Origin of the sequence: Pseudomonas sp. 02C 26, assembly GCF_002843585.1 — a bacterium.
Taxonomy (GTDB): domain Bacteria; phylum Pseudomonadota; class Gammaproteobacteria; order Pseudomonadales; family Pseudomonadaceae; genus Aquipseudomonas; species Aquipseudomonas shirazensis.
Map to the genome: position 1 here is coordinate 2,384,392 of NZ_CP025262.1, position 114,526 is coordinate 2,498,917.

Consider the following 114,526-nt stretch of genomic DNA (forward strand, 5'->3'; position numbering starts at 1 on the left):
GTGCTGGCCATGGTCGGCGTGTCGTGGGCCTCGGACCGGCTGCAGAAGCGCAAGCGTTTTGTCTGGCCACCGCTGCTGATCGCCGCGCTGGCGTTCTACGGCTCGTATGCGCTGGGCAGCGAGTACTTCTGGTGGTCGTACGCCCTGTTGGTCCTGGCCGGAGCCTGCATGTATGCGCCATACGGGCCGTTTTTCGCGATCGTGCCGGAGATTCTGCCGAGCAACGTCGCAGGCGGAGCCATGGCCTTGATCAACAGCATGGGCGCACTGGGCTCGTTCGGTGGCTCGTGGCTGGTGGGCTACCTGAATGGCGCCACCGGCGGGCCAGGCGCCTCTTATCTGTTCATGTGCGGTGCGCTGTTGACGGCGGTTGCCCTCACGGTCGCACTGCGTACACCCCAGGCTCAGCGCAAGCGTCGCGCTGCGGGCCTGGCATTGAATCACTAAGGAACTGCCATGAAAAAGACCATAGTCCTCTACAAGCGCTTGTCCGATGATTTGCTCGGCCGCCTGCGCGAGCAGGCCGAAGTGATCTTCGTCGACACCGCGCAGGCGGATGGCCTGGCCCGTCTGCGCGATGCCTTGCCCCACGCCCATGGCCTGCTCGGGGCCAGCCTGCGCCTGGACAGCAGCCTGCTGGACCTGGCGCCGCAGCTGGAAGCGGTGGCCAGCGTCTCGGTGGGGGTCGACAACTACGACATTGCTGACCTGACCCAGCGCGGCATCGTCCTCACCAATACCCCCGATGTGCTTACCGAAACCACCGCCGATACTGGCTTTGCCTTGATCCTGGCGACGGCGCGCAGGGTGGTCGAACTTGCCAGTTGGGTGCGGGCAGGGCACTGGCAGGCCAACCTGGGGCCGGCTCACTTCGGCACCGATGTGCACGGCAAGACCTTGGGCATCGTTGGTATGGGCCGCATCGGTGAAGCACTGGCCAAGCGTGCGGCTGCGGGGTTTGGCATGCGCGTGGTGTATCACAGCCGTCAGCCCAAGCCTGCCGTCGAGGCCCTTTATGGCGCCGCTTGTCGCAGCCTCGACGGGCTGCTGCAGGAATCGGATTTTGTCTGCCTGACGGTGCCGTTGAGTGCCGCGACCGAGGGTTTGATCGGCGCGCGGGAACTCAGCCTGATGAAACCCGAGGCCATCCTCATCAACATTTCCCGTGGCCGGGTGGTGGATGAAACCGCGCTGATCGAAGCGCTACGTGAGCAGCGCATTCGCGGGGCCGGGCTGGATGTGTTCGTCAAAGAGCCGTTAGCGGCGGATTCGCCCTTGCTGCAACTGGACAACGTAGTGGCGACGCCGCACATCGGCTCGGCGACCCACGAAACCCGCCAGGCCATGGCCCGCTGCGCGGTAGACAATTTGCTCTGTGCGTTGGCTGACCAGCGCCCACAGAATCTGGTCAATCCGCAGGTTTGGGCAATGCGCTAGCCGGCATTGCTGGGGGCGCAAAGCGCCCCGACGTTCTAGGGCCAAACCCACTGTCGTGCTGAAACCAATTGACATATGTTATTTGTGATCACATATTGAAGCCATAACAACGCCAATATGTGAGTCTGCCCATGACTGATCGCCCAACCCTCCTGCCGGTAATGCGCCCGGTGTCGCGCGACACACTGCAGGACCAGGTCTACCGCCAGATCCGTGAAGCGCTGATGAGCGGCCGCTTTCAGCCCGGCCAGAAGCTGACCATCCGCGGCCTGGCCGAAGCCTTGGGTTCAAGCCCGATGCCCGTACGAGAGGCGCTCAACCGCCTGAGTGCCGAAAACGCCTTTGAAGTCACTGAAACAGCCCGCCTGCGGGTGCGCATGATGACGCCGGAGCGCCTGCGCGAAATCCGCGACGCGCGGGTAGCGCTGGAAGGCCTGCTGGCCGAGAAAGCCGTGGTGCTGCTGACCCAGCGCGACCTGAGCGAGATCACCCAACTCTGCGAACAGATGCAGCACGCCGCCGACAACGTCGATGTGGCGCGTTATCTGTGGACCAACTTTGCCTTTCACCGGCGCATCTACGCTGTGGCCAACGCCGAGTTGACCGTCGCCGCGGTGGAGAACTTCTGGCTGCACATGGGCCCATGCTTTGCCCTGGTCGCACCGGACAAGGCCCACCTGCAACGCTCGATGGAGGCGCACAACCGCATCGTCGAAGCCTTGCAGGCCGGTGATGGCGCCGCTGCGCGGGCGGCGGTCACCGACGACATCATGCAGGCGGCCGACTCGCTGGCACGCCTGATCGTCAAGAGCGACCGTTCCAGGTCGCCTGCTTCAGGAGTTAAAAAAGCATGAGCGTTCTGAACCGACTGATTCCTTACAGCGGCCTGCGCGTATTGATCTCTGGCGGCGCCGCCGGCATCGGCGAGGTGCTGGCTGCGGCGTACATGGAGGCCGGCGCCAAGGTGCATGTCTGCGATGTCAGCGAAGCGGCCCTGGCGGCGTTTCGTGATCGCTACCCGAATAGCCTGGCAACCAAGGCCGATGTCGGCGACCCAGCGCAGATCGAAGCCGTGTTCAAGGTCCAGCGCGAGCAGTTCGGCGGCCTCGATGTGCTGATCAACAACGCCGGGATCGCCGGGCCGACGGCGGGCATAGACGCCGTCACCGACGAAGAATGGCAGCGCACCGTCGATATCAACCTGACCGGGCAATACCGCTTCGCCCACCATGCGGTGCCGCTGCTCAAAGCCTCGCCGAATGCCCACCTGATTCACATCGCCTCGGTGGCGGGGCGCCTCGGCTACGCCTGGCGTACGCCTTATGCCGCAACCAAATGGGCGATCGTTGGGCTGATGAAGTCCCTGGCCAGCGAGCTGGGTGAGAGCGATATCCGCGTCAACGCCTTGCTCCCGGGCATCGTCGAGGGGCCACGCATGGACGGCGTGATTCGCGCCCGGGCCGAGCAGTTGAACGTGCCTGAAGCGGCGATGCGTGACGAGTACCTGCAGAAGATCTCGCTCAAGCGCATGGTCACCGCCGAAGACGTCGCTGCCATGGCGCTGTTCCTGTGTTCACCGGCGGCACGCAACGTGACCGGCCAGGCCATCAGCGTGGATGGCAACGTCGAGTACCTGTAACGGCTCGACCCCTCATGCAGTAACGGCGGGGCTGCAGCCCTGCTGCTGACGTATTCACTTTCTCACCAAGAACAAGAATGGAGAAATTCGCATGTCCAGAAAACGTCCGATCATCATTACCTGCGCGGTCACTGGCGCTATTCACACGCCGTCGATGTCGCCGCATCTGCCGATCACCCCGCAGCAAATTGCCGATGCCGCCATTGGTGCCGCCGAAGCCGGCGCTGCCATCGTCCACCTGCATGCACGTGACCCGATCGATGGCCGGCCCAGCCAGGACGTCGACCTGTTCCGCCAGTTCTTGCCGCAGATCAAGGCCAAGAGCGACGTCGTCATCAACATCACCACCGGCGGGGCGCCAACCATGGGCGTTGAAGAGCGCCTGCAGCCGGTGGCTCAGCTCAAGCCGGAGCTGGCTTCACTGAACATGGGCTCGATGAACTTTGGCCTGTACGAAATGCTCGAGCGCTTCACCGAGTTCAAGCATGACTGGGAGCGGCCATATCTGGCAGAAAGTGACGACCGGATCTTCCGCAATACCTTCCGCGACATCGCGCACATACTCAACGCCTGTGCCGAGAACCGCACCCGCTTCGAAATCGAGTGCTACGACATCGGCCACCTGTATACCGCCGCGCATTTCCTCCAGCGCGGCCTGCTCAAGGCACCGATATTCATCCAGTCGGTGTTTGGCCTGCGCGGCGGTATCGGTGGCCACCCGGAAGACCTCGCGCACATGCGCCGTACGGCTGATCGGCTGTTTGGCGACGCTTATCAGTGGTCGATCCTGGGCGCCGGGCGCAATCAGATCCCGCTGGGTACCATGGGCCTGGCAATGGGCAGCCACGTACGGGTTGGCCTGGAGGATTCGTTGTGGGACGGCCCGGGCCAACTGGCTGCATCCAATGCCGACCAGGTCAAACGCATCCGGACAGTGATCGAAGCGCTCGGCGCGCGCGTAGCAACGCCGGATGAAGCCCGGGAAATGCTCGACCTCAAAGGCCAGGACAAGGTCGACTTCTAGCCCCGGCGTCACCTCGCGGATTCTGTGCAGCGGGGCGTTGGGCCCGGCTGCCGGCACCTTCAGCATTCACCGGCTACTCAAGCCATGAGGTTTGTGCGATGACAATTACAAGAAACATCGATAGCGCTGCCACACCCCGTGATTCAGCCACGCTGAACAAGGTCATCTTCATCAAGCTGATGCCGTTGCTGATTGCGGCGTACATCCTGAGCTTTCTCGACCGCACCAACATCGCTTTGGCCAAGCATCAGCTGGATGTGGATCTGGGCATTTCGGCGGCGGCCTATGGGCTGGGCGCCGGCTTGTTCTTTCTGACCTATGCGCTGTCGGAAGTACCCAGCAACCTGATCATGCACAAGGTCGGCGCGCGCTTCTGGATCGCCCGCATCATGGTGACCTGGGGCCTGATTTCGGCCGCGATGGCGTTTGTTCAGGGCGAAACCTCGTTTTACATCCTGCGTCTGCTGCTGGGCGTCGCCGAGGCGGGGCTGTTCCCCGGCGTGATGCTCTATCTGACCTATTGGTTCGGCCGCGAGCAACGTGCGCGGGCGATTGGCTACTTCCTCCTGGGGGTGTGCTTCGCCAATATCATCGGCGGCCCGCTGGGCGCGTTGCTGATGCAGCTGGACGGCGTCTGGGGCTGGCGTGGTTGGCAGTGGATGTTCATGCTCGAAGGCCTGCCGGCGGTGTTCTTCGCCTATGTCGTGTGGACGAAGCTGCCGGACCGGCCGAGCAAGGCGCCGTGGCTGAGCCCGGCTGAAGCCGAGCAGATCGAACGCGGCCTGGCGGCTGAGCAGGAGGAAGGTGCAGGGCAGGGCGGCCATTCGCTCAAGCAGTGCCTGACGCCGCAGATCTTCCTGGCGATCCTGGTGTACTTCTGCCATCAGATCACGGTGTATACGGTGATCTTCTTCCTGCCGGGGATCATCGGCAAATACGGCGAGTTGACCACGCTGCAGATCGGCTTGCTGACCTCGCTGCCGTGGATCGCCGCAGCCGTGGGTGCCATGGCGCTGCCGCGTTTTGCCACAACCCCGCAGCGGGCGCGGATGATGCTGGTGTGCGGGTTGCTGACCATGGCCGCCGGGCTGGGTATCGCCTCGCTGGCAGGGCCGGTGCTGAGCCTGCTGGGGTTCTGCCTGTCGGCGCTGATGTTCTTTGTGGTGCAGTCGATCATCTTCCTGTACCCGGCGTCACGCCTCAAAGGCGCTGCACTGGCCGGTGGGCTGGGCTTCGTCAACTCGTGTGGGCTGTTGGGCGGCTTTGTCGGCCCGTCGGTGATGGGCCTGATCGAGCAAACGACAGGTAACGCCATGGACGGGATGAAAATCATCGCGGTGATCCTGGTGCTCGCCGCGCTGGCTGCCCTGCGCCTGCGTCAAGGGCATGAGCGCAAGGTCCCCAAGGCTGAAGCGCATGGACGCCGACAGGTAGTTTGAGTCCACGCTGGGCTGCTCTGGCTGACGTTGCCGGCCAGAGCAGCCCTTTTTCGGTTGTAACCTTGGACTATTTGTCTTTGACCTGCTCGAACGACTTGGCCATGTCTCTGGCCCAGCCATCGACTACCGCTTTCACATCCTTGGTCTGCATGACCTGGTCGGCGTTATCCAGTTCGGCGCCCGCACCTTTGCGCACCACCTGCGCCACCACTTTGTTGTCGGCCGCGTCGATGAAGGCCGCTTCAGTGGCGAGGCTGGTGTCCTGATCACGGATGCCGGTCGCGGTGCTCACGCCGGCTGCGATCAAGGCAATCGGGATCACTTCATAGGCTTGCAGGCTCTTGGTGCTCGCACTCACCCCAGTAATCGCCGGCCGCACGATCAACACCCCCGGGCCTGGTCCCTTGGCCAACGGCATGACCTTGGCCATTTCCCGCTGCAGGGCCTGATCGTAATACTGGGTGATGCCTTGCAGGGTGCTGGCGGGGATCTTGGCCGTGGGCTGCGGCTTTGGATACAGCTGGCTCGGTTCGATATAGACCTTGGTGTAGCGGCGTGCATCGAGCTTCGGATCGACCCAGCGCATGACCGGCGCACCGGAAGGTGAAGTCTCCTGCTTGAGCAAACTGTAATCCTTGAGGAATCCAGAATACTGGTTGGACTCGACGTACTTGCTGGCACAGCCAGACACTGCAAGTGTTGCCACGCACAACGCGGTCAGCAGTAACTTTGACTTCATGTTGTTGCTCCTTGTGGACCGATCTCGGACGAGATCACACTGCCGAGGGGGAATCGCCACGTCGCGCGGCCTTTCACACTATCCAGCTGCAGCGTTGCGATTGGTGTCAAACAGGGTGATGCGAGTTGCCCTGTGGCCCGCATTGCTTATGTAATGAGCGCAGCCGAGTCCAGTACATGCCAGCGCTGTTACTTGGCACACCTGGGCAACCGTCAATCAGCATAGTCCAGCCATGCGTAAGTAAAGAGTTGGGCTAGGATTAGCTGGAACAGGCGCGGCGGGCATTCGAGCTGCGGATTACAACGAATGCCAAAGAAGGTCCAGACCCTTGAACACCTCACGCCGCGGCTTCTCCCTGCAAGTGCTGATTGGCCTGGCAATCATGTTCAGTACGCTGACGCTTGGGGCAGTGCTGGCCTACCAGGGCTACCGCAGCATCGAGCACACCTTGCTGGCTGCGTCGGCCGACACCAGCCGCCAGCTGGCGCGCACCATCAACGAGCGGGCGCAGCGTTTGATCAACCCGGTGCTCAGCTCGATCCGTCTGCTTGCCCATGACTCGCTTGCCGAGGCCGTCACGCTGCAGCAACGGCTTGATCGTTTGCCCTTGCTCGCGGCCAGCCTGGACGCTAACAGCATGCTCAGCGCGGTGTATGTGGGCTATGCCAATGGCGAGTTCGTGCTGTTACGGGCGCTGCGCGACAAGGCCGATAGCCAGAGCGTACATGCGCCCGCAGGTGCCGCGTACCTGTTGCAAAGCATCAGCCTGGACGGCAGTGGGCAGATGCTCGGTGAGTGGCGCTTTTACGACAGAGGGCTGACGCTGCTGCAAACGCTGGCTAAACCGGACTACCACTTTGACCCGCGTACGCGGCCGTGGTTTGTCGAGGGCCTGGCCAGCGCGACTACCCAGTTGACCAAGCCCTATGTGTTTTTCACCACCAGGGAGATCGGCCTTACGGTTGCCCAACGCAGCATCACTGGGCACGCAGTGCTGGGCATGGACGCCTCGGTCAACGACCTGGGCGGCGAAGTTGCTGACCTGCGCACGACCCCCGGCACGCAGATGGCGGTGGTGGGCAGTGACGGCGAGGTAGTGTTTTACCCAGACCTGCAGCGGGTAGTGGTCCAGGACGGTGCGGCGCTGCGTTTGTCGCGCCTGGACGAGCTGGCGGTCGACAGCCTCAGCTGGCTGTTCGTCAACAATTACCAGAGCGCAGACCCGGTCCACTATCAGGCGGCCGGCCAGGACTGGTACGGCGTGCAGGTTCCGCTTTCGTCATTCACCCAGCACGACATCCGCCTGCTGATCGCAGTACCCGCGGCTGAGCTACTGGGCGGCGCGCGGCAGATGCTGATGGCCGAAGCGCGCTGGGCGATTGTTCTGATCGGGGTCCTGCTGCTGGTCGGCTGGGCCCTGGCGCGGCGCATTGGCCAGCCGCTGCAGGCGCTGACCGAGCAAGTACAGGCTCTGGCCAGTTTCGACTTCAGCCGGCGCGTCGGGGTCGAGTCGCGGATCAGCGAGGTCAGCGCGCTGAGCGAGGTGCTCGGCGGCATGTCGCGCACCATTCACAACTTCCAGGCGATCACCCTCAGCCTGAGCCGGGAAACCAATCTGGAAGATATGCTTCGCCAGGTGCTGGGTGAACTGGTGGAGGCGACTGCCGTAACCAGCGGTGCTGTCTATCTGGCCGGCGAAGACAGCGAGGTATTACGCCTGGCTGCACACTATCGCGATGAGCGCTATCCCGCTGACCTGCAGTTTGGCGTGCACGAGCCGCATCAACTCAATAGCGCAGTGGAGCAGGCGATGCCTGGCCAGACACCGACCATGGCCGTGGCGCTGAATGACCGCAGCGGGCAGCGCCTTGGGCTGTTGGTGTTGCAGCTGGGCCCGGCGCAGCTGCACTCGGGCGGCATTGCACCGGCATTTCGCCAGTTTGTCGAGGAGCTGTCCGGGGCGGCCGCAGTGGCCATAGAGACACGCCAGTTGATCGAGGCCCAGCAACGCCTGCTCGATGGCATCATCCAACTGCTCGCGGATGCCACCGATGCCAAAAGCCCCTATACCGGGGGCCACTGCCAACGGGTGCCGGTGCTGGCGCAAATGCTCATGGACAGTGTCATCGCCGCAAACAGTGGGCCTTACGCACAGTTTCACATGAGCGCGCTGGAGCGCTATGAGTTCAGGATCGCGGCGTGGCTGCATGACTGCGGCAAGGTTACCAGCCCAGAGTACGTAGTCGACAAGGCGACCAAGCTGGAGACCTTGAACAACCGCATCCACGAAATCCGCACCCGCTTCGAAGTGCTCTGGCGCGATGCCGAGTTGCTCTATTGGCAGCGCTTGGCTGAGGGTGGCGAGCAGCAGGCGCTGCAAGCAGCGCTGGAGAATACCCGGGCGCAGTTGCAGGAAGAGTTCGCCTTTATCGCCAATGCCAACATCGGCGGCGAGTTCATGTCCGATGCCGATATCGAGCGCTTGCGTACCATTGGTTCACACCCGTGGCTGCGCAACTTCGATAACCGCCTGGGCTTGTCCCGTGACGAGGCAGAACGCTTGGCACCGGTGGCCTCGGCATTGCTGCCGGCGCCTGAGCAATTATTGGCTGACCGTGTCGACCACCTGGTGCCATGGGGTGAGCGCAAGCCGCCAGTCGACAAGCACGACCCACGCAATACCTGGGGCTTCGACATGCGCCTGCCGACCCATGCCTACAACTATGGTGAACTGCACAACCTGAGTATCCGTCGCGGCACCCTGACTGACGAAGAGCGCTTCAAGATCAATGAGCACATCGTGCAGACCATCATCATGCTCAACACCTTGCCGTTGCCCAGCCACCTCAAGCGCGTACCGCAGATTGCCGGCAACCATCACGAGAAGATGGACGGCAGCGGCTACCCGCGTGGCTTGAAGAAAGACGACATGAGCATCGCCGAACGAGTGATGGCGATTGCCGATATCTTCGAGGCACTGAGTGCCGCTGACCGGCCCTATAAGGCAGCCAAGACGTTGTCGGAGTCAGTCAAGATTCTCGGCTTCATGGCCCGCGACCAGCACATCGACCCAGGGCTGTTCCGCCTGTTTTTAAGCAGCGGGGTGTACCGCGAGTACGGCGAGCGTTTTCTGCGCAGTGACCAGCTTGACGACGTCGATATCGAGCCCTATCTGCGCGCATTCGCAGGGTCTTGAGGGCGTCTTGAGGGCGTCTGGAGGGTGCCTGCCGACTATCGATTGCGCTCATGAAAGTTTGACCGATGAGTCAAATCTGCCTAGGGTAGCCCGCTCTGTTTTTCTGTTTGAGCGTGTTATGACTACCCCGTACAAGCTGCCAGCAACCGTCTACCTGCTGGGTTTGACCATCTTCACCCTGGTCACCGCCGAGTTCATGGTCGCCGGGATGATGCCGGCATTGGCTGATGCCTTCTCCGTCAGCCTGGCCCAGGTCGGCAACCTGATTGCCTTCTATGCATTGGGCATGGCCCTCGGTGGGCCGCCGCTCACAGTGCTGCTGATTTCTCGCGGCATCGGTAACAAACGGGCGTTGATCGCCTTGTTGGTCGTCTATTTATTGGCCGCCGGGGTGTCCGCCGTGGCGCCGAGCTACACCATTCTGCTGACGGCGCGGGTGATCATGGGTGTGGCCAGTGCAGCCTGCATCGGCCTGTGCATGACTCTGTGTGCCGGGCTGGTGCCGTTGGCCGCGCGGGGCAGGGCGATCGCGGTGGTGCTGGCGGGGCTGATGCTGTCGCCGGTGGCCGGCGTGCCGCTGACCACGGTGATCGAGCAGGTCGCCGGCTGGCGCGCCAGTGCCTGGATGATCGTTGCCCTGGCGCTGCTGTGCACCTTGCTGGTCGCACGCCAGCTGCCGCAGGACGTCGCCGGCCAGCAGCCCAGCCTGCGTCGGCAACTGGACGACCTGAAAAGCCGCAGCCTGTGGGGTGCCTATGTCACCAGCGGGCTGATCATCGGTGCGACCTTTGCCGCATTCAGCTACATCACACCGATCTTGATCAACGAAGTCGGCGTATTGCCCGCTTACGTCGCACCGCTGCTGGCGCTGTACGGCGTCGCCAACGTGCTTGGCAACCTGTTCATCGGACGTATCGCCGAGCGGCACACCTTCCGCGCCTTGGGTTGGGGGCTGGCGTTGCTGGTGCTGGCCATGGCCGGCTTTGCGCTGGGCGGCGAGCATCGCTGGTTGAATTTGCTGTGCTTTATCCTGATCGGTTTTACCGGCGTGGCGCTCAACCCAGCGATGGTCGCGCGGGTGATGAAGGCCGCGGAGCCGGGCGCGTTGGTCAATACCCTGCACACCTCGGTCATCACCGCTGGTTTGGCCTTTGGCAGTTGGGCGGGGGGCCAGGCGATCGATGCGGGCTTTGGCCTGCGTGCGCCGCTGTGGGTTGGCGCGGCGCTGGCCGGACTGGGCCTGATCAGCCTGGCGCGGCCACTACTCAATGCCCGCACGCCTGCGCCAAGGCCGTATGCCTGATTGAAGCAGGGCGCAACAGTCAGGACTGTTGCGCCCACGTGTTTGCTTAGTGGCCGCCCTTCATGCGGCGCGCCAGCAGATACAGGCCCAGACCGACCAACGCGGTCGCCGCGCCGATGTAACCGGTGCTGGTCCAGCCCAGTCCAGCAGTAATCGCCATGCCGCCCAGCCACGGCCCCAGCGCATTGGCCAGGTTGAACGCTGCGTGGTTGGATGCCGCCGCCAGGCTCGGCGCCTCGTGGGCGATGTCCATCAAGCGAATCTGCAGCGGCGCTGCCAGGGCGATCATGCTGCCGACCAAAGCGATGCCGAGCATGACTGACCACAGTGCATGGGCGGCGTAGGTGAAGAACAGCAGCACGCCGATCGACCAGAGCAACACCAGGCCTACCGCACGGAACTGCAGCCGATCAAACAGCTTGCCGCCGGCAATGTTGCCGATGATGCCGCCGGCGCCAAATGCCGCCAGGGCAAAGGGGATCATCTGTGCCGAAGTGCCGGTCACCTCGAGCATGGTGGGCGCCAGATAGCTGAACACGCAGAACATCCCGGCAAAGCCCACGGCGGCAATGCCCAGCGCCATCCACACTTGCGGCAAGCGGAACGCCTGCAACTCCTTGCGCGGATCGCTGCGTGCTTCATCGTCACGCTGCGGCACGTAACGCCAGACCAGGGCAATGGTGCATAGCGCGATCACGCCCACCAGCAAGAATGCCGACCGCCAGCCAAAGTACTGCCCCAGCAGGGTTGCCACGGGATTGCCCAGCAGCATGGCCAGGGTCAGCCCGAGCATCACTCGCGCCACCGCCCCGGCCCGCTGGTTACTCGCGACCATGCTCGAGGCCACCACCGCCGCGATACCAAAATAGGCGCCATGGGGCAGGCCGCTGATAAAGCGGAACGCCACCAGGCCGCCGAATGATGGGGCAAAAGCGGTCGCCAGGTTGCCCGCGGCATACAGCGCCATCAGCAACAGCAGCATGTGCTTGCGCAGCAGCTTGGCGCCGAGAATCGCCAGCGCTGGTGCACCGACCACCACGCCCAGGGCGTAGGCACTGATCGCGTGGCCGACTTGAGGCTCGCTCAGGTGCAGGTTGCTGGCAATGTCGGGCATCAGGCCCATGATCGCGAACTCGCCAGTGCCGATGGCGAAGCTGCCCAGGGCCATGGCGGCCTCCATTTTCGCCACGGTGGCTTTGGAGGCGGTTGGGGGAGGGGCTTGGTGAACTGACATCGGGATCCTTGTTGAAATACGCTGAAACGTTTAACTGAGCAGTTTATGGATGTGAACACGCTCCGTCGAGGCGGTTCATCGCTTGGCCAGCTAATGCTGCGAATGCCTGCGGAGTACAGATGTACTCCGCGTCGAAAAAGCTCAGCTCAACCAGCCTTGCGCCTCTTCCAGAAAATGCATGACTGCCCGTGAGCGCTCATCCACGCGGGTGATCAACGACAGCTCGCTGTGCATGTCGGCCTGCTCGAGTTCAAGCGTACGGATGCCCGGCATGCTCAGTTGAGTGAGGGTTTGCGGGAGAATGCTGATGCCGATACCTGCTGCAATCAGGCCAGGAATGCTCATCAACGAAGGCACTTGCATGACGTTGGCAGGGTGCAACTGATACTGCCGGCATAGCTGCAGTATGTGTGAGGTCAGGCCGATGCCGAGCGGGTCCTCAAGGAAGATGAACTTCTCCTGGCGCAGGCTCGCCAGATCGCCGTTGAAGGTATCTGCCAGCGGATGGTTGTCAGGCATCAGCAGGACCAGCCTGGAGGTACTGAAGCAGTGGGTGCGCAGGCGGGCGGGCAAATGGTCCTTGAAGATCCGGGCAAAGCCGATGTCGAGCGTGCCTTCCAGCAGTTTGTCGAACTGAGCCTGAATGCGCGCATCGAGCAGGGTCACCTTGACTTCCGGATAGCTGCTGAAATAGTGCCGAATCAACTGTGGCAGATTGGCCTCGAGCAGTGCCGAATGGTAGCCGATGGTAATTTCACCGATCTCTCCGCGCCGAGCGCGCTTGGCGGCGGCCACGGCCAGCTCACTGGAATGCAGGGCGTCCCGCGCATGCGGTAGAAACGCCGCGCCAGCGGCGGTCAGTTCGACGCCGCGATTGGCCCGGCGAAACAGCGTGACGGCCAGCTCGCTCTCCAGAGTCTTGATCAGCTGACTCAACGCAGGTTGGGCAACCTGCAAGTGCTCGGCAGCCTTGCTGAAGTGCTGAAACTCGGCGGCGCAGACGAACGCGCGCAGATGACGTAGCTCCATGATTCGACCTGTATAAGGCTAGCTTATGAATTTATCCGGTTTTCGATAATTATCTTGCAGGTAAAAGCGCCTAGAGTCGACTCAGATGCACAACCGTCCGCTACGGGCGCTCGATAACAATAATGATTGAGACACTCATGAATACGACAGATGCCTCTGCTGCAGACAGTCAGATGTCCAGAAAGGCGGTCACCGCCGCCACCATCGGTACCGCGCTGGAGTGGTTCGACTTCACCCTTTACGGCGCGGTAGCTGCAACGGTCCTGCCCAAGCTGTTCTTCCCGGCCATGGAGCCCACCTCCGGCTTGCTCGCGTCACTGGCGACCTTTGGCGTAGGACTGGCGGCGCGGCCACTGGGCGCGATCACCTGCGGCTATCTGGGTGACAAACTCGGCCGGCGCAACCTGATGCTCGCGACAGTCAGCTTGATGGGCCTGGCCTCGGTGCTGATGGGGCTGCTGCCGACCTACGCGCAGGTGGGGATCTGGGCGCCGATCATGTTGGTGATCCTGCGGATCATTCAGGGCTTCGCGCTGGGCGGCGAGTCGACTGGCGCGCAACTGATGGCCCTGGAACATGCACGTTCGGATCGGCGCGGGTTCTATTCAGGGCTTCTCGGCCTGTGCTCGCCACTCAGTCAGATACTTGCCAACGGCGCATTGCTTGGCCTGGCCGCGTTGCTCAGTGCCGAGCAGTTCGAGTCGTTTGGCTGGCGCATACCCTTCCTGATGAGTTTCGTGCTGGTGGTCGTGGCGATCTTTATTCGCCTCAAGGTCAGTGAAACGCCTGCCTTCGTTGCCTTGCAGAAGACCCAGGCGCCCCATGCAGGCAGCCCGTTGAAAGATGTGCTGAAGACGCACTCGCGGACCATTCTGCGTTTGATGCTGTTCTTCTGCTCGCCGGCCGCGCTGTTCTACCTGATCGTCATCTTCAGCTTGAGCTATCTGGTCAAAAACCTAGGCATGAGCCAGTCCATGGGCTTCATGTCACTGATGGTGGCCAACGTCTGCGCCATCTTCGGTGCGCTGGCCGGCGGCTACCTGAGCGACCGTTGGGGGCGCAAGAAGGCATTGGCGTTTGGCTCCTGCATGACCCTGGCGATCCTGATGGTCTACTTCCCGATGCTCAATACCCAGCAACCGGCAATGATCATGGCAGCGATGGGGCTGTTCCTCGGTTTCACCCAGTTCCAGAGCGGCATCCAGCCCGTCGCCTTTGCCGAAGCGTTCCCGACCAACGTGCGTTACAGCGGCTCGGCCCTGGCCTACACCGGTGCCAACCTGCTGATCGGCGGGCCGATGCCTATCCTCGCCGTGTGGCTGATGAGCCAGACCGGCAATTCACCCTGGCTGCTGGTGGCTATCTGCGCCGCGACCAATCTGGTCTCGCTGGCGATGATTCTGATCGGCCCGGAAACCCGCGGCATCGATCTCGACCAAGCCGACGGCGACGCCACTGTGCAGGCCAGCGCGTCACCCCAGTACCTCAAATAAATGCAGAGTCCGACCATGAATCGTTCAGTCTTTATCCTCAACGGCCCCAACCTGAACATGCTGGGCCGCCGCGAACCCGAAATCTATGGCACGACGACACTGGCCGAGGTGAAGCACGATTGCCAGCAGTTGGCGGCCGAACTGGACCTGGTGTGTGAGTTTCGCCAGACCAATCATGAAGGGGTCATGGTTGACTGGTTGCAGGAAGCCTTCGAGCGCGAGGTGGCCGTGATCATCAACCCCGCTGGCTTTTCATTCCACTCCATCCCGGTGCTGGATGCTATGAAGTTGATCAAGGCACCGTTGCTGGAGGTGCACATTTCCAACATCCATGGACGCGATGAACTGCATCGCCATTCGATTACCTCGACAGTGGCCAATGGTGTGATTGCAGGCCTTGGGGTTGAAGGGTATTTGCTGGCGTTGCGGGCGATAGCCAGCCGGCTTGGCTGAGTGTACGGTCAGCACTTCTGAAACTTGTGTTTGGGTCGAGAACGTCGGGGCTGCTTCGCAATCCTTTCCGACCGGCCCGGCGCCCCGGCAAGGCCGCTCCTACAGATTGACCGCATCCGGCAGGCCAGCGCGTACATCTGTAGGAGCGGCCTGGTGTCGCGAAAGGGGCGCAGAGCGCCCCCACCGTCACCCATTAAGCAGGGTAGAATGCGGCTCGCCATGAGCGCATTGAAGGTAGTGATTTTGCTGACTGCAGGCCCTGTGAATCGTCCGTTGTTCGTCGCCTTCGACGGCCCTAAAGGCACCGGTAAAACCACGCTTCTGGAAGCCGTGACTCAGGCTCTGCGCGCGGAGGGCAACAAGGTTGTCCGCCTTTGCGAGAAAAAGAGCGATCCGTTTCGTGGCGAGACCATGGCCCTGGTAAACCAGGTAGCGCGAACCCCTTGTGCAGAACTGGAGTTGCAAATCTGCCAACGCCTGGCAGACAGCCGCGCCTGGATCTCACAGCAGATACTGCCCAAACAGCCCGCCGACAGCATCATCCTGATCGACCGCTGGTATCCCTCCGATGCTGCCTTTCGCCGTCTGGTGCCGTTTGCGCAGATCCTTCAGCTGAACCTTGAGCGTGACGTGCAGGTGCCCGACCTGCACGTTGGAGTCGTCACCGCCCCGAGCATTTCATGGGCCAGGGCAGCGGCACGCTCGCGCGGACTGAACAGTACCGTGATGCACACGCTGCAAGAGCATGTCGCTTCGAGCGAAACGTTTGAACGTGCGGTTGCCGAGCATGGCTGGGTATTGTGTCGCAATGAGGGTAGCGTTGAAGACGCGACGAAGCAGATTGTGGCTGAAGTTCAAAGCCTGGTTGTTGGTTTGCCAATATGAAGTGATGTCACCCACCCTAGTGCAGGAAATAACCCGATGCAGACACCCATGCGCCACATCCTCGGTGTACTCGCAGCCAGCTTGGTCACGGCGCTGCTCGCCAGCATCATCCAGACGCAACTGATACTCAGTGAGTTGATCGGGCTGGGGGCGCCGATCACGGCATCGATCCGCATGCACTCGACCGTGACGGATCTGATGACCTTCGCGCCGATCATGATGGCTATTGCAGTTGCGACGCTCGCCCCGGCGTTGCTGCTGGCGCATTGGCTGGCCAACAAGGTTTCAGTGCCACGCATGGCATTATGTGCGGGTGCTGGCATGTGTGGGCTTTGGACGGTGTTCTGGCTGATGCGCTCGGTCATTCCCATGCCGGCGATCCCCGGCACCAGAGACTTGCTCGGCCAGGTGTTGATGGCTTCGACGGGGATTGTCGCGGGTTTGCTGTATGCACAGCTGACCTCACCAACCCTCGCAGTTGTAAGCAGTCAGGACCGGGCCAAGGCGCTATTGGCGGTTGCGCTGGCTGGTATCCCGGCCAACCTGTTCTTTATTGGCGCACCGGCTGGCGTCGAGCGGCCTGCCGTCGTTGATGCGAGTAGATACAAAGTCCAGACAGTGGCCACTGGCTTGAGACAGCCATGGTCGGTTGCACTACTGCCGGATGGACGCGCATTGGTGACCGAGATGGCAGGGCGCCTGCTGGCTATCAGCAGCGACGGCTCAACTGCACAGGTAAACCTCGATGGGCTTCCGGCGCTGTTCCAGCAAGGTGCTGTCACTGGTTTGATGGATGTCGTGCTGGACCCGCAGTTCGAGCACAACGGCCTGCTTTATCTAACCATGGGTTATGGCAAGGCAGGCGCCAATGGCACGCAGCTGGTGCGGGGCAGACTGGTTGGCAATGCGTTGAATGACGTCCGCGTGCTGTTCAAATCGACACTCAAGCCCAGCGCCGGCAACAACGGCGGGCGCCTGGCATTTCTCGCCGATGAGACCCTGGTGCTGACCGTAGGCGATGGCAGCACGCGCCGTGAAGAGGCGCAAAACCGGGCCAATTCGCTGGGCAGCGTGGTCAGGCTCGACCGCGATGGCCGGCCACCGGCGGACAATCCTTTCATCGATCAGGCAGGCACCGCTGCCGAGCTCTACAGCCTGGGCCACCGCAACCCGCAGGGCATCGCGGTCGATCCTGCAACCGGCGATTTGCTGCTCAGCGAACACGGCCCCCGCGGTGGTGACGAGATCAATCAGATAGTGCCGGGCGGCAACTATGGCTGGCCCATCGTTACCGGCGGAGTTGACTATCCGTTTGCGCAGGTAACACCACTACGTCAGCTGGCGGGCTATGAAGATCCAGTCGTGCAGTGGACCCCCTCGATCGCACCAGCCGGCCTTGCCGTCTATCGCGGCACGATGTTCCCGGACTGGCGCGGCAATTTGCTGGTACCTGCGCTCAAGGAACGGGCGGTGCGTCGAGTATTGCGCAACGGCCGCCAAGTGGTCGGGCAGCAACTGCTGCTGGCAGACCTGAAGGAGCGGATGCGCGATGTCAAGGTTGCGCCGGACGGTTCAATCTACGTCCTCACCGACGGGCCTGACGCCAGGCTATTGCGCATCGTCGAACCCTGAGCCGGATCAATCGGCCATGAACTCACGCGGCGGCGGCTGCAGATCAGCCAGCAGATTCTTCAAACCATCGCTCCATTGCCGGCGAATATGGCTGTAGTACGGGTCATCCTGATGGATGCGCACCGGCGCCTTGGCGGCAAAGCTGTCCTTGGCATACACCAGCAAATCCAGCGGCATGCCCACTGACAGATTGCTGCGGATGGTCGAGTCGAACGAAATCAGGCCGCAGCGCAGCGCCTCGTCCAAAGGGGTGTGGTAGGTCAGGTTGCGATCGAGAATCGGCCGGCCGTACTTGCTCTCGCCAAGCTGCAGAAACGGCGTGTCCTGGGTGGCCTGGAAGAAGTTGCCCTGGGCGTAGACGTTATAGATGCCCATCTCGGCGCCGGCGATCTGGCCGCCGACCATGATCGTGCAGCTCAGGTCGATCTGTGCGGTCAGCTTGCTGCGGTCGCGGCTAATGACTTCGCGCAGCGTATCGGCAACCAGCACCGTGGCATCGTACAGCGAGGTGACGTTCAGCAAGTGGGTGCCGCTGCCGCGGCTGCGCTGTTCGAGCAGGCTGACCACCGATTGCGAAGTGGCCAGGTTGCCTGCGGTCTGCAACACGATCAGGCGTTCACCTGGCGCGCTGAAGACGAACAACTTGCGAAAAGTGGAGATCTGGTCGATGCCTGCGTTGGTGCGTGAGTCGCAGATGAACACCAGTCCGTCTGCCACGTGCATGGCGACGCAATAGGTCATGCTGGTTACCTTGTGCTGTGGGAATAGAGGCCCCGTCCTGGCGAACCTGACGGGGCTTTGTTGCTACTGGCGATGGACGTGAACGCTGGCCTGCATCGACTCGGTGCCGCCACCGCGGCGTACACCGCGGACCGGGCAGGCATCCAGGTAGTCGAGGCCGACTGCCAGTTTCAGGTGGCGCTCGGGGCGGGTGATGCGGTTGGTCACATCGAAGCTGTACCAGGCGTCATCGATCCAGGCTTCGGCCCAGGCGTGGCTGGCCAGGTGGGTTTCATCCTCGGTGCACAGATAGCCGGACACATAGCGCGCCGGAACGCCCAAACTGCGGGCGCAGGCGAGAAAGGCGTGGGTGTGGTCCTGGCATACACCGGCACCGCCGTTGAAGGCTTCGATGGCGGTAGTGACTACCGAGGTGGTTCCCGGGCTGTACGGCATCTGGTCGGCGAGGCCCTGCATCAGTGCGGTCAGCGCTGCGCGGTCCCGGTGCGCGCCGCAATGCTGAATGGCAAAGGCCTTGAGCGTGTCATCGGCCTGGGTCAGGTGGCTGGTGCGCAGGAACGGCAGGGGCGACTGCTCGCCGGCTTCCTGCTCGCATTCGGAGTCGATTTCGACCTGGCCGCTGGCGGTCAGGGCCAGGTGCCCGTGGGGTTTGTCCAACGTCAGCACATGCAGGATGTTGCCGTAGGGATCGATCTGGCTGTTGACCTTGCGCGGCAGCTCCAGCTGCCAGTCGAGGATACGCTGGCGATCGCTGCTGCGCGGGGTCAGGCGCAGCAGCTGGATGCTGTTGCTGACATCGCTGGCGTAGCTGTAGGTGGTGTCGTGACGGATAGACAGTTTCATACGACCTCCAGGTAGGAATTGTGCACGCTCTGGCCCAGCTGGTGGATACGGCCGATGAAGTCGGTCAGCCACAGGTGCAGGCCGGCGTCGAGAATTTCGTCGATACCGGTGTAGCGCAGGCGCGCATTGAGTTCGGCGGCCATGCGCTGGGCGGCGCGACCGGTGTTGCCCGGCAAGCCGGCGAGGATCTGGTCCAGCTCGTCGATACAGGAATGCAGCGAGCGCGGTACGTCGACCCGCAACAACAACAGCTCCGACACCGGCCGCGCGCTGGGCGCATTACGGTAGATCTCGTTGAACGCCTCATAAGAGGTCAGGGCGCGCAGCAGGGCGCTCCACTGGTAATAGCCGCGGGCCGAGTCGTCGCTGACTTCTTCGGAGGTTTCGCCGAACATTTCATAGCGCGCATCGAGCAGGCGCAGGGTGTTGTCGGCACGCTCGAGAAAGGTTCCCAGGCGGATGAAGCTGTAAGCGTCGTTGCGCATGATGGTGCCGGAGGTGGCGCCGCGGAACAGATGCGAGCGCTCCTTGACCCAATCGCAGAACTGGCTGATGCCATAGCGGCCGAGGCCGTTGCTGGCGATGTTGCGCATCTCGATCCAGGTGGCGTTGATGTTTTCCCACATGTCGGCGGTGATACGCCCGCGCACGGCGTGGGCATTGGTCCGCGCTGCCTGCAGGCAGCAATAGATGCTGCTGGGGTTTTCCGCATCGAGGGCGAAGAAGTGCAGCATGCGCTCGGAGTCGAGCTCGGTGTGCTTGCGCAGGTAGTCATCAAGGGTGCCCGAGGCCAGCAGCGACATGGCCAGTTCAGCGTGGCCATCGGAGCGGCCGGCCTGGGGCATCAACGACAGCGAGTAGCTTACTTCAAGCATGCGCGCGAGGTTTTCGGCGCGCTCCAGGTAGCGCGACATCCAGTACAGATCGGAAGCGGTTCTTGAGAGCATCGGTCAGTCCTCCACCACCCAGGTGTCCTTGGTACCGCCGCCCTGCGACGAGTTTACCACCAGCGAGCCTTCCTGCAACGCCACGCGGGTCAGGCCGCCAGGCACCAGGCGGGTCTCGCTGCCGGACAAAACGAACGGGCGCAGGTCGATATGGCGCGGGGCGATGCCTTGTTCGACAAAGGTCGGGCAGGTCGACAGGCACAGGGTCGGCTGGGCGATATAGGCATGCGGGCGGGCTTTGATGCGCGCGCGGAAGTCCTCGATCTGCGCTGCCGTTGCCGCCGGCCCGACCAACATGCCGTAACCGCCGGAGCCTTGGGTCTCCTTGACCACCAGCTCGGGCAAGTTGGCCAGCACGTGGGACAAGTCGGCAGGCTTGCGGCATTGCCAGGTGGGGACGTTCTTGAGGATGGGCTCTTCGCTGAGGTAGAAGCGGATCATGTCGCCCACATAGGGGTAGATCGACTTGTCGTCGGCCACGCCGGTGCCGACGGCATTGGCCAGCACCACATTGCCGGCGCGGTACACCGAGATCAGGCCGGGCACGCCAAGGGTCGAGTCCGGGTTGAAAGACAACGGGTCGAGGTAGTCGTCATCCAGGCGTCGGTAGATCACGTCGACCCGCTGCGGCCCGGCGGTAGTGCGCATATAAAGATGCTCGTCACGCACGAACAGGTCGGCGCCTTCGACCAGTTCGATGCCCATCTCGCGGGCGAGAAACGCATGCTCGAAATAGGCACTGTTGAAGCGCCCGGGGGTGAGCACTACGGCGGTCGGGTTGTCCAGCGGGCTGGCGCTCTTGAGTGTGTCCAGCAGCATGTTCGGGTAGTGGTCGATCGGGGCGATGCGCTGCGCGGCGAACAGCTCGGGGAACAGGCGCATCATCATCTTGCGGTCTTCAAGCATGTAGCTGACGCCGCTTGGGGTGCGCAGGTTGTCTTCGAGCACGTAATAAGTGCCATCGCTGTCGCGCACCAGGTCGACCCCGGCAATGTGCGCGTACAGCCCACGGTGCAGGTTCAAACCCTGCATTGCGACCTGATAGCCCTCGTTGGCCAATACCTGTTCGGGCGGAATGATGCCGGCCTTGAGGATGCGTTGGTCGTGGTAGATGTCGTGCAGAAACAGGTTCAGCGCCTGCACCCGCTGAATGCAGCCGCGCTCGACAATGCGCCATTCGCTGGCGCGGATGCTGCGTGGGATGATGTCGAAGGGGATAAGGCGCTCGGTGTCCTGCGCGTCACCATAGAGGGTAAAGGTGATGCCAGCGCGGTGGAACAGCAGGTCGGCCTCGCGTCGACGTTGTTCCAGCAATTCCAGCGGTGTATTGGCCAACCAGCGCGAAAAAGCCTGGTAGTGGGAGCGGCAACTTCCGTTTGCCTCATACATTTCATCGAAAAAAGCCCGGGACATACCCACTCCTTGCTACGCATCGTCAGCAGCGTTGTCGCATACCTGATCAGCGTTGCAATGAAGGTGCCGAAACGGGCAGGGCAGTGTGGCTAGGGCTCGAATTGATGCAGAAATTGCGATTGGGCGCTGTTTAGCATCAGAAAAACGACGCGCCAACGGCTTTTACGCTCAATCCACGTCAACGGCGGGAAGGCTTGGCGCATCAAACAGGTGCGCGTTGGCAGGCTTTGCCAAAGTTGCCCCAAACGGGGGCGTTCAGGCGGTGGTGCGAACGTGCTCGACAAGCTCGACGCGGTTGCGGCCGCTGGCTTTCGCGCGATACATGGCCTTGTCAGCGCAGACCAGTAACGCATCAAGATCACTGTCGGCGGTTGTGGCATAGACCAGGCCGATGCTTGCCGTCACGCCGTGCTCGCTGCTCACGTTGAGTTGGGCGATCAATGCCCGCAGGCGCTCGGCAATCTCGACGGCCTCGGCCCGGGGCGTGTTGGGCAGCAACAGTGCGAACTCTTCACCGCCGAGCCTGCCGGCGATGTCATCGTCGCGCAGGCAGGCACTGATGACCGTGCCAATGCGTTGCAGGACCCGATCCCCCGCCGCATGGCCGAAGGTGTCATTGATCTGTTTGAAAAAGTCGACGTCCAGCATCAGCACAGCGACCAGCCCGCTCTGCTGCTCGCACAAGGCATGCTGGGCCGAGGCATGATCGAAGAACGCTCGGCGATTGTTCAAACCGGTCAGCCCGTCTGTGCAGGAGGCAATCATGGCCAGCCGGTGGGCATGTTCCATTTCATGCTTCAGGCGCCAAGCAGTCTCCAGTGCTGACGACAGACTGCGGGTGGCATTGACGACAAACGAGGCAAACACCAGCACCGCCAGGGCTATGCCTTGTTGCAAGGCAGAAGGCTGCAGTAACAACCAGATCGTGCAGGGCAGCAGCACCAGAGCAACGGACACCAGGGTCATATTGCGAAAGGACGAGTAACACGACACCGCGCTGACCGACATGCCTACTGCAAACAGCATGATCAGCGTCTGCCCGACCAGATCACCGACCGGCATCACCGCAAGCGCGCCGAGGCCCCAGGTGCCCGCCGACAATGCCAAGGTCAGCCAGTAGCGGCGCTCCCACTGTTGCGGCGAGCGCTGGTTGGGCGCGGCGCGGCGGTAGGTGATGAACATCTCGGTACGCAGCAGCGTGGTCGCGGTCAGCACGCTCATCCAGATGAGCACCGCTTTGTGATCAAAGCGCTCCCAGCCCATCCAGCACAGCATCGCTGCAGCCAGGTAGCTGCCCAGCACCGCCGGCGCCGATTGCACGAACAGCTGCTTGAGCCGATCGGTCCTGACGTGCTGGGTGATCTCGGGGCGAAGGTCGGGGGCGTTCATGGCGTGAGGCCGCAGCTCTGGATACGGGTGCGGCATTGTGTCATTGCGCCAGCGCCGCGCAAAGCGCTCCAGGCGAACGTTCATTGCTGCCATGCGTCATACCCTAAAGCCTGCGTACATTCACTTTTGCCTTGTGGGGAGCTTATGACAGATCAGGACGACTACATTAAATGGCTCGAAGCGCGTTCCATGCTCAAGATTTCCCAGGACCGGGCCAAGCTCTACGGCGGCCAGTCGCGGCTGTGGATGAACGCCTATGCCGAGTCGCAACCGCGCCGGGCAATTGAAATATCCTCGGTGTGGTTGACGGTGTACCCCGACGCGATCGTGTCGCCTGAAGGGTCTTCGGTGCTCCAGGCGCTGGGCCATGAAGCGCTGTGGAAGCAGTTGTCCGAGATTGGCATCCAAGGCATTCACACCGGTCCGATCAAGCAGGCCGGTGGGATCAGCGGTGATCAGTTCACGCCAAGCGTGGACGGTAACTTCGACCGCATCAGTTTTGACGTCGACCCGCTGTTCGGTACCGAAGAAGAATTGGTGCGCATGAGCAGGATCGCCGCCGCGCACAACGCGGTGACCATCGATGACCTGATCCCCGCACATACCGGCAAGGGCGCGGACTTCAGGCTGGCCGAGCGGGCCTATGGCTTGTATCCGGGCTTGTATCACATGGTCGAGATTCGTCAGGAAGACTGGCACCTGCTGCCTGACGTGCCCGCGGGCCGCGACGCCGTCAACCTGTCACCAGCGGTATGCGACGAGTTGAAAGCGCGGCATTACATTGTCGGCCAGTTGCAACGGGTGATCTTCTTCGAGCCGGGAGTCAAGGACACCGACTGGAGTGCAACACCAGCGATTACCGGCGTCGACGGCATCGAACGGCGCTGGGTCTATCTGCATTATTTCAAGGAAGGGCAGCCGTCGCTGAACTGGCTCGACCCATCGTTTACCGCCCAGCAGATGATCCTCGGTGATGCGCTGTATGCCCTCGACTGCCATGGCGCACGCGGTATCCGCCTGGATGCCAACGGATTCCTCGGCGTCGAAGCACGCGCCGAAGGCCCGGCCTGGTCCGAGAGCCATCCGTTATCGATCACCGGCAACCAGATCCTCGGCGGGATGATCCGCAAGGCCGGCGGCTTCAGCTTCCAGGAACTGAACCTGACCCTGGATGACATCGCCCAGATGTCCAAGGGCGGTGCCGACCTATCCTACGACTTCGTTACTCGGCCGGCCTACCAGCACGCGTTGCTGACCGGCGATACCGAGTTCCTGCGCCTGATGCTGCAGCAGATGCACGCCTTCAAGATCGACCCTGCCTCGCTGATCCATGCCCTGCAGAACCATGACGAGTTAACCACCGAGCTGGTGCACTTCTGGACCCTGCATGCCCATGACATGTTCATGTACAAGGGCCAGACCATCCCCGGCAGCATCCTGCGCGAGCATATCCGTGAAGAGATGCATGAGCGCTTGTCTGGCGAGCATGCGCCGTACAACCTGCGTTTCGTCACCAACGGCATCTCCTGCACCACCGCGAGCCTGATCACTGCCACGCTGGGGATTCGTGACCTGGAGCTGATCACCGAGGACGATATCGCCCAGATCCAGAAGATCCACCTGTTGCTGGTGATGTACAACGCCATGCAACCCGGCGTGTTCGCGCTGTCGGGTTGGGACATGGTCGGCGCACTGCCACTGCCGGCCGAGGCTGTCGCCGAGCGCATGCTCGATGGCGACACGCGCTGGATTCACCGCGGTGGCTATGATCTGGCTGGGCTGGCGCCTGAAGAGCAAGCATCCGTGCGTGGCATCCCCAAGGCCCGCGACTTGTACGGCAGCCTGGACAGCCAGCTGCAACGCAGCGATTCGTTTGCCAGCATGGTGAAAAAGATCCTCGCTGTGCGTCAGGCCTATGGCATCGCAAGCAGCAAGCAGATTCTGGTGCCAGAAGTCAGCAGCCCCGGCTTGCTGGTCATGGTGCATGAACTGCCTGCCGGCAAGGGTATTCAGATCAGCGCGCTCAACTTCAGTGCTGAAGTCATCAGCGAGGAACTGACACTGGCCGGCTTTACCCCGGGGACCGTGGTCGACATGATCAATGAAACGGTCGAGGGCGACCTCAGCGAGGACGGGCGCTTGATGATCAACCTGGAACCTTATGAAGCGCTGTCGCTGCGGATCGTCAACAGCAGCGGGCATTTCTGAGACGTTAACTCGCGATGTGAAACCAGACCAGAGACTGCGCCGGTCTGGTTTTGCGCAGAGTTGTTGGAAGCAATCGAACCAAAAAGCTGTCTTTCAGGTCAGGATAAGGGTCTAGTCCACCACATGAGAATCTGACCATGCATACCTTTACCTTGGAATACCTCTTCAACGGCGAGCGCCGCACTCACCAGCTCGAGCTCAAGCAGAATCACCTTGCCACCCATGAGGCCGCGCTGCACTTGATCATGTTGCACCATGGTGATGGTGAGAACAGCCTGGTCATGCCTGACGCCGATGCGACCCCTGCAGAAGTTCTGGAACAAGCGGCGTTGCTTGGCATAACTGAAGTCAACGTAGTGCTCTAATGCGCAACAGTTGGTAAAAGGACCTTCCGCTGGCGCTATGAAGTACCAGCGCTTGAAAGTAGCTGAAGGGAATCGTCATGCAGAAAACAATCAGGCTGGCCAACACCGCTGATATCGATGCAATTTTCCATATCCGCACAAGCGTTCGAGAAAACCACCTGTCGCGTGAGCAACTGACGGAGATGGGCATCACCGCCGAAGCCATTGAGCAGGCACTCGCTGAAACGCCGTGTATCTGGATCGCTGAGGTCGACGGTGTCCCGGCAGGCTTTTCAATGGCTGATAGCGGTGATGCTTGTGTATTCGCGGCATTCGTACTGCCCCAGTTCGAGGGGCAGGGTCTGGGTCGCTGCCTTATGGAACGCGCAGAGTGCTTCCTTTTCCAGCAGCATGAGACGATATGGCTGGAAACCGCAGAGGCCAGTCGCGCCAGCGGTTTTTATCGCAAGCTCGGCTGGCGCTGCGTGGAGCAGTTGCCTGAAGGCGATATTCGCATGGAGAAGCGCCGGCAGCAGGCTGATACATAGTTTGCCGGCAGTCCTACGGCTCGACGATGTTGTCCAGCAGTGTCGTTCCGTAGGAGTTGTCGACGGCGCATAGCCATTGGTCCGCAATGAGTCGAAATACGTAAGTTGCTTTGCGCGAAATCTCGATTTTTTCACCTGCCTTGTCAGTAGCCTGTAACAGGGTTTCCATGACGACGAGCGCGACATCAGCCCCCGGAATGACCTGCATCTCGCCTTGCGTGACAACAATGCTGTGATTGAAATGCTCCGCGATGGCGACAAATGCGCGGCGGATGCTGTCTTTGCCGGTGACCGTCAAACCCGGTTTGACCACCAGCGTTGCGTCGTCGGCATAAAACTTCATTAACTCGTCGAAATCTTCGGCGGTGATCGCGTGATCAGCGGCCTCAATTGTCGCTTTGAGCGTTCGGGTAAGTGCATCCATTGCTGTGCTCCTGCGTGAGAATGCTGTGCACCGCCAACCCGGCGCCTGTGATCACGGCGATAAGCCCTGACGTCTCTATGAACGTTGGCAGCCTGGCGTTGAAGAGTAAGCCGAGCAGGGCGGCAAACAAAGACTCCAGTGAGATCAGTTGACCTGAGAGCACCATCGGTAGCCGCCGTGTCGCAGCGTTCCAGGCCCAGGCGCCAATCACCGAAGACACAGCAGAGAAGCGGTAATACCCGCGGGCTGGCCCCGATTAGAGTCAATGATTGCGAATCCTTGGCTGTCCAATCATCCAGCATGGATGCAAAGCCAGTACCCCACCTGGCGTGTACATAGTAGCGTTGCGCATTCGACGAACTGCCACGGTCCGTTGTCTGTCTGCCCACGGATCGGGCCACTCACGAACTAGGATGTCAGCATGGAACGTGTTCAAGCGGTAAACCAAGCGGCGATTGATGAGGCGCTGATCGTCTTTGCTCGTTATAAGATGGGAGCGATCAGGATTTTCGACCTGGAGCGCGCCATGAGTTACGAAGTTGGCGAAGCGTTGGCCAAAACTGACCTGGTGAGGTTTTCGATTGCCAGGATGGCTTCCGGTCGTTATCGCATCAGTGATGAAGGGGAGAACGCCATTACCGAAGCCGGTCGCGCTCGCCTAGAGCGGCTGCGGGGGTAAGGAGACAAAGCGTCCTGGGAGCAGCCGATGAGCATACGCAGCCTCGTGAAAAACTTGCCGGCGGACCCTGCCAGACCAGGCTGGGTGCTGGGCTGGGGCGTGCTGCGCGACCGCCATCCGTGGCATCTGGTCGATGTATATGCCGACCAGACTACCGCCAGAATAGAAGCCGAACGCCGCGGCCACAGTTACGTCGTGGAGTTCGGCTCGCACCGCATCGGCTCAAGCGATTTCATCTGCGGCGTCAGCTTGCCCGAGGGCTGACGGGCAACCAGGCCGCGGGGGATGTTAAAAGCGATAGGCAGCACGCAGCGACAGCGCATCCGAGCGCGACTGCTGCCCCAGTGCCCGCGTGCCTTGATAGCCAATCCCGGTGCTCAGCCCCGATGCCCACAGCAGATCCATCCCGAGCGACGCAGCCAGGGTGTCGTCACCGAAGCCTTCGGTGGTGATCGTGTAGGTTGAATTGCCAACATCGGCATAGCCAAGGCGGGCGCTGGATTCGGAATTGAAGGTGTGACTGAACTCCAGGCGCGAGCGCAACGTCAGGTAGGCCCAACTCAGCGCAATCCCGTACTGCCCACGCAGGCCAGCCACGCCCGACACCAGTGAAAAACGCTGCTGGGCGTAATCGAGGTTGTTGGCATCTGCATTCGACTCCTGATAGCCGTGCAGCCAGGTCGTAGAGGTATCCAAGCGGCCATAGGGCGATACCAGCCAGTTCCGGCTTTTCAGCTCGTAGCCAGAGCTTAGCGAGGCGAACAGCTGATCGCCGTCGCGGCTGCCTTTGGCGTAGCCGCCGGAATCAGTCACGAAGCGCTCACTGTCGAATTGCAGGCGGCTGTAGCCGAGCAGTGCATCGACAAATACCGCGCTCGGGTGATAACTGGCATAGGCAGCCACGCTGTAGGACTTGCCGCGGTTAGTGCTGCCGGCAGAGCCGATATCACTCTTGTCGCTGCCATAGCCAACCCCCACTCCGGCTGTCAGCGCACGGCTCAGGCGAAAGTCGATCCCGCTGCTGACGCCAATCAAGGTGCTGCTGACCTTGCTGCCGCCGCGCTCGGTATTGCCGAAATCAACATAGCCCCCTGTCCATACCGATACATTGCCGCTGGCAGGCGCAGTGGGGTCATGGTCGGCTGGATCTGCATGCATCAGTTGCGGCTGATCGTCGGCCAGCATCTGTGTGGCTGCGAGCAGGTCGAGATCGGTCTGCTCGCTGTCGGCCGCCTGGCCTGGCTTGTTCTGCGGGTGTGCCTGCGTGGGGTTGAAGCGCAGATTGAAGGCGTTGCGGTGCCCGTCCGGGCTATGCAGTTGCTCAAGACGGTCAGTGAAGTTGGTGACCTGCGCCCGGGCGAACTGCTGAGCACTTTGGGTCTGCGCATTGAGCACGCCGATCACTTCGGCGTCCTTGCCCGGGTCAGGCCGCGCACTGATCTGCAGGGTCAGTGTTGCAACCTGCGAGACACCCCAGGCGTTTGCCAGGGTGAAGCGCAAAGTGACGGTGCCACTGGCCCTGGCCGCTGCCGTGAATTCAAGGGCGGTCTGCTTCAGGCGCACGCTGCCCAACGCCTGCGACGGTGTGTCGAGCAGGGTTGCAGAGGTGAACGGGCCACCGCTCGCGCCCGCAGTCAGGTTCAGGGCGACACTCTGGCCGGCCGCAACCGACGCACTGACATCGGCTGCCTCGGGGGTGACGCCGTTGCTGAGCAGCGAGTAATTGGCCGTCATTTGGGTGCCGTTGGCATCGGTCACGCTGATCGAAAATGAGCCACTGCCGGTAGTAGTCGGCGTGCCGAACAGGCTGCCGGATACCGGGTCCAGCGTCAGCCCGGCCGGCAGCCCGGCCGCACTGAACCGATAGGGGCTGACGCCGCCGCTGGCACTCACATTCTGTCGGTAGACGCTGCCCACGGTGGCAGCGGGCAACGCGCCGGCTGCCGGAGCCAGCACCAGGGTAGCAGGGCTGACCGTGATGGAAACGCTGGCAGCAGCCGATGTGCCACTGGCATTGCTGGCACTGTAGCTGAAGCTGTCACTGCCCGAGAAACCTGCTTGGGGCGTGTAGCGAATGCTGGTGCCACTGGCGACCGCCGTGCCATGCAACGGCAACGATGTGACGGTCACGGTGGTAGCAGCGCCACCCGAGAGCCCCAAGGCAATGAGGTTGTTCGACGAGTTGGCGGCGACCACTGCGGATACCGCCGCGACTGTGGGCAAGGCGGTGCCAATGGCCAGCGTGTAGTTGGTACTGCCGGCATTGCCAACATTATCCGTGGCCGTGACTGCAACGCTATAGGCGCCGGCCAGGGTAGGTGTGCCGCTGATCACTCCGCTGCTGGTGTCGAGGGTCAAGCCGCTCGGCAAGCCGGTCGCGGCATAGTGATAAGGCGCAGTGCCGCCGGATGCCAGCAGCGAGGTGCTGTAACTGGACGCGACCGTGCCGCCGGGGAGCGGGCCGCTGGCCGGGCTGAGTGCAAGTGTCACCGCCGTGACGGTAATGGTTACGGTCGCCGGCGCAGAAGTGCCGGCCGCGTTGGTGACGGTATAACTGAAGCTGTCGACCCCGGCGAAGCCTGCTGCAGGCGTGTAGCGCAGGGCAAGGCCAGACGCCGTGGCGGTGCCATGCTGGGGCTGGCTGGCGATCGCCGCGCTGTCGGCAGGGCCGCCGGACAGGTTGAGGGTGAGCGCGTTGCCTGTGCTGTTGGCGGCAACGCTTGCCGATACGGCGCTCGCCACCGGCGCCTGCGCCACGATCGAGAGGGTGTAGTTGGTGGTGGCGGTCGCGCCATAGGCGTCGGTGACGATGACCGATGGCGTGTAGCTGCCGGCAGTGGTGGGCGTCCCGCTGAGCACGCCGGAGGAGGCATTCAGCGACAGCCCGGCTGGCAGTCCGCTGGTTGCGTAGCCATAGGGCGCTGTGCCCCCAGCACTGCTGAAGGTCTGGCTGTAACTGCTGCCGAGCTGGCCTGCGGGCAATGCACCGGCAGACGGAGTGATGATCAGTGTTGGTTGCGAGACGGTCACAGTGGCCGTCGCCGGCGCAGAGGTGCCTGAACTGTTAGTCGCGGTATAGGTGAAAGTGTCGCTGCCTGAATAGCCCGCGACAGGCGTGTAACTGATGCTGGTTCCGCTCGCCGTGGCTGTGCCATGGCTGGCTGCAGTAGCGACGGCGACCGAGCTGGCGGTGCCGGTAATGGCCAGGCTGATCGGGTTGTTCGTGCTGTTGGCACTCACGTTGGCCGTAACCGCACTGGCCTGCGGCGCGGCTTGGGCCCTGTCGACGGTGATGGTGTAAGACTTGGTAGTGACTCCATCCGCAGCCGTGATCAGCAGCGTGAAGACGTTCGACCCCACTGCGAGGCCGATGGGCGGGGAAGCGCTACCTGAGTTTACCGGTGTGCCATTCACTGTGACCGTGCTGTTGTTGTCTGTGGTGGTCGGTGTGAGGGAGAGGGTGCTTGTAGCGTTGGCGACCGAAGCGGTGTAGCTGGTGGTGGCCGTGCTGAAAGCTGGCGTCAGGCTGCCTGTCGAGAGCGTTAGGCTGGATAGGGTGGCATCCGTGGATACTGCACTGAGGCTGGTGCAGCTGAACACCAGGTTGCTGATCTGGCCATTGGAGGTCGTAGCCCGAATGGCTGCACCATTGGCCTCCAGGCTGCCTGCGGGGACGGTCATGCTGACCGTGTGCGGCGTATTGGTGGTGCTGTTCGCTGCGTTGTAGGTCTGAAAACCGGCAAGGCTGTAGCGAGCGAGACTAAGGCTGTCAGCAGCGGTGGGATTGCCCTGGTACGCCGCCCCGCTGTCACTGAACGTCAGCGTCAGCGCATCTCCCGGGAGAAAGTCCGAGGCGGGATATTTGTTCGTACCAAATGCCAGTGAAACTGAGCCGGACAAGCTGTTGATGGCCGTACAGCCATTTGATAGCGCGAACGCTGGAGCGGTGTTGAATACGGTCAATGCGGCCACGGCCGCCCCAGCGCGCAGCCACTGGCCCAACGATATACGGCGCATTCATCACCCGGTGCTTAGGCTTTTATCAAGCAGTTATTGGTAGCTGGCGAAACGGATAACGCCCGTGTCTTGCCGTGAATACTCACTACAGCCTCAGGGCTGGTAGATAGAGCAGGGCGCTGATAGGGGCCAGGATGGCGCTTGGACAGTCGCTCTGAGGGATATCGGCACGTGCGTGCCGAACTTGACGCCTTCCCGTTGAGGAACGCGATAACCCGGAAACCTTGCGGCTTCATTTTCACCGTTAAAGCGAAAGTGTTGCCGGAATGCGAGGGTTTTTCTGCAGAGCTTGCCAGTTGAATATCATCGCCACGGACCACGGTGGTCCTCAAACTCATTGTTCTGGAGAACTTATGATGGATGCGTCCGCCAAAGCGTTGGTATCAATTGCCGTACTCAAGGCCAAGCCTGGTCAACGAAAAGCCTTGAAGGATGCACTGCTGGCGTTGGTCGAACCGACCCGTGCGGAGCCGGGCAACCTGGACTATGTATTGTTCGAGCTGCGTGATGAGCGTGGCACGTTCTACATGCGCGAGGCATTCGCAGATCAGGCCGCGCTCGATGCGCATTTCGCCATGCCGTATTTCCAGCACTTTGCTGGCATCGCTGATGCTCTGCTGGCTGAGCCATTGCAGCTGATCTTTCTTGAGCAGGTGTCGGCGTAGCTAGTCGTTTGGCGATATGACCGGTGCGCATCGACGTTGAACTATTCATGACGCCTGTCACCCTAACCTTGTGCAGCTATCTACCGGCTCAGGCAGACCCTGAGCCTCCCCACTGACACACGAAGGTTTGACGAACATGAAGAGTGAACAGGTTGAAGGCGTAGTAGAACAAGTTGCCGGTAAAGCCCAGAGCGCTGTCGGGAAACTGTTTGGTGATTCCAGCCTCGAGGCAGAAGGTGCGGGCCGCCAGGCATGCGGTCAAGTGACCCAGGCCTACGGCGATGCAATGAACAGCGTGTCCACCTTCGTCAAAGAAAAGCCAGTGACTGCGATGGCTATTGGCGCGATTGCCCTGTTGGTGCTTGATCGCGTTCTGCGCCGCTGAGTCCAGGCAGGAGCCTCTAGTAATTGTCCCGGTTAGCCGTTGAATGCGAGAGGCATTGCTTGAGCTTATGCGAGCTCCAGCATTAAGCACAATCTGTACTACTGTTGGGCCTCCGTCTGATGAGCTGGAGGCTCAATTGTTTCCGCATCTCCCTGGACTATCCGTTAGCACACCGCGAGGAATCTTCTGTCCTCCTGGAAAGCAGGCCATGAGCAAAAGGGATATGATCCGGTGAGTTCCAAGGCCCCTCGCGCTGACAGTGTTAACGGCTGTGGAGTAGGGCAATAACACACACATCGGATAACCTGCCGGAACGGAAGGTGCAGTAATGTTTTTAAGCCTCGAAGTGCGCAGCTATGAGCGGGACACCCCTCACCATCACCACGATCACGCTCAATTGGTCCTGCCGATTCGCGGCCGAATGGACATAGACGTAAACGGACGTGGCGGATGTATTGATCAGTCATTGGCGGCACTTGTGGAACCTGGCTCAGATCACTCGCAACACTGCGACATCGATAGCCGCTTTTTGGTTCTGGACTGCGCGCCTGCCACGCTGGAAACGCTCCACATCGAGCGCCTGGCTCGAAACATCTATGTGCCAATCCCCCCCGCAACGCGTCGGCTCATCGAGTTCGCCGAGTTGATAGGTCATGCACAACTCTCCATCGCGACGTGCCAGCTGGGGCCCTTGCTGTTGTCCTCCCTGAGCCCGGACGCGACCTGTTTTACCGACCCTATGGAGCGGTTGATTGGTCGTCTTCGGAGCAACCCTGGAGCCCATTGGAACAATGAAGCCATGGCTCGGTTTGCCAACATGAGCGTGAGCCAGTTGCATCAGCGATTCCGGCAAGTGTTCAACATGAGCCCGCAGGCCTGGTTGACCGAGTTGCGTGTGCAGGAAGCGCAGCGATGGTTACGTGGAACTGCCTTGCCCATTGCTGACATAGCCTTGCGTGCGGGCTTCAGCGACCAGGCATCGCTGACACGCACCATGCAGCGCCTGAAAGCCACGACCCCGGCGGCCTACCGTCGTGCGCAGCAACAGCCTGGGTAAAGAATCGCGCAGTTAGCGACAATATTCACCGAGTCAGCTGCTCCAGACTTCACCCATCAAGTTTGGAGCGCGGGTGAAATGGGTGCAGATCGATTATTGCTGAAAGGTATCTTCTACGGGGTGTGTGCGGGTGTGTGCTGGGGGGTGATCTTCCTCGGCCCGCAACTGACCCCCGAACTGAGCGGCCTGCAATTCGCCGTGCTGAGGTTTCTTTGCTATGGCGTGATTTCCGGGGCGCTGCTCGCACCTCGCTGGAAGCGCGTGTGCGCCAAGCTCAGCAAGGCCGACTGGAAGTCGCTGTTCTGGCTCAGCCTGATAGGAAATCTCATCTACTACACGCTGGTGGGCACCGGCGTGCAGTTGGTTGGCATAGCTACAACATCGCTGATTGTCGGGCTGATTCCGGTGCTCATCACACTGGCAGGTCGGCATGACGAAAATGCCGTCCCGCTGCGCAAGCTCGTTCCTTCGCTGTGCTGTGCAGTGGGCGGGGTAACGCTCATCAGTTGGCATGCAATTACCAACGGCGACCGGAGCGATATCCTCACCAACATCGCAGGGATTCTGTGCGCGGCGGGCGCGTTAGTGACCTGGAGCTGGTTCGCGGTGAGTAACGCTCGGCGTCTGGTTCAGGTCGCCAGCGTTTCCTCCAATGACTGGGCACTGCTGACAGGAGTCATGACGGGCGCTCAATCATTGCTCTTGGCGCTACCTGTGCTGGGGTGGCAGACCGGAACGTACGGCAACACTGAATGGCTTGATTTTCTTCTGGTAGCTGGCGGAGTAGCTTTTCTGTCTTCCGTGGTGGGCGGCGCGTGCTGGAACCAGGCGAGCCGGCTCCTGCCCTTGGCACTGAGTGGGCAAGTGCTCGTGATAGAGACATTGGCGGCGCTGCTTATTGGCTTTCTATGGGCGCATCGGCTTCCTGATCCATACGAAATTGCAGCAATTGCGCTGCTGGTTACAGGTGTTGTCTGGTGCCTGAATTGTCACCGTACTCAGCATCGCCGCGATAGCCGTGTCATGCCGCTTTAGGAAGCGCACCGGGTGAGCAGTGGCAGCTACTGCCACATGACTGACCACGCTCAATGTCGCACTGAAACACTGTAAAGGACTAACAATGCTTATCGTATTCGGCGGCCTTCCAGGCATGCCGGCATCCAGTGGGAGCGACTTTTCAGCCTGCGCCGATGTGGTTCAACAGCGCAGCCACAATGGCCTCGGGCCGGTCTTCTTGCATGAGATGACCGCAATTCTCGACTCGAATACAGGGCTGCTGGGCAATCAGCTCGGCAAGACGCTCGCCCTGCGCATACGGAATCCAGGCGTCTTCAGCGCCCCATAAAACCGACACCGGGCAATCAAGTCTTGTGTACAGCGGCTGAATCTCGTCAGTGAACGCTTGATCCATCTGCGCGATCTGCCGATAGAACGCAGGCTGACCAACTTCACCCACCCAAGGGGCACTGTAGATGCGCAGGGCTTCTTCACTCAACGGGGTCGCTGCTGAGGTTTGCAGGTAAGCCGCCAGCAGCGCGCGGTGCATGTAATCGGGCATTCCAGCAAATGCTGCCTCGTGTTGGCGGACATGCTGGACGAACGGCGAGCCCCACGGAGCCAAAGCGACTGCGTCGAACAGGGTAAGAGACGCGTAACGCAGCCCGTTCAGGTAGTACGCTCGCAGCGCAGTAGCACCGCCGAAGTCATGTGCGAGCACGTCTGGCCGGTTCAAGCCCCATTCTTTAAAGAGGGCAGTGAGCACATTGTTCTGGACGGCCAGCGAAACGTCCTGACCCGCCCTCATCTCAGACTGGCCGTACCCGACCAGGTCGAAGTAGTACAGGGTGCGATGGTCAGCTAGCAGAGGAACGATGCGCCTCCAGACCTGGGAGGAAAAAGGCGTTCCGTGGATGGCTACCAAGGGGGCGCCTGATCCCATCTTTCCCCATCTGACGGCGTTGCCTTCGATGATTGACGTGTAGGGTAGATCCAGCATGGTTCACCTCATATTGTTATTTAGCTAAATGACTATATGATGCCGGCATGGACAGATCAATACAGATGAAAGCGATGAGCAGCGAGGTTCGGGTAACGATACTTCGATTGCTTGCGAAGCCTCATGAACACTTTGCAGATCAGTGGTCGGCAGATCCTGCTGAACTCGGCGTTTGCATGACGCTTATTGCCAAGGCGCTGTGTGTCGCTCAGCCGACTGCAAGCCGGCATTTGGAGATTCTTGTGCAGGCCGGGTTTGTAACGGTGGCGAAGAGGCACAAGTGGTCTTACTGCAAGCGTGATGAGGTGATGATTGCCGGGTATCTTGAGTGGCTGACGCGGGAATTGGCGATAGGGAAGGGCTCACAGGGGGCGGTGTGAACCCTCAACAGCAAACTCGGTTTTTCGCAGCTTTGGAGAAGGGTATTTAGAGGGTGATGGTCGTGGCGAATACCGTGACGGCTATCCAACACGTAGTACATTTGCAATGGCTAGGCACACCGAGGCGGCATTAAGTTGAGAGAGCTGCGAGTGGCAGGCAGGCTCTCAGTCTTGTGCGTTTCGAAAATCACGTGGTTTGGCACTACTCTTGTGCGTCGGTGGAATTCATAGAGCGTTCTCGCTGATACACTGCTTTTTGTTCTGACAATTGCCAATCGGCTGGAGTGAAATGGATATCAGAGAATTTTGCCTCGCTCATGAATTTGATATGAGAAAGTGTTCGGTCATGTCAGGCGGTGGTAGTTTTGGATTGGCCGACCTTGAGACCTCACCGGTCGAGTTTTTATCGCTGGCGGAGGATGATTTTGAGCGGGGCGGACTGGCGGCACGAGTCAACGCTACAGCCAATGCAAAACGTGCCATTGTCAGCCAGCTAGATCAGTTGTTGACCTCTTTTGGCTATCCGTCATTCAGATGGGATGTGCCGAAGAAGATTGAACGTCTTAGGGCTTTGGGACTGCTCGCGCCGAGTCTGTTGCGAAAAGTCGTAGATATGCGAAATGTTCTTGAGCATGAGTACATAACTCCTGAGATTGGAAACGTTGAAGAAGCGTTGGATATCGCGAGTCTCTTTGTGATGTCCGCATCGGCGATGTTCATTCCGTTTGAAGACGTCTTGGAGTTTTCACATCTTGAATCAGGTGTGAGGAAAGGGTCGGTCACACATATCACTGCGGGATTGAACCGAAACGCTGGTAGGGTTTACTACACATTTTACGCATACGAACCTGGCGAATACGCGGCGCATTGCGTTGGTCAGTGTGAGATCGAATCAGGGCATGTATTGTTCGAAGCTATGGTTAAGCTTTCTGCATCGCTGATGCTTCAATACAAGGTCAACCAGGCGCTCAGTGATTTTAAGAGAGCCGTTACGTAACCGTGAGTGCTCGTGAGATTGGGGCGGCGCCCTGAGTGGCAACAACCCAAAGCAGTCATCGGTAGTGGTCAACTCATCCCGGACACAGTTTGATATTTTCTTCAGCTTTGGCCGGAGCCAGTCCATGGTTGAATTGATGGGGCCGGATCCAGTTTTAATGGCCCATCAGGTACTGGCTGGTGCTAGCCAGTTTTCAGCGCGGCTGGTGTAGAAACGGATATTCGTGACAGATAAACCTAAGGAAGGATGTGAGGGTGGTAACGGAAGAGGCTGATTTTTCATCGTCCGGGGTTTTGTGCAAAACCGACCGTGTGACCGTCGCGAAATGTGGACACTTTCCGCAAGCCCTGAAATACGTGGCCTCCAGCGATTCAGTTTGCACTCAGGACACTTTTTTTAGGAAAGTGTCCACATTGCTTGCAAATTTTCCTCGGAAAGTGTCCGTGTTAACTGTCCGTTTTCCGGAAGTGTCCACATTAAAGCGCATTTTTCGGAAAGTGTCCGCATTAATGCAAACGGCGCATCTCCATCAATAACCTGGGTACAGCGCGGTGGCTGGAATCGCCGTAATTACATGTGGAGTCGCGGAAAAATCAACTTTTTTCCGATGTTTGCCAAGGGTTTTAGTAATGAATATATCAATTTAATTGATGGTGCGGCTGTCAATATATATATGTCATTACTCCAATCGCCTAATATTTCGCGTTTTTTCAACCTCCTGTACTATGCAGTCTAAGCCGCGCGACATATGGTCTAAACAAAATTTTAGCCAAGAAAAAACAATAAAACAATTGTTATTAATTGCCCGTCATCACATGGCTAATTAGCACTTTTCTGCCCCGAGGCGGGGCTATTGACTCAGGTGTTTTAGGAAGTAAAACTAGCTCGGATTTTGCAGTGTCGCTCTTTAAAAACCAGATAATGTTAACGCTACCTATAAATAACTAGCGGGTGTTATGGAATAGGAAGCCATTCAAAAAGGTAGGCGGAATGAGTAACAGTGATAACTTAGAAGTACGTTCGTCCAAGGCTTCCGGATCGTCGGCATCAGCAACATCGAGTGCAACTGCCACGGCGACTCCAAACCTGAACATGAACAGCTCGGAGAGGAGCGTTGCTCGCTACGATATTGCCAGTGAGCGTATTCCAACCATTAAGCTTTATCTCTCCGGTCAACTCACCGCGGTTGAGGCGGCTAAGGTGATTGGTATGAAGCCCTCCGGCTTTCATAAGATCATCCGTAGGGTGCGGGCACGCGGCGGTGATCTCAGCGCGGTGACGGCAAGCGCGCCCGGACGTCGAAATTCTCCGTCGGAGCTTCAAACCGAACTGGAGCAACTTGTAATAGACGCAATAAGGACCTACGCAGGTAAAGCTGCAACGATCGAAAAGGTGTGGGTGACGGCACAGATACTTGCAGATGAGCGCGGGCTCAAACGGCCCAGCTATCACGCTGTACGGCGAAGGCTGTTGAAGAAAGGCAAGCGCTTCCTGGCCAACCTGCGACTCGGGAAGGCCGAAGCGGCGGACATATTCGAAGCACGGCCAGGTTACAAGGTGACAACGCGGCCGCTGGAGTGGGTTCAGATCGACCATACCCGTGTCGACCTGATCGTCGTGGATGAGGAACATCGCAAGGTAATCGACCGTCCATGGGTCAGCTTTGCTATCTGTATCCATACGCGAGCGATTGTCGGTTTCTACCTAACCTTGCTTCCACCTAATGCAGTAACAGTCGCAATGTTGATCGAGAACTGCGTGCTTCCCAAAACGGCCATGCTGGCAAGCCTTGGGTTTGATGAAAGCACTTGGCCAATGCACGGCGTACCGGAAGTCATCCACGCCGATAACGCGGCTGAGTTTCGCTCTGAGGTATTGAAAGCGAATCTCAAACGATTCGGAGTGACAGTCGAGCACCGTGACGTTGGGAAGAAACATCAAGGAGGACACATCGAGCGCCTGATCGGCACGATGATGAGTTCCCATATCCATTTTTTAAGGGGAACAACCTATTCGAATACACAGCAACGTGGTGACGAAGACAGTCAAGCCAGAGCCTCGGTTGACATCACGGCGCTTAGAAAATTCTTCGTGAGCAAGATACATGCTTATAACAACCGCAAGCACAGCGCGATCAAGATGTTCCCTTCCCAGAAGTGGAATGAATACTACTCGAGAAATGCGCAACCCCGGCAGATTGAAAAGTCATTGCATGAAGGCTTTCGGTATGTGCTGTATCCAGAGAAGCCAAAGCTGATTCGCTCCGGCGGGATCGAGATGCAAGGCAGGTTTTACTATGCGACTTGCTTGCAGCATAAAGTGCGAGAAAAACTGATCGTCAAATTCGACCCCCACTGACCTTTCAAAAATATTCGTAGATCTTGAGGGGGACGGAAAGTATGTAAGCATACCGGAGTTTCGGAACCCGTTTAATCGAAGCCACGACTATGCAATGTACAGGGTAGAGCGGCAGAAAAAGGGTGAACGGGATGGCACCTATTCTGCCGAGGCAACAGCTTCGCTGGCCCTTGGTGAGGCAATCGTCGCCGATGAATATCGAAAGACCGCCCAAAGCAAGCGCAAAGCAGCCAAGGAAGCTGGTAAGCGCGATCAGAAGCGGTACACGGAGTCTCTTGATGCCCAGTCTCAAGCAGCTAATCAACTCGACGGTGAACTGACTTATCAGACGGAGCATTTGCATTCCTCCGCCGGCCAGGCAGCAGTAGCCAAACCCCGCAAGACCCGGGGTAACACGGGTCGAAAGGGGCGCGCGCACTTGCGAGGCATCGAAGGAGGAAGAAAGGAGCCTGAGCAGGCTTGGCGTGGATTTGCAATGAGCAGTGCGGCTCAGCAGATCGATTTTGATGCGCCACCAACAATCTATTGATCAGTATTCGATGCTGTATAGCTTAAGGGCGAGCCGTAAGAAATCAGCATTTCACAAACTTGAGTGATTGGCAAAATATTATTTGCAAAGCCAGAACGTTGGTTATCACCCGATAGACGCTATTGAACGGCATTACGTGAAAGTAAATCGGCGCACCTCTTGAGGGTTATTCGGCTCATGAAGATGAGCTGAGGCCTTTGTGCGCCTGTAAATCTTTAACAAGACAACTTAAAAAGTTAAATTTGGAGATAATTTTGGATCTTTCACATGTGCACTGCAGTTGCCATTATCTGTTTCAGTTGAGTGATCAAGATCGGGCGCGATCCTGCCTGAAGGACTTCTTCATTCATCACCCCTCTGCAGAGCGGTTGTTCAAGAAGATGGACATGATCATGTCCATGCCACGGAAGGTCGTCGCCCCTTGCTTGCTGTGTCTGGGAAAGGGTGGGGCAGGGAAAACGAGCACGATCGAGGAACTTCAGCGCAGGAATGCGACCTCCGAGAACCGAATCGTAACCGTAACCATGCACCAGAACGCGGACAACATGGGTCTGAAGGAGTTGTTCCTAGCCGAGTTGGGACTGGATACGAGTCGGAGGGCTCGACAGACCAGGCGGATTAGTCCGGAGCTTCAGCACATCATCAAGTCCGAGAACATCAAAGCCATCGTGATCGACGAGGTGCATGATGCACTTACGCTTTCTCCGTTCCAACGCAAGATCAACCTGTCACTGCTGAAAAATCTTTCTGGTGCAACGTATGGTCTCTCCGTATTCGCCTTTGGTGTACCGGATGCCGCCCGCTTCTTGAGGGAGGATCCCCAACTTGCACGGCGGTATGCGGTTCATGACTTGGAGTCCTGGGAGAATGGTCAAGACTTTCGGAATTTTGTGTTCAGTTATATCCACCGGTTGCCGCTGAAGAAGCCTACGGATTTTCGTGACCAAGATCTTTGCTTGGCAATTATCGAAAAGTCGTTGGGTATCACCGATAATATCGTGAAGATCTTGCAAGCTTCTGCCTGGGCCGCCATTGCGGATGGCACCGAACGTATCACGCTGAACCACATTAATGATGTTGAAGAAATTATGGCAATGGAACTGGGAACCAGCCTTCAAGGGTTGGAGCAAGTCATTATGGAAAAGGAGTAAATGTGGCGACACCCTCTCAAGCTAAATTACTAGCTGGAGAAATACTGGAGGGCGAATTCGCCCTCCTACATTTTTCCAACAAACATTTAAACCTGATTCGGCGTCTGGAGCAATCTATTCTACACCCTAAAGGTGAAGTCATCCTCCTGAAAGGCAACTCAGGGTGCGGAATTACCACTTTGCTTAGGAGCCTCCATTTGCGTAACCCAGAGACCACTCAGATGCTCAAGGGCGATATCTACCTTGGTTACTGGGACTTCATTGACCATATTTGTGATGCGTTCAATATTCGCCGCGGAGACTACCGTAAGAGTGTTCTGCCAGCAAATTTGCTCAGAGTGCTCTCCTTAACCAAGCGCAAGGTGCTGCTGATCGATGACCTTGATATTTACATTGCAAACCAGGTTGAGCTTGATCAAGTGTTCAGCACTATCGGCACGCTGTCAACTAAAGTGCCTGAGTTCACATTCGTGATTTCTACGCGAAACAAGCAACTGTTGAATCGATTTATTAAGTTTTCAAAACTCAACTGGTGGAGTCATGACATCAGGTAGAGTATTACAGAGGCCGAGCACTACGATTTCGCAACCTGCTTGTGGGGTGGACTGAATGAAAAGTATTCACTAGGTATGTCTGGAGTAAGCCTGATGCCACCCGGGCCTAACTACAGACTAGAACTTCAGAAAGTGATCAAGTGCTTCGTCTTCAGCTTGTTGAACATTTCCTGCAGCAGAGTGTTCTGAATGTGCTGAGTAGTTTAAATAACATCGAGGAGTAAGAGTCCTATGTTCAATCAATCCTCATTACCTGATCCCTATCCCGATGAAGCTTTGTCATCATGGATGTATCGCGTCCGCGAAACGTTGCCGGAGCCGGAAATCCGCTCGCTATGGGGCCTGAATGATCATGACCGCAGCCTCTCGCCTTTCGTCACGCCTTACATGAAGGTAGTAGGGGGACGGGGGAAAGATCTGGATTTCGATTTCGAACGAGCCGAGATCTATCGGTTTGCTGAAGCTTATGATCTGTCAATTGAATGGATCAAAAGCGTTTTTTTTCCAGCGAGTGGACAAATTGTTCCAATATGGTTCCGTTCAGATTATTGTCTTCGATGCATGGAGGAGTCGATCGGAGACGTCGGCTTCCCCGTTTATCTGAAAAGTTGGCGTTTGATACTCAAACCTTTTTGTCAGAAGCATGGGTGCGTGCTTCGTAGTGCTAAAAACTATCTTCATGATTCGATTGATTTCGCCATGGATGTTTTCGAGTATGACAGCGGTCGACCCGGCGAGTTGGAACGCGAAGCTAAATGGCTTGAGATAGATGCTGAAGTGCATGCGCTAGGAAAAATGGTTGCTGATCGTGTCGAAAAAGTTTTAGTTAAAGCGCAGGATGAGATTGTGCGCAAAAACGGAGAGCGCTTCATTATGACGCTTCTACGCATGACGCTTATGCCCCCCTGTTGGAGTTACTATTCGTCAATTATAAAGTTTAGAGTTCAGTCCGGCAAAGAGTTTGAGTGCAAGAATGAGCTATCCTTATTCTATCAGTATCCGCAACGTGTAACCGCGATGGCTAGGGCCCGGTCACTCTATTTGATGGGCATCCTGTTAGGATGGATTGATGAAGATCAAGCTGAAAACGCCAAACCCAAGAATGATTTCTACCTGGCCACCTCGGCTTCTAGCATATGGCGGCGCTTAGGGCCATTACATCGAGTTCGTCCCATGCTGCAATTGTACAGTACAGAATTGTTCGGAATATCAACGCTTGCTGACTGGGGTGGGTTCAATGTATAGCTATATAATCCCAATATATTTGGTTCCTGATTTGCGCGTGTGGACGCGTCTGGAAAATGGTTATACCGCCACTCAGATATGTTTTTCGATAGACAGTGGAACAGGTATGATTTTATCCTGCAGTTTTAGCTACGGATTAACAAAATCCGACCTGCATAGTCTTGGGCTACTTGCGTTCCGTGAAAGCCGAAAGCGTCCAATCGGATCGTTTGGAATGTTTCGAAGTGTTTTAGGTGATTTGAACCGGGTTAAGCAAACGCTTGAGACCGATTACCCTACGCTGGATTTGCTAAGATTGAGGTGCCCGATGCCTAACGCGTACGACTGGTCGAAAGCAGGAACAATACTTGGGAATTTTTTTTATGATTGGGATCATGGCTTTCTGAGCGGACTCGATAGTTTCAAAGTATTCTATCCTGAGCAGCTAGATCGGTTATTAGTGCATGTCGTTCAACGGTTCAATCGACTAGTTGAAACTGGGGGTATAGATCTGAAATATGTGCGCGCGAATTGATATCCTCGCGCGGGTGATAGAATTTCAATAGCAGGTTTCAATATTGCTGACGCCCACCATGTCGACGAGCCCTATTAATCTCCTGCAATCATTAAGTAACTTAGGGATGCACTACGCTACACCTTATTGAGCCATTCGTCTGATGTGACCATGAGTATTTTTTGATTACGGGGGCAGGTTTTACCGATGTGATGCGGAATCTACCAAAAATACCTAGGCGTTAATGGCGGTATCCACCTGCAAGGATCGAAGGCAGGCTCGGAAGCTTACCAGTAGTAATTCAAAGCTGATCATTCCTAATTGTTTGTACGCCGCCATATCCTGCTTACTGTCGCCACAGAGAGCCCAAGCTTCAAAGCGGTCTCCTTTTGGCTTATACCTTCATCACGGTATTTAATCGCTTGTTGTACCTTTTCAGCTGGCGTTCTCTTCCCAGCTTGCTCCGGAACGAGCTTTCCTTCGGAAAAGTGCTTAGGGATCGCCTCAATGATGCCTAAGGAACACATTTGCTCCAGCTCCCGCTCAAGCGCTTCCAGGCTCTGGGATATCGAATGTTGTGCGTCATAGCTTGAAGCAGCTATCAGCAGAGCTATTGGATTGAAACCAAGCCCCTCTGCCACCTTCTCAAGCATCTCCAGAGTGGCGCCTGACCGAGCATTCTCAAGATTCTGGAGATTGCGGGGCTCGATCTTTGCTTGGTCGTACAGCGTATCCCTCGATACCCCGCGAGCGGCGCGTGCTAGGCGAAGGACTGCCGCGAGGGACTCCCGCGAAACCATGATGGATCCTCAAAAAGCGAGGATATGGCCATATTGCCGATTTGCACGCCATGAATTATAGTTCCTTGCGTGCAAATGGTGGCCGACAGCCGACTCGCTTCTCGGGGGCCTGAGCCAGCGTTCTCCTGCCATCCATGAACGATTGATAAGAAATGTCGCCCCGGCTGTCACCTTGAGATTCCCAAGGTTTGAGTAGACCTAATGCCTCAACGTGGAGCAATCACTTCAGGTGACCAACAAGCTAGGTAGAAATGTGTTTTTGACGAATAGTGATGAGCTCCAGGGACGATTCAAGATTGGCGACTCAGACGTTTTATATTGGAAATCCGTCAATTTAAGTAACTGCACCTACGCTTTTCTAGTTGAAGGAGTAGGGCTGAACGGCGGTGCCCTGGGCCCAACGGCACATCTAGTTAGCGATGTGGCGACATTAAAGCTGCTGTGGGAGGAGGGAAGCCCCGGAATGATGGACGTCCATCAGATCTACGTAATTCCTCCGCGATCTCTTCGCAAGGCTGGTTGCTCGATGGAGCCGTTATCAGAGATCCGAGTGCTGGCTGGTAGCGACCTTGCTCCAGTGTACGAGTTCGTTACCGACACGGGTCATGTGTTCACAAGCGACCAGGTTTGACGAGGCTTGCCACGTTAGAAGCAGTCTTTGAATTTCTCTACGGTAAAAGGGAGGCCGCTCCCGGCTAGCAAGGTAACTCAGACGAGCTGATCAGGTGGCTAGATCTTGAAAATCGATGAGCATGAACGTGAGCGACGTCGAGTCGCGGTGTCCGAGGTTCTCGGCAGTCAGGCGCTCCAGGGTTTGCGGCATTCCGCTGAACAAATGGTCGGACTGCAACGCTATATCGATGGTGAGGTTAGCCTCGACGAGCTCCGTGCGGAGCTAATTGAACGTCTGCGTCTCGATGATGAAGGAATCGCAGATGAAGGCGAAATGAGTCGAGTCTAGGGTTCTCAACCATGAATGATTTAAATCTACCGCCCTTAGCCGGCTAAAGCCGAATGACCGAGAGCTGGTGTCATTTGACGCTGCAATCCGCTTTCACTGGTTAAGTAAAACCTTTGAGTAATCGCCTCGTATCTAGGTCTCCACTTCGTTGGAGCGCTGGAAAGGCGCCGCGCTACACAACATGGAATTCCCGACCCGATGAAGCTTTTGATCTACTCCGACCTGCACTTGGAGTTTGCCGACTTCCAGCCCCCCGCGACAGATGCCGATCTGGTTGTGCTGGCCGGCGACATCTCTGTGCGTAGTCGTGGGGTAGGGTGGGCCAATGAGACCTTCAGCTGTCCAGTGATCTATGCCTGCGGCAACCATGAGTTTTACAAGGGGCACATCGATAAAACTCTGACCAAGATGCGAGAAGCTGCCGCAGAGCATGTACACGTCCTGGACAACCAAACCCTAATTATCGGCAACACCAGGTTTTTGGTAGCAACGGCTTGGACGGACTTCACCGCAACCGGGGATTACACAGTGGCGATGCGGGTATGTGCGGAGTGGATGAACGACTTCAAGCGCATCCGCATTGGAGAGGGCTACAGCAAGCTGCGTCCTGTCGACCTGATTGCTCGGAACATCACCACTCGAGAATTTCTGGCCGCTGAGCTCGCCAAGGGCTTTGAGGGAAAGACGATAGTGATCACGCATCATTGCCCTATTCGAGAGCTGGCCGGCGATGGCCATGAAGGTCACCTAGGTGCAGCCTACTTCAATGAATGGCACGACCTGGTTGCCCTGGCTGACGTTTGGATTTTCGGTCATACGCATCATGCAGTCGACACAATCGTCTCGGGCTGCCGGGTCATTTCAAATCCGCGAGGCTATCCAGGGGAGCGCACTGGATTTTCACCGGATTTTACCATTAAGGTTTGACAAGGTTACGCCTGCAGGTGTGGGAAAATTGAACTTAAAAAGGAAGAGCTAATGTCAGCTGAGATCAACATTGAGTATCACGGCAAAAGCCTGTCGCATTTTCAGCTCAAGCGGATTTTACGAGCGATGGCTTACAAATATTCGCCACCTGTCACTGCTTACTTGAGCGATGTCTTCATCTCGTCGCAGTGTGCTGTCGGGATCGTTTTTGGTCACACCTCTCCCGGGCAGTTTGAGCAACGGGCGGATGGGCACATTCTGCAGACGTACCCGATTCAGCTCCTGAAGAGGGTAGGGCGTTGTTGGGTGATCACAACGGAAGATGGACGGTTTGTGCTGACGTCGTTCAAGCAGGGAGTGGGAAGGGCGAGTTTACGAGAGCTCATTGCGGAGCTCGTTGAAACAACGTAGCCAGGCGCTTCCGTGCGCAGGATGAACGACGCTGCCTAGGCCTCCGGGAGCAATGTTCGGCGTTGGTGGATGCTACTTAGGATTTTGTAATCCCGGATGCGGTCGTTGAAGAGGTGACCAGCACCCACCAGTCCTCGAATGTAGCCTTCGGCTTTGCCACGAGCTTCACGCAGATCAGCTACAGAGGTGCTCTGGCGGATGTCATCAACGATCAGTTGCCAGCGCTGACTCTGCCGTAGACCGATGGGTTCGGCGGAAAAGACGGGAGCATTCAGAAAGAGTTTCGTAATAGCCAGAAACGGGTGGATTGCACAAGTCGGGTGCTCCTCGAGTTAAATATGGCTCGAGGTCATCATGCGCACACTCAATCGCCTGTTGTTGGCCAGCCATAAAGTGTCCGTTCTTCTCGCATCGAAGCTTGCGAGATGGGGGTCACCAAAATGTGAGGTTTCACATGGTCAAACGCAGGACGCCGCTTTCCTCATCCAAGATCGTCGACACACCTTTAGCTGCTATGCCCAGCAGCGTGATCAAGGCGATGCAAATCGATTTTCGTTGGGAGATCACAGCTTTTCTGTCATCAGTTGAGTACGGTAGTGGACAGCTCTTTCTGATGGGCTTCGTATTCAGTGATCGTGAGAAGCGATTCGATGATGGTGATCCAATTCGAACCTCCTTCATCATGGGATCCCAAGAGATCCAGGGCTATCTTGTGGTTCAGACGTTGAGTAGTCGCTATGTAGTATGCGACTGGGCAGGTGAGGGGGCTCGAGGGGGCTCCAAAGTTCCTCACTGAGGAGGGTGTGAAGGAATGCTTGTTGCTCAATTAGTTGGTGCGTCTCGCATTTCGTTTACTGACATCCTCGATCATGCCCCTCTCTCATTTACCGTTGTAGTGGCCAAATGGTATGGTCTATTCATTGTCGCTCTTCGCGACTTGCCGGCATTAGGAGAAGCCAGCTTGGGAGCTCTAGGAATTTCGTCTCAAACCTCGCCGTATCTTTCGAGATTCGCCACACCAAGGACAGGGGAAGACAGCATCCCTGGCTACTACTCCTCTGAGCTCAACATGTGGGCGATCGATTCGCCGGCGGGTGTAGTCCCCATCATCACTGATGGGGTTCTGAATGAGCTCATGACCAAGACCAAGGTCAACGCAGAACAAGATGATGAGGCGTGCTGGCAGGTTGAGCTCCTGACCAAAACCTACCAAAAGGTTGAGAGTGACGACGACGATCCCTCTCCCTATCGTGGGCAGTCCTCTTCTGAGCTGCGTAATTTCGACACCAGCAATCACCTGCTGCAGCTAGTAACCAAGACAGATGCGAATACCGAGCGCGATGATCGGTGCGAGGTCAATCATATTCTCGAGCTGATCACCAAGACCAATGTCGAGCTGGAGCGTGATGACAATGGCGATCCAACCTTCGGGCTCGACACTCGCTACTACTCAGACTGATCTGGACGCGCACCATGTTGCTGTTGGTTACAAATCGTCGTGACATCACGATGGACTATGTTGTGGCTGAGCTCCGCCGCCGCAGCGAACCTTACATGCGACTCAACACCGAGTTGCTTCCACAGGCGCTGTGTACGATGGCGGGGCATCCGCGTGATGCTTGGTCAATTTCACTGGAAGGTGAAACTGTTCAGGGAGCGCAGATTTCAGCGGCCTACTTTCGTCGACCAGGAGCACCGTCGGTATCTGGCCAGGTAGAGGATGTGGGGGAGCGGGCCTATGTCGAAGCGGAGTGGAGCAGCTTTCTCAAAAGCTTGTACTCACGTTTGGAGGGGCGCTGGCTTAACTCTCCTGCCAAGATCTTCATGGCTGAAGACAAGCCGATGCAGCTGCTGTTGGCTCACGAAATTGGCTTCCATGTCCCCCAGGCTTTGATCACAAACGACATCTCCTCGGCCCGGGTCATTACCGAGGCCGGCCAGGCCATCGGCAAGCCGCTTCGCCAAGCTGTGCTCACGGGTGAGACCGAACGTGTCATCTTCACCACTCGCCTCGGGCAAATTGAAGATGACCAGGCCGACGCCATCGCGTTGACACCCTTCATTGTGCAGACCGAAGTCCTGAAGCAATACGATGTGCGGGTTACGGTGGTTGGTGAACGACTTTTCGCTACGGCGATCTGGTCTCAGGAAAACCCCGAAACGGAAACTGATTGGCGTCAGGGAAACCGTCCTGATCTGCGGCATGAAAGAATTGTTCTCCCTGAGCTCATGCAAAGGCAGTGCATCGAGCTAGTGGCGCACCTTGGACTCCGATATGGGGCCATTGACCTGATCTGCGATCGCTCCGGCAAGCTCTGGTTCTTAGAGATAAATCCTAACGGTCAGTGGGCCTGGATTGAGAACCTCACGGGGTATCCGATAGCGTCTGCAATCGTGGATGAGTTGACGGGGAAAACGGTTTCTCATGCTTAAGCAGCGACTCCAGTGGCTATGGCCAACCATCATTCCATTGTCGCCCGATGAGCAGCAGGGGGACAATCAGTGGCGCCGTAGCATGGCGTTGTCCGTGCGCGATGGTGATTGGTCTCGAGACAGTGATGTGATTCTAGAGGAGTCCCGTCGACTCTTTGATGCGGAGGTCGATCGACGTAAAGGGGCTGACGCCAAAGCAGGTATCTACCTCGCTGCGATCACGGCACTGATACCTGTCTTAGTGTCTTTGATACCCAGCTTGTGGAACGACAAATCAAGCAAGTGGCTGAGCTGTCTGGGGCTGTTTATCTTCGCTTGGGCTGTTGCCTATCTATTGAGGGCAGGGGGCTGGGCGTTTAAAACGCTCAAGGTCGATGGATTTGATGTGGTGAGCCCAGCAGATCTAGCTCAGAGCTGGAAAAAAGGATCACCGAAGGCAGCGTTGGCTAAGGAGCTATCCCACGCTGTGCTTAACAACTACCCCAAGGTGAACCGGAAAGTGACGGGCATCAAAATGACCCATGAATTTCTTCTCCGGGCTTTTCTGACCTTCACGATCTTGATGGTTTTGCAGGTGGCGTGGCCGGTAGGTACTTGGGTTATTGGAGAGGCTACGAAGCTGATCAATCCGGAAGTGATAGCCCCCCTGATCATGTGCTTTTCGTAATGCTGCTAAGCCTACGGCTCGAAGGTGCGGCTGATTCCTAGGTAGGAAAGCTCGTCAAAACTTAGCCGAAAAAAGTGGCACCACCCACCTGGAGGTGATGGCCACATGGCACTGAGCTTCGTCAGAACATTGCCAGTCCGGTCAGAGGGGGAGTAAGGCGATTAGCCTTACTTTTGAGCTGACCATCCTCCAAGATAGAACTGGCCCACCTCGGTCTGGCCTCGTTGTAATACTTAACAGACGATTCAACAATAAGATCTGCGGTCGTGCATCACAGGGTAAGCATCAGCAGGGAGACCACGGACTGGTCAGGTTCGCGGTTTGTTCGATTGCTCCGCATACGAAGGGTTGCCCGCTACCCGGAATAGGCGTTCCGTTCATCAGGGGGTAGGCCGCCTGGTCTACAGGCCGGAACTGTGGCGTTGCTCGATTTCAGGAAGCAGCTAAGCTTGTAGGCTGTAAATAGCGCAGCGGTGGCCTATTTCGCGAGCGGCACAACTATTTCGCCGCGTTTCGCCTGTGGGGTGGTCATCCCATGGAAGAGAACCTGCAACAACGTGCCGAGCATCTCGTAGGGCTCCGTACGCAGAATCCCGCGTGGTTGATTCTCGCCTCGCCGCGAGCACCATTTTTCCTGGCCAGCCTCCGGATGCTCCTTGAGCCTGGCCATGATGGTGTCGAGATGAGCGACGCGCTCCGATCTCTAGCTGACACCTTCGCAAATTGCCCTGATCCTGAGTTTTACAAGATCGAGCGTGGGGCTGAACTTCAGCAAGCAAACCGAGAGCTCAGGGAGTGGATCAAGCGCCGGCTCATTGTCGAGCGTAACGGGCGGATCTACGCAACAGACTTCTTGGAGTCAGCTTTTCGGTTCACTGAATCTCTCGAAAACCGCGTAATGACGTCAACCGCCTCTCGGTTGTCAGTTGTACAGCGTGAAATTGAGAATCTCGAGACGCACCTGAATTCGGATCTGAAGAGCAGGATGCTTGCACTCAAACGGCGTATCAAGGAGCTTCTGGCTGAGCTGGAACGAGCTAAAGCTGGGCTCATCCCCGTACTTGATGAAGAGAAGGCGATCGAGGGCATCAAAGAAGTTTATGCCCTCGCTATAAGCTTGCTGGCGGACTTCCGAAGGGTGGAGGACTCCTGGCGGGATGCTGACCGATGGCTACGCCAGTCGATTATCAGCGAAAAGTTCCACCGAGGAGAGGTCGTCGACAACCTGCTGAATGGCCAGGAGGCCTTGCTCAACACGCCGGAAGGCAGGGTCTTCGACAGCTTCCAGCAGCAGTTATGGTCTCCACTTGAGCTTGAGCGTATGAGGCATCGCCTTCAGAACATCATGCGCCATCCAGCTGCTACCAAAGCGCTGACGAAGACCCAACAGGTTGAGTTGCTGCGGTTGGTGCCGAGGCTACTCCGGGAAACAGAGCTGGTCTTACAAGCCAGGGCTCGGAGCGAGCGAGACGTCAAAAGCTTCATGAAGACCGGGCTTGTTGCTGAACACCACCGCGTTGGGCACCTACTCAACGAATTCTTCAGTATGGTCGTGAACATCGATTGGAGTCGCCAGTCGGTGCGGCACCTGCAGGTTCCTCTACCTCCAGTGGGTACGGCATTGGTGAAGGTACCGGTGGTTGAGCGACTGCGCTTCAAAGGTATCTCCGGAGAGATAGTTCCAGAGCTTGATCTCAGCCGACGCTCTGCAGATCTCGAGGAAATTGAAGAAGAATTCTGGCAGTCCTTCGATGGGCTAGATCGAGATGCATTCATCAGAGAAACCTTGAGAATACTGGCTGAGCAGCAGCGTCCCCTTCCACTTGTGGAGCTGGCCTCGCTTCTTCCTCCGACCCACGATCTTGAGTGCTTCACGATTTGGATCACCATGGCTCGGGAGGCTGGAATTGACGTGTATGAGGATCAGACCGCTCCGTTTGATCTGACTGACAAAGATGATCGTCAATGGCGCTTCCATCTGCCCTTCACCCAACTTGAGAGCGAGAAGCTTCGCGATATCAAATGGGAGCTTTGACATGCCTAGCATTTTTGATGAATTGACAGGCAGGCCAGGTGAGGATGAAGACCGCGATGAAGATTCGGATCTGGAGCCGGAGCTGGATGATGACCTGGAAAACGATGAATCAGACCTGGAAGGTGACGACCTGCGAACACCCCGGGTCGTTCGAGAGGTGGTTCAGGAACTGTTCAAAAACGGATTTATCGAAGAGGCCGACTACAAGCGTCTCTACCGTGCGGCATTGGCGAATGCTGAGCAAGTGGAGCAAATCTTCGAACCCTTCGATCTTGAAATTCAGTATGACGAATTTCGAGGTCTGGCCTTTGTCAGGGTGCGCCGTGAGTCAGGTGAGATCGCCGAGGGCTGGACGCATCCACTCATACGGCGGCACCCATTCAACCTAGAGCAGACGCTGCTAATCGCTGTGCTCCGACAGCATTTAATTGAGTGCGAGATGGAAAGTGGGGTTGGGGCGGCTATCCCTCAAATGACAGTAGACGACGTCATCACACAGCTGCGAGCCTATCTCGGGGAGCCTGGTGCAGACTTCAAAGATCGCCAAAGGGCGGTGAAGCTGCTTATTCAGCTGAGGAGTCATCATCTCATTTCTATGAGTGAGCATAGCGATCACTTCACCATCCGTCCGCTGATTGCTCACGTGGCAAATCCCGAAAATTTGGCGGCATTGCTCCAGTGGCTGGAAATTCATGACCTCAGTGCCGATCAGCTCCCGCCAATGGGTGAGGAAGGAGAGGACACCGATGATTAATCTAGAGAGGAGTCCATCTGGATACTTACTGAGGGAGCTGAAGATATTCAATTGGGGCAGCTTCAACGGTATGCACCTAGCGCCCATTGACCCCGCTGGGACATCGTTGGTTGGTGTAACTGGTAGTGGGAAAACAACGATCATCGATGGGTTAATGACATTGATTTGCCTGAGTCCCCGCTACAACCTTGCCTCGACCGGAGGGAATGATAGTGACAGGGACTTGGTGTCGTACGTGAGAGGAATGCCATCGCTGGGCGAGGGGCAGAATCTAAAGCAGAAAGGCACCCGCCCCGGGCAAACGATGTCAGGAATCTGTGCCACCTTCTCTCGAGGAGAACAGCTGGTACGCCTTGGCGCCGTGTTCTTTTTCGAAGGCACCAGTTCCGCGACAGCAGAGCTAGAAAAAAACTGGATTTACTGTACCAACCCGGAACAAAGCCTAGAGTCTTGGCTTGAGACTTTCCACGACGAGGGAAAGCATGGCCTTGAGCTGATTGAGAAGAACACCCAAGGTTTTTGGGTTCATTCTGTTCGAAGGGACTACATGGCGCGTGTCCGAGCCCAATTCCAAGTCAGTGACAACGCCCTCTCGTTGTTGAACCGCGCAGCTGGCATCAAGCAGCTCACCGACATTGACGCGATTTTTCGTGACCTTGTGCTGGAAGACCGGGCCGCCTTCAAACGGGCAGACGAAGTCGTAAAAAGCTTCGACGACCTCAACGTCATCCACCAGGAGCTGGAGACTGCTCGGGCTCAGGAGCAAAAGCTCAAACCCATCGCAGAACTTTGGGTTCGCTACCAGAAACAAGAGGAAAGCCTCGCAGAGCTCAGGCTTGTCAGCGAGCTAGCACCGATATGGTTCGCTGAGCAATCGCATGATCTCTGGTCGGCAGAGAAAAGGAGGTTGGAACAGGAAATAGAGAAGGCGCTTTTCGTAATGCATCGCCTCGGTGATCAGCGCAACGTGCTGAAGCAGCAATGTGATGTCTTCCTGCAAGCCTACTTGCAGAAGGGAGGCGCTAGCATCGATCAACTGCAAAGACGTGTGGAGGAATGGATAGCTACCAAGCGTGTCCGAGCAACCACTTCCGCCCAATATCAGTCACGGATGCGCAGGTTAGGCCTCAGCGAAGAGCTATCAGAAGAAGGGCTGAGGCAAAACAAAGAGTTGGCTCATCTGCGTTGTGATGCTTTAACACGGCAGATTTCAGAGCAACGCTCCGAAGCATTCCAGCTTGGGATCAACGAGTCAGATATTCGCGCTCGCCTCCAGGCCCTTCAACAGGAGGTTGAGGAGATCAAACAACGTCCTGATTCAAACCTGCCTACTGGGTACCATCAGTTCCGTACCCAGCTAGCGGATCACTTGGAGGTGGATGAAGCCCTGTTACCCTTTGCGGCAGAACTGATCCAGGTGAAGGCAGACGAACAAGAATGGCGTGGGGCAATCGAGCGCGCGATCGGTGGACATAGGCTTCGCGTGATGGTTCCTTCTAACAAAGCCAAGGCAGCGCTGCGCTGGATCAACGGGCGCGACAACCACCTGCATGTAAGAGTACTTGAGGTGGATCTCGATACCCCAAGTCGCGAGATCTTTCCGGACGGTTATGCACGGAAGCTCATTCTCAAGCCGCATCCGTACAAGAAAGCAGTAGAAGTTCTGATGACGGAGTTAGATCGCCATTGTGTTGAAAGCTCAGATGCGTTGCTGGCCACCCCCCAAGCAATGACCAAAGAAGGGATGATGTCAGAGCAGCCCAGTTTTTTTGAGAAGCGAGATCAGCGCTTGCTGAGTTCTGACTGGTTCACAGGGTTCGACAATCGAGATCGGCTGACGTATCTGCATCAGGAAATCTCTGATTTTGACGGCCAACTGGAACATGCCCATGAAGCGCTTTGCGCTGCTAGGGATCGCCTGGGTGATCTTGAGGAAGCGAGCAATGCCTATCAATTGATCAACGATGTTGAGTTCGATTTCATCGATCTCCATGGGGCCGAGAGTCAGGTTATTGATCTCCAGGGGCAGCTTGAATACCTGACTCGCCCCGACACAGACGTCTCTACTGCCAAATCACAGTTGGATGAGGGAAATCAGAAGGCAGCTGAGCTCGAGGAGTCGTTTTTCGACGCGCGTGATGTTCATACCAGGCTGGTGGTTCGGCTCAGCGCAGCTACACAGAAGGTCAACGAAACACAAGAGAAGGCCGAATCGGGGCTTTCTGCTGAGCAGCGTACGAGCCTCTCCAAATACCTTCCTATCATCAGCCCCGAAGAGCTGAGCGAGCTCAGCAATATGGAGATGAACTGCTATCACGACCAATCCAAAGCTATTGAAAAATCGCGCGATCGGCTCGAAGAGCTTGAAACCGAATTGATTAGGAAGATGGCTGAAGCCAAGGCTGTGGATAATGGCGCTTTGGTTGAAGTAGGCCTCGAGGTGGCTGACGTACCCGCGTACCTTAAGCGCTTGACCCTCCTGACTACTGAGGCGCTGCCGGAGAAAGTCGAGCGCTTCCTCACCTACCTTAACCGCTCATCCGATGATGGCGTCACTCAGCTTCTGAGCTTTGTCGAGCAAGAGGTCGTGATGATTGAGGAGCGCATTGAGGAACTTAACAGCACCTTACGTCGCGTCGAGTTTCAATCAGGAAAATACCTTCGCCTCGTTACCAGCAAGGTCATTCATAAGGATCTGGTCGCTTTGCAGTCAGCGCAACGGAGACTTAACACCGCTCGCTTCAAAGACGATGTCGGTGAGACCCACTACCGAGCGCTCAGGAATTTGGTTGAGAACCTCAGGAACGCCTGTGATCGGAAAAAGACGACTGGCGCGCGGGCCATACTCGATCCAAGGTACAGGCTGGAGTTCTCCGTTGCAGTGGTAGATAGCGTTACGAGAGAGGCGACCGCAGGCAGGAAGGGCTCGTATGGTGATAGCGGCGGGGAGAAGGAGATCATAGCGTCCTATATCCTCACCGCTGCTCTCGGATACGCGTTGTGTCCTATCGGTGAAAGCAAGCCAATTTTCAGCACCGTAGTGCTCGACGAAGCCTTTTCTAGAACCTCTGTGAGCGTCGCTGCGCGGATCATTGCGGCCCTGAATGAATTCGGACTTCATCCGATTTTCGTTACCCCCAATAAGGAGCTGCAGCTTCTCAAGGTGCACACCCGGTCTGCCATCATCGTTCATAAAAAAGATGGAGCCTCGACGATGCTGTCTATGAGTTGGGAGGAGCTGCAGAACTATTCCAACAGCAGAAAAAACAAGTACGTCAAAGACGGCGCCGGTGGTGACGCTTGAGCCTAGGTGAAACGTATGAAGTCGCCAGAAGATCTGCGGCGGAGGCTGATACAGCTATGGCTTAAGCCAGGTGTTCGTTCCAAACAGCTTCGCAATCCTGCCTCTTGGCCCTGGGAGCTGAACATCGGTAAGCCTCCGCCCCGGTGTTTCAATACTCGAATATCAGACGTTCAGCGACACGTAGAGGCCTGGCGTGCCGTGAAAGTGGGCAAGGTTGAGTGGTCGAGCGTTTCTTACAGAAATGGAGCTGACACAATTCTCGTCCCTAGTAAGTGGTGTCTCCGAACCCCTTCAGAGTGGGTGGCCGCGACAGAGGATAGGCCAACCATCGAGGAGTTTGAGGCTCTGGGGTACCTGGTCGAGCGTGTCCCTGAGCACTTCCATACCTTACTCATTCAACGACGGCTTCTATGGAAGGGTAAGCCTAGCGAGGAGGTATTACAGGCTGCAGTACTGGCTTCCCAACTGACTCCAGGGTGTGCGAAGGGGCAGCCTTTGCGACTGCTTTCTGGATACGGTGTTGATACCAAATTCTTTGAGCGAAACGAGCTGCTGCTGAGGAAGTTCCTAGATGTCCTGTTTGAAGGGGAAGCCTCTGAGCAAAGCCTGTGTGGCTTTCTGGACGCTTACGATGAGACAAACCACTGGGTATTGGTGGTGCCTCTAGAGGATGGGCTTTTGCCCTTCAAACGACAGAGGGTGACAACCTCAGAGCTTGCTCAGGTGGAGTTGCCTGGTTGCAGGCTTCTGGTCGTAGAGAATGAAAAATCTTATCACCAACTCCTTGAAGTACCTGGAACGGTCGCAGTCTTGGGGTGTGGCCTCGACTTAGCATGGCTCGACTCCCCCAAACACCGCGAGAAGGCTGTGGCCTACTGGGGGGATATGGACACCTGGGGGCTGCGTATGCTCGCGCGGGCCCGGGTAAAACATGGCAAGGTCACCTCAATGTTAATGTCCAAAGCTCTCTTCGATGAATACAAGCGTGGCTCAGCCGTGAGGGAGCTAGTTCGCGCACAAGATACCGCACCGCCTGGACTGACGGCATCTGAGAGCGAGCTGTTCTGCCATTTGGTGAAAAGCTCAAAGGGAAGGTTGGAGCAGGAGTTCATTCCAAGGCAACTGGTGCACAAGGCTTTGCAAACCTGGGTGAGTTCAAGCAGCAATCCTTGACGGGCCGCATTGAATACCTCGAGACCGATACGGTCTGAATATAGTGAAAAATGCCCAAGAAACTGTCGGGGCATTCGTTCCCTTCAGAAGCGAATCCCCGCACCGAGTCATCATGCATTCGCATCATGCCCAGCACCTCGCCGCTGCACGGCTACACCGACTGCAAATCGACGAGCTGCCATGGCCGCTGCGGGTAGTCGTACTGCAAAACGATTTAAATTGTAGCCTGCGTTGAGTTGTTGGAGTGGCTGCAAGGATGAAGCGGGGCGGCGGGCGCCCCTCAGGAGTTCCAATCGGAGATTCTACAGCAGAGCTTCTTTTCCACGGCTCTTAAAGAACCTTTGGATCAGCTTGGTCAGCCGCGATTTGGGATCGCTGACAACAATGCCTTTACAGGCTGCAAGAAATCGATCCGCCACATCGCCGAAACTCGAGGTATACGAGTCCTTATGGATCAGGAACTGCATGCTTTGGTACATAATCGCTTCGAGGTCATTGCCGCGTGCCGCGCGAATTTCAAATGCGTAGTCCACTGCACTGATGGTTCTAAATAGATGCTCTTCAGCGGTATTCCACCCTCTGCTTGTGCGTATCAGATTGCATGCATCCACAAGCGTACTAGCGTTCGAATGACGAGCGTAGGCATCATTGAGCACTGCTTCGACCTCAGGACGCAGCGGTCTGGACAATTCCCATGGTGAGTGTTCGAGGCCTTGCGGATATGCTTTGTTCAAGGCCGTTGACCAAGCGTTCAACAGCTCTTCGCTTAGGGTGGTGCTGCCCGTGAGCTCCTCAGCAATATCAATTAGATAGCTGAGGGTTGGTGCTTCGATGAACTGTGCTTCAGGAATCAGTCCCCCTAGCTCTTTGCTGAGCTGGATCTCATCGATGTTAGGGTGCCAGTTGTAACGTTCGAAGAAGGTTGAGACCTTGTTCCTAGCACTCAGAACTCTGCCATCTTGTTGATAGCGATCAATCAAATCGCTGACCTTTTTGGTATCCAGCAACCCGGTTTGGAGAACCTCGACTACGAGTTGCTCGAATTCACCGCCATTGTGGATTTCTAGTTTGCGCAGCAGGGAGTCCCATTGGCCCTGAAGCGCGTCTTCCTCTCTCTCTACTTGGTCACCATTCTGACTACGAACGGCCCTGGTCATTGCCGAAACAGCGGCGTTATGACCCAGAACGTATTCAAAGGTCGGGCCGTTAATTAAGCCTTTGTAGTAAATGGCGCTTAGCAGCGTTATTGGTGGGATGACGCGAGCGATAACGTTCTCGGAAAGCTGATCATGCCCTTCAAGCAAGCGATTCGCCACGCGGATAATCCTACAGAGGATGCGAATGTTCGTAATGCGGCAGGCTACCGTCGCTGTCCTCAGCTCGTCAGACCAATCAGTGCTAATAATGCTTTGTGCAATGTTGAAAGCCTCCTCCGGAGAAGTGTCAAGGCGAAGCTCCTGGTCGATAACCTTCTCCCTGAACTGCTCCCATATTTCTTTGTCTTTGAGCTTGTCATCATTCAGCACTACAAGAATTCGGCAGCCGTAACTCTGTACGCATTCATCGATAAACCCTAATATTTCATCGATGCTGAGCTTTTCGTGCTTTCGTTCAATGTCGTCAATGATCAGAAACTTTTCTTTGAGGAGACTCGGGAGGGCGAGGAGCGGGAGGTCGTCCAGTGCACTGAATCCGCGATGAAAGGATTGAGCTATTTTTTTCATCCCAGACATCGCAGCGGTGACCTGGGCTAGCAGCACATTGTCGTCCTTCAGTTTGGGAAGTAGTGCTTGAGCGACCTTGATCTTTAGGTCGCCTAAGGCACTTACACCAAAGAGTGATACTGCAGCAGAGTTTTTGATCGCTTCATCTCGAGACTCATCTCGAACCTGCCTCCAAAGGTGCGTCTTCCCTGTACCCCATTTACCAGAGAGCGCAATGACACTGTTCTCAGGATCGTTCAGGGCCTCTAGGAGGTTTTGCTTGCAGCGCTCGATGGTCATCACGGCTCCTTGTGGGCGAGGTAGATTGGTAATCCGAGGTAAATGGAGACAGTTTGGACGGCCTTCAAGGGCGATCCAAAGTTCGAACATCAGGATTGGGCGTTCAGGGTGTAAACCCAGAGGGCCTGAATTGCGGCGTCTAGGGGATCCGCTCAGATCCGACTAAAAACCGAGCACGTTACTATTGGCTCATCGTCTGCGTATGCAGGACGCCTAGGTGGCCTTGACTCACGGTAGCCTTCGGTGTTCAGGCGGTTCATCAGTAGAGACAAACGGGCTGATCCATTCGGCGGAAAAACCGCCCCGGTAGCTTCACAGGCCTATGCTTAAAGGGTTGGACTGTCTTAGTGGAGGTAGTGCCGCCATGTCCGATCCATTCACCAAACCATACCTGAACCCGCGCACTGGCAAGGCAAGCTCGGGAGGGGCCGCAAGAGAAGGGCGCATTAAAACGCTTGGAGGCGTTGACGAGATCATCAGCCAAGCCGTAACCAAGGCGCTGATAGCGAACGCGGATCAGATTCAAACCGCCAGAATGCCCAAGAAGTGAGATTAGCCAGCCATGTTGGGTAAAGTGATCGAATTCAAGCCGCTCGCAAGGCAGAAGGAGTCAACCTCTCCTGCCAGAAGTAGCTTGGCGGATGCAATCCTTCAGCAGTTTCTGACGGAGGCTGACGCACCCGCCAGATGCACCCATGCGTCGGCGCAAATCTTAGCGTTCAGCCAAGATGGAAGAGGTAGGGGCCTGAGAGTGACCTCGCAGGTGCAGATACACCTCACGTCACCCTTCACCTTGGCGTACTGGCTGAGTGAACTGCCCGACCCGCCGACCTCACGTCTTAATGGTTAAATAGCACAAGGAGTACATATGTACTCCTTGTGTGTTTTTGGGTAATGGCCCATCACCTCAGAGGTGGATATCAGACTGAGCCAGGCGCTCAGCCGAGCTGTCAGCAAAGAGACCAGGTCTCACTGCCGAAGAGTTCTGGCTTGCTCGCCGTCGCACTACGAGGCTTGGCGCATAAGGCGAGGGCTCGCCCCACCTGATCAAACTGTGGCCTCGCCTCCAATCTCAGGCATGCCCTGTAATAATTCGTTGAGCCCAGTGATGTTTTGCTGATGGCCTGCGAAATCCGGGCTCCAACTGTTAGGCAGCACGTAGGCTTCTGATTTGCCCATCCGGCGCTCTTGGTCGGAAGACCAAATCTCCACCGAGCCGTTGCAGTAGATGAGGAATTTAAACTCCTCTAGGGAGATCTCGGACTGGATGTCGCTTCGACTCTCCCGTGTCGCGTTGAGTAAGCCACAGCCCTGGATTGGATCGATGATAAGTCGTTCATTTATGAAATCCATCCAGAACACGAAAAACGCTCGCCCATTGGCGGACTCAAGTTGGATGCCTACCTTTCCATCATCCATACAACTGGCTGTCATGTGCATGAGGCCCAGGTGAACAGCTGTCTGCCCCTTACGAGCCATTACATAGAGCTCGTAAGGAAGTTCGTAGTCTCGGCCCTCGGTGAAGGCACCTCTACGAAGCCCTTCTAGCTGCTCGTCGTCAAACAACGCGCGAAACCCCTCTAGCTCATACTGGTGATCGCGTTCATATGCCGACGGTGGCGGTATACCGAGTCGCTCATCCATCGCGAGCTCCGCGAGATGGCGCATCAGCGGTTTGTCTAGGTGGATTCGCTGGTGGTCATCAGGATCGTCTGGATCGACGATATCCTCGCGCTCAGCGTGTGCGATCGCGTGACGTCCTTGGGTGGCCAGGTACTCGGAAATGTTGTCACCTTGCGCCTGCAGCTCTTCGCGCCGGGAGATCGCATCTCTGTCCGTCATTCGGGGCAGTGCCTGCTCAATCCATGGCCCTCGTTCCCGGCCATTGGGAAGAGAGCGTGCGAAGGCCTTGTAGAAGCCTAGGAAGGAGTAAAACGGATTACCGAGTGATAGCCCTTCACGGTAGTAGGCCAGTGCCTTCCGAGCCTCACCGCTCTGTGGGACATGAAGATTCTCGCCCGAGAAATACTCGGTAAAGGCGTTGTTGAGCATCCTGCCCACACGATGGGGGTGGCTACCTCCACTCCACATCACGATGTCCACTTTCTTGCCTTCACGCCAAGCGATGGCCGTGGCTAGGCGCATGACAGCTGCACGACCCTCGTTAACCGTTAGTCCATAGCCATTTGCTCGAATCGCGATCGCAGGAAGACTGCGGTGCTGGTCGTCGACTACTGCCGGCTGCAGAAGGAAATCAAGATTCTGAAATCTGACGAGTTGAGGGCGGTTTGGCCAGAAGACCTGGGTCTCTAGCCCTCCCACCACCCATTGCCCTCGCTGGTTCTGGTACCGCTCGGCTAGTTTGAAAGGATCGTCCGATGCCAGCATCGAGGATGCTCCTAAAAGTTGTTGGCGGCAGTGTGTCACTCCAGATTATATTCAATGCGCATCAACGGGGCGAACGGCTCGCATCGAGTGAGGGGATATTAACTAATGACTGAAGGAGCGTGGTTATGCTGAGTCAATCTGTGATAGAGAAAGCTTTTGAGGATGTCAGCGATGCGATAAACAGGGAGGCGGCAAAAAGTAAGAGTTTCAAATTTGAAATGAGCATTTCTAGAGGGGATGACTCGTCGGCTGAATTCTATAGCTTGATGACCGGTTTGGAGCAACGACTGCTTGGGCGCTACAAAGGGTACCATGTGCGTGCTGAGATGAGTCAGTGTGTCACTGCAATTCAGATTTGTGTCGCTAGCTTAGATTGAGAGAGCAGAAAAATGTCAATAACTTGGCCGGAGCTTGACGGTTTTATATCTGAGGCTATACGAAGTAACATTATCCAAGCGTCTAGGCGGCTCATATTTACCCACTGCAATGAAGAGCTAGAGCAGCGGGGGTTTTACTTTGCGGACGTGCTTTATAATTTTGGTGGGACTGGGCTTCTGATAAAATATGAGGAGAAATTTTTTCTTCTCACGGCGCAGCATGTTATCAATGCTCACTACTCAGAGCCTCAGAATGAGTCGCCATTTTTTACAAATGCCTTAGCGAAAAGTCACTGGGATGACTTGAGTAAGCTCTTGTACCCAATTCGAGGCTGGAAAATTGGATCTTTGATCGAGAGCGATATTTCCTGGATTGATGATGAGGATATCGTGCTTGTAGAGATGGGGCATCCGATGCCTGGGGGATACCCCGAGCACTTCTTGGATCTTGATACTCCAGGTGATGTTGTTTGCGTGAGGCAAGATGAGTTCCAGGAAGGATTGATATTCCTAGCAGCGGGGTACCCGATTGAGGAAAATCACGTGATGCCTGCTGAAAATGGTGAGCACGACTTTGCAACCAATCTTCATCGGGTAACTTATCCTGGTTTCTGTACAATGGAAAACGGGAATCCATACATCAGGTTTGAACGCGAGTATACTCATGAAGAGATGAATGGGTTGAGCGGTGGTGTTGTTACAAATGTAGAACCTAACGCTGAGCAGACCCGGTGGGTGGGGATGATCCAAAAAGCTGGTAATGGAACGCTTCGTTTCTATCCGGCGTATCTGATTCTGCCTGCAATTTTGAAATATCGAGATGCGCAGACGTATGTTATTGATCCGGCGGCCAATCTCGTAGATTTAGAGATGCAGGCTAGTCCAGAGGTGATTCAAGGTCGGAAAGAGTTCAACGAGATGATTAGACAGATGGGGGAGTGCAAACTCCTCAAGCAGAATAGTGGTGAGGTTTAGCTTTGCTTGCCTAGCATAGGCTTCTAGAGCCTTGGGTGTTACTCAGGGCTGACTGTGAGGTGTAGGCTCAGGGACGCGGCCCATAGTGCAGACTGGTTTTCCATGCCTAGTGATCACAAACGTCCAGCCGAGCTCAACGAGCCGAAGGATACGGCGCCATCGGCGCCGTGCCTGGCTCATGCTAATGACCTGTTCCATGCAATCACCCTAACCAAGTAGCCGGCGTAGCAGGCATTCGGTCTGGCTTCCGGCATGCTTGCTACAAAGCTCATCGAGCTTGGCGTTCCACCGCTCACCATTGACCAGACTTAGGCCGTGATGAGCATTTACCAGTTTCTGCTGCTCAACCACGCCCTCTTGCAACTCCAGCCACATTGAAGTCACCTGCCTCACGATCACGTCGATCGTGATGGCATGAATTTGCGATTCGATGAGCTTGTTTCCGTTCAGAGCTGTCTTCAACTGCTGAGCTTTCTCCTCAAGCATCTGCAGCTTTTCACCGAGCAGTCGAAAGCGCTCCAGCCCCTATGTAGTGGTCAACTAATCCCGGACACTGCAATAAGTTTTTCCTCGGCCAAGGCGGGCGCCAGTCCGCTGTTAAATTGGTGTGGCCTTTGCCAGTTGTACCGTTGCATCAAAATCTTGGATTGATCCAGTCGTCCTGAGCTGTTTCTCATCGTCTCGATCGAAAAGCACCCATCCATTTCATCCGGTATTGAGGAAGCATCTATGTCCCGCCTGGCAGAGTTCCGTCAGCCCGGAGTCGTACCCTTACGAGTAGGGCGAGACTCTTATCGACGCCTCTCTCTCTGCCTTGGAGCACTATCAGTGGCACCAGAAGCGATACACTGAAATGGGATTCCCTGTCGAGTAATGCGATCGGCCAGAGATGGGCCTTGCGCTTGGGGCGTCGTGCGTTGCGAGCACATCTGGCCCACCTATGGCGCTCGAAAGGCAAGAGGACTAGCCTGAAGACGTAACCAGTGGTGTACTGCCGGAACTTCAGTCTAGCTCACCTCGTTTCTGTCCTGAGTCTAAGGAATATAGTTATCCTACTTTTTTCGCTCTTCCCTTGATAAGAAATTCTCCAAGCGGACTCTTTGAATATCTTTTAACGCGTCAGAGGTCAGCGATATCACTGCAATTGTACGGTCATGAACGCCGTCTTTGACACCACCTAGAATGAGGCGATCACCGTAACCCGCCAAAATAGCAAATTGCTTGCTGTCATTCGTCAACACATCATAGCTGGTACGCAATTTTGCGTAGGTTTCTCCAGCACCATGGACAAGACCAAATACCAGCACGAAGAACGCAGCGATGACGCTGTCTGTAATAAGCTTGTCTTTTATAGTGGGCGGGCCAGGGGCGAAAGTCCATGCATCAATGTCCTTGAAGCCCTCACTTGTCGCCGCTGATTGGACGGCGTTTTTCCATCCTGACTTGAAACCGCTGATGATTAGAGTGATCGCCGCGATGCAAATGTAGCCTGCCACAAGCACAATCGATAGCGCGACAGCCTGTGTGTCGAACGCTGAGAGGTAGCAAAATATAATGAAAGGTAACATCAAGGCAAAGGGAAAGCCCACCCAGCGTTCTGAACCTTTTTTTGATGATATCAAGGCGATTAAAAAACGAAGGTAAAGATAGAGGGGGAATGCGAAGAGAGCCGTGAGGAATAGTGATGAACTCATGACTTTCAAGTCGATGGATATGAAGGCGTAAGAGAATGAGTAGGCGTCAGCTATTCCGGCCTCGAAAGCCAGTGCCAAGATGAAAGCGATGACTGGAAGTGCTGCGAGAATGAAGTTTTCTTTTTCAAATAGAGCCCGCATTTCTGTCGATTCCTTCCTATTGCTTAAGGTTTGATTGTTTGTCTTGAGCGTTTTATTTTGGCCGGTTGAACGCTAGCATTTCCGCTTTTCATCTGGCATGTTAAGGCAGAATCAGCCCCCCGCGCTGATTGTTCTAAAATGCTGTAAGCACACTCAGGAATCATCCCATGGCTAAGCGCGTCATTCCGGAGCTGGACGTAGATAAGCTCCGAGAAAATTCGATGACATCGATCCGGCTAGGGGTAGAGGATTTTAAGCGTTGCCGAGTTGAGGGTGGTGCGGGGGATCCTGCTCGGGCATTGTCGTCCATACGTAACCTGTTTGCAGGGGTGCTACTCCTTTTCAAGTTCAAGATCGCTACCTGCGCGGATGACCCCGACGACGCTGCCGCGTTGATTTTTAATCCGCCGGAGGTGTTGCCGCAATCAGATGGTGATGGCGGTATCGAATGGGTTCCCGTTGGCCAGTTTAGAACAACGACCATTGACGTAGGGACGATTAGGAAGCGCTTTGAGGCCTTCGGAATCGAGGTGGATTGGAAGGTCGTTGACAAACTGCAGGGGTGTAGAAATCACCTTGAGCACCTCCATCCAGCTCATTCACTGGGTGAGGTCGCCGATTTTGTAGCGGAGCTTTTCCCGCTTCTGAGAGACTTCATAGAGAACGAACTAGAAGAATCTCCCGCTGAGATCCTTGCAGAATCCTGGCAGGCCATGCTGAAGCACCACACATTCTTCGTGGACAACAGCCAGCGCTGTGAGGAGGGATGGGCCGAGGCGAGCGTGCCAAGCGGAATGAAGCAATGGTTGGATGCTTGTAAGTGCCCGGAGTGTGGATCGACCCTTCTTGCACCGGCGCAATCGCATTTAGACGCAGGGGAAACCGTCGAGTCTGATGAAGAAGCCTTCAAGGCAGTATGTGTGGGTTGTGGGCATGTTGAGCTGATCGTTCCGCTTATGATGCAAGAGCTGGAGAAGGCCCATGATTACGATCCGCGTGACGGGGAGGAGCCCACGCTTGAAGACTGCGATGAATGCCTTCGGGGTACGTTTGTCATCCATGAACAGCGGTGTTCCTGGTGCGGGGCCGAGCTTCAGTACACCGAATGCAAAGTATGTGAAGAGCCTTTAGGACAGGACGACCAGTTCAATGGTGGCCTCTGTTCTTATCACGCATACATGTATGAAAAGTTCATGCGCGAAGATTAAGCGTTCTCCAAGGCTAAAATTATTGTTCTGCAAATCGAGAAGCCGTAATCGAGGAACATAGCCCAAGCAGTGATATCATTTGGCCGTTCGTCTGGGTGCCCCTGCGAAGGGGGCGGCTTGGCCCTCGAACTGCCGAGCGCTTCTCAGTTACTTGAGCTGATGGAAAAGACTGACTTTTGGTCTGTCAACTCCTAGCTGCCACTTGTACGGCTATTCAGAAATCGATGAGCTCGCCCAGGCAATTGTCGTGCATGGATTCCCTGCCTCCAGATCAACCCCTCTGCTATTTGGCTGGTGATCCGATCTGAAAGGGGCACAAGCAATCTAACGTGGTGGCGCAATAGTCGGCGTCCAGCCGAATTCTCGATGGTGCTGCTCCATCGGCACACTTCCGTCTCAGTAGTGCATCGGTAATTCGGGCAGGAGCCCGCCTAAGGCTTTACGCTCGCCGCTATCAGTTTCGCTATGCCTTGTCGCACGACAGTAAGCGTCCGGCGAACTCACCTTCCGAACTCCAGCATTAAGGCCGATGGTGTCCGCGTATTACGCGGACATAGGCCACCGCACCCTGCTCAGGATGCCACGCCAGTAGCCCTTCAGCCGTTTGGCAAACTGCTTCAGAGCCGGTATTGCGCTTTCATCGGCCAGACGCAGCCACTGTTTCCACGCTGATCGCCAGCCCCAAGCGGTAGTAGGTGACCACAGCGCTTTGAGCTCTGCCTTCATCAGGTAATGTTCTCGATGGTATCGAGCGGTGTGAGCACCATGACACGTCAAAGCAATCAGGCCGCTCTCGCCATGATGGGATTCGGAATACAAGTCGATCTCCCAGCACAGGTCACCGGCGGAGACAGCATTCGAGTAGGATGGTGGAGCCTCTGCAGCCCTCGTCTGGACTGCTCCTGACCTGCTTTGAGACTCGTTATGACCAAGCACTCGGACGCCTTCATTGACCTTGATCGCACCTTCTCCAAAATCCCTCTTGATGCTGATGCGTCTGACGATGTCGACCTAAGCGGTAGGCATAGCCGGCAGGGAGAGCTCCGCTGGCCTGACTTGCTAACTCATAATCGGGTGATACTGCTGTCCGAGGCGGGATCAGGTAAAACTGCTGAGATCCGAAACGTTGCTTGCCAGCTCAGGAGCCAAGGCAAAAATTCATTCTTTCTACGTATTGAGAACGTCACTTCAGACTTGGAGGACGCCTTCGAGGTGGGGACGTTTGATGAGTTCGAGAGCTGGCTCGATTCAGGCACTGAGGGCTGGCTGCTGATGGATTCAGTCGACGAGGCTCGGTTAAATGATCCGAAAGATTTCGAGCGCGCAATCCGAAGACTTGGCCGATTGACCCAAAACACTGTGGCCCTGGCGCACATAATCATCACTGGACGAAGCACAGCATGGCGCGCAAAGACGGATCTTGCGATCTGTGAAAAGGCTTTTGCGTTTGGGCCCGTAGCTCGGCAAGCTCCTTCCACAACAACTGATGGTTTTGAGGACGTTGTGCAAACGGTTCCATACAAAACGGAGCCAGATACGTCGTTCCTCTTGGTGACGTTGGACGACATCCATGACGAGCAGATTGATCGCTTCTTAAATGCCACTGGCATCCAAGACATCAAAGCGTTTCGTTCCGCAGTTGAGCGCAAGGAAGCATGGTCACTAACCACGCGCCCTCTAGACTTCCTGGAACTCGTCGACTTTTGGCTCGAGCACCATCGAATAGGCTCGCGCTTGGAACTCATGAAAAGCAGCATTAATCGCCGCCTTGAAGAGCGTGACCAAGATCGAGCCGAATCTAGGCCCATTGCTCCAGGTAGGCTCAGAGAAGGCGTGCGATTAATTGCAGCAGCAACAACATTAGGGCAAACGTCTGCGATCCGCGTCCCTGATGGTGAGACCAATAAAAGTGGGATTCCCATTCGCGACGTGCTGACGGATTGGAATGACACAGAATCAGCAGCCTTGCTGAATCGACCAATTTTCGAGCCGGGCATCTATGGAACGGTTCGTTTTCACCATCGTACTGTCCGAGAATACCTAACAGCGGAATGGCTCCACGAGCTGATACGTGGCGCAGGTTCGCGGGTCAAAATCGAGAACTTGTTCTTCTGTACACAATACGGGCTGGAGGTTATCAATCCTTCGATGCGTCCAGTTTTGCCCTGGCTTGCGCTGTTGGATGAGCCCATTTGTACACGGCTAGAGGAGGTTGCTCCGGAAGTATTTTTTGAGGGAGGCGATCCTGGACAGCTTCCACTGAGTACACGTCGGAAGGTGCTGCGTAAAGCGTGCGAGCACTTGGCGCAGCCGGCTCATAGTTGGACGATGACTGACTATTCAGCCGTACAGCGATTCGCGCACCACGATCTCACTGAAGACATCAAAGAGCTACTGACGCTTTACCGTACCAACGATGACATCGCCTGGTTCCTTTTAAGAATGGTATGGCAGGGTGAGGTGGTGGGTGCACTTGCAGAGACTAAGCAATTTGCCCTCGATGCTCAGCACAAACATACTCGTTTGGCAGCAATCCGAGCTGTTAACGACCTGGGGACGGCCCAGGATGTAGCCGATGTGCGCCTAGCGCTGCTGGCAGGAGACTCCAAAGTTAACCGGGAATGGTTAGCTGAGCTGCTTGATGGGTTTGCGCTCGATAGTCAATGGCTACCTTGGCTGCTACAGGCAATCGAGAGAAGTGCGAAGAAAGAGCGCTATAGCGGTAGAGATACCCTAGCGTTGAAGCTTTCTTCCCTGGCAATGGATTGTCCGCTAGAAAACCTGCCAGCCCTCATATGCGGGCTCGGTGTGCTTTTAGACAAGCCTCCAACTGAAGAGCACGGTTTCAGTGCTATCTCTAAGAGGTACGGCTGGCTAGCCGAGATAGCTGGTATGGCAGTGCTCCGTTTGCTCCAGGCACGAGCCCCGTTTGCGATTGATGACTCGGCCCTCGCGATTCTGAGCAAGCTGGCCCAAGCGCACATTTATGATGAGCGAGAAACTCGAGAGCTCGGAGAAAAACTCCGGGAGATCGTGCCTACTTGGCCGGAGCTCGATTACAAGCTGTTCTGGTATGACGTTGGACTAGCTCGTAACGGTCGAGTGCATCGAGGGGAACCTGTAATTCACGTCTGGCAGCTGCTTGGTTTTCGGCCATTCTGGTCGCTGAATAGGCAAAACTTTAGCCTCGCCTGCGACCACATCGCTAGCCTCACGAATATTCATGATCGGCTGATGGCGCTCAGTATGGCTTTCAACATTTACATACAGCATGAGAAACCACCCTCTTGGGAGATTCAGCTCAGGCAAGCAACTGAGGCCCACGACGAGCTTCGCGAGAAGCTTGAAATTTTGTTAAACCCACCGGAGCGAAAAGTTGAGGAGTGGGAAATCAAGCAGGCTCAGTGGAAAGAGGAAGCCGCCCAACGAAAAGCTGAAGAGACAGAGCGTCGTCGCTCTTGGCAGGAGGGGCTCGCCGCTGAAGTGGCCCTGATAAATAGCCCCAAGCCAAGCGTGATGACTCGAAGCCAATCTTACCTAATGGAACAGATGCGTGAGGGCTCATCGTCGTCAAATACTTGGAGCAGCGGCAATTGGCAGTCGCTCATAACTGAGTTCGGCCTGCCAGTTGCCCAAGCGTTTCGTACCGGCGCTGTTAATTTCTGGCGGGGCTATTGCCCAACTCTGCCATCCGAGGGGGCTCCTGCCAATTCGATCCCATACCAGGTGATTTTTGGGTTGACTGGGCTCGCTATTGAGGCCAAAGAGGAGCCATCTCGCTTCTCGCAGATGTCCGCTGATAACGCTGAGTACGCAGCTCGCTATGGGCTGCTTGAACTGAACGGCTTTCCGGAGTGGTTTCCCAGACTTTTCGGGCTACACCCGCGAGTTATCAAAGAAGTCGTACTGCGTGAAATCAATTACGAGATGGATACGCCACGTTTGGAGTTAGGCGGCAATCGGGTGCTACAGAGACTGCGCTGGAGTGGGGGCTGGATGTACGACGAGCTTGCTGCTCCGCTCATGGCCCGGCTGGCACAGCACATAAGTGACCTTGAGTTGCTCCAGCTCATGCTGAGCATTGTGCAGGAGTCGTCGGTCGTTGATGAGGTACTGGCCGAGCTCGCCAGCAAGCGTGCCATAGAAGAGCTCAATTCGGAGATTGCGCCGACCTGGTACGCCGTGTGGGTTGGAGTGGGGCCGGCGCATGCTATCCCGGCATTAGCAGCTCGCATCGACTCGTTATCCTCAGATGAGGAAAAAGCCACATTCGCCATGCTTTGCCTGATTGCCATTGTCGGAAGCCGCACTGTCAGCCGTTGTCGGCAGAATTACAAAACGGTTGAGCATGTCAAATCGCTGTATCTGCTGATGCACACATACATACGTATTGCAGAAGACATTGACCGTGCAGGAAAAGGGGTCTATTCGCCAGGACTTAGGGACGATGCCCAGAATGCTCGTGATGGGCTTTTAGCTTTTATCCGAGAGACACCTGGGAAGGAATCATTCCTAGCATTGCAGGAAATCGCACAGGCCCACCCTGCGGAGCGATTACGTCCCTGGAGCGCATTCTACGCTCAGCAAAAAGCTACAGCCGACTCGCAGACGCCGCCGTGGGAACCATCGAAGGTCGTCGATTTTCATGAGTCGCTGGAAAGCACTCCATCCACCCACCGTGACCTCTGGAATCTGGCGATCGATCGACTTCTGGACTTAAAGCATGATCTTGAAGATAGCGATTCGAGCTACGCAGAAATTTTGATCCAGACCAATCAGGAGACTTCCATTCGGAAGTTCATCGGTAAGTGGTTGAGGGATAATGCTGCGGGACGCTACGTCGTGCCGCAGGAAGAGCAGCTCGCCGATGACAAAAGGCCTGATTATCGATTCCAAAACAGTCAGTACTACGCGCCCGTGCCTGTCGAACTTAAGCTTTCACAGAACTGGAGCGGCCCCGGGCATTTCGAACGACTCGAGAACCAACTCTGCGGGGATTACCTCCGCGATATTAGCTCAAGCTGCGGCATCTTCTTGCTGGTAAACTGTGGAGGTCAGGCCACGTGGGAGACGCCCACCCAAGGCCGGGTCGGGTTTAATGATCTAGTAATCGCATTGCAAGAACACTGGTTGGCCATAGCTTCAAGGTTTCCTAACGTTGAAGACATCAAGGTCATCGGCATAGACCTCACCAAGCGAGGAGGAGCTGCCGCGATCAAAGCCATCGAAGCCAATCAGGCGGAGGCTAGTCAGATTGATGGTGAATGAGAACATGCAGGGCTGACCTACTTGAAAAAGTGTGTCAAAGGCGGCGGAGTTTAGGGGGGCAGCTATGCAGCCGCCGATTCAAGAGCGATTGCTGCGCCCCAGTAGCTGGCCCCCCATTCCTTCGGGATGCAAGGCGATTGGTGGAGTAATCGGCTCGGAATAATCTGGAGGCAAACGGAGCGCGCAGGCCTAGGGGGCGAGACGCGAGTATGGAAGTCCATCTGGCCGGGACGTCGCCTTGGCGAGCGGCTCGGTTTACGACAGACGCCCCCAAGAATCAAGACTTCCGCTTCGAGCCAAGCAGGCCGGAAGCGACGCTGATCCTTTTCCAGAACGTACCGACAATGGTTGCACAGCACTTCCGAATGGAGTTTCTCAATTGCCTCATCTTCATCAAGTGTCGACCCACACTGAGGCTATCCAGTTTATGAGGAAACCATCGTTTTGAACCAAAAAAATAGAGGTAAAGCGAATGCTGAATGCGTTGAAGAAAAAGTCGCAGGACGGCTGTGATTTCGCGAACAGGACTCCCTAAAATAGCTGGAAGTCCCATGCGGTTCTCGAGTCAGCGCGTGCTGATATCTTTCAGGTAGCGGCCGAGGTCTTGGAAAGCTGACGCGTGTAAAATCTCGGCGACTTTGGCTGACCTTCTCTCTGCCTTCGGTAGGAAAACCGCACATTGATCAGTGTATGGACGTGGCAGATCCTTCCAGTAGTAGGTTGCCTTGAAGCTCTGCATGGCTCTGTGAAAGCACATTTGATGCGTGTGATAAGACGACATCACGAAGATTTCGAAATCTTGAGTGAGGCTCTCCAAAGCCACCTGATTGATGCCGTGAACTCGGTATCTACCACTTAGAGGTACCTCGATGTTGAGGCGTTTCGCGATGTACTTAGATGCAGCAAAATGATGGGAGCCACCGCTATTCATCAAGAAAACTCGCCCATCCCACGACCAGGTCTGAAAAAAGTCATGATCCACACGGCTTATAATTCGGATTTCATCCCAAGCCAAGTTCTCGGCTAGTTTCTCTGGGGTGATTTCATCAATCATCTCTTTCGAGTTCTTCTCCACCATCGCATCCATGCTTTTGAACAAGTGGAGCTCTGACTTGGAAGCCGAAAAGCCATCTACGTCCTGAATGTCGCATTCCCATCTCTCCACCTCTCGAGTCGTGCCGAGGTTGAGTAAGTCTTCACGACGTACCGACACGCCACCATAGTTTCGATTGGCGCCTGGGCAGTGCCCAAATCCGTTGAGGCTACCTTTGCATGGGCGGTTACGTTCATAAGAAAGGTTGCCGAACTCATGCCACTTCACGACCTCATCGCTGGAAATACCTTTGTCGTATTCAACCAATGGCTTGTTGAGGCCCGGTTCCTTGGCAATCAGTTTTACTAAGGAGGAGGGGTGTCCAAATTCTTCTTTGATCGCGCCTACAACGAATTGAGCTGCCGCTTTGAGCATATGGTTTTTCCTTTGTGGTGGGGCTCCTTTACTAGAATGCATTTACTGGCGGAGCAATGCGACTCAACTCGGTGCCGGAAACGACTTTAGCCCTACAGATCGAATTGTTGGAACGCTTCATGTTGCCTCGTCGCGTTGGGTGTGAATGACAAGTTGACAACTCAGAGGGTCATAGCTCGATGGTCAGATTGAATCGCCTGTGGTGGGAGCACCTAGCTCCCAAGTCGATGCATCGTCGATTAAGAGAAGTGGAGCAGCAGTTGTCGCGCAGGTGCGAGACCGATTATGGGCGGCACTGGTTGAGCGTCGCCCGAAAGCCTGGGCAAGCAATAAGGCTTCTTCTCGGCCGCAGTCGTCTCAAGTTCGCACGGCCAGGCAGGAAGATTGAAGCATTCACTTCGCAGGTACCTATGATCACCTCCAACGCAGCGCTGAGGTCGTTGCAGGAGAATTGGCCTCAGAAAACGGTTGGCCAAATCCTTGACTGGCAGCATCAGCATGAGCAAGGCAACTAAACGCCGTACCGCTTGTTACCACCGGACGTGATGCAATAGCGCCCGCCTCTTGGGCCTATACAAACTCGGCCGGAAGAGCAGGGACACGATGAACCATATTCTGGCGATGTGCTACGCGCTGGTTGCGGAGCGGGGCGATCTCGTTTCGGCTGCGAGGTGGCGAAGCAATTCGATCCGCTGCAGAGATTCTTGTAGGAAATCCAACGCTGGGGCTGGCCGTCGAGGCTGATGCGAGCCCATGCCTCCTTCTGCTCATAGACCCGCACCTTTTCGCCACGCTTGAGGCTGGAAATTACCTTCCCACCTGGCTGAGCTCGCAGGTTCAGCTTGTCCGCGTTGACGAAGTGTTCTAGTGCAGAATCTTGTGTTGGCCGGGGCGCTGGTGAAGAGACCGTTGCCAAGGTGTTCACCGGCGCCTGGCTGACGGCAGGCTCAGTTGTAGGCGGATCCTTCTTGCCAATCGCCCAGAGCACGACGAATAGAACCAGCAGCGGCAGAAGCCAAGACTGACCTTTCTTGCGCATATCCTTTGCACCCTCGAAGTGAGAACTGTCCTTCAAGCAATACCTGGCTGTCTTTCCAGCTTAGTCGAGTGGCATTGCCTGAGCGGAAGAGTTTGCTGGGGCAGCTCAGATATCCACCGAACTCGAGGATAGGCGTATGGGAGAGCAAGCGGAGCGCGCAGGCGTGACGGATGGACGCCCGAAGGGCCGAGCCATCGGCGCACGACGGTGGCTCGGTTTACGACATCCTGACCTGAAGCTAAAAACTTCGCCTCATCGAGTCGGGACGGCTCGCTACGGCTTCACGCTTGCCGCTACTAGCTCAGCGATCCCGTTGCGCACTGCATCTATATTGTCGTCCATTGTGGCCAGCGCCCCGTTGACGTTGCCAACAACTGAGGTTGCCCCACGATCACCTACCCATTTCGCTAGCTCTTCTACCGCAGCTCTTAGGGCGTCCTGGTTGTGACTGAGGCGTTCAAGCACTTCTGCGGCAATTCGAAGCTCTTTCATCGTATGATCTTGAAAAGTGTGGGTGAGATCAGGCCACGGTAGCTCAAAACTGCACAGTGTATGTAAATCAGCCAGTTCGCCGAAGCTGTGACTCAGCCCACTGATTGATACGGTCACGCTGTGAGTTGCTCATTTTGTCGGTGGCAGAGGTGAGCAGTTGAAGGATGTAGCATCGATCCTGGTCTTCCGGAAACCAGTCGGACAACTCGACATTGCAGTGCTTCGACTGGCCGAACGCCCAGGCGAGAACCATATCTGCAGCGGCACGAAAATGATCAGCTATGTAGATCTCGTGATCGATCGTCCAGCCGCGTCGACTAAGCTCGTGGATAGCGTCCAAGATGCCAAGCTCACCAAAATAGACTGAGGTGTCGGGGTAATGGGTTCCCGCGAGTGAAACCTTGACCTGGCCAGCTTCCCTATCCCAGTAGGAAAGATGATGCCAGCCGCCTGTAGTCGTCTCTGGCCATGGAAAATTGATGGCTGCTTTCCCCGTGATGTAGTGCTCACGAGACACTCGGCACAGGTCAACATCGAAGCGGGGCATGCTCAACCTCTCTAAGTGCTTTAGCAATTTTGCGCGAAGTGATTAAGGCCTCTTTTGTGGGTATCCCAACCGCGCCCTGATCGCTCCTCGGCGCGAAGCCAGTCTAAGACCCTGACGAGATGCCTTTCCACTGACCGAGGCTTCAGTTGTTGAGCGACGATGATTGAGACGAAGGAATACATTTGTACTCCTTCGATTTGACCGCCGTAAACGTTAGCCTCTATCCCGTGTCCCCAATCGCTTCACGGACAGTGCCCGCTCTTGATCATGCGAGTGATAGTAAGTGTTCTGAGTCGTAGCCAAGTTCGAGTGGCGCAGGTCGTACTGGAGATCCTTGGCACTTCTGAACGGCGCGTCGAACGTGGCCGAGGTATGGCGAAGCCAGTGAGACGATGCCACCCGCAGGCTATCCATTTCGTAGGGCTCGCGCCCTTCATCGCGCATGCGTACCAGCGCGTTGTCGAACACGGCTTGGAGGAGGGCGCGTACTTGCCGGTCAGAGAGACCTGCGCGGCCGCTTAGCGTTTTCAGAAGCGGCGACTTCTCCTGGTAACTCGGCAATGGGCCCAGCCCAATGAATGTGCGATAGCGCTTTAGGTACTTCTCCACGTACTCATCACGTACTGCAATCTTGCCGGACTTGTTTCCTTTACCCACCACATGGAACCACCAATTTCCATCGGCATCCAAACGAAAATCACCCATGGTGGGCTGCCAATTGGAACGCCCAACTATGTCCGATATACGTAGATACATGCTGAACATCGTGAGGAGAATGAACAAGGTGCGTTCATGTTTTTTAGGCTCAGCTTCAGCCATTGTTTCCGCTGTATCAATCACGTAATCCCATTGTAAGGGTGTTAGCGCGCGGGAAGAGTTCGACTCCTGCTGGGATGAACTGTACTGTCCTTTTTTTGTGACCTTACGAAAGGGATTGGAACTGGCGAGTTCTTCTTCGACCAAATATTCGTAAAAGCCATTAGCGACCTTGAACACATTACTCATGCTGCCTTTGGATGAATGATAGTCCGCAGACCGAAACTCATCAACATCCTCAGTCAGCGCTTTATTTTGTTTAGGCGCGCGATGAGTAAAAGGTTTCCATTTTGGATTATGACCAACTTCCGAGTACAAAGCCAAAGCATCATCTTGTTTGGTAAGAAAACGATTGCGGACAACGGGGCCAACCCAACTGGCTGGCGGGTTTTTGCAAAACTCCAGAAAAGCTTCCGCATCCAGCCTTTTCAGTTCAGTGACGGGCTTCTCACGGATGATCAGCGACCACAGCAGCAGGCGTTCGACGTGCCCACGATAAGTGCTATAGGTAAGCGCGTTGTCCGCGTAACACCGCAGATAGCCACGCACGGCCATGAAGCCCGGGATGGCTTTCAGCTCTGCGGCAAAGCTCTCCAGGTACTGGTCGACGCTCGCGATGGATGGCCGGCCCAGAGTGAAATCTTGATCCACAAAGTCACCGTGAGATTCAAAGATTGGCTGGGGAGTGCAGGGCATCTAACTTACCGAGAAAAGGTGGCCTTACTTAGCGATTGAGAACTTCCTAGTCTGGCTGTTTTAGGAAGTTTTCGCTTTCCTATACAACCTACTCTCAATCGCCGGGCCTAGTTAATGGGAGTCTGCGGATGATATCCACAAGTTAGGCCGGTCGCAACCACAAACATGCCATGCCCATTCATCTGCTAAATGCCAGTCAGGACTTGACATATTGGCCTGTGCGCAGTAAGCGCTATTAATCCTTGCGTTTCAAAATAATTGTGCTGCAGCACTGTTGTTAATATATAGCATATATTGCTTTTTCCACTCCAAGGTTCAGCTTCCGCCCAACGAATACGGGGCTGCTGATTACACGAATCAATAATTTAAATTGATTTTCGAACGTACGGCTCGATCAATATTGACTAAGTATTGACAGTCGTAGCCCCAAAGCGGCGGCCTGAGGAAAGTGTCCACGTTAATTTAATTTTAGCCGCTTTCGGAAAGTGTCTGCATTAAGTGCAAAACATCCCGAGGCCAGGAAAAATGGGATTCTAGCTTCATGAACTCTCAACTGGACCTTCGGAAAGTGTCCGCATTATTGTCAGATCCACTCAAAAAGAGCTCCATGGCTCAGCTGAGCGCTAGGTGCACCTAGAACACCGAAACGGAGGGTTTTGCAGGCCAGCATGGCTGCAGGCCCTGGCGCTCCTGGCTTCGAGGTCATAAAGCAACGCTGAGTTCACTTTGGCGTAGGTATCTTTCCAAGGCTAAAAATCTCGGAAAGTGTCCACATTATGCGATTCGGCTCGCGACTCGGAAAGTGTCCGTATTTTGTGCAGATGTCACTGGAAGCCCCGAATTACAAGGATTGTAGCAATTAAGACGCCAGTGCTGCAGTGGTCACGAGTGTCCAGATAGCGGAGGAATTGGGTAGAACGGTTCAAACCATCGTATCAGCGTGCGACCCAGTAAAATCAGTGGGTTACGGAAATCGTGTGATAGCAAAAGTGTCCGCATTTCGTCGGAATGGAGGCGCATGTCAGCAATGCCGAGTCGCTTGAAGCCACGTGAGTAGAGGGCTCAAAGGGTTGATGGGGTAAAAGTGTCCGCAATTCGCGACGGTGACAGACCGGGGATTAGTGGAAGTGGACACAATACCCGCAGCGCGGAAAACAATACTCTATTTAACATAATATGCATTATGCGAACCTTCCTATATGGAGTTGGGGGGCTCTGGTGGTCAGATTTAAAGCCTGACGGCGCCTCCTGCTTTCAGCTTGGCGATGCTGAGATCACTGCGTGCTTGACTGCCGCCCGACAAACGTTGCCTCACCAATTGACGGAGAAATTGCATGTGGCTTTGCACAGAATGGAAAATCGACTGGGATGCTGTGGCTGCTGTCGCAACGGCTGCTGCTGCAATCATCGCACTTATTATCTGGAGCTTTGACAAGGCTCAAAGAAAACGTGAACGGGCCGCAAGCGCGAAGCTCCTAGCTCAGATCATGACCACACCGGTTGGAGCTACCCAGATAGAAATCGCAAAATTCAGATGCTATGTGGTGCCTTCTGATAGCGACCAAACATACTTACTGGACGTGCGAAATGATGAAAGCGCCCGAAAATATTTGGCTGCTCAAGCGTCGAAAATCACCATCGATCTACCATCTCAATTCTTAGATAAAGCTGACATCTTCAGCGAGACAGTCAACAACAGGCTTGCGAATGCATTCTCACAAGTGAACCGCCTAAAAAAGATGTCCAGCCTGCTAGCTGATCTACCAGACTCGGCGTTAGAAGAAGAAATTTCCCAGCACCTTATGGCGGTTCTCAACCAAATCAAAGAGGCGGAACAAGCCACTGCAGAAGCTTTCCAGGCTCTCTTAAAGGCCGGAAAACCCTCTTAAAGTTTAGGTCTGCCCTACTCCACTCTAATAGCTAAATAATATAACTATGCTAAATAGTCATTTAGTGTAGTTATATCGGCGTACCTACCAGCCGCGGTGTAAGCAACGAAACTAGCTCGGTTTCAGGCATCACAGTCGGCGTGCTGCTGATCAACCATTTCAGCCCCGGAATCTGTCCAAAAACGGCACGCTGGGAACCACAGTGCTATCGGTGTCCGAATATACACCTCCCAAAGCAACATTCCTGCCGAACCCCGAAAGCACGCGAGACGCAAGCGACGTGGTATTGATCGGCGGCACTCCGTTCATTGCCTTCGAATAATGAAGCCTTTGATAATCTTCGCCTGATGCCGGTCAGTCGTGAACACGTGCGGGTTGGAGATTACACACCCCCTGCCCGCCTGCTCCATGGCGTTCAGCTCTGCATCCAAATTGAACGACTGTAAGCGCTCCATGAACCCAACGTTCAAAGCGCCCAACTGATCCCGTCGGCCTTCCCCTCGCCTACCAAAGCCAGCGGGCACGCGATCTTTTATCACCACTGCCGCAGAGTGTGAGCAACTGACGGATCCCCTCCAGTGCCGGCCCATCAATCATCCTGGCAAAGACCGGGTCGGCGATTTCGCGGCTGAATTAACCAATGCCTCTTCAATCCCGCGCAGCGCCAGACCTCGGTCACGTCACTAGCGATATCACCAGGTCTGCAATATTGAGAGGCGCGAATGCCACGGTCAGCAGCGCATAGGCCTTGCGCGATCTGGCGGCAAACACACACAGCGGAAACACGATCATGACCACGTCAAACGCGCCCCAAAGCGCCATGGGCGAAACGCCGAACAACAGAATGTTGACGATGAACCCAAGCAGGTAATAGCCGGACAAGAATAACAGCGCGTAGCGGCCATCCTGCTCGAAGTAAACGCGAAGCCCTTCGCGCTCGTCCTCGCTGCGGCTGGGCAAGATCAGCGCCGAGGAAACGAACAGCGCAAGTGCCAGCAGCACCAACAGCAAAAACTCCTGGAACGAGAAGGTCGCCCTGACTTGCGGCAGCGAATTGACCGCCCACCAGAAATCCATCTGAGTGGTGAAGAGCATGACCGCCCAGACCAGAGCCACCCAATCTGGAGCAGCGTTGCGACGGATTCGGAAGACGGTCAGCGCCCCTAGAAGCAGGCGTGTCACAGAAAGGCCCAAAACCATGGATAGGACGGTAGCAACGATAGGGAAATTGCTCATGGTGCCTCCTGCTAACCAAGACTCTGGACAGCGTAGGCGGTGAACAGCAAACTTTGCACGATGAGTATAGGTTCTGAGGGCTTTTCGGAGGATTTTCAGTGCCTGTGAAACCGGGCGGCCCTGGGTCTACTCGCCTCAACAATCCTCGAAGCTAGCTGTTCCCCACCAAAAACTGCAGCATCACTCACCCAAGGAGCCTGCCTTGTCAGAACGCACTCACTGCGGCGTGAAGCCCAGCGACTCTGCCTGGTCGGTGTTTCTGGTGTTCTTGCGCCTGGGGCTGACGTCTTTCGGTGGCCCCATTGCGCACCTGGGTTACTTTCGTGAAGCATTTGTAGCGCGCCGCCAATGGCTCAGTGAACGCAGTTATGCCGAGCTGGTCGCCGTGTGCCAACTGCTTCCCGGCCCCGCCAGCAGCCAGGTCGGCATCGCTCTGGGCCTGTCACGGGCGGGGTTCACGGGCGCTGTCGCCGCATGGGCAGGGTTCACATTGCCATCGGCCCTCCTGCTGACGCTGTGTGCTCAGGGCCTGGGGGCATGGGGAGGTGGCGCCCCAAGTGGCCTGTTGCACGGCCTGAAAATCGTCGCAGTCGCCGTGGTGGCCCAGGCGGTGTGGGGCATGGCACGTAGCCTTTGCACCGATGTTGCGCGGGTAACCATCGCCCTGTTCGCTGCCTGTACCGCGCTACTGTGGCCCAACGCGATCGGGCAGATAGCCGTGATCACAGGGTCGGCCATCACAGGCTTGATCCTGCTAAAGCCTCCGGATTCCCCGGCAGGAGAAGAGCTGCCGTTTTCAGTCAGCCAAAAGGCCGGGCTGGCTGCGCTGGTATTGTTCTTTGCCTTGTTGGTGGGCTTGCCGCTATTGACCCGCATCTGGCCCTCGCAAGCATTGGCAATGGTCAACGCCTTTTATAGCGCAGGCTCGCTGGTATTCGGCGGCGGGCATGTGGTTCTACCGTTGCTTGAGTCGGCCACAGTGGCCAACGGCTGGGTCGCAAATGACACTTTTCTCGCAGGGTATGGCCTGGCGCAGGCCATACCGGGCCCACTCTTCACGTTTGCAGCCTTCCTGGGTGCATCCATGAGCGTGCAGCCGTCCGGCTGGGTGGGCGCAACCGTTGGCATTCTCGCCATTTTTACCCCCTCCTTCCTATTGGTGATCGGGGTAGTTCCCTTCTGGGAAGCACTGCGGCGCAGCGCCCGCAGCCAGTCAGCGCTTGCCGGGGTAAACGCCGGCGTGGTCGGGCTTCTGCTGGCTGCCTTGTACCAACCGGTGTGGACGAGCGCCATAGCCAAGCCAGCAGACTTGGCGTGGGCGCTGATCGCCTTGATGGCCCTGATGTTCTGGAAGTGGCCTGCATGGTTGGTTGTCTTGGGCTGCGGCGTGTTCGGTTGGCTGCTGAGCAGCACCTTCTAGAGACCCTTGAGACAGTATCGGCCAGCTCACTGCAAGGGAAGCGACACGATGGCAGCCAGCCCGCCAGTGGCCCTGTTCTCCAGGCGCACCTCCCCACCCAGCCGCTCGACAATAGTGGCCACGATGGATAACCCCAGCCCTGCGCCATTGGGACTATTGCGGCTATAGAAGCGCTCGAATACCCGCACAAGATTCGCCTCGTCTATACCTTGGCCTTCATCTTCGACAACCAGTTCGATGCGATTGGCCAGGCGCTTCAGTGATACCGTGATACGCCCGCCAGGCGGTGAATGCTCCACCGCATTGGAAACCAGGTTCTGCAAGGCGATGCCCAACGCTCCGGCATCGATCATCAGGCCATGGTCACCATCGCTGAGATCCAGCGAGGGCTCCAGGCCGCGATCCAGTATCCAGGGGGTGAGATCCGCCAGCACATCGGTGACCACGTCGCCCAGGTCGACACGGGTGGTGGCGCGCTGACCAAGGCGCGGCTCGACCCGGGCGAGGGTCAGCAACTGGTTGACCACCCGGGTCAGCCGGTCCACGCCGCCAATCAGAAAACCCAGGGCTTTCTGGCGCTCGGCATTGGTACTGGCGGCCTGTGCGTTCTGCGCATGCAGGCGCAGGATCGCCAGCGGCGTGCGCATCTCATGGGCGGCGTCGGCAATGAAGCGATGCTCACGCCGCAGCAGGTCATCGATCTGCGCCAGCAGGCGGTTGATGGCGGCTTGCATAGGCTCAAGCTCGGTCGGCAACGGCACCAGTTGCAGGGGTTCGAGGGAGTCGGCATGGCGCCCACGAATCACATCGGCCATGTTCTGCAAAGGGCGCAAGCCCCAGCCGATGGCCGCCCAGACCAACAGTGCCAGGCCCAGGCTGCCAAGCAGGAACGGGAACAGGGTATGGCGTACGATGCGGTCGATCAGGTCGTAACGCACATCGTCGCGCTCGCCCACCCAGATTACCCACTGTTTTTCGGGCACCGGTAATACAAAGCCGCGCCACTGTTCGCCCCCACTGGCAAAGTCGTAGAAGCCCGCCGCCGCAGGCGGTGCGTCGAGCGTCGGCGCACTGGGTGTGTGCACCAGCAACCGTGCTCCCTCCCCCCACACCTGAAACGCCAGCTTGCTCTCATAGGGGTGGCCCACACGGTGGCGCCCGGCCTTGCCCAGCGCCTCGTTAAATGCCTGATACAGTTTTTCGCGGTTGCCATCCTGCACCGGCAGGTTCATTACCCCCTGCAACAGCCGGGCATTCTGAGCCATGTGAGCATCGTAGACTTCATTGATCTCGCGTCGGCTGTCGTGATAGTTGTACAACGCCAACAAGCTGGTGCCGAGCAGCATCAGCGCCATCACCCGCCACAATGTGCGCTGGCGCAACGAGCTCACAGCTTGGCCTCGACCAGATAACCGATACCGCGCACCGTGCGGATCAGGCCGTTGAACAGTTTCTTGCGCAGCTGATAGATGTTCACCTCCAGCGTGTTGCTCTCAGGCTCCTCGTCCCAGCCATACAGCAGCTGGGTCAACCGCTCACGGGTGAACACCTTGCCCGGTTGTGCCAGCAACTCGTGCAGCAGGCGATACTCCTTGGGCGTCAGTATCACAGGCACGCCGTTGTAGTGCACCTGCTGGGTGGCAGGGTCCAGGCTTACACCAGCGTGCTCGATCAGCACCTTTGCCCGACCGGCGCTGCGCCTGAGCAAGGCGCGCAGGCGGGCCTTGAGCTCATTGAGGTCGAAAGGTTTGACCAGGTAGTCGTCGGCACCGGCATCCAGGCCAGAGATACGGTCCTCGGTCGCATCGCGCGCGGTGAGGATCAGTACCGGCAAGCTGTTGCCCCCTGCCCTCACCCGTCGCAGCAGCTCGATGCCGCCCAACCGCGGCAGCCCGAGGTCGAGGATCACCAGGTCGAACACTTCATGTTGCAGGGCATGCAGCCCGCTCAGGCCATCGCGCAGCCAGTCGAGGGTGTAGCCCTCTTGGCGCAACCCGTCGCAGATCCCCTCGCCCAGGGCGGTATCATCCTCAACCAGCAGCAGCCGCATGTTCAGTCCTGTTTGTCCTTGATGGCCTTGAGTAAAGCATCGATATCGCCACGCCGGCCCTGATCGGCCAGTTCGCGGCCTGGCCGTGGCGGCGCCTGGCGTGCTTTTTCCAGGGCAGCGGTGGCTTCAGCGTAGCGTTTTTGCCGGAACAGATGATCGGCCCAGAAGTAGTTGCTGTCGATACCGTTGGGGTTTACTTGCAGCGCCTTGCGCAACAAGGTATCTGCCTTGTCGCTGTCACCGAACCCGATGGGCCAGCCCGGCACCTGGTCGTACAAGGTGCCCAGGCTGGTATACGCCGAGCCCTGTAGAGCATTGGGGTCGAGTTTCATCGCCTCTTCGAGGCTGGCCTTGGCCGACTTGACCTTGCCCAGCGCCCCCAGGCCGCCGGTGGCACCCGCCCAACTGCTGTTGATGATACCCTCCCAGATCAAGGGTTCGGCCGAGCCCTGGTGCTGGTGGACCAGCGTAGAAGCGTCGGCTGCCAGTTTCTCGAATGCCTCGGCGCGTTTGTCTTTAGGCGTCTGGTACTGGATCTGCGCCCAGCGCTGCTGCAAGTTAGCCAATTGTTGGCTGCCGGCCTGGTCCAGCGCCCAGGTGAACGGTGCAAACGCCAGCAGGCCAGCGATGAACAGACGTTTCATTTGATCGACTCCTTGGAATGGCTAGCAAGGTAGCGGCGGATCACCGGCAATTGCTTGCGCAGTGCGCGGTCGACCACCCCGGGCAACATGCCGTTGATGCGTACAAAAAGCTTTTCTGGCCAACCCAGGTAAAGCTCGCTGCGTTCTGACTGCACGGCCTTGAGCACAGCACGGGCCACATCTGCCGGGTCGTCCATGCCGACCTTCAGCGCCTGGTTGAGCGCCGTGGCGGCGGTGCTGTTCATCGCAGTACGGGTTGCCCGGGGGGCGGCGTACATGACATTCACCTGGGTATCCGCCAGCTCGCGGCGCAGCGCCTCTGAGAAGCCGCGCAGGGCAAACTTGCTGGCGCAGTAGGTGGCATAACCGGGGTAGCCGATCGAGCCGTAGGTGGATCCGACGTTGACCACTAGTGCCCTGGGTTGTGCGCGCAGCAGCGGCAGGCACACACGCGTCAGTTGCAAGGCGGCTTTGAGGTTGATGTCCAGCAACTCGTCCAGCGCCTGTTCGTCGATCTGGTCGAACAGGGCGAAACGGTTCACGCCTGCGGCATTGATCAGGACATTGACCCCGCCCATCTCCCGGGCACGGGCGAGCACCTGCTCACGCCCGCCATGGCTGCGCAGGTCGGCCGATTGCCAGAGCAGCCTGTCGTGATAACGGTTCATCAAACTGGCGAGCTTGCCCATCTGCCGGCTCACCGCCAGTACCCGGGCACCGGCTGCGCACAGCTGCTCGGCCAGCTCCAGGCCGATGCCTCCGCTGGCGCCGGTGAGTATCACTACACACTCAGGCAAGCGCATGACGCACCTCTTGCCGGCCCGCACGCGGCAGCGCGTGGAACATGTCGGTGTACAGGCGGTAAACCACTTTGGCCGCATGAATTACAGCACGCTGGTCGTCAGCATCATCAAGGCGGTCCATCAACTGCCGGTAGGTGACCATGTGGTCCTGGTCCAGCGCACCATGGGAGCTGAGGTAGCTGAAGGCCCTGTCAGGCAACGCCAGCGTGCTCTGGATCGTGCCGGCCGCCTGGGTGGCCAGGGCAATGCTGGTGCCTTCGAGCACATTGACCATGCCAAACAGCCCGACCGGGTTGCCACGGGCAATCAAGTCGTAAAGGTAGGCGACCATCAGCTCGATCGGCAGCGCCGGGCGACCGTCACGCACCGCCTCCCAGTCGCCACCGCAGGCATTGATGTCATTGAGGACCCACTGCTCGTGGCCATACTCCTCGTCGATGTATTCGCACACGGCGCCGCGCAGCCATTCCAAACGTGAAGGCAGCCGCGCCCCGCACGCCATCATCAGTGGCACGGTGTGGCGTACATGGTGATATGCCTGGGTCAGGAAGGCCACATAGCTGTCGAGGCTGACGTGCCCCGCCAGCGCATCGCGTATGACCGGTACGGCAAACAGGGCCTGACGTTCCTGGGCGGTTTGCATTTGCAGGGTATCGAAAAAGGACATGGCAGACCTCACAACGGGATGTCGGATAACAGGGAGTGGTAACGCCGCAGGATGGCCTCGCGGCGCGGGCGGCCATTGGCGGTCAGTGTGTCGTCAGTACTGGACAAGGGGCACGGCAGGCGACGCCAGGCATGGACCCTGGCGTAGTCCGGCAGCAAGGCATTGCACTGCTGCACGGCCTGGTCGATGAGTGTGTCAGGGGTAGCGGGGTCCAGCGGCCAGAGCAATGCCAGGTTCTTTGGCAGGGCCTCGCCATGCACGAACGCCTGGGCAATCACGCCGCTCTGGGTCAGTTCGGCCTCCACCCACTCCGGGTTGACGTTGCGCCCGAAGCTAGTGATGAACTGGTGTTTCTTGCGGCCATCGAGGTACAGGTAGCCCTCCTCGTCGAAATGGCCAAGGTCGCCGGTGGCCCACCAGCTATCGCAGACGGGTGGTTCCTCCAGATAGCCGAGCAGCACCGAGCCCGCCACCAGTACCTCCCCGTCCTCGGCGATACGCACCTGCACATGGGGCAGCGGTTTGCCGACACTGCCTCGGCGGGTTGCGCCCGGGCGGTTCAACGCCACCACCGAAGCGCACTCGGACAAGCCATAGCCCTCGAACACCGGTAGACCAATCACTTCGGCGCGGGCCAGCAAGCTGGGCGCCACCCGGGCACCGCCGACCGCAACGAACCGTAGCGCCCCCACCCGCATCAGCCCGCGCTCGATGGCGGTGATCAGCCCCATCAACAGCTGCGGCACCAGAATCAGGCTCTGCGCGCCGCTCAGGGCAATGCCCCCCAGCAAGCGCTTGAAATCGACCTGGCTTGCACCGCCCATGCCCAGTTGCGCCTGGGGGTATAGCAGCACACTCGCTCCGGCCATCAAGGCGGCGTAGACACCCAGGTTTTCCAGCAGCACACCCAGCGGCAGCACCGCCAGGTAACGCTGGGGTTCACTGGGTCGGCTGGCCACCTCCAATTCCCGGGCGACACGCAACAGGGCCTCTACAGACAGGCACACGCCTTTGGGCTTGCCCGTGCTGCCGGAGGTGTAAGTGATCTTGGCGGTACCGCCAGGCAGCGCGGCAGCGGGCTGTGCCTCGCGAACCCAGAACACGTCCTGCTGAGCGAACCCCAGCTCGGCGAGCGTACCGTGCCATTGCGGGTCGCACAGCACATGGCAGGCACCACTCTGCTCGATGCAATGGCTGAATTGAGCAACACTGAAGAACGACGGCACGATTACACAAGGACGCTCGGCAAACAGCGCCGCCAGGTCCCAGAGCAGCAGCTGCGGGCTATTATCCAGGGCCAGTACCAGCGGCCCGGGCGAGCGCCCGCGCAAGCTATGGGTGCGCAACCCCACTTCGGCCAGCAATTGCCTGAAGGTGAAGCACTCGGTCGCCCCTTGCACGGCAATTGCGTCAGCGTGATCGCGGGCAAACGTCACCAGCAGTTGATGCAAACGCTCCAGTTCATGCGGCATGGCCAGTCTCCCGAAAGGCCATAGGCAACCCCAGGCGCTGGAACACCCCGGCCTTGCTCAAGGCATCGAAGCCGTGACCGATGCTGCCGGCAAAGACTTGCGGATGTTGAGCGTAGTAGGTACCCCATTGGTCCAACTGCCCATTCAGCCGAGCCGGGTCAGCCGACGCCAGTACCGACGGTACCAACCCCAGGCGCTGGAAACTGTTTATCAGTGTCGTTGCACCGGTGAACGCCACCCACTTCAGGCCGCGTGTGGCCAGAAACCAGGTCACCGCTATGATCATGATTCGCGCGCTGCCGGCACTGAGCGAGGCCAGGTTGCCCACTTCGACCATGCACTCACGCCCAAGGGGGGAGCCCGCCACGCGTGAAACTGCAGCTTCCAGCGGCTCATCCAGATAGTGTTCGAGAAACAGAGGCCCGCTGTCGGCAAGGCGCAAGCCTGCGGCAGCAATCAGCCGGCCATGGCTGTCGTGCAGCGCCAGGAGTTCTGGCAGGTAATGGTGCACATCAGCATGATGCACGTTGGCAAAACACTGATGAATGAAGTGCTCAAGCTCATCGCGGCCAGGGTCCTTGTGCAAATGAAGCGACAAGTGGGCGTGATGATCGACGTGGCTGCCGATAGGCAATGGGAGCAGGCTGCTCCACTGAGACTGAGTCATGAAACTCCCCCGGTTTGGGCTTGATGGGGTGAGTATCAGTGCTCAATCTGAAGGGAATCTGAAGTCACGGATTCGACCTTGGTCGCAGTCCGGGTACTGACCGGTGGAGGCCGAAGCCAACGCGATAACGGCGGCCGCTGACTGACCTTTATCAATCACCCAGTGCTGTTCAAGCGTAGAACCGACACGACGGCCATTACCGGCCAGACTGATGCCAGGGCCACAGGGGAACCGTCAATGTTTACTGTCACGCTGATCAACGCGCTGGTCGTGATGTTGGTGGTGGTGATTCATTACGAATGCCTGCTACGCCTGAACGACTGGCTACCGCGGCTCAAGCTCTGGAGCCGGTTTCGCATCGTCATCGGGGTGTTCGGCGCGTTGGCGGCCCACGCACTGGAAGTCTGGTGCTTTGCCCTGGCCTATTACCTGATGGCCAATGCCAAAGGCTGGGGCACGCTGAGCGGCAACTTCGACGGCACGTTCATGGACTGCGTGTACTTCTCATTCACCACTTACACCACCATCGGCTTTGGCGATATCGTGCCAAGTGGCGACCTCAAATACCTGACAGGCCTGCAGGCGCTGACGGGTCTGGTGATGATCACCTGGACGGCCTCCTTTCTGTTTCTGGAAATGCAGAAGTACTGGAAGACCAAGTAGCGAAGCGTGACCCTACCAGCCCGGTAATTGACAACTGTCAAGCGCGCACAAGATGACGCGTTGAAACTAAACCTCCTTTGTACACCCCATAAAGTAAGGAGGCTTGCCATGGAATCCGCCGAAACACCCCGCACTCACGCCGCAGCGTCATTTCCTGCCACCGCCGGCGAACACTGGATCGAAGCGCTCGACAACGGCACCCATGTGCTGATCAGGCCTTTGCAGCCCAAAGACCGCCAGCGCGAGAAGAGCTTTATCGAACGCCTGTCGCCACAGTCGCGCCACTTCCGCTTCCTGTGCCAGCTCAAGGAGCCTGGTGAAGCCATGCTGGATCAACTGATGGTCATTGACCACGACCAGCACATGGCCTATTTGGCCCTCGCCCATGTCGACGGTGAACTGCAGGAGGTCGGTATTTCCCGTTACGCGACCCAATCGGGTAGTGAAGAATGCGAGTGCGCCGTCACCGTCCTCGATAGCTGGCAGCGTCACGGTTTAGGCACATTGCTGCTCCAGCACCTGATCGACCACGCACGTGCCCAGGGCCTGCGGCACATGTATTCCATGGACGCTGCGGCCAATGCAGCGATGCGCGACCTGGCTCAGGCAGCAGGGTTTACCAGCGCCAGAGATCCGGATGACCCAAGCCAGCTGATTCACCGGCTTTCGCTGGCCTGAGGCAATACCGCGGCGGTGGCCTCCGGCACCAGGTCGAGGTGCCTCTGGCACTGCCGCCGATCGGCTGCGGTCACCCCTCCCCCGGGCACTTTTGCCCAGCCCCTGAGCCTTGCCCTCGCTTGCATGTTCATGAAAACCTCCAGTGCCGTGCTAGCGCACAGGGCCTATTGCAACCGTTTCCAGGTACTCGGGCACGCACACCGGCCAGCCGAGCTCAAGGCTTATCCGTCGGCGCAAGGTGTCCGCAGCATGCGGTTCGCCATGAATGACGTAGGTTTGCCGCGGTGGCCGGGTGAAACCGCGTAACCACTCCATGATTTCGTCCGCATCCGCATGCGCCGAGAGGTTGTCCATGGCAAACACCTGCGCCCGAATCGGCACGTCTTCGCCATGCAGGCGCACGCTGCGCGCCCCGGCCACAATATCGGCACCCCGGGTACCGCCCGCCTGAAAGCCAGAGAACAGGATGCTGTTGTGCGGATTGGGCGCCAGCGCCTTGAGGTGGTGCAACACCCGCCCCCCCGTCGCCATACCGCTGGCGGCGATGATGACTGCAGGTTCGTGCAACTGATCCAGGCGCCTGGATTCATCGACCGTGCGGATGATGTGCGTGCCTTTGCACATCTGCGCACATTCAAGCGCCGTCAAGCGGTGCTCACCTTTGAACTGCTGGTACAGGGCCGTGGCATCCATCGCCATCGGGCTGTTGAGATACACAGGTATGTCGGGTATCAGTCCGTCGCGCTTGAGCGTGTACAGGTAGTACATCAACAGTTGCGCACGGCCAATGGCAAATGACGGTACCAGCGTGATGCCATGGCGCAGCAGGGTCTGGTTGATCACATCCGCGAGGTAACGCTCCGGAGCCTGAGCAGGGTGCGATCGGTCACCATAGGTCGATTCCACCAGCAGCGCATCGGCCGCACCGATCAGCTCGGGCGCACGCATCACGGGGTCGTGCGGCCGCCCCAGATCGCCTGATGACACCAGCGTCTGGCCATCCACCGTCAGTTGTACGGTCGCCGCGCCGAGAATGTGCCCGGCACTGCGCAGCAACAGTTCGATACCGGGCGCGACCTGGGTGCGGTGGTGCAGCGCGACAGGCCTGAACAGGCGCAGTGCCCGTTTGGCATCCAGTTCGGTGTACAAAGGGCGAGCCGGCGAATGCCTGGAATAGCCATGACGGTTCGCATGCTCGGCTTGTTCCTCCTGCAATCGGGCGCTGTCGAGCAACAGAATTTCAGCCAAGGCACAGGTCGCCGGGGTGGCATATACGGGGCCGCTGAAGCCCTCGCGCGCCAGCACCGGCAGGTACCCGCTGTGGTCCAGATGCGCATGCGTGAGCACCACCGCATCCACCGCCCGCAGTACTGCCGGCAGTGGCTCCCAGTTACGCAAGCGCAGTTGCTTGTAGCCCTGGAAAAGCCCGCAGTCGATCAGCACCCGTGTCGAATCACGCGTCAGCAGGAACTTGCTGCCCGTCACCGTGCCCGTACCGCCGAAAAAAGTCAGTTGCATGGCGTTGGCTCCCAGGTGTCGATCACGCAGGGATGAACGGACAGTACGCTGCACGGTGGATCGCTCACCATACGTTCTGTGGTGTCGCCCAGGAGCTTGCTCAAACCCTTGGGCTGCACTACCCCCAGGACCACCACGTCGATATCTAGGGCCGCCACCTGCTCCCGGATCACGTGCACTGCCGAGTGCGGGTCTATGTCTGTGAGCAGCACCAGCAGTTGTCGATACCGACCCATGGGAAACCTCCGGCCGCACGCGGCGATGGCAAGTAGCATCGATCTTCGAGCGCCCTACCCATCAGCGCTTGATGCGGATCAGAAAGTCATCACCTGCGCACCAACTTGATCAATGTCAGAACCGTACCGACGCCTCTCGGTACGCTACCTGGGCGGGGATGTCAGCGAAATTCTCCATGAGCTTGACCTCCACGCCTGAAAAAAAAGGCCCTTGCGGGCCTTGCACTTCAACCTTGCGAATGCTCGGGCGAGATCACCAGAACACTGCAGCTGAGCCGATGCAGAATCCGCTCGGCCGTACTGCCGATAAACCAGCCGATTCCATGATGGTGGTAGCTCCCCATCACCAGCACATCGATGTCATTGTTGTCCATGAACAGCGTCAGCACCTTGGTCGGGTCCCCCACCCGCAGGTGGCGGTGCTCGGCGGGGATCCCGTTGCGTTCGGCCAATGCCTGGAAGGCATCGGCCTGGGCCTCGTGAAGTGTTCGTGACAGGTTCGAATCGAACAGAAACGAATGTGCCCGGGCGTCGTCGGCGTCCAGGTACATGGAACCCATATCGTAGGCGTACAGCAGTTCGATCTGGGCGTTGCATTGCAAGGCCAGCTTGAGCGCTTCGCTGATGATCTGGTCGTTGAACCCTTCGAACTGATCCTCTGGGCGCGACAGATCAACTGCTGCAAGTATCCGGCGCGGCAAGGCATTGCTGGCGTTGTGAACCAGGTGCAACGGGATACGAGTGTCGCGTAACAACTGGACGTCGAGCGAGGTAAACATGGCGCGCATCCACCACGGTTCATGCTCGAGCCCCTTGATCAGCATGGCGAACGGCTGCTCACGCAGATGCGCCTGGATCTCGTCCAGCGGATGCTGCACCCACACCACCTCGGTGGTCACCGTCACGCCGCTGCGGCGCATCGACAATGCCTGGGTTTCCAGCCATTCACGGTGTTGCTGCACATAGCCCTCCCGCATGACCGCCAACGCCTGGTCGTTGACCAGGCCGGCAGTGACCAGGCCCTCAAGGTAGTCAAAAGCGACGATGTGCAATGGCATGCCCTTGGCTTTGGCCAGCGCCGCCGCACGGTCATAGACCGGCGTGCGGCGCATCAAGGGCGATGCGATCAGAAGAAGTCTTTGCGGATTGGTCATGGCACACCTCTACGGGCTCGATAAGTACCTCGATGATCTGCCAGCAGCACCTGTGCGGTTTGATGTTTATCAAAAGTCAGGCGCCACTCACCAACCCCTGCCACCGCTCGACGCAAAATTGACTCGGATCAAGACTTACCGGCTTTTTTAGCGCACGCTGTAGTTGCCAACAAAAATCAGCGATGCCCCGGAGGCATGCCATGGCACTCATGAAAGCGGCCATTTATGTCGAAAAGAACCGCATCGTGCTGGAAGACAAGCCCATCCCTGAGATCGGCCCGCTAGATGCGCTGATGCGCATCAGCACAACGACGATCTGTGGCACCGATGTGCACATCCTGCGTGGCGAGTATCCAGTGGCCAAAGGGCTGACCGTCGGCCACGAGCCAGTGGGTGTCATCGAAAAACTGGGCTCAGAGGTTCGCGGCTTCCACGAAGGGCAACGCGTCATCGCTGGCGCCATCACCCCAAGCGGCCACAGCAATGCCTGTCTGTGTGGTTGTGGCGCCCAAGACGGCGCCGGTACGGCGCATGGTTTCAAGGCCATGGGTGGCTGGAAGTTCGGCAATGTCATCGACGGTTGCCAAGCTGAATACGTTCGAGTGCCGGACGCTATGGCCAACCTTTCGCCCATTCCCGACATTCTCTGCGACGAACACGTGCTGATGTGCCCCGATATCATGTCCACCGGTTTTTCTGGTGCAGAACGCGGGGGCGTGACAATCGGCGATACCGTCGCCGTGTTCGCCCTGGGCCCGATCGGCCTGTGCGCCGTCGCCGGCGCCAAAATGCTGGGCGCCACCACCATCATCGGCGTGGATACCGTGGCGGCGCGCATCAGCGTGGCACGCGAAATGGGTGCTTCACACGTGGTCGACTTCAAGCAAGGCAACGTGGTGGCGCAGATCCTGGCGCTGACCGATGGCCGTGGCGTAGATGTAGCCATCGAAGCGCTGGGCACCCAGGCCACCTTCGAATGGGCACTGCGGGTGCTGCGCCCCGGCGGCACACTGTCCAGCCTGGGCGTGTACAGCGCCGACCTGCGCATCCCTTTGGATGCATACGCTGCCGGCCTTGGCGATTACCGCATCGTGACCACACTGTGCCCTGGCGGCAAAGAGCGGATGCGCCGGTTGATGGCGGTGGTTGCCAGTGGCCGCGTAGACGTTTCCCCCTTGGTCACCCACCATTTCCGGCTCGAAGATATCGAAGCCGCCTACGAATTGTTCGCCAACCAGCGCGACGGCGTAATGAAGGTGGCGATCACACCCTGAACCTCGCCACGCCGTCGGCAAGGACGCCATTGCCCCCTATCGATAGGCAGTTCCTTGCTCATGCATGCACTGGAGGTTCCAATGAACGTCTACGTCGAGAAAAGCGCCAACGGCAATCGCTGTTGGGTACACATGGACGAATGGCGGGTGAGTTTCAGCACATCCATAGAAGCCGAGCAGTTCGTAGGCGTGCTGACCGCCCGACTCAACGCGCCTCATTCACTGAACAAGATCGCCACCGTCGCTCTCAGACCTGCGAAGGAGGCATGAAATGTCGGGCCTGACCGACTTTCAGCTGCTCGGGCAGCCTGCGCCAAAGTGCAAACCACCGCCGATTCATTTCAAACCACTGACATGCCGGTGCAGTGAGTGCCGGGTCAACGGCTTGTGTTTGCCCGCGGGTTTGCCCATGCACTGCAACAGTTATTTCGGCACACTGATCGGCCCTCGTATCCGGGTCAGCAAGGGGGCTGCGCTGTTCAGCGCAAATGTACCCTTGAGTAGCCTGTATGCGGTGCACTCAGGCAGCTTCAAGACGAACCTGAACAACGCCGAAGGCCAGGGCGTGATCATCAACTTCTGGATGACAGGGGACGTACTGGGGCTGGATGCCGTAGCGACCGAGCTTCATGTCTGTGATGCCATCGCCCTGGAAGACAGCGAAGTGTGCCCGTTGCCCTATCATCGCCTGCAAGCCCTGGCGCGTAATTTCCCCATGCTGCAACAGAGCTTGAACCGCCTGATGAGCAGGGAGATTATCCGCGAGCATGAGCGCGTGCTGATGCTCTGCAACCTCTCTGCCGAGCAGCGGCTTGCCAGTTTTTTACTGAGCCTTTCCCGCCGCTTCGTCAGCCGCGGCTATTCACCCCACGGTTTCATGTTGCGCATGTCTCGCGAAGACATCGGCTCTTACCTCGGGCTGCGCCTGGAAACCATATGCCGCTCAGTCGCTCACTTACGCGGTCTGGGTATCGTTAACCTGCACGGCCGGCAGGTGGAGATCCTCGACATGCCAGCGCTGATCGCGCTCGAACTGGGCTCCCCGGCCAGCTTTGCCATCGCCCCGGTAAAGGCCTGATGCTCGACCTAGTGAACTTGGCTCACGGGGCCGTAGCATTGGGCATCGGCATGCTGGTTGGCCTTGAACGGGAGCGCAAGAAGGTCAACAGTGAGGCTCCCGCCGCAGCGGGTTTGAGAACCTTCGCAATCACTGCCCTGATGGGGTATGTCTGCCATGTATTGGCTGGCCCGGTTCTGGTCGGCGTTGCATTGGGGGGCATAGCGCTGCTGTTGGCCATTTACCACCGCACAAAACCCGACGAAGATTCGGACATTACCAGCGCAATCGCCTTGCTGCTGGTGTTGGTGTTGGGAGGCCTGACAGTCGAACACCCCGAGCTGGCAACCGCCATCGGTATCGTACTCACCATACTGCTGGCCCTGAGGCGTGAGCTTCATCGTTTCGTGCTGCAGCAACTGAGCGAGGGCGAACTGCGCGATGGCTTGTTGCTCCTTACAGTCGCGCTGGTTGTGCTGCCGTTGACGCCGGACCGCTTCATTGGCCCCTACGGGGTACTGAACCCGCGGGTGATCTGCACACTGGTCGTGTTGCTGATGGCCGTCGGTGCGCTAGGGCATATCGCCATGCGCCTGCTGGGGCCACGCTATGGCCTGGCACTGAGTGCGATCGCATCCGGGTTTGCCTCTGGCTCAGCGACCATTGCCGTGCTTGGCCATCAAGCACGAAGGCAGGACACGTTCATGCGCGCGTTCGCCGCTGCAGCGGTGCTGTCCAACCTCGCCACCCTTGTCCAGTTTGGTTTGGTGATTGGCGTTGTCGACGTGCGCTTGCTGCGCCCTTTCTGGCCATCTATAGGTCTCGGTATGCTGGTCACGCTCATTTACGGCGTGCTGTTGCTGGCGCCTTGGCGCCCTGTGCCAGTCTGCCCCACGACCAAGCCTGGCAGCGGTGCTTTCAGCCTGTTCACAGCACTGCTCATCACGCTAGCGATTACCTGCATTGCATTGTTCTCGGCATTTCTGCTCGAGCACCTTGGTCACAAGGGGCTCAGCATTGCTGCCTTTATCAGTGGCTTGGGCGATGCGCATGCAGCAACTGCTTCGATCGCTTCGCTCGTCGCTGCAGGCCAGCTGAACAGTGCCGACCTGATGCTACCGGCAATGCTGGCGCTCACAGGGAATACCATAACCAAATGCGCACTGGCTTGGAGCAGCGGCGGTTCTTTGTTCGCTCGCCACCTCATTCCGGCTCAGTTCATCATTCTTGGCACGGTATGGCTTGCATTTTTGATCTGATACATCAGTCGGAACGCTCCGAACGGTTTGAAATAGCGATGGCCGGCACAGCCCGCCATTAGGCGCTCAGCATTCGAGGTACAGTTTTCAACCTCTGACACCAAGGTAACTGCTAACTCCTTGTCGGCAAGTCCTTCGCAGATGAGCGCCAAATAGTCCGTTGCTTTCACCAGGCCTGCACGCCTTTCACTGCGTCACCTCCCGCAACACCTCGTCCTTGACCACCGCCCCACCAATCGGCGCCTTCAGCAGCAGGAAGTACGCCACCGCCGAACACAACGCCACCACCGCGCTGATCATGAATGCCGTATTGAACGACCCCGAGTACTGAATGCTAAAGCCCGTAACGATCGGCGCGACCGAGCCGGCAATATACCCACCAAAGTTCTGGATCGAACCAAACGAGGCCACCCGCGGGCTGTCGACGATGGTGTTGACGATCATCCACGCCGTGGCACTGGCCATGTTGATGCTGAACAACGCCAGGCACAGCAGAATCACACACCCGGTAAGCCCGGTGACGTACGACAGCGGCAAGGTAAACAGCGCTGCCAGCACGAGGCCGGTGATCACGCTGAACTTGCGGCTGCCGAGAATGCTCATGCCCCGCTTCACCAGCCGATCACAGAAGCGGCCGGCGACGATGGTCCCTACCGCACCAAAGCCATAGGCCAACGACACCACCCAGGCAGTCTTGTACAAGTCCAGGCCATGCTCGCGCTCAAAGTAACCGGGTAGCCAGGTCAGGTGCAGCCAGAGCATGTAGATCACGCCCATGAAACCCAGCACGGCGCCCCAGGTGCTGCGATGCTTGAACAGGTCGAGCCAGCCGGCAAAGTACGACACCTTGGGTGCTTGCGGGGCGGCGGCAGGTGCCACGTGCTCGGTGGGCAGCGGTTTGCCTTCGGCCGCCAGCTCGGCCAGGTACTGCGCCTTGCTTTTGTAGAAGGTCAGCCAGCACACCGCCAGCACTACGCCCAGCAACCCAGTGATGATGAACATGCCGCGCCAGCCGTAGTTGACCATCAACAGCGTCAACAGTGGAGGTGCCAGGCAAGGCCCGAGGCAGGTCGACGACCAGACGATGCCGGTAGGTGTGCCGCGTTCGTTGGCATCGAACCATTCCGACAGCGCCTTGGCTGCCGACGGGAACATCGGCGCCTCGCCGATCCCCAGCAGCACGCGCAGGCCCATGAAGCCGGCGAAGCTGTTGACCAGGCCGAAGGTGGTCTGGGCGACCGACCAGGCCAGCAACGATGCGCCGAGGGCGATCTTGCTGCCCAGGCGGTCGATGATCATGCCCATCGGTAACTGGGCGAAGGCATAGGCAATGGAGAACGCCGACAGCAGGATGCCCATCTGCGAGGGGCTGATCATCATGTCTTTCTGGATCGAGGTGTTGGCGATCGACAGCGCACTGCGGTCCAGGTAGTTGACGATACCGATCAACAGCAGGAACACCACCGTGATGCTCTGGTACTTCTTCAGTTTGTTCATTGCGTGGCCTTTATTATTATTGTTGCAGCGCGTTCAGCGCCTAGGCGATCCGTCATTGCTGTCGCGTTCATCCATGGTCGGTTACGGTTGGATCAGGGTTGCCGCGCGGTCACTGCCGCGTCGAGCAGGCCGCGGCGGCTGAGGCTGTCAATCAGCGAGCGCAGGCCGAAGTTCCACTGCGGCGCCTGGTCGCTGGTGGTCACCCGGTTGCTCAAGGCGCCCAGCTGCGCGCTGCTGATGGTGACTACGTCGCCAGGCTTGTGAGTGAAGCCATTGCCCGGTTGGTCGCGGTCTTGCTTGGGGGCGAACAGGGTACCGAGAAACAGCACCAGGCCGTCCGGGTACTGGTGATTTTCGTTGAGGGTCTGCTGCACCAGGTCGAGCGGGTCGCGGCTGATCTGCTGCATCGAGCTGCGGCCCGAGAGGATGAAGCCCTCCTCCCCTTCAACCCGCAGGTCGACTTCGGCGTTACGCACGTCATCGAGGCTGAAACCTTCGTCGAACAGACGCAGCAGCGGGCCCAGCGAGGTCGAAGCGTTGTTGTCCTTGGCTTTGGACAGCAGCAAGGCACTGCGCCCTTCGAAGTCACGCAGGTTGACGTCGTTACCAAGCATCGCGCCCTTGATGCTGCCGTCGCTGGACACCGCCAGTACCACTTCCGGTTCCGGGTTGTTCCAGCTTGATTTGGGATGGATGCCGATGTCGGCGCCGTGGCCCACTGCCGACAACGGCTGGGCCTTGGTGAAGACTTCGGCATCCGGGCCGATGCCGACCTCCAGATACTGCGACCACAAGCCCTGCTCCACCAGCACGGCGCGCAACGCCTCGGCCTGGGCCGAACCTGGGACGATCTGTGACAGGTCGGCACCGATGCGGCTGGCCAGCGTGTCGCGGATCGCATCAGCCTTGGCCGGGTCGCCCTTGGCTTGCTCCTCGACCACGCGTTCCAGCAGGCTGGCGGCAAAGGTCACGCCGGCAGCCTTGACGGCCTGCAGATCGATCGGTGCCAGCAGCCAGGGTTTGCTGATGTCACGTTGGCGTGGATCGCTGTTGGCAAGCAGCGCCGGCAGCTCGGTCAGCGCATCGGCCAACGGCAGCGAACGCAGGTAAGCCACCGGGTCAGCCACTTCGAGCAGCGCCGAAACCGTGGCGACGTGGGCGCTGATGTCATGCACTGCGCCCTCCTTCACCAATACTACTGCCGGGCCTTGCTCGGGCAGCCATACCCGCCCTACCCAGCTGCCACTGTTACAGACGGCAGCATTGTGGCTCAACGGCAACGAAGGCTTGCTGTTCGATTGATCTGTCATGTCTCTACCTTTTTTGTAGTTGTCTATCAGTGACCAAGCGCGGCCACTTGCAATTGGGCGGCGAGCTGGTTGAGGTCTGCGAGCAGAGTCGGCGCCAGGCTTACGCCCTGGGCCAGAGCCTTGCTGCGCAGGGCCAGGCCGGTTTGCCCAGGCAGGCGCACCGGGCGCTCCGGATCTACTGGGCGGCTGGCGAGGATCAGTTGGCCGAGGAAGCTGGTTTCGTCAGTAAACGCCTGTAGGCCGCCAAAGAAGCGCGGATCAATAACTACCGCAGTGGCCGACGCGCCCCATTGATCAGGGCAGTCCTTGCGGCCATGGCCGGCCAGGCCCGAGGTCAGTGCTTCGACCAGAATCGCCAGAGCGAAGCCCTTGTGGCCGAAGGCCTGGCCACCCAGCGGCAAGATGCTGCCCTGCGGGCGGGTGAAGAAGTCCGCAGGGTCATCACTCGCCTTGCCTTCGTTGCTCATCAGCACCGGGTGCGCCAGTTTGCTGCCGTTATCCCGGCATTGGCTGACCATGGCCATGGTCACGGTGGACATGCTCACATCCAGCAGGATCGGTTCGCCGCGGGTAGGGATACCGGCGGCAATCGGATTCGGTGTGTAGATCGGGTCAACGCCGCCATGGGCGCAGACCAACCCCACAGAGGGATCTGAGGAATACACCATCGCGACCAAGCCACGGTCGGTGTATGGCTTCAAGTAGGCCGCCAGGCAGCCAATATGCGCAGCGCGGCGGACCACGGCGATGCCGATGCCCTGCGCGCTGGCCCCGCTGGCCGCACAGTCCAACGCACGGCTGACGCAGTACGGGCCGAGTACATAGTTGCCGTCGAACAGGCTGGCAACACCGCTGTCGGAGATTTGCTCCAGCGCTGCCGCCTGAGCCTTGACCTGGCCACTCAACATGCCGCCAATGTAGCGACTGACCAGATTCAGGCCATGGGTGCGATGGCCGAGCAACTCGCCTTCGAGCAGCACTCGGGTTACCACTTGGGCGACCTCCGCGTCGGCGCCGGCGCTTGCAAACAGGCGCTCGACAAACGTGCTGAGTGCGTTCACTTCATAGCGGATGGCTTCGCTCATACGCTCAGTTCCCGGTTTGGTTGAGCGCTGCCGTGCTCGGCTGACCATCCACCAGGCGCTGAATGCCCAGCGGGTTGGCGTTCTGCAAGGCCGGCGGCAGCATGGCGTCAGGGATGTTCTGGTAGCACACCGGGCGCAGGAAGCGGTCGATGGCCAGGGTGCCAACCGAGGTGCCACGGGCATCGGAGGTCGCCGGATACGGGCCGCCATGCACCATCGCATCGCAGACTTCGACGCCGGTCGGGTAGCCGTTGAGCAACACTCGGCCCACTTTCACTTCCAGCGCGCCAAGCAGCGAGCCGTGATCAGCCAGGTCTTGCTCATCCGCCAGCAAGGTTGCTGTCAGCTGACCGCGCAGAGCGTTCACGGCTTGCAGCAGTTGCTCGGCATCATCGACCCGAACCACCACAGTACACGGACCAAACACCTCTTCCTGCAGCAGCTCGTCCTGCTCCAGCAGCAGGCTGACATCTGCCTCGAACAGCTGCGGCTGGGCCTGATCGCCCTGTTGCCGGGCACCGCTCAGGTGCTCGATACCAGGGTGCGCGAGCAACCTCTGCAGGCCTTTGTCGTAGTTGCGCAGGGTGCCGGGGTTGAGCATGGTCTGCGCCGGCTGATCAGCCATGTGCCCGCGCAACTGCTCGATAAAAGCGGTGAAGGCCGGCGAGCGAATGCCTAGGACCAAGCCCGGATTGGTGCAGAATTGCCCACAGCCCTGTACCACCGATGCGGTCAGGTCCTTGGCTAGCTGGGCACCGCGATTTGCCAGTGCCTTCGGCAGTGCCAGCACCGGGTTTATGCTCGACATCTCGGCAAATACCGGGATCGGCTGCGGTCGCGCTGCCGCCATATCGCACAACGCCCGGCCGCCTTTGAGCGAACCGGTAAAGCCCACCGCCTGGATACCCGGGTGTTTGACCAGTGCCTCACCCACGCCGCTGCCGAAGATCATGTTGAACACGCCCGCCGGCATGCCAGTGCGCTCGGCAGCGCGGATCAACGCTTCGGCAACGCGCTCGGCGGTTGCCATATGGCCGCTGTGGGCTTTGAACACGACCGGGCAGCCGGCGGCCAATGCCGCAGCGGTATCGCCTCCCGCGGTGGAGAACGCCAGCGGGAAGTTGCTGGCACCGAACACCGCCACCGGGCCAACGCCGATGCGGTATTGACGCAGGTCGGGGCGTGGCAACGGCGTGCGCGCTGGCAGCGCTTGATCAATACGAGCGCCATAGAAATCGCCACGGCGCAGGACCTTGGCAAACAGACGCATCTGGCCGCTGGTGCGACCCCGTTCGCCTTGGATTCGCGCGCTGGGCAGTGCGGTTTCCTGGCAGGTCAGGTTGACGAAGTCTTCACCGAGGGCATCGAGCTCGTCGGCGATCGCCTCAAGAAACTCTGCGCGGCGTACTGCCGGCAAATTGCGAAACGGTGGGAACGCGGCACTGGCCGCTGCCACGGCGTTGTCGACCTCGGTCAAGGTCGCTTGATGAAAGCCGCCCGCTAGCTGCTCGCCGGTATGGGCGTCGATGCTGTAGACCAGGGTGTCGCCAAGTGCGCTGCGCTGGCCGCCGATGAAGTTGAATCCGTTAACGTGCATAAAAAGTCGCCTCGAAAGATGAAGGGGGCTGGCAGTCAGGTCACGGCACCGATCTGCCAGGGCACGAACTCGTTCTGCCCGTAGCCGTGCTGTTCGCTCTTGCTGCGCTCACCCGAGGCGATGCGCAGCATCTGTTGAAAGATGTAGGCACCGCGTTCTTCGATGCTGGTGGAGCCGTCGGCGATGCCGCCGCAGTTGACGTCCATGTCCTCTTCCTGGTGCTCGAACACCCGGTTGTTGGTGGCCAGCTTGATCGACGGCGCAGGCGCGCAGCCGTAGGCCGAGCCGCGGCCGGTGGTGAAGGCAATCAGGTTGGCGCCGCCGGCGACCTGGCCGGTGGCGGAGACCGGGTCATAACCTGGGGTGTCCATGAACACCAGGCCTTGAGCGCGCACCGCCTCGGCGTATTGATAGACGTCGACCAGATTGCTCGAGCCGGCCTTGGCCACCGCGCCGAGGGATTTCTCCAGAATGGTGGTCAGCCCTCCTGCTTTGTTACCCGCCGAAGGGTTGTTGTTGAGCTCGGCGTTCATGCGCTGGCAGTAGTCTTCCCACCAATGAATGCGTGCGATCAGCTTCTCGCCGACCTCACGGCTCACCGCCCGGCGCGTCAGCAGGTGCTCGGCGCCATAGATCTCCGGTGTTTCCGACAGGATCGCGGTGCCGCCGGCCGCGACCAGGCGGTCAACGGCATTACCCAGTGCCGGGTTGGCGGTGATCCCGGAGTAACCATCGGAACCGCCGCATTGCAGGCCAACGACCAGGTGCCGCGCACTGACTGGCTCACGTTTGACCCGATTGGCGTCGGCCAGCAGCGTCTTGACCTGCTCGATGCCGGCGGCGATGGTCTTTGAGGTGCCGCCGATGCCCTGGATAGTGAAGGTGCGCAGTTGCTCGCTGGCTTTCAGGCCCTGGGTTTCCAGCAGACTCTCGATCTGGTTGGTTTCACAGCCCAGACCAATGATCAGCACAGCGGCGAAATTGGGGTGTATCGCATAGCCTGCCAAGGTACGGCGCAACAGACTCAGCGCTTCGCCACTGGGGTCCACTGCGCAACCGGCACCGTGGGTCAGGGCGACCACACCGTCGATATTCGGGTAGTCGGCCAGCGCCTCGGGGTGGATATCGCGGCGGAAATGATCAGCCACTGCCCGGGCGACGGTTGCCGAGCAATTCACCGAGGTAAGGATGCCAATGTAGTTGCGTGTGGCGACGCGGCCGTCGCCGCGCACAATCCCCTGAAACACTGCTTCAGTAGCAGCCAGGCTGCGTGCATCCACGCCAAAGGCATAGTCGCGGGAGAAGTCGCCCATCTGCACGTTGTGCACATGGACGTGATCGCCAGGTTCGATGGTTTGCGAGGCGAAACCGATGATCTGGCCGTAACGGCGCAGTGGCTGGCCCTGCTCCAAACGCTCGGTAGCGACTTTGTGCCCCGACGGGATGGGTTGGCGCACGGTGATCGCTTCGCCATCCAGCTCAAGGCCTTCAGGCAGCGCCTGGCGTGCAATCAGGACGTTGTCCAGCGGGTTGAGGCGGATGACCGCAGGGTCGGCGCAGCGGGCAATCAGTTCCATGGGACCTCTCAGGGTACGGCTGACTTCTTGTTATGGCGTCGCCCGTTTGCTGCCGGGCGAATCTGCCACCACTGTATGAAGCCTTACCGATAATTCCCAATGAGATGAACCGATCAGCCGATAACCGGGGGTTATCAATACGTCAAATCGACCTTCGTTTAGAAATCGCTACTGCTGCCCTCCTCCATGCGCCGCTGCTGGGCAAACTCCAGCAGGATATCGATGAATTCCCGCGCAGAGCCGGTTGGCGGCTGATCCTTACGGGTGATCACGCCGTACTCCAGCGGCGATAGATGCAGCGGGCTCTGCAGTTCCTTGAACAGGCCGCTGCTCAGCTGCGCGGCAACCATCGAGCGCGGCAGCATGGCGATCATCGGTGCCGACTGCAGCAATTGCAGGAACATCGGCATTGAAATGGTCTCAACGCTATCGGCGGGTGTGGCAATGCCGGCCACCTTGAAGGCCTGCTCAAGCCGCCCGCGCAGCGGCGTACCCAGCGGGTACAGCACCCACGGCCAGTCCGCGAGCGCCTCGAGCGGCGTGCTGGCCAGCTGATTGAGCGGGTGACTGCTGTTGACCACCAAGGCAAACGGTTCAGGTTCCAACGGCTGAAAGTCGAACACCTGGCTGAAGCGCTCCTCGGTGAAACGGCCGATCATGATGTCGAGCTTGTTCTGCTCGAGCATCGTCAGCAGGTGGTCACTGGAATGCTCCACCACCTCGATCGACAGCAACGGGCTACGTGCTTTGATCGCAGCAATGGCCTGCGGCAGCACCCGCGGCGTCGAGGCAAAAATCCCGCCCACCCGGATAAACCCATGGCCGCCCTTGCGCAGGCGGTTGAGCTGGTCGACAAACTGCTGCGACTCGGCCAATGCGCCCTGGGCGTACTTGACCACGTATTCGCCAAGCTCGGTCGGCGGCATGCTGCGCGGCAGGCGCTCGAACAGAGCAAAGCCAAACTGCTCCTCGAGATCGCGCAGCATCTTGCTCAACGCCGGCTGGCTCAGGTTCATCAGGTTGGCGGTAGCGTGCATGTTGCGGGTACGGGCCAGGCTGTCGATCAGCACCAGGTGCTTGAAGCGCAGCCAGTTGCAAAAGCTGGAGTGGATGATGTCGGACGGCATCAGAAAACGGCCTCAGGCAGGTAGACAAACATGGCTATTGTGGGGCTCGCAGGTACTGCAGCAACGTTTCCAGCGCCACCGAGCGCGGCCGTGAACGCAGCGTCAGCAGGCCCAGATTGGCCAGGCTGATCGGCAGCTCCACCGGCAGGATCGCGACCATCCCGTACTGGGCGTAATGCGCGGCGACATCGTTGGGCACCACGGCGATCATGTCGGACGCCTCCAGCATGGCGGTGGTCGCCAGAATCGACGCAGTCTCGACGATGTCCAGCGATTGCACCATCCCCCCGGCCTGCAGCGCACTTTCGACCCGCCGCCGCATCGGGCTGCCGATCGGGTGCAGGATCCACGTCAACACGACCAGATCAGCCAGCTGCAATGTGCTCGCTGCCGCCATCGGGTGGCCAGCGCGGGCGATCACGCGCATCTGTTCACCGCCTTCGAACAACTCGATATTGAGGTCCTGGCTGTCGCTCTGATCCGGCAAGCGCCCCACCACCAGGTCGAAGTCACCACGCAGCAACGCCGGCAGCAAGGTATCGCTGGTACCCACTTCAAGCGAGATGCGCACCTTGGGGTGGTCGCGCTTGTAGGCCAGCACAGCCTTGGTCAGCAAGCCCGGCACCGGCCCCATTACGCTGCCGACCCGCACCAGCCCGGCGGCGCCACGCGCAAGCTCGGCGATCTGCGCCTGGGCGTGCTCGAACTCGTGCAGCGCACTTTGCGCGTAGCGAATCATCACCTCGCCGTACAGGGTTGGCTGCATGCCACGCGGCAGGCGCTCGAACAGGCGCACTTCAAGGCGCTCCTCGAGCTGTTGCAGCAGCAGGCTCGCAGCAGGCTGGGTGGTGTGCATGGCCGCAGCAGCGCGGCGCAGGTTACCGAACTCGCCCAAGGCGTTGAGCAGGGTTATCTGACGGCTGGAGATCTTCAGCGGGCCAAGACTGCGCGGCGCCTGCGAGGTGTCTGCTGGGGTCTGAGGCATATCAATTCTGATATCCATAGTTAGGAATTGGCGATTATGCCTGTATCGCTCGGCAACCTACAGTCAGGTCTCCAGAGGTAACCCAGAACAAGAGACCGCCATGAGCATACGTATTACCCACCTGAGCGTTCGCGACATTCGCTTCCCGACTTCGCTGTCACTGGACGGCTCCGATGCCATGAATAGCGCGCCTGACTACTCGGCCGCCTACGTCGTGCTGCACACCGATGCCGGCGAGCTCGAAGGCCACGGCTTGACCTTCACCATTGGCCGCGGCAACGAGATCTGCGCCGCTGCCGTGCAGTCGTTGGCGCCGCTGATCGTCGGCCAGACCCTGGAAGAGATCACCGCAGACATGGGTGGTTTCTGGCACCGCTTCACCGTGGGTGACAGCCAACTGCGCTGGCTCGGCCCGGAAAAAGGCGTCATCCACCTGGCCACTGCCGCCATCGTCAACGCCGTGTGGGACTTGTGGGCCAAACATGAAGGCAAGCCAGTGTGGAAGCTGCTGGCCGACATGAGCCCCGAGCAACTGGTCGCGTGCCTGGACTTCAGCTACGTCACCGACGTGCTCACCCCGGAAGAAGCCATGGCCCTGCTCCGCCGCCAGGTGCCGGGCAAGGCCCAACGCGAGGCGCAGATGCTTCGCGAAGGTTACCCCGGCTACACCACCGCGCCCGGCTGGCTCGGCTACAGCGAAGAGAAGATGCGCCGCCTGGCACGTGAAGCGGTCGAGGACGGCTGGACCCATATCAAGCAGAAGATCGGCGCCGACCTGGAAGAAGACATTCGCCGCGCCAGCATCCTGCGTGACGAGATCGGCTGGGAGCGGACCTTGATGATGGACGCCAACCAGGTCTGGGGCGTCGAGGAGTCTGTCAGCAACATGCGCCGGCTGGCAGCCTTTGCCCCGCTGTGGATCGAAGAACCAACCAGCCCCGATGACATTCTTGGCCATGCCACGATCCGCCAGCGCATCGCGCCGATTGGTGTCGCCACCGGCGAGCATTGCCACAACCGGGTGATGTTCAAGCAGATGTTCCAGGCCGGCGCGCTGGACTTCTGTCAGCTCGATGCAGCACGCCTGGGCGGCCTCAACGAGGTGCTGATCGTGCTGCTGATGGCTGCCAAGTACGACGTGCCGGTGTGCCCGCACGGCGGCGGCGTCGGCCTGTGCGAGTATGTGCAGAACATCGCGCTGTTCGACTACATCGCCGTTTCCGCCTCGCTGCACAACCGGGTGCTGGAGTACGTCGACCATCTGCATGAACACTTCATCGACCCCGTGGTGATCCGCCGCGGCCGCTACATGCCGCCGCAGCGCCCGGGCTACAGCATTGAAATGCACGCCGAGACCCTGGAACGTTACCAATATCCCGACGGCGCAGTCTGGCTGGACATCCAGCGTGGTTGATTGACCTACCGCAGCGCGACGCACCACCGCGCCGCGCTGTTACTTATAGCTTTCGGGGAAAAAACAATGACAATCCTCACACAACCGACAGCGGCTGCCGCGCCTGCTGTTGCGGCTGATCAGCGCCTGAACAGCCTGCTTTTGCGCAAACTGATGCCACTGCTGGTCATCGTCTATGTAATGAGTTTTCTCGACCGTACCAACATCGCCTTGGCCAAGGCCAGCATGGGCGTTGACCTCGGCTTGTCGGCTGCTGCATATGGGCTGGGCGCGGGTCTGTTCTTCCTGACCTACGCCTTGGCCGAGGTGCCGAGCAACCTGATCATGCAACGGGTTGGCGCGCGCTTCTGGATTACACGCATCATGATCACCTGGGGCCTGTTGTCTGCCGGCATGGCCTTCGTCGAGGGTGAGACTTCGTTCTACGTCATGCGCCTGCTGCTGGGCGTCGCCGAGGCGGGACTGTTCCCCGGCGTCATGCTCTACCTGACCTACTGGTTCGACCGTGAGCAACGCGCCCGCGCCACGGGCTATTTCCTGCTCGGCGTGTGCCTGGCCAACATCCTCAGCGGGCCGCTGGGCGGTGCCTTGCTGGAAATGGACGGCGTGCTCGGCTGGCATGGTTGGCAGTGGTTGTTCGTGCTTGAAGGCTTGCCCGCCGTAGCGCTGGCGTATGTTGTCTGGAAAAAGCTGCCCGATGGGCCGAGTTCGGCGCCGTGGTTATCGGCCGCTGATGCGCAGGACATCGAGCGCCGGCTGGCGGCTGAACGTGCCGCTGCACCGCAGCAGAGCAAGCTGTCGCAGATGTTTCGCGACAAGCAGATCTGGCTGGCGATCGCCGTGTACTTTGTGCATCAGATCACTATCTACACCGTGATCTTCTTCCTGCCCGGGATAATCGGCACTTACGGCGCACTGTCGCCCTTGCAGATTGGCCTGCTCACGTCAGTGCCGTGGATCGCTGCTGCAATTGGCGCGGCAACCCTGCCACGCCTTGCCACTTCACCAAACCGTTGCCGCACGCTGCTGTTCTTCGGCCTGCTGACCATGGCCGCCGGGCTGCTGCTGGCTTCGGTAGCCAACTCGTTCATTGGCCTGATCGGGTTCTCGCTGACGGCATTGATGCTGTTCGTGGTGCAGTCGGTCATCTTCGTCTTCCCCTCCAGTCGCTTGAGCGGCAATGCGCTGGCTGCCGGGCTGGCATTTGTCACGACCTGCGGTTTGCTCGGGGGCTTTGTCGGCCCATCGGTGATGGGCTTGATCGAGCAAGCAACCGGCAGCACCCGCAATGGCTTGTGGATCATTGCTTCGATGCTGGTTCTGGCTGCGCTGCTCAGCATGCGCCTGCGCCAGGGTCAGGAGCAGTAACCGCCATTGGTCGGGGAACCGCCCTTTGCAAACGACTGCTACCCGCCCACAGCGCTCATAACTACTGAGGGTGGTGCAACGGCGTCACCCCTCACTCCTGTGCTTGGCCTGCCTGCTGGCAGGCCTTTTTTATTCAGCCGAGGGAATGATCATGCGCGAGCAAATGATAATGGGTGGCGGCAGTGTTGAAGACGATTGGCCAGAATTGGTCCCGGACCGCCCCGATGGGCAAGCAGACGACCCAGATGCTGACCCTAACCTGACTGACCCGGACGAGCGCCCTGGCGTCCCCGCCAGTGATCCTGAATCAGGCGCCTGACCTGGCCGCAGACTTCCAGCAGACAAAACAAAGCCGCTCCCAATCAGGAGCGGCTTTGCTCAGACAGCCCGACAGTAACTGCTGGCTACCGCTTGTTCAGGCAGTAGGCAGCATCGACTGGTTGGCACCGGCACTGGAGGCAGGTTTGCCACCCGATGGCCTCCAGCTCACTTCACTGATCCCGTATCGTTCGGCCATGGGCCTGCTGACCTTGCGAATCTTTTCACGACCAAACTTGGGAATAATGCCAATACCGGCGTCACAACTAGCCCAGTGCCAAGCCTCGGCGTTATCCATCCGATCCAGCCGGATGATGAAGCTGCGCGTTTTACCGTGCAGCTTGTAATCGACGATATAAAGCTCTGGGGTAGGCATCGCAGGGGGCCTCCTCTTCTCCATGGATGACAACTAGTGGAACCGGTGGGATCACGAAGATTCAAAATTTTGTCGAACAAAGCACATAAACGGTTTGCGGCGACCCCGCATGCGTTCAGGCACCGGCAGGGTCGAGCTGCAGCAGCAGGCCGAATCCACCCAGCAAGACCCAGAAAATCAGGAACAACCACGGCGTACGGATCGAAAACATCAGCGATTTGCGGTAACCACGATGGGTTGACTCAGACTCGCTGAACAACGGCCAATCATCGTATGCAAAGCCCATGCTTGGCTCGTTGTGCAACAGGTGACTTTGCTTGAAATGCCAGTGGTCGATGATGCCGTACGAGGCGCGAATTCCAGGCCAGGCGTTGAGTGAGCTGATGATGCCCAGCAATGCCAAAAACGCAGGCACAACCAGAGTAAAAAGCCTGCCCCAGCTGGGATTGCCGTTGGCCATGCAGGACGCATAGGCAATTACCAGAAAAGACTGGGCCGACAGATAAGCATCTGTGCGGTTGGCAAGAATCGTGGTCTCGAACTGGATTTCTCGGCGGTAGAACTCCAACCGCTCGCGGGGGGTTTCGAATGTTACCCCCTGCGGCGGCGGAACAAGATCCTCGCTGGTGACCGATGTGATGATGCGTTCCGTCATTACTACTCCTCTCAGCTGCTCGCAGCGGGTCCAAGCCGCCCATTGGTTACCGGGTCTGTGGCAACACCTGGGGTCAATACGACCTTGCGGCAGCGTTCTTGCTGTTCGTCGAACATCTCATAGCCGCGCACTGCATCTTCCAGGCTGAGGCGATGGGTGATGATTGCTTCGGGATTGAGCCGTCCTGCTTCGATATGTTCGAGCAGTTCAGGCAGGAAACGTTGTACGTGGGTTTGGCCCATCTTGAAGGTCAGGCCTTTGTCGAATGCATCACCGAACAAGAAGCCATGGATGAAGCCGGCATATACGCCGGGCACACTGACTACGCCACCACGGCGCACTGCTGCCATGCACTGGCGCAGCGCCTTGCCGTTGCTGCCTTCAAGCTTCAGCGCAGTCAGTACCGATTCAGCAGTACTGCCCTTGGCCTCAAAACCCACTGCATCAATGGCCGCGTCAACGCCGCGCATGCCTGCGGTCTGGCGAATAATGGTGTCAGCAGGGTCGTCGTCATGATCGAAATCGATCGGAATCACGCCGTAGGCGCGCTTGGCGTAGTCAAGTCGATAGGCATGCTTGTCGACCATGAAAATCTGCTCGACCCCAAGCATGCGTGCGCACGCAGCACTCAGCAGTCCTACCGGACCTGCCCCATAAATAGCCAGGGAAGAACCCTGGCCAACTCCCGCATTGGTCACTGCCTGCCAGGCGGTGGGCAGAATGTCTGACAGGAACAGAACTTTGTCATCGCTCAGCGTGCCTGGCACCTTGAAGGGACCGACATTGGCCTTCGGCACCCGTACATACTCGGCCTGGCCGCCGGGAATGCCGCCATACAGGTGGCTATAGCCAAACAACGCCGCACCGGAGGGGATCAACTTCTTGTTGAGGATCGCCCCGCGTCCGGTATTGGTCGTCTCACAAGCGGCAAACAGGTCATTTTGGCAAAAGAAGCAGCTGCCACAGGCAATCACGAACGGGATGACAACACGATCTCCACGCTGAACCGCGGTGACTTCGCTGCCAACGTCTTCAACAATCCCCATGAACTCATGGCCGAGAATATCGCCCTCTTCGAGCGCAGGTATCCTGCCGTGATACAAGTGCAGATCGGAGCCACAGATGGCAGTGGCGGTTACTCGCAGCAGAATATCGTCCTTCTCTTGAATGCCAGGGTCAGCCACAGTATCAACCCGGACATCTCCAGCGCCGTGAAAGGTCAATGCGCGCATATTTGTCGCCTCCAAGTGCAGCTGCTTAGTAGTTACGAGCCGGCCCAAATGGGATCGGCTCCATCAACATTCGCTGCGACTGACCAGCGGCGCCAAATACCGCCCTGCGAGATTTCAGGCGTGAACGCTCCATTGAACCGAGTCGATACTGATCGGCAGCTCATCGATAGTGTGGATCAGGCCGCCCGCTATTGCCTCCTCAGCACTCAAGATGCGTGGTTTGGCCAGCAAATAGTGCTCGATATCCAATGGTTGCTCAGCGCCAGCCGTGCGCTCCGCAACTATTTGCGCGTAGAACTGCAAGTCGTAATCGAGGCTCATGGCGTACTCGGACATACGGGCGTGGTCGACTGAGCCGTGCAGCGTCCAGTGGAATGGGTGAAACAGAAACTTGCTCATGCGACAGGCCGTGCGCTGTTCACCCGCCAGAAACAGAATATTGCCCATCGATTCGACCGTGCCGAGGTTGTGCGTATGCACCAGTACCGGCAACGAGCGCAGAAAGTTGTACAGCGTGAAACCGTAACTGCAGTCACCGCCCATGGTGGCGATGTTCAACTGAAGGGTTTGCGCGCCTTGGTTGAGGGCTCGCGAACAGGTATTGATCAGGTTACCGCAGGTCGAAGATGTGATCGGGCCGGTGAAGTGAATGATGTGACGGGCCATGCGTGCCTCCGGAGGTGGCGGGCATTGGATGCCGGTGCATATATCAAGGTGGAATCGTCAAGCGCGGCAAAGTTCAAAATTGCTGGTGGCGCTGCGTACCAAGGCGCCCACTGGTCAACCCACGCTGAACCCTGACGCTCACGCAGAGGTCGCAGTAGAAGACCGATTCTGCACAAGGACTCCACCGTGAGCGACATTCGCATCGGCATATCCGGATGGCGTTATGGCCCCTGGCGCAAGGACTTCTACCCGGAAGGCCTGCGCCAGAAGGATGAACTCGCGTTTGCGTCACGAGCAGTCAACAGCATTGAAATCAACGGCTCTTTCTACGCGCTGCAAACTCCAGCACGGTATGCGCAATGGCGCGATGAAACACCAGACGACTTCATCTTCTCGGTCAAGGCCCCGCGCTATATCACCCATACCCGCCGGCTCAAGGATATCGAAGAGCCGCTGGCGAATTTCTTCGCCTCCGGCCCACTGATGCTGGGTGCCAAGCTCGGTCCGATGCTGTGGCAGTTCCCGGCCACGATGAAGTTCGAGGAAGAACGCTTCAAGGCTTTCTTCGAGCTGCTCCCGCGCGATCGCCGGGCCGCCTGCCGCTGTGCCGAGCAGTGCGCCGAACGCCTGCGCGGCAATGGCGCGACCGCCATCAGCGGTAATGTCCCCTTGCGTTACGCCATCGAGATCCGTCACGAGAGCTTCCTCTGCGCCGCCTTCATCAAACTGCTGCGCAAACACAACATTGCCCTGGTTGTCGCCGACAGCGCCGGCAAATGGCCCTATGTCGAAGACGTGACCGCAGATTTTGTCTATATGCGCCTGCATGGCGATGTCGAGCTGTACAGCAGCGGCTATACCGCAAGCGCCCTGCGCCGTTGGCGCCAGCGCATCGAAGCCTGGAGCCAAGGTGGCCAGGCGCAAGACGCTCGTCTGGTGGTGCCCGGCGCACCGCGCAAGCGCGCCCAGCGCGACGTCTACTGCTACTTCGACAACGACCAGAAAGTCCATGCCCCTTATGACGCACGGCGTCTGTTATCCAAGCTCAAGCTCGATGGCGAACTGGTCACCGAGCCTGGCGTCGAACCGCAGGTGGATCTATGAACCAACCGCTACACGAAGCGCGCTGCAGCGTCGGCAGCGTTACTGCCGTGCATGGCCTTAACGTGCTGACGATCAACGTGCACAAAGGTTTTACCTTCTTCAATCGGCGCTTCATCTTGCCCGAGCTGCGCGAAGCGGTACGCAGCACCGGCGCCGATCTGGTGTTTCTGCAAGAAGTACATGGCTCTCATCTGCAACATGCCGAGCGCCATCCGACCTGGCCAACCACGCCGCAATACGAGTTTCTTGCTGACAGCATGTGGTCGCAGTTCGCCTACGGGCGCAATGCGGTGTACCCCCATGGCGACCACGGCAACGCGTTGCTGTCCAAATTCCCCATCGTCGAGCACCGTAATCTGGACGTCTCGATCGACGGTAATGAAGAGCGCGGCCTGCTCCACTGCCGCCTGCAGGTGCCTGGCCATGATCAGGTGCATGCGGTGTGTGTTCATCTGGGCCTGCGTGAGGCTCACCGGCAACGCCAGGTGCAGCTGTTGCTGGAATTGCTCGACAGCTTGCCGGCCAAGGCGCCGGTGATCGTCGCCGGCGACTTCAACGACTGGCGCCTCAAGGCCGACAGCGTGCTCAGCGAGCACCTGGTCGAGGCCTTTGGCGACCGCTTTGGCATGCCTGCGCGCAGCTTCCCGGCACGCCTGCCGCTGCTGCGGCTGGACCGCATCTACCTACGCAATGCCCTGCCGCGCTCGGCGCAGGTGCTATCCAAATACCCATGGTCGCATCTGTCCGACCATGCCCCCCTGGCCGCGGAGATCAGCCTATGACGTTATCCTGGACTGAAGGCAACACTGTGCAGTTGCTGATCAATGGCGAGGAGTTTTACCCCCGTGTCTTCGAGGCAATGGGCGAAGCGCAGGAGGAAATCCTGCTCGAGACGTTCATCATCTTCGATGACAAGGTTGGCCAGCAGCTGCAGCGGGTACTGATCGAGGCTGCCCAGCGCGGCGTGCGTGTCGAACTGGTGGCTGACGGCTACGGCACCGGCGAGCTGCCCGATGCGTTCATCGCAGCGATGACCGAAGCGGGTGTGCGCTTCCACGCCTTCGATCCGCAGCCGAAAGTGGCTGGCATGCGCACCAACCTGTTCCATCGCCTACACCGCAAGATCGTGGTTATCGACGCTGAGCGGGCGTTCATTGGCGGGATCAATTACAGCGCCGATCACCTGGGCGACTTCGGGCCGATGGCCAAGCAGGATTACGCGGTTGAAGTCACCGGTCCCGTGGTCGCCCAGGTGCACGCCTCGAGTACCAGGCTGATGAAGCCGGTGCTGGCCGAACCCAAGCGGGTCAAGCCGGTGACCGAGCCGGCGGGGTCGGTGCGCGCGGTGCTGGTCGAGCGTGACAACCGCAAGCACCGCAACGATATCGAAGAGCAGTATCTGCAGGCCATACGCGGTGCGCGCAAGCGCATCCTCATCGCCAATGCGTATTTCTTCCCCGGCTACAGGCTGTTGCGCGAGCTACGCAATGCGTCTCGCCGTGGCATCGAGGTAACGCTCATTCTGCAAGGGCAACCAGACATGCGTTGGGTGCGCGCGCTGTCGCGGTTGCTCTACAACTACCTGCTGCGCGACAACGTGCGGATTCACGAATACTGCCAGCGCCCATTGCACGGCAAGGTTGCCCTGGTCGATGACGAATGGTCGACAGTCGGCTCGAGCAACCTCGACCCGCTGAGCCTTGCGTTCAATCTGGAAGCCAACCTGCTGATCAAGGATCGTGCGTTTAACCAGCAACTGTACGAGCACCTCAGCCAACTGGCCGGCAATCACTGCAAGGCCGTCACCCTTGAGCGGATGATTCGTGGCTACTGGTGGCGAGCGCCATTGATTTTTGCCGGCTTCCACCTGACCCGATACTTTCCGCGGATTGCCGGGGTGCTGCCAGCCCATCGGCAACGCCTGAAATCGCTGCAACCTGAAGTCAGTACCCAAGGTGAACTGCGTGAGGGCAATACCTGATGGAACGGAAAACCTGGCTCACTTGGGGCAAGCGCCTGTTCACCCTGCTGTTCATGCTGATGATCCCGGTATTGCTGTACTACCTGGCGCGCAACCTCGACTGGAATGAAGTCCGTCAGTCGCTGCTGGCCTACAAGCCTGGCACGTTGATCGTCGGTTTGGGCCTGGCCCTGTGCAGTTATCTGGTGTTCGCCAGCTACGATCTGCTCGGGCGCGCCTACACCGGCCACAAGCTGCCTGCTCGGCAGGTGCTGCCGGTGGCCTTCGTCTGCTATGCGTTCAACCTCAACTTCACCACCTGGGTCGGCGGCGTCGCCCTGCGCTATCGCCTGTACGGGCGTCTGGGGCTGGATAACGCCACCATCACGCGCATCCTCACCTTGGGTTTGCTGACCAACTGGATGGGCTACATGCTGCTGGCCGGCAGCGTGTTTGCCATGCGCCTGGTCAAGCTGCCTGAGAGCTGGTCGGTGGGTGCCACCGGGCTGCAGCTCATCGGTGTGCTGATGATCGCCGTATCGGTCGGCTACGTGCTGGCCTGCGGTTACGCCAAACGCCGCACCTGGCATATCCGCAAGCACGAGATCACCCTGCCCTCGCTGCGCCTGGCGCTGTGTCAGGTTGCCTTGGGCGCCAGCAACTGGGCGCTGATGGCGGTGCTGATCTACTGGCTGCTGCCGGGTGATCTGTTCTACCCGTCCATTCTCGGTGTATTGCTGATCAGCTGTGTGGCGGGCGTGGTGGCGCACATCCCGGCCGGGCTCGGAGTGCTGGAAACGGTGTTCCTGGCCCTGCTGCAAGGCCAGCTCAGCCAGGGCAGCCTGGTCGCCGGACTACTCGGCTATCGCACCCTGTACTACCTGATACCGCTGGTGCTGGCGGTGATCGCTTATCTGATTCTGGAGAAACGCGCCAAGGCCCTGCGCCAGCAGGACAAAGCGCAATTGCACAAAACCTGAGCGTCAACAAAAGCGGCCGACCGTAAAGGCCAAGGCCCGGGAGACAAACCATGTGTATCCGTGCCTTGCTTTTACTCGGTGCATGCCTGGCCAGCAGTCACGTGCTGGCTGAGGCCTGCGACGTCGTGACCCGCTCTTCCAGCGAGGCAGTCAAGCCTGTCGAAGGCCACACCTGCTACAGCTACAGCAACATGCCCGCCGAGGCCATCGACTGGTCGTGCAGCAACGAGAGCAAGGAGATGCTCAGCACCGACAAGCGCAAAGTCGCCAAATGCGCCGAAGGCAGTGTCGGTAGCTGTATTGCCCAGTTGACCCAGGAAACCCTGGCCAATCCCAAGTCGATGGGCCGCGATGAACCCGCCGCGCGGCCAGCGATCGGCAAGGAGGCCCGGGTGATCACTTACTACTACTACACGCCAAGCCTGGGCCAGGCGCGCACGGACTGCGAACGCAGCAACGGTATCTGGCAGACCCACTAGAGGCTGCCGGACACAGGTCGGCCCCGGCACGGCCCAAAGCTGCTCAACCTGCAGCAGCCTCGAGCCACACCGGGGCCGATTTCAGGACGGCTCAGGGCGAGATGGGATCGCTGGCCGGGAAAGTCTCATCAAGGGCGTTGTCGACATTGCTCTCATTCGGTTGCGCAGTCTCGCCGCATTTGCAGTCGCCCATGCGACAAGGCTCGCCATTGCGGTGACCGCTGGCGCAGGCTTCGCAGCAGTAGCCCTTGCCGTCTTGCAGGAGGGTATTGGCGTTGATCGTGCAAGCGCAGTCAAGGCATGCACAGCGTAGTCCGGTCATGATTCGCGGCTCCGGTTGGATGCTTCATCGTCTACAGGTGAGACCTCATCGGTCCATGGCTCGCCATCCAGCGGCGCTGAGCGCGCCAGCTCGGCTTCATCGAGGCCAAAGCCGCCGCCGATTTCCTCGGCGTCTACTTCACGCAAGACTTGGTCGGCCGGGTCTCCACCATCACCTGGCTCGTGCGGGTCGCGAGCGCCGGTCTGATCGAACAAGGTGTCTGGGCTCAGGTCGTCCAAGGTCACGTTGTCTTCGTGCAGGCTCTCGGTCAGAGCCTCGCCACCGGTCATGCCGCTTTCGGCCACACGCTCTGGCGGGAAGTCATGTTCGACTTCAGCCAGTGA

At 58.1% G+C, this 114,526-nt stretch carries 103 protein-coding genes and 2 pseudogenes (2 of these 105 running past the window's edge); 59 read left to right on the top strand and 46 right to left on the bottom strand.

Annotated features, from left to right (window positions below):
* From CXQ80_RS10775 to CXQ80_RS10800, 6 genes are all read left to right on the top strand, one after another.
* Positions 1–447, top strand: the final stretch of a protein-coding gene (locus CXQ80_RS10775) for an MFS transporter (RefSeq protein ID WP_101319233.1). 840 nt of this gene lie to the left of the window's left edge; 447 of the gene's 1,287 nt are visible here — the last part of the coding sequence; the start codon falls outside the window, past its left edge; its stop codon occupies positions 445–447.
* A gap of 9 nt (positions 448–456) precedes the next feature.
* Positions 457–1,437 (top strand): D-glycerate dehydrogenase, encoded by a 981-nt coding sequence (locus CXQ80_RS10780; RefSeq protein ID WP_101319235.1) that lies wholly within the window; start codon positions 457–459, stop codon positions 1,435–1,437.
* A gap of 131 nt (positions 1,438–1,568) precedes the next feature.
* Entirely contained in the window at positions 1,569–2,291 is a 723-nt protein-coding gene (locus CXQ80_RS10785; protein WP_101319237.1) for a GntR family transcriptional regulator, read from the top strand.
* Positions 2,288–3,076, top strand: coding sequence for an SDR family oxidoreductase (locus tag CXQ80_RS10790; RefSeq protein ID WP_101319239.1), 789 nt, complete (start codon positions 2,288–2,290; stop codon positions 3,074–3,076). The genes CXQ80_RS10785 and CXQ80_RS10790 overlap by 4 nt, the downstream gene beginning before the upstream one ends.
* 91 nt (positions 3,077–3,167) lie before the next feature.
* On the top strand, positions 3,168–4,100 hold the full coding sequence (locus tag CXQ80_RS10795; RefSeq protein ID WP_101319241.1) for a 3-keto-5-aminohexanoate cleavage protein: 933 nt from the start codon (positions 3,168–3,170) through the stop codon (positions 4,098–4,100).
* Positions 4,101–4,198: 98 nt separating this feature from the next.
* The gene (locus CXQ80_RS10800) at positions 4,199–5,539 is read left to right on the top strand and encodes an MFS transporter (protein WP_101319243.1); all 1,341 of its coding nucleotides are present in this window, start codon (positions 4,199–4,201) and stop codon (positions 5,537–5,539) included.
* Positions 5,540–5,606: 67 nt separating this feature from the next.
* On the opposite strand, the gene CXQ80_RS10805 is transcribed toward CXQ80_RS10800, so the two are convergent.
* Positions 5,607–6,278: a DUF3313 domain-containing protein gene (locus CXQ80_RS10805; RefSeq protein ID WP_101319245.1), complete on the bottom strand. Its 672-nt coding sequence runs from the start codon at positions 6,276–6,278 to the stop codon at positions 5,607–5,609.
* A gap of 328 nt (positions 6,279–6,606) precedes the next feature.
* Between CXQ80_RS10805 and CXQ80_RS10810 the strand changes: the two genes are divergently transcribed.
* Positions 6,607–9,474 carry an HD domain-containing phosphohydrolase gene (locus CXQ80_RS10810; RefSeq protein ID WP_371918903.1) on the top strand — a complete coding sequence of 956 codons (2,868 nt, stop codon included), beginning with the start codon at positions 6,607–6,609 and terminating at the stop codon, positions 9,472–9,474.
* A 118-nt stretch (positions 9,475–9,592) separates the two neighbouring features.
* Positions 9,593–10,777, top strand: coding sequence for an MFS transporter (locus CXQ80_RS10815; RefSeq protein WP_101319247.1), 1,185 nt, complete (start codon positions 9,593–9,595; stop codon positions 10,775–10,777).
* Positions 10,778–10,823: 46 nt separating this feature from the next.
* On the opposite strand, the gene CXQ80_RS10820 is transcribed toward CXQ80_RS10815, so the two are convergent.
* The gene (locus tag CXQ80_RS10820) at positions 10,824–12,011 is read right to left on the bottom strand and encodes an MFS transporter (protein WP_178080764.1); all 1,188 of its coding nucleotides are present in this window, start codon (positions 12,009–12,011) and stop codon (positions 10,824–10,826) included.
* Between the two features lie 141 nt (positions 12,012–12,152).
* Entirely contained in the window at positions 12,153–13,040 is an 888-nt protein-coding gene (locus tag CXQ80_RS10825) for a LysR family transcriptional regulator (protein ID WP_101319251.1), read from the bottom strand.
* A gap of 137 nt (positions 13,041–13,177) precedes the next feature.
* On the opposite strand from CXQ80_RS10825, the gene CXQ80_RS10830 reads away from it, so the two are divergent.
* The 4 genes from CXQ80_RS10830 to CXQ80_RS10845 all read left to right on the top strand — a co-directional run bounded on the left by CXQ80_RS10830 (position 13,178) and on the right by CXQ80_RS10845 (position 17,503).
* On the top strand, positions 13,178–14,533 hold the full coding sequence (locus CXQ80_RS10830) for an MFS transporter (RefSeq protein WP_101319253.1): 1,356 nt from the start codon (positions 13,178–13,180) through the stop codon (positions 14,531–14,533).
* Between the two features lie 15 nt (positions 14,534–14,548).
* Positions 14,549–14,986 (top strand): type II 3-dehydroquinate dehydratase, encoded by a 438-nt coding sequence (locus CXQ80_RS10835; protein ID WP_101319255.1) that lies wholly within the window; start codon positions 14,549–14,551, stop codon positions 14,984–14,986.
* A 261-nt stretch (positions 14,987–15,247) separates the two neighbouring features.
* Positions 15,248–15,871, top strand: coding sequence for a dTMP kinase (locus tag CXQ80_RS10840; protein WP_101323013.1), 624 nt, complete (start codon positions 15,248–15,250; stop codon positions 15,869–15,871).
* Between the two features lie 36 nt (positions 15,872–15,907).
* On the top strand, positions 15,908–17,503 hold the full coding sequence (locus CXQ80_RS10845; RefSeq protein ID WP_101319258.1) for a PQQ-dependent sugar dehydrogenase: 1,596 nt from the start codon (positions 15,908–15,910) through the stop codon (positions 17,501–17,503).
* Positions 17,504–17,509: 6 nt separating this feature from the next.
* Here CXQ80_RS10845 and CXQ80_RS10850 read toward each other — a convergent pair whose 3' ends face one another.
* The 5 genes from CXQ80_RS10850 to CXQ80_RS10870 all read right to left on the bottom strand — a co-directional run bounded on the left by CXQ80_RS10850 (position 17,510) and on the right by CXQ80_RS10870 (position 22,749).
* On the bottom strand, positions 17,510–18,244 hold the full coding sequence (locus CXQ80_RS10850; protein ID WP_101319260.1) for a peptidase: 735 nt from the start codon (positions 18,242–18,244) through the stop codon (positions 17,510–17,512).
* Between the two features lie 63 nt (positions 18,245–18,307).
* A complete protein-coding gene (locus CXQ80_RS10855; RefSeq protein WP_101319261.1) occupies positions 18,308–19,087 on the bottom strand; it encodes a transglutaminase family protein in 780 nt (259 codons plus the stop codon).
* Positions 19,084–20,034 (bottom strand): alpha-E domain-containing protein, encoded by a 951-nt coding sequence (locus CXQ80_RS10860; protein WP_101319263.1) that lies wholly within the window; start codon positions 20,032–20,034, stop codon positions 19,084–19,086. The genes CXQ80_RS10855 and CXQ80_RS10860 overlap by 4 nt, the downstream gene beginning before the upstream one ends.
* Before the next feature lie 3 nt (positions 20,035–20,037).
* A complete protein-coding gene (locus tag CXQ80_RS10865) occupies positions 20,038–21,447 on the bottom strand; it encodes a circularly permuted type 2 ATP-grasp protein (protein ID WP_101319265.1) in 1,410 nt (469 codons plus the stop codon).
* Between the two features lie 255 nt (positions 21,448–21,702).
* A complete protein-coding gene (locus tag CXQ80_RS10870; RefSeq protein WP_256585770.1) occupies positions 21,703–22,749 on the bottom strand; it encodes a diguanylate cyclase in 1,047 nt (348 codons plus the stop codon).
* Between the two features lie 231 nt (positions 22,750–22,980).
* On the opposite strand from CXQ80_RS10870, the gene treS reads away from it, so the two are divergent.
* The 3 genes from treS to CXQ80_RS10885 all read left to right on the top strand — a co-directional run bounded on the left by treS (position 22,981) and on the right by CXQ80_RS10885 (position 25,936).
* Positions 22,981–25,044, top strand: coding sequence for a maltose alpha-D-glucosyltransferase (gene treS / locus CXQ80_RS10875; RefSeq protein WP_101319267.1), 2,064 nt, complete (start codon positions 22,981–22,983; stop codon positions 25,042–25,044).
* 137 nt (positions 25,045–25,181) lie between these two features.
* The gene (locus tag CXQ80_RS10880) at positions 25,182–25,409 is read left to right on the top strand and encodes a hypothetical protein (protein WP_101319269.1); all 228 of its coding nucleotides are present in this window, start codon (positions 25,182–25,184) and stop codon (positions 25,407–25,409) included.
* Between the two features lie 77 nt (positions 25,410–25,486).
* A complete protein-coding gene (locus CXQ80_RS10885; protein WP_101319271.1) occupies positions 25,487–25,936 on the top strand; it encodes a GNAT family N-acetyltransferase in 450 nt (149 codons plus the stop codon).
* A gap of 13 nt (positions 25,937–25,949) precedes the next feature.
* Here CXQ80_RS10885 and CXQ80_RS10890 read toward each other — a convergent pair whose 3' ends face one another.
* Both CXQ80_RS10890 and CXQ80_RS25000 read right to left on the bottom strand, forming a co-directional pair.
* Positions 25,950–26,360: a nuclear transport factor 2 family protein gene (locus tag CXQ80_RS10890; protein WP_101319273.1), complete on the bottom strand. Its 411-nt coding sequence runs from the start codon at positions 26,358–26,360 to the stop codon at positions 25,950–25,952.
* Positions 26,323–26,580, bottom strand: a pseudogene (locus tag CXQ80_RS25000) (EamA/RhaT family transporter); the annotation flags it as partial. The pseudogene CXQ80_RS25000 and the gene CXQ80_RS10890, both read right to left, overlap by 38 nt.
* 201 nt (positions 26,581–26,781) lie before the next feature.
* On the opposite strand from CXQ80_RS25000, the gene CXQ80_RS10900 reads away from it, so the two are divergent.
* Positions 26,782–27,039, top strand: a complete 258-nt coding sequence (locus tag CXQ80_RS10900; RefSeq protein WP_101319275.1) for a hypothetical protein — start codon at positions 26,782–26,784, stop codon at positions 27,037–27,039.
* Positions 27,040–27,066: 27 nt separating this feature from the next.
* Positions 27,067–27,303, top strand: coding sequence for a hypothetical protein (locus tag CXQ80_RS10905; protein ID WP_101319277.1), 237 nt, complete (start codon positions 27,067–27,069; stop codon positions 27,301–27,303).
* Positions 27,304–27,327: 24 nt separating this feature from the next.
* Here CXQ80_RS10905 and CXQ80_RS10910 read toward each other — a convergent pair whose 3' ends face one another.
* Positions 27,328–31,056: an autotransporter domain-containing protein gene (locus tag CXQ80_RS10910; protein ID WP_101319279.1), complete on the bottom strand. Its 3,729-nt coding sequence runs from the start codon at positions 31,054–31,056 to the stop codon at positions 27,328–27,330.
* Between the two features lie 356 nt (positions 31,057–31,412).
* Here CXQ80_RS10910 and CXQ80_RS10915 point away from each other — a divergent pair, with 356 nt between their 5' ends.
* From CXQ80_RS10915 to CXQ80_RS10930, 4 genes are all read left to right on the top strand, one after another.
* On the top strand, positions 31,413–31,721 hold the full coding sequence (locus CXQ80_RS10915) for a putative quinol monooxygenase (protein WP_101323015.1): 309 nt from the start codon (positions 31,413–31,415) through the stop codon (positions 31,719–31,721).
* 136 nt (positions 31,722–31,857) lie between these two features.
* Complete coding sequence (locus tag CXQ80_RS10920) at positions 31,858–32,106, top strand: CsbD family protein (RefSeq protein WP_101319281.1); 249 nt, start codon at positions 31,858–31,860, stop codon at positions 32,104–32,106.
* Between the two features lie 328 nt (positions 32,107–32,434).
* Positions 32,435–33,163 (top strand): AraC family transcriptional regulator, encoded by a 729-nt coding sequence (locus CXQ80_RS10925; RefSeq protein WP_101319283.1) that lies wholly within the window; start codon positions 32,435–32,437, stop codon positions 33,161–33,163.
* 78 nt (positions 33,164–33,241) lie between these two features.
* On the top strand, positions 33,242–34,198 hold the full coding sequence (locus tag CXQ80_RS10930) for a DMT family transporter (protein ID WP_101319285.1): 957 nt from the start codon (positions 33,242–33,244) through the stop codon (positions 34,196–34,198).
* Between the two features lie 142 nt (positions 34,199–34,340).
* On the opposite strand, the gene CXQ80_RS10935 is transcribed toward CXQ80_RS10930, so the two are convergent.
* A complete protein-coding gene (locus CXQ80_RS10935; RefSeq protein WP_101319287.1) occupies positions 34,341–35,159 on the bottom strand; it encodes an alpha/beta fold hydrolase in 819 nt (272 codons plus the stop codon).
* Between the two features lie 65 nt (positions 35,160–35,224).
* Here CXQ80_RS10935 and CXQ80_RS10940 point away from each other — a divergent pair, with 65 nt between their 5' ends.
* The 7 genes from CXQ80_RS10940 to CXQ80_RS24725 all read left to right on the top strand — a co-directional run bounded on the left by CXQ80_RS10940 (position 35,225) and on the right by CXQ80_RS24725 (position 42,373).
* Positions 35,225–35,539 carry a helix-turn-helix transcriptional regulator gene (locus tag CXQ80_RS10940; protein WP_218195365.1) on the top strand — a complete coding sequence of 105 codons (315 nt, stop codon included), beginning with the start codon at positions 35,225–35,227 and terminating at the stop codon, positions 35,537–35,539.
* Positions 35,540–35,828: 289 nt separating this feature from the next.
* Positions 35,829–36,536, top strand: coding sequence for a hypothetical protein (locus tag CXQ80_RS10945; protein WP_101319291.1), 708 nt, complete (start codon positions 35,829–35,831; stop codon positions 36,534–36,536).
* A gap of 990 nt (positions 36,537–37,526) precedes the next feature.
* Complete coding sequence (locus tag CXQ80_RS10950) at positions 37,527–38,894, top strand: DDE-type integrase/transposase/recombinase (RefSeq protein ID WP_101319293.1); 1,368 nt, start codon at positions 37,527–37,529, stop codon at positions 38,892–38,894.
* 94 nt (positions 38,895–38,988) lie between these two features.
* Positions 38,989–39,423, top strand: a complete 435-nt coding sequence (locus CXQ80_RS24720; protein WP_157831741.1) for a hypothetical protein — start codon at positions 38,989–38,991, stop codon at positions 39,421–39,423.
* Between the two features lie 254 nt (positions 39,424–39,677).
* Positions 39,678–40,574, top strand: a complete 897-nt coding sequence (locus CXQ80_RS10960; RefSeq protein WP_256585739.1) for a TniB family NTP-binding protein — start codon at positions 39,678–39,680, stop codon at positions 40,572–40,574.
* 2 nt (positions 40,575–40,576) lie between these two features.
* Positions 40,577–41,128: an ATP-binding protein gene (locus CXQ80_RS10965; RefSeq protein WP_101319297.1), complete on the top strand. Its 552-nt coding sequence runs from the start codon at positions 40,577–40,579 to the stop codon at positions 41,126–41,128.
* Between the two features lie 231 nt (positions 41,129–41,359).
* Positions 41,360–42,373 (top strand): TniQ family protein, encoded by a 1,014-nt coding sequence (locus tag CXQ80_RS24725; protein WP_157831742.1) that lies wholly within the window; start codon positions 41,360–41,362, stop codon positions 42,371–42,373.
* A gap of 810 nt (positions 42,374–43,183) precedes the next feature.
* Here the strand turns inward: CXQ80_RS24725 and CXQ80_RS10980 are convergent.
* Positions 43,184–43,666, bottom strand: coding sequence for a helix-turn-helix domain-containing protein (locus CXQ80_RS10980; protein WP_101319303.1), 483 nt, complete (start codon positions 43,664–43,666; stop codon positions 43,184–43,186).
* Between the two features lie 736 nt (positions 43,667–44,402).
* Here CXQ80_RS10980 and CXQ80_RS10990 point away from each other — a divergent pair.
* The 11 genes from CXQ80_RS10990 (at position 44,403) to CXQ80_RS11045 (ending at position 56,331) form a co-directional block, all read left to right on the top strand.
* Positions 44,403–44,627 carry an antitoxin VbhA family protein gene (locus CXQ80_RS10990; RefSeq protein WP_101319307.1) on the top strand — a complete coding sequence of 75 codons (225 nt, stop codon included), beginning with the start codon at positions 44,403–44,405 and terminating at the stop codon, positions 44,625–44,627.
* Between the two features lie 198 nt (positions 44,628–44,825).
* A complete protein-coding gene (locus CXQ80_RS10995) occupies positions 44,826–45,554 on the top strand; it encodes a metallophosphoesterase (protein ID WP_101319309.1) in 729 nt (242 codons plus the stop codon).
* 51 nt (positions 45,555–45,605) lie between these two features.
* The gene (locus tag CXQ80_RS11000) at positions 45,606–45,965 is read left to right on the top strand and encodes a hypothetical protein (protein ID WP_101319311.1); all 360 of its coding nucleotides are present in this window, start codon (positions 45,606–45,608) and stop codon (positions 45,963–45,965) included.
* A gap of 454 nt (positions 45,966–46,419) precedes the next feature.
* Entirely contained in the window at positions 46,420–46,761 is a 342-nt protein-coding gene (locus CXQ80_RS11010; protein ID WP_256585740.1) for a hypothetical protein, read from the top strand.
* Positions 46,762–46,776: 15 nt separating this feature from the next.
* Complete coding sequence (locus CXQ80_RS25005) at positions 46,777–47,424, top strand: hypothetical protein (RefSeq protein ID WP_256585741.1); 648 nt, start codon at positions 46,777–46,779, stop codon at positions 47,422–47,424.
* Between the two features lie 14 nt (positions 47,425–47,438).
* The gene (locus CXQ80_RS11020; RefSeq protein ID WP_101319314.1) at positions 47,439–48,398 is read left to right on the top strand and encodes a hypothetical protein; all 960 of its coding nucleotides are present in this window, start codon (positions 47,439–47,441) and stop codon (positions 48,396–48,398) included.
* On the top strand, positions 48,391–49,065 hold the full coding sequence (locus CXQ80_RS11025; protein WP_101319316.1) for a hypothetical protein: 675 nt from the start codon (positions 48,391–48,393) through the stop codon (positions 49,063–49,065). Before CXQ80_RS11020 ends, CXQ80_RS11025 begins: the two co-directional genes overlap by 8 nt.
* A gap of 535 nt (positions 49,066–49,600) precedes the next feature.
* Entirely contained in the window at positions 49,601–51,100 is a 1,500-nt protein-coding gene (locus tag CXQ80_RS11030) for a DUF3375 domain-containing protein (protein WP_101319318.1), read from the top strand.
* 1 nt (position 51,101) lies between these two features.
* Positions 51,102–51,854: a DUF4194 domain-containing protein gene (locus CXQ80_RS11035; protein ID WP_101319320.1), complete on the top strand. Its 753-nt coding sequence runs from the start codon at positions 51,102–51,104 to the stop codon at positions 51,852–51,854.
* The gene (locus tag CXQ80_RS25010) at positions 51,847–55,158 is read left to right on the top strand and encodes an ATP-binding protein (RefSeq protein ID WP_178080765.1); all 3,312 of its coding nucleotides are present in this window, start codon (positions 51,847–51,849) and stop codon (positions 55,156–55,158) included. The genes CXQ80_RS11035 and CXQ80_RS25010 overlap by 8 nt, the downstream gene beginning before the upstream one ends.
* Positions 55,159–55,173: 15 nt before the next feature.
* Complete coding sequence (locus CXQ80_RS11045; protein WP_101319324.1) at positions 55,174–56,331, top strand: Wadjet anti-phage system protein JetD domain-containing protein; 1,158 nt, start codon at positions 55,174–55,176, stop codon at positions 56,329–56,331.
* A 302-nt stretch (positions 56,332–56,633) separates the two neighbouring features.
* Here the strand turns inward: CXQ80_RS11045 and CXQ80_RS11050 are convergent, their stop codons facing one another.
* Complete coding sequence (locus tag CXQ80_RS11050; protein ID WP_101319326.1) at positions 56,634–58,334, bottom strand: P-loop NTPase fold protein; 1,701 nt, start codon at positions 58,332–58,334, stop codon at positions 56,634–56,636.
* A 364-nt stretch (positions 58,335–58,698) separates the two neighbouring features.
* On the opposite strand from CXQ80_RS11050, the gene CXQ80_RS11055 reads away from it, so the two are divergent.
* Positions 58,699–58,884: a hypothetical protein gene (locus CXQ80_RS11055; RefSeq protein ID WP_101319328.1), complete on the top strand. Its 186-nt coding sequence runs from the start codon at positions 58,699–58,701 to the stop codon at positions 58,882–58,884.
* A 497-nt stretch (positions 58,885–59,381) separates the two neighbouring features.
* Here the strand turns inward: CXQ80_RS11055 and mauJ are convergent, their stop codons facing one another.
* Positions 59,382–60,722, bottom strand: a complete 1,341-nt coding sequence (gene mauJ, locus CXQ80_RS11065) for a methylamine utilization protein MauJ (protein ID WP_101319333.1) — start codon at positions 60,720–60,722, stop codon at positions 59,382–59,384.
* 125 nt (positions 60,723–60,847) lie between these two features.
* Here mauJ and CXQ80_RS11070 point away from each other — a divergent pair, with 125 nt between their 5' ends.
* Positions 60,848–61,099, top strand: a complete 252-nt coding sequence (locus CXQ80_RS11070; protein WP_101319335.1) for a hypothetical protein — start codon at positions 60,848–60,850, stop codon at positions 61,097–61,099.
* Between the two features lie 12 nt (positions 61,100–61,111).
* A complete protein-coding gene (locus CXQ80_RS11075) occupies positions 61,112–62,074 on the top strand; it encodes a hypothetical protein (protein ID WP_101319337.1) in 963 nt (320 codons plus the stop codon).
* A gap of 207 nt (positions 62,075–62,281) precedes the next feature.
* Here the strand turns inward: CXQ80_RS11075 and CXQ80_RS11080 are convergent, their stop codons facing one another.
* Both CXQ80_RS11080 and CXQ80_RS11085 read right to left on the bottom strand, forming a co-directional pair.
* Positions 62,282–62,560, bottom strand: a complete 279-nt coding sequence (locus CXQ80_RS11080) for a hypothetical protein (protein WP_101319339.1) — start codon at positions 62,558–62,560, stop codon at positions 62,282–62,284.
* Between the two features lie 566 nt (positions 62,561–63,126).
* Positions 63,127–63,909 (bottom strand): hypothetical protein, encoded by a 783-nt coding sequence (locus CXQ80_RS11085; RefSeq protein WP_101319341.1) that lies wholly within the window; start codon positions 63,907–63,909, stop codon positions 63,127–63,129.
* A 167-nt stretch (positions 63,910–64,076) separates the two neighbouring features.
* On the opposite strand from CXQ80_RS11085, the gene CXQ80_RS11090 reads away from it, so the two are divergent.
* Positions 64,077–65,117: a hypothetical protein gene (locus CXQ80_RS11090; RefSeq protein WP_101319344.1), complete on the top strand. Its 1,041-nt coding sequence runs from the start codon at positions 64,077–64,079 to the stop codon at positions 65,115–65,117.
* Positions 65,118–65,660: 543 nt separating this feature from the next.
* Here the strand turns inward: CXQ80_RS11090 and CXQ80_RS25015 are convergent.
* Positions 65,661–66,053 carry a transposase gene (locus CXQ80_RS25015; protein ID WP_256585742.1) on the bottom strand — a complete coding sequence of 131 codons (393 nt, stop codon included), beginning with the start codon at positions 66,051–66,053 and terminating at the stop codon, positions 65,661–65,663.
* Between CXQ80_RS25015 and CXQ80_RS11100 the strand changes: the two genes are divergently transcribed.
* On the top strand, positions 66,042–70,385 hold the full coding sequence (locus tag CXQ80_RS11100; protein ID WP_101319346.1) for an NACHT domain-containing NTPase: 4,344 nt from the start codon (positions 66,042–66,044) through the stop codon (positions 70,383–70,385). The genes CXQ80_RS25015 and CXQ80_RS11100 overlap by 12 nt on opposite strands.
* A gap of 565 nt (positions 70,386–70,950) precedes the next feature.
* Here the strand turns inward: CXQ80_RS11100 and CXQ80_RS11110 are convergent.
* From CXQ80_RS11110 to CXQ80_RS11130, 4 genes are all read right to left on the bottom strand, one after another.
* The gene (locus CXQ80_RS11110; protein ID WP_256585743.1) at positions 70,951–71,853 is read right to left on the bottom strand and encodes a DUF6685 family protein; all 903 of its coding nucleotides are present in this window, start codon (positions 71,851–71,853) and stop codon (positions 70,951–70,953) included.
* 511 nt (positions 71,854–72,364) lie between these two features.
* Positions 72,365–72,892 carry an SH3 domain-containing protein gene (locus CXQ80_RS11115; RefSeq protein WP_101323020.1) on the bottom strand — a complete coding sequence of 176 codons (528 nt, stop codon included), beginning with the start codon at positions 72,890–72,892 and terminating at the stop codon, positions 72,365–72,367.
* A gap of 559 nt (positions 72,893–73,451) precedes the next feature.
* Positions 73,452–73,931, bottom strand: coding sequence for a hypothetical protein (locus tag CXQ80_RS11125; RefSeq protein WP_371918904.1), 480 nt, complete (start codon positions 73,929–73,931; stop codon positions 73,452–73,454).
* A gap of 213 nt (positions 73,932–74,144) precedes the next feature.
* Entirely contained in the window at positions 74,145–75,443 is a 1,299-nt protein-coding gene (locus CXQ80_RS11130; RefSeq protein ID WP_101319352.1) for a site-specific integrase, read from the bottom strand.
* A 1,334-nt stretch (positions 75,444–76,777) separates the two neighbouring features.
* Between CXQ80_RS11130 and CXQ80_RS11135 the strand changes: the two genes are divergently transcribed.
* The gene (locus CXQ80_RS11135; protein ID WP_101319354.1) at positions 76,778–77,332 is read left to right on the top strand and encodes a hypothetical protein; all 555 of its coding nucleotides are present in this window, start codon (positions 76,778–76,780) and stop codon (positions 77,330–77,332) included.
* 675 nt (positions 77,333–78,007) lie between these two features.
* Here CXQ80_RS11135 and CXQ80_RS11145 read toward each other — a convergent pair.
* Positions 78,008–78,568, bottom strand: coding sequence for a hypothetical protein (locus CXQ80_RS11145; protein ID WP_101319358.1), 561 nt, complete (start codon positions 78,566–78,568; stop codon positions 78,008–78,010).
* A gap of 202 nt (positions 78,569–78,770) precedes the next feature.
* On the opposite strand from CXQ80_RS11145, the gene chrA reads away from it, so the two are divergent.
* Positions 78,771–79,988: a chromate efflux transporter gene (chrA, locus tag CXQ80_RS11150; RefSeq protein ID WP_101319360.1), complete on the top strand. Its 1,218-nt coding sequence runs from the start codon at positions 78,771–78,773 to the stop codon at positions 79,986–79,988.
* Positions 79,989–80,014: 26 nt separating this feature from the next.
* Here chrA and CXQ80_RS11155 read toward each other — a convergent pair whose 3' ends face one another.
* From CXQ80_RS11155 to CXQ80_RS11185, 7 genes are read right to left on the bottom strand one after another with little or no spacing between them, the layout of a single operon-like run.
* Positions 80,015–81,379 carry a sensor histidine kinase gene (locus tag CXQ80_RS11155; RefSeq protein ID WP_101319362.1) on the bottom strand — a complete coding sequence of 455 codons (1,365 nt, stop codon included), beginning with the start codon at positions 81,377–81,379 and terminating at the stop codon, positions 80,015–80,017.
* Positions 81,376–82,038, bottom strand: a complete 663-nt coding sequence (locus CXQ80_RS11160; protein ID WP_101319364.1) for a response regulator — start codon at positions 82,036–82,038, stop codon at positions 81,376–81,378. Before CXQ80_RS11160 ends, CXQ80_RS11155 begins: the two co-directional genes overlap by 4 nt.
* A gap of 2 nt (positions 82,039–82,040) precedes the next feature.
* Positions 82,041–82,682 (bottom strand): hypothetical protein, encoded by a 642-nt coding sequence (locus CXQ80_RS11165; protein ID WP_101319366.1) that lies wholly within the window; start codon positions 82,680–82,682, stop codon positions 82,041–82,043.
* Entirely contained in the window at positions 82,679–83,485 is an 807-nt protein-coding gene (locus CXQ80_RS11170; protein WP_101319368.1) for an SDR family oxidoreductase, read from the bottom strand. The genes CXQ80_RS11165 and CXQ80_RS11170 overlap by 4 nt, the downstream gene beginning before the upstream one ends.
* The gene (locus tag CXQ80_RS11175; RefSeq protein ID WP_101319370.1) at positions 83,472–84,152 is read right to left on the bottom strand and encodes a TenA family transcriptional regulator; all 681 of its coding nucleotides are present in this window, start codon (positions 84,150–84,152) and stop codon (positions 83,472–83,474) included. The genes CXQ80_RS11170 and CXQ80_RS11175 overlap by 14 nt, the downstream gene beginning before the upstream one ends.
* A gap of 8 nt (positions 84,153–84,160) precedes the next feature.
* A complete protein-coding gene (locus tag CXQ80_RS11180) occupies positions 84,161–85,624 on the bottom strand; it encodes an AMP-binding protein (RefSeq protein WP_101319372.1) in 1,464 nt (487 codons plus the stop codon).
* Positions 85,614–86,291: a thermostable hemolysin gene (locus CXQ80_RS11185; RefSeq protein ID WP_101319374.1), complete on the bottom strand. Its 678-nt coding sequence runs from the start codon at positions 86,289–86,291 to the stop codon at positions 85,614–85,616. Before CXQ80_RS11185 ends, CXQ80_RS11180 begins: the two co-directional genes overlap by 11 nt.
* A gap of 237 nt (positions 86,292–86,528) precedes the next feature.
* Here CXQ80_RS11185 and CXQ80_RS11190 point away from each other — a divergent pair, with 237 nt between their 5' ends.
* Positions 86,529–86,954: a potassium channel family protein gene (locus CXQ80_RS11190; protein ID WP_101319375.1), complete on the top strand. Its 426-nt coding sequence runs from the start codon at positions 86,529–86,531 to the stop codon at positions 86,952–86,954.
* 108 nt (positions 86,955–87,062) lie between these two features.
* Entirely contained in the window at positions 87,063–87,632 is a 570-nt protein-coding gene (locus CXQ80_RS11195; RefSeq protein ID WP_101319377.1) for a GNAT family N-acetyltransferase, read from the top strand.
* Positions 87,633–87,782: 150 nt separating this feature from the next.
* On the opposite strand, the gene CXQ80_RS11200 is transcribed toward CXQ80_RS11195, so the two are convergent.
* The 3 genes and pseudogenes from CXQ80_RS11200 to CXQ80_RS11210 form a co-directional block, all read right to left on the bottom strand.
* Entirely contained in the window at positions 87,783–89,150 is a 1,368-nt protein-coding gene (locus CXQ80_RS11200; protein WP_101319379.1) for an MBL fold metallo-hydrolase RNA specificity domain-containing protein, read from the bottom strand.
* Positions 89,141–89,329: pseudogene (locus CXQ80_RS11205) on the bottom strand (universal stress protein); the annotation flags it as partial. The gene CXQ80_RS11200 and the pseudogene CXQ80_RS11205, both read right to left, overlap by 10 nt.
* Before the next feature lie 284 nt (positions 89,330–89,613).
* Entirely contained in the window at positions 89,614–90,540 is a 927-nt protein-coding gene (locus CXQ80_RS11210) for a universal stress protein (RefSeq protein WP_101319381.1), read from the bottom strand.
* Between the two features lie 200 nt (positions 90,541–90,740).
* On the opposite strand from CXQ80_RS11210, the gene CXQ80_RS11215 reads away from it, so the two are divergent.
* The 4 genes from CXQ80_RS11215 to CXQ80_RS11230 all read left to right on the top strand — a co-directional run bounded on the left by CXQ80_RS11215 (position 90,741) and on the right by CXQ80_RS11230 (position 94,130).
* Positions 90,741–91,814: an NAD(P)-dependent alcohol dehydrogenase gene (locus tag CXQ80_RS11215; protein WP_101319383.1), complete on the top strand. Its 1,074-nt coding sequence runs from the start codon at positions 90,741–90,743 to the stop codon at positions 91,812–91,814.
* Positions 91,815–91,895: 81 nt separating this feature from the next.
* On the top strand, positions 91,896–92,084 hold the full coding sequence (locus tag CXQ80_RS11220; protein WP_101319385.1) for a hypothetical protein: 189 nt from the start codon (positions 91,896–91,898) through the stop codon (positions 92,082–92,084).
* A 1-nt stretch (position 92,085) separates the two neighbouring features.
* Positions 92,086–92,892: a helix-turn-helix domain-containing protein gene (locus CXQ80_RS11225; protein WP_101319387.1), complete on the top strand. Its 807-nt coding sequence runs from the start codon at positions 92,086–92,088 to the stop codon at positions 92,890–92,892.
* On the top strand, positions 92,892–94,130 hold the full coding sequence (locus CXQ80_RS11230; RefSeq protein WP_101319389.1) for an MgtC/SapB family protein: 1,239 nt from the start codon (positions 92,892–92,894) through the stop codon (positions 94,128–94,130). The genes CXQ80_RS11225 and CXQ80_RS11230 overlap by 1 nt, the downstream gene beginning before the upstream one ends.
* A gap of 186 nt (positions 94,131–94,316) precedes the next feature.
* Here CXQ80_RS11230 and CXQ80_RS11235 read toward each other — a convergent pair whose 3' ends face one another.
* The 7 genes from CXQ80_RS11235 to CXQ80_RS11265 form a co-directional block, all read right to left on the bottom strand.
* Positions 94,317–95,627: an MFS transporter gene (locus tag CXQ80_RS11235; RefSeq protein WP_101319391.1), complete on the bottom strand. Its 1,311-nt coding sequence runs from the start codon at positions 95,625–95,627 to the stop codon at positions 94,317–94,319.
* 92 nt (positions 95,628–95,719) lie between these two features.
* Positions 95,720–96,937, bottom strand: a complete 1,218-nt coding sequence (locus tag CXQ80_RS11240) for a fumarylacetoacetate hydrolase family protein (RefSeq protein ID WP_101319393.1) — start codon at positions 96,935–96,937, stop codon at positions 95,720–95,722.
* Between the two features lie 26 nt (positions 96,938–96,963).
* Positions 96,964–98,022: an Ldh family oxidoreductase gene (locus CXQ80_RS11245; RefSeq protein ID WP_101319395.1), complete on the bottom strand. Its 1,059-nt coding sequence runs from the start codon at positions 98,020–98,022 to the stop codon at positions 96,964–96,966.
* 4 nt (positions 98,023–98,026) lie between these two features.
* Positions 98,027–99,619 carry an aldehyde dehydrogenase (NADP(+)) gene (locus CXQ80_RS11250; protein ID WP_101319397.1) on the bottom strand — a complete coding sequence of 531 codons (1,593 nt, stop codon included), beginning with the start codon at positions 99,617–99,619 and terminating at the stop codon, positions 98,027–98,029.
* Positions 99,620–99,654: 35 nt separating this feature from the next.
* On the bottom strand, positions 99,655–101,196 hold the full coding sequence (locus CXQ80_RS11255) for a UxaA family hydrolase (RefSeq protein ID WP_101319400.1): 1,542 nt from the start codon (positions 101,194–101,196) through the stop codon (positions 99,655–99,657).
* A 158-nt stretch (positions 101,197–101,354) separates the two neighbouring features.
* Positions 101,355–102,323, bottom strand: coding sequence for a LysR family transcriptional regulator (locus CXQ80_RS11260; protein ID WP_101319402.1), 969 nt, complete (start codon positions 102,321–102,323; stop codon positions 101,355–101,357).
* A gap of 34 nt (positions 102,324–102,357) precedes the next feature.
* On the bottom strand, positions 102,358–103,308 hold the full coding sequence (locus tag CXQ80_RS11265; RefSeq protein WP_101319404.1) for a LysR family transcriptional regulator: 951 nt from the start codon (positions 103,306–103,308) through the stop codon (positions 102,358–102,360).
* A 100-nt stretch (positions 103,309–103,408) separates the two neighbouring features.
* Here CXQ80_RS11265 and CXQ80_RS11270 point away from each other — a divergent pair, with 100 nt between their 5' ends.
* Together CXQ80_RS11270 and CXQ80_RS11275 are read left to right on the top strand one after the other, a co-directional pair.
* Positions 103,409–104,722 (top strand): L-fuconate dehydratase, encoded by a 1,314-nt coding sequence (locus tag CXQ80_RS11270; protein ID WP_101319406.1) that lies wholly within the window; start codon positions 103,409–103,411, stop codon positions 104,720–104,722.
* 66 nt (positions 104,723–104,788) lie between these two features.
* Complete coding sequence (locus CXQ80_RS11275) at positions 104,789–106,090, top strand: MFS transporter (protein WP_101319408.1); 1,302 nt, start codon at positions 104,789–104,791, stop codon at positions 106,088–106,090.
* 415 nt (positions 106,091–106,505) lie between these two features.
* Here the strand turns inward: CXQ80_RS11275 and CXQ80_RS11280 are convergent, their stop codons facing one another.
* From CXQ80_RS11280 to CXQ80_RS11295, 4 genes are all read right to left on the bottom strand, one after another.
* A complete protein-coding gene (locus CXQ80_RS11280) occupies positions 106,506–106,784 on the bottom strand; it encodes a DUF6555 family protein (RefSeq protein ID WP_101319410.1) in 279 nt (92 codons plus the stop codon).
* A 115-nt stretch (positions 106,785–106,899) separates the two neighbouring features.
* Positions 106,900–107,439, bottom strand: coding sequence for a hypothetical protein (locus CXQ80_RS11285; protein WP_101319412.1), 540 nt, complete (start codon positions 107,437–107,439; stop codon positions 106,900–106,902).
* A gap of 11 nt (positions 107,440–107,450) precedes the next feature.
* Entirely contained in the window at positions 107,451–108,671 is a 1,221-nt protein-coding gene (locus CXQ80_RS11290; protein WP_101319414.1) for a zinc-dependent alcohol dehydrogenase, read from the bottom strand.
* A 114-nt stretch (positions 108,672–108,785) separates the two neighbouring features.
* Positions 108,786–109,337 carry an ATP-dependent Clp protease proteolytic subunit gene (locus CXQ80_RS11295; protein WP_101319416.1) on the bottom strand — a complete coding sequence of 184 codons (552 nt, stop codon included), beginning with the start codon at positions 109,335–109,337 and terminating at the stop codon, positions 108,786–108,788.
* 186 nt (positions 109,338–109,523) lie between these two features.
* Between CXQ80_RS11295 and CXQ80_RS11300 the strand changes: the two genes are divergently transcribed.
* From CXQ80_RS11300 to CXQ80_RS11320, 5 genes are read left to right on the top strand one after another with little or no spacing between them, the layout of a single operon-like run.
* Positions 109,524–110,441 (top strand): DUF72 domain-containing protein, encoded by a 918-nt coding sequence (locus tag CXQ80_RS11300; protein WP_101319418.1) that lies wholly within the window; start codon positions 109,524–109,526, stop codon positions 110,439–110,441.
* Complete coding sequence (locus CXQ80_RS11305; protein WP_101319420.1) at positions 110,438–111,223, top strand: endonuclease/exonuclease/phosphatase family protein; 786 nt, start codon at positions 110,438–110,440, stop codon at positions 111,221–111,223. Before CXQ80_RS11300 ends, CXQ80_RS11305 begins: the two co-directional genes overlap by 4 nt.
* Complete coding sequence (gene clsB / locus CXQ80_RS11310) at positions 111,220–112,422, top strand: cardiolipin synthase ClsB (RefSeq protein ID WP_101319423.1); 1,203 nt, start codon at positions 111,220–111,222, stop codon at positions 112,420–112,422. Before CXQ80_RS11305 ends, clsB begins: the two co-directional genes overlap by 4 nt.
* Entirely contained in the window at positions 112,422–113,381 is a 960-nt protein-coding gene (locus tag CXQ80_RS11315) for a lysylphosphatidylglycerol synthase domain-containing protein (RefSeq protein WP_101319425.1), read from the top strand. Before clsB ends, CXQ80_RS11315 begins: the two co-directional genes overlap by 1 nt.
* Positions 113,382–113,431: 50 nt before the next feature.
* Positions 113,432–113,860 (top strand): hypothetical protein, encoded by a 429-nt coding sequence (locus CXQ80_RS11320; RefSeq protein ID WP_101319427.1) that lies wholly within the window; start codon positions 113,432–113,434, stop codon positions 113,858–113,860.
* A gap of 91 nt (positions 113,861–113,951) precedes the next feature.
* Here CXQ80_RS11320 and CXQ80_RS11325 read toward each other — a convergent pair whose 3' ends face one another.
* Both CXQ80_RS11325 and CXQ80_RS11330 read right to left on the bottom strand, forming a co-directional pair.
* Positions 113,952–114,182, bottom strand: a complete 231-nt coding sequence (locus CXQ80_RS11325) for a metallothionein (protein WP_101319429.1) — start codon at positions 114,180–114,182, stop codon at positions 113,952–113,954.
* A protein-coding gene (locus CXQ80_RS11330; RefSeq protein ID WP_101319431.1) for a phosphotransferase system, HPr-related protein crosses the window boundary here: on the bottom strand, positions 114,179–114,526 show its 3' portion. 135 nt of this gene lie beyond the right edge of the window; only the last 348 of its 483 coding nucleotides appear in the window; its start codon lies off the right edge, out of view — the gene reads right to left on this strand; it ends in the stop codon at positions 114,179–114,181. The genes CXQ80_RS11325 and CXQ80_RS11330 overlap by 4 nt, the downstream gene beginning before the upstream one ends.

Coding starts and splice junctions, on each gene's coding strand:
- CXQ80_RS11030 (WP_101319318.1), top strand. CDS start 49,601: ATGGAAGAGAACCTGCAACAACGTGCCGAGCATCTCGTAGGGCTCCGT.
- CXQ80_RS11200 (WP_101319379.1), bottom strand. CDS start 89,150: ATGCAACTGACTTTTTTCGGCGGTACGGGCACGGTGACGGGCAGCAAG.
- CXQ80_RS10815 (WP_101319247.1), top strand. CDS start 9,593: ATGACTACCCCGTACAAGCTGCCAGCAACCGTCTACCTGCTGGGTTTG.
- CXQ80_RS11255 (WP_101319400.1), bottom strand. CDS start 101,196: ATGGAACTGATTGCCCGCTGCGCCGACCCTGCGGTCATCCGCCTCAAC.
- CXQ80_RS10950 (WP_101319293.1), top strand. CDS start 37,527: ATGAGTAACAGTGATAACTTAGAAGTACGTTCGTCCAAGGCTTCCGGA.
- CXQ80_RS11285 (WP_101319412.1), bottom strand. CDS start 107,439: ATGACGGAACGCATCATCACATCGGTCACCAGCGAGGATCTTGTTCCG.
- CXQ80_RS10940 (WP_218195365.1), top strand. CDS start 35,225: ATGAAAGCGATGAGCAGCGAGGTTCGGGTAACGATACTTCGATTGCTT.
- CXQ80_RS10860 (WP_101319263.1), bottom strand. CDS start 20,034: ATGCTCTCAAGAACCGCTTCCGATCTGTACTGGATGTCGCGCTACCTG.
- CXQ80_RS11000 (WP_101319311.1), top strand. CDS start 45,606: ATGTCAGCTGAGATCAACATTGAGTATCACGGCAAAAGCCTGTCGCAT.
- CXQ80_RS10920 (WP_101319281.1), top strand. CDS start 31,858: ATGAAGAGTGAACAGGTTGAAGGCGTAGTAGAACAAGTTGCCGGTAAA.
- CXQ80_RS10925 (WP_101319283.1), top strand. CDS start 32,435: ATGTTTTTAAGCCTCGAAGTGCGCAGCTATGAGCGGGACACCCCTCAC.
- CXQ80_RS11160 (WP_101319364.1), bottom strand. CDS start 82,038: ATGCGGCTGCTGCTGGTTGAGGATGATACCGCCCTGGGCGAGGGGATC.
- CXQ80_RS10790 (WP_101319239.1), top strand. CDS start 2,288: ATGAGCGTTCTGAACCGACTGATTCCTTACAGCGGCCTGCGCGTATTG.
- CXQ80_RS11290 (WP_101319414.1), bottom strand. CDS start 108,671: ATGCGCGCATTGACCTTTCACGGCGCTGGAGATGTCCGGGTTGATACT.
- CXQ80_RS11250 (WP_101319397.1), bottom strand. CDS start 99,619: ATGCACGTTAACGGATTCAACTTCATCGGCGGCCAGCGCAGCGCACTT.
- CXQ80_RS11180 (WP_101319372.1), bottom strand. CDS start 85,624: ATGCCGCATGAACTGGAGCGTTTGCATCAACTGCTGGTGACGTTTGCC.
- CXQ80_RS11225 (WP_101319387.1), top strand. CDS start 92,086: ATGTCGGGCCTGACCGACTTTCAGCTGCTCGGGCAGCCTGCGCCAAAG.
- CXQ80_RS11175 (WP_101319370.1), bottom strand. CDS start 84,152: ATGTCCTTTTTCGATACCCTGCAAATGCAAACCGCCCAGGAACGTCAG.
- CXQ80_RS11230 (WP_101319389.1), top strand. CDS start 92,892: ATGCTCGACCTAGTGAACTTGGCTCACGGGGCCGTAGCATTGGGCATC.
- CXQ80_RS10835 (WP_101319255.1), top strand. CDS start 14,549: ATGAATCGTTCAGTCTTTATCCTCAACGGCCCCAACCTGAACATGCTG.
- CXQ80_RS24725 (WP_157831742.1), top strand. CDS start 41,360: ATGTTCAATCAATCCTCATTACCTGATCCCTATCCCGATGAAGCTTTG.
- CXQ80_RS11050 (WP_101319326.1), bottom strand. CDS start 58,334: ATGACCATCGAGCGCTGCAAGCAAAACCTCCTAGAGGCCCTGAACGAT.
- CXQ80_RS11125 (WP_371918904.1), bottom strand. CDS start 73,931: ATGCCCCGCTTCGATGTTGACCTGTGCCGAGTGTCTCGTGAGCACTAC.
- CXQ80_RS11270 (WP_101319406.1), top strand. CDS start 103,409: ATGAGCATACGTATTACCCACCTGAGCGTTCGCGACATTCGCTTCCCG.
- CXQ80_RS11190 (WP_101319375.1), top strand. CDS start 86,529: ATGTTTACTGTCACGCTGATCAACGCGCTGGTCGTGATGTTGGTGGTG.
- CXQ80_RS11305 (WP_101319420.1), top strand. CDS start 110,438: ATGAACCAACCGCTACACGAAGCGCGCTGCAGCGTCGGCAGCGTTACT.
- CXQ80_RS25005 (WP_256585741.1), top strand. CDS start 46,777: ATGCTTGTTGCTCAATTAGTTGGTGCGTCTCGCATTTCGTTTACTGAC.
- CXQ80_RS10785 (WP_101319237.1), top strand. CDS start 1,569: ATGACTGATCGCCCAACCCTCCTGCCGGTAATGCGCCCGGTGTCGCGC.
- CXQ80_RS11080 (WP_101319339.1), bottom strand. CDS start 62,560: ATGCTTGAGGAGAAAGCTCAGCAGTTGAAGACAGCTCTGAACGGAAAC.
- CXQ80_RS10930 (WP_101319285.1), top strand. CDS start 33,242: ATGGGTGCAGATCGATTATTGCTGAAAGGTATCTTCTACGGGGTGTGT.
- CXQ80_RS11235 (WP_101319391.1), bottom strand. CDS start 95,627: ATGAACAAACTGAAGAAGTACCAGAGCATCACGGTGGTGTTCCTGCTG.
- CXQ80_RS11240 (WP_101319393.1), bottom strand. CDS start 96,937: ATGACAGATCAATCGAACAGCAAGCCTTCGTTGCCGTTGAGCCACAAT.
- CXQ80_RS11265 (WP_101319404.1), bottom strand. CDS start 103,308: ATGCCTCAGACCCCAGCAGACACCTCGCAGGCGCCGCGCAGTCTTGGC.
- clsB (WP_101319423.1), top strand. CDS start 111,220: ATGACGTTATCCTGGACTGAAGGCAACACTGTGCAGTTGCTGATCAAT.
- CXQ80_RS11195 (WP_101319377.1), top strand. CDS start 87,063: ATGGAATCCGCCGAAACACCCCGCACTCACGCCGCAGCGTCATTTCCT.
- CXQ80_RS11245 (WP_101319395.1), bottom strand. CDS start 98,022: ATGAGCGAAGCCATCCGCTATGAAGTGAACGCACTCAGCACGTTTGTC.
- CXQ80_RS11135 (WP_101319354.1), top strand. CDS start 76,778: ATGTGGCTTTGCACAGAATGGAAAATCGACTGGGATGCTGTGGCTGCT.
- CXQ80_RS11260 (WP_101319402.1), bottom strand. CDS start 102,323: ATGCCGTCCGACATCATCCACTCCAGCTTTTGCAACTGGCTGCGCTTC.
- CXQ80_RS24720 (WP_157831741.1), top strand. CDS start 38,989: ATGTACAGGGTAGAGCGGCAGAAAAAGGGTGAACGGGATGGCACCTAT.
- CXQ80_RS11280 (WP_101319410.1), bottom strand. CDS start 106,784: ATGCCTACCCCAGAGCTTTATATCGTCGATTACAAGCTGCACGGTAAA.
- CXQ80_RS10820 (WP_178080764.1), bottom strand. CDS start 12,011: ATGTCAGTTCACCAAGCCCCTCCCCCAACCGCCTCCAAAGCCACCGTG.
- CXQ80_RS10905 (WP_101319277.1), top strand. CDS start 27,067: ATGAGCATACGCAGCCTCGTGAAAAACTTGCCGGCGGACCCTGCCAGA.
- CXQ80_RS11085 (WP_101319341.1), bottom strand. CDS start 63,909: ATGCGGGCTCTATTTGAAAAAGAAAACTTCATTCTCGCAGCACTTCCA.
- CXQ80_RS11145 (WP_101319358.1), bottom strand. CDS start 78,568: ATGAGCAATTTCCCTATCGTTGCTACCGTCCTATCCATGGTTTTGGGC.
- CXQ80_RS11100 (WP_101319346.1), top strand. CDS start 66,042: ATGACCAAGCACTCGGACGCCTTCATTGACCTTGATCGCACCTTCTCC.
- CXQ80_RS10995 (WP_101319309.1), top strand. CDS start 44,826: ATGAAGCTTTTGATCTACTCCGACCTGCACTTGGAGTTTGCCGACTTC.
- CXQ80_RS10865 (WP_101319265.1), bottom strand. CDS start 21,447: ATGTCCCGGGCTTTTTTCGATGAAATGTATGAGGCAAACGGAAGTTGC.
- CXQ80_RS11170 (WP_101319368.1), bottom strand. CDS start 83,485: ATGCGCTTGCCTGAGTGTGTAGTGATACTCACCGGCGCCAGCGGAGGC.
- CXQ80_RS10900 (WP_101319275.1), top strand. CDS start 26,782: ATGGAACGTGTTCAAGCGGTAAACCAAGCGGCGATTGATGAGGCGCTG.
- CXQ80_RS11130 (WP_101319352.1), bottom strand. CDS start 75,443: ATGCCCTGCACTCCCCAGCCAATCTTTGAATCTCACGGTGACTTTGTG.
- CXQ80_RS11025 (WP_101319316.1), top strand. CDS start 48,391: ATGCTTAAGCAGCGACTCCAGTGGCTATGGCCAACCATCATTCCATTG.
- CXQ80_RS10890 (WP_101319273.1), bottom strand. CDS start 26,360: ATGGATGCACTTACCCGAACGCTCAAAGCGACAATTGAGGCCGCTGAT.
- CXQ80_RS10850 (WP_101319260.1), bottom strand. CDS start 18,244: ATGACCTATTGCGTCGCCATGCACGTGGCAGACGGACTGGTGTTCATC.
- CXQ80_RS11325 (WP_101319429.1), bottom strand. CDS start 114,182: ATGACCGGACTACGCTGTGCATGCCTTGACTGCGCTTGCACGATCAAC.
- CXQ80_RS10825 (WP_101319251.1), bottom strand. CDS start 13,040: ATGGAGCTACGTCATCTGCGCGCGTTCGTCTGCGCCGCCGAGTTTCAG.
- CXQ80_RS11315 (WP_101319425.1), top strand. CDS start 112,422: ATGGAACGGAAAACCTGGCTCACTTGGGGCAAGCGCCTGTTCACCCTG.
- CXQ80_RS11165 (WP_101319366.1), bottom strand. CDS start 82,682: ATGAAACGTCTGTTCATCGCTGGCCTGCTGGCGTTTGCACCGTTCACC.
- CXQ80_RS10880 (WP_101319269.1), top strand. CDS start 25,182: ATGCATACCTTTACCTTGGAATACCTCTTCAACGGCGAGCGCCGCACT.
- CXQ80_RS10855 (WP_101319261.1), bottom strand. CDS start 19,087: ATGAAACTGTCTATCCGTCACGACACCACCTACAGCTACGCCAGCGAT.
- CXQ80_RS11320 (WP_101319427.1), top strand. CDS start 113,432: ATGTGTATCCGTGCCTTGCTTTTACTCGGTGCATGCCTGGCCAGCAGT.
- CXQ80_RS11055 (WP_101319328.1), top strand. CDS start 58,699: ATGTCCGATCCATTCACCAAACCATACCTGAACCCGCGCACTGGCAAG.
- CXQ80_RS11045 (WP_101319324.1), top strand. CDS start 55,174: ATGAAGTCGCCAGAAGATCTGCGGCGGAGGCTGATACAGCTATGGCTT.
- CXQ80_RS11110 (WP_256585743.1), bottom strand. CDS start 71,853: ATGCTCAAAGCGGCAGCTCAATTCGTTGTAGGCGCGATCAAAGAAGAA.
- CXQ80_RS11010 (WP_256585740.1), top strand. CDS start 46,420: ATGGTCAAACGCAGGACGCCGCTTTCCTCATCCAAGATCGTCGACACA.
- CXQ80_RS10830 (WP_101319253.1), top strand. CDS start 13,178: ATGAATACGACAGATGCCTCTGCTGCAGACAGTCAGATGTCCAGAAAG.
- CXQ80_RS11295 (WP_101319416.1), bottom strand. CDS start 109,337: ATGGCCCGTCACATCATTCACTTCACCGGCCCGATCACATCTTCGACC.
- CXQ80_RS10915 (WP_101323015.1), top strand. CDS start 31,413: ATGGATGCGTCCGCCAAAGCGTTGGTATCAATTGCCGTACTCAAGGCC.
- CXQ80_RS11075 (WP_101319337.1), top strand. CDS start 61,112: ATGTCAATAACTTGGCCGGAGCTTGACGGTTTTATATCTGAGGCTATA.
- CXQ80_RS11215 (WP_101319383.1), top strand. CDS start 90,741: ATGGCACTCATGAAAGCGGCCATTTATGTCGAAAAGAACCGCATCGTG.
- CXQ80_RS10800 (WP_101319243.1), top strand. CDS start 4,199: ATGACAATTACAAGAAACATCGATAGCGCTGCCACACCCCGTGATTCA.
- CXQ80_RS11035 (WP_101319320.1), top strand. CDS start 51,102: ATGCCTAGCATTTTTGATGAATTGACAGGCAGGCCAGGTGAGGATGAA.
- CXQ80_RS10935 (WP_101319287.1), bottom strand. CDS start 35,159: ATGCTGGATCTACCCTACACGTCAATCATCGAAGGCAACGCCGTCAGA.
- CXQ80_RS10910 (WP_101319279.1), bottom strand. CDS start 31,056: ATGCGCCGTATATCGTTGGGCCAGTGGCTGCGCGCTGGGGCGGCCGTG.
- CXQ80_RS11020 (WP_101319314.1), top strand. CDS start 47,439: ATGTTGCTGTTGGTTACAAATCGTCGTGACATCACGATGGACTATGTT.
- CXQ80_RS10980 (WP_101319303.1), bottom strand. CDS start 43,666: ATGGTTTCGCGGGAGTCCCTCGCGGCAGTCCTTCGCCTAGCACGCGCC.
- CXQ80_RS10885 (WP_101319271.1), top strand. CDS start 25,487: ATGCAGAAAACAATCAGGCTGGCCAACACCGCTGATATCGATGCAATT.
- CXQ80_RS10780 (WP_101319235.1), top strand. CDS start 457: ATGAAAAAGACCATAGTCCTCTACAAGCGCTTGTCCGATGATTTGCTC.
- CXQ80_RS11185 (WP_101319374.1), bottom strand. CDS start 86,291: ATGACTCAGTCTCAGTGGAGCAGCCTGCTCCCATTGCCTATCGGCAGC.
- CXQ80_RS11115 (WP_101323020.1), bottom strand. CDS start 72,892: ATGCGCAAGAAAGGTCAGTCTTGGCTTCTGCCGCTGCTGGTTCTATTC.
- CXQ80_RS10805 (WP_101319245.1), bottom strand. CDS start 6,278: ATGAAGTCAAAGTTACTGCTGACCGCGTTGTGCGTGGCAACACTTGCA.
- CXQ80_RS11090 (WP_101319344.1), top strand. CDS start 64,077: ATGGCTAAGCGCGTCATTCCGGAGCTGGACGTAGATAAGCTCCGAGAA.
- CXQ80_RS11220 (WP_101319385.1), top strand. CDS start 91,896: ATGAACGTCTACGTCGAGAAAAGCGCCAACGGCAATCGCTGTTGGGTA.
- CXQ80_RS25010 (WP_178080765.1), top strand. CDS start 51,847: ATGATTAATCTAGAGAGGAGTCCATCTGGATACTTACTGAGGGAGCTG.
- CXQ80_RS10945 (WP_101319291.1), top strand. CDS start 35,829: ATGGATATCAGAGAATTTTGCCTCGCTCATGAATTTGATATGAGAAAG.
- CXQ80_RS11210 (WP_101319381.1), bottom strand. CDS start 90,540: ATGACCAATCCGCAAAGACTTCTTCTGATCGCATCGCCCTTGATGCGC.
- CXQ80_RS10845 (WP_101319258.1), top strand. CDS start 15,908: ATGCAGACACCCATGCGCCACATCCTCGGTGTACTCGCAGCCAGCTTG.
- CXQ80_RS11275 (WP_101319408.1), top strand. CDS start 104,789: ATGACAATCCTCACACAACCGACAGCGGCTGCCGCGCCTGCTGTTGCG.
- CXQ80_RS11070 (WP_101319335.1), top strand. CDS start 60,848: ATGCTGAGTCAATCTGTGATAGAGAAAGCTTTTGAGGATGTCAGCGAT.
- mauJ (WP_101319333.1), bottom strand. CDS start 60,722: ATGCTGGCATCGGACGATCCTTTCAAACTAGCCGAGCGGTACCAGAAC.
- treS (WP_101319267.1), top strand. CDS start 22,981: ATGACAGATCAGGACGACTACATTAAATGGCTCGAAGCGCGTTCCATG.
- CXQ80_RS10795 (WP_101319241.1), top strand. CDS start 3,168: ATGTCCAGAAAACGTCCGATCATCATTACCTGCGCGGTCACTGGCGCT.